This window comes from Roseateles sp. GW821-FHT09H11 (assembly GCF_059415845.1).
On the sequence record NZ_JBWKOA010000003.1, the window covers coordinates 1 to 113086 of the forward strand.

Here is a 113086-nt window from a genome sequence, read left to right on the forward strand (position 1 = left end):
GGCTAGGGTTCATACGTGGGTCAGGTTTGAACGGAAATCAGTGCGGTCGGTGGGTCAGGATTCGGCGGCAATCAACATTCAATGGAACAGAAGAAGCAAGCGTTCTGCGCCTCCGGGGAGGTGGCGCTGTGTTCTCGGATCGATCGTGCGCATCGCGCCCGGTCAAAGGGTCACGTTGTGGTCACAACTTTGGAGCGAGCTCGTGGTCGACTCTTTCACCCCTGAAAAGCGATCGGAGCTGATGCGACGAGTGAGGCAGCGGGACTCTGCGCCCGAGATGCTGGTAAGAAGGGCATTACACCGTCGGGGCTTGAGATACAACGTCTGCGATTCGAAACTCCCGGGTTCGCCTGATCTCTCGTTCCCGCGATGGCGCGTGGCTGTCTTCGTTCACGGATGTTTTTGGCACGGGCATGATTGCTCTCGCGCCAAGCTGCCCGCCTCAAATCCCAAGTTTTGGCGTCTTAAGATTGAGGGCAATCGCATACGTGACGAGCGCTGTATTCAAGAATTGACGGATAGCGGATGGCGCGTAATAGTGGTTTGGGCCTGCGAACTGAATCGAAAGAAGGATTTCGATGCAATGCTGGACTCGTTGGCTGATCTAATTAGACACGGGTCTTAATGGGAGGAGAAAAATGTACTCTGAAGAGATGCTTGTGCAGCAGCGTGTTGGGGCCGAGCGGGACTGTTTTTGATGAGGAATTGCTCCTTGCATGGGAAAACATTGGTCAGATCTTGAGTATAAAAAGATGGAAAATTCAGGAGTTCTACCGGCTCTCGCAATGAGTAACCGATCCATATTTCCACCAGCGGAAAGTGATTGATCAAACCGCCTTCGTCCCTCTGCACACCGGATACGTCGAACACGCATAGATCGTCTGCCCCGCATCCGGCCCGCGCTTGAGCGTGCGCAGCACCATCGGCTGCGAGCACGCCGGGCAGACCACCATCGTGACGTCCGCTGCTGACCGCTGCGGCTCGGGCTTCGGGGCAGGGGAGGTCGCCAGCAGCGCCGTCAGCTTCGGCCCGTCGATGAGCCGGATGTTCCGGCCCTCGGCGAACGACAGCGCCTCCTTCGTGAATCCCCCCGACGTCACCACGAACCCACCCGCGGCGCCTCGCGCCGCCATCACCCCGTAGAGCTCCCGCGCCGCGCCCACGCCGACCTTGCGGGCCTTCCAGTGCTTGCACTGGACGAGGAAGGTCTCGTTCCCCGTCTTTGAAGGCTTGCGCAGCACGAGGTCCACGCCGCCATCGGGGCCGCTGCCGCCGATCTCGACCACGGTGAACCCCTTCTGCCGGAACGCATCGCCGATCAGCAGCTCGAACTGGTGCCAGGTCATGCCATCGGTCACGGCGGCGCCATCGCCGAGTGCGGACTGCTCGTGCAACTTCCCCATCGCGCGCGGTCGGAGAACCGACATCACCGCCGCTCCTACTGAAGCGAACAGACCCAGCAGACCCTCTCCCGAGAGTCTCTTCTTCGTTCTGGCCATTTCGGCTCTCTCCCTGAAGACGTCAGCCGAGTATCGCCGTCGCCATGTCCGCGAGGCATCGGACCTTCAGACAACTTGTTCGGCAACTTCCTGGCCTCGCTGGGACGGGTCAAGACCTTCTACGACGTGCTCATCGCTGGCGACTGATCAGAACCCCATCGTCCAGCGTTGGTTCGCAATCGCCTTGGCCTCGCTCGGCGCGATCGGCAACGCCGCCGCGGGCTCACCGGACGCGAGCCGCAGTCAGTGCGAGATCGGCGCCTTCGTCCAGGAAACCGATCCTGCCGGCCTGAACGTCCGTGCCGCCCCCAATGCCAAGGCGAAGGTGCTCGGCAAGCTCGTGCCCGTCTACATGGATCCCGAACAGGGCTATCGCACGCGCGCCGAAGTCGAAGTCGTCGCGTCGGAAGGGGGCTGGTTCCTCATCCGCAATGCGCGCGACAACCCGGACATGACCGGCCAGGCCGAACGGCCGATGTATCGCGGCGAGGGCTGGGTGAGCGGCAGCCGCTTGATCGTGAAGTCGCAGGCCACCGCGGGCCGCGCAGCACCGCTGCGTGATGCCCCCGTGCTGATGCGCTTGCGCGATGGCGACACCTTCGACAGCAGCGCCATGATGGACGGGAGCCGGCTCGCGGCGTGTCAGGGCAGGTGGCTCAATTGGAGTTCACTGAGGCCCGCCTGCCTGCCGACTTCCGCGAGAAGCTGCAGGTCACGCCCGCCGCCCGGCAAGGGCTTCCCGCTGGACGCTTCCGCGTCTGGGTGGACAAGATCTGCGATCTTCAGGAGACCAGCTGCAGCGGACTCGGCGGCGACGAGCCTTGAATTGCGGAGCGCTCAATCCTCCGCCATCACCTGATCGAAAGCCGCCCCACTGCGCCGGCCAGCAGTTCTCGCGTCGCGTCCAGATCGGCGCCCACATGTCGGTCGATACGTCGGATGAAGGGACAGGTCAACACCGCCAGCGCATGGTCACCTGGGCCCACCACGGGCATCGACATGTCGACGACACCGTAAGCCTGCAGGCTGTCCCCTTGCCAATACCCAAGGTCGCGGACCTGCTGCAGGATCGGCGACAGGTCCTCCTCGGACAGCGGCACCTCCCCATCGAGACGCTCATGTTCGGCCAGCATGTCCGCGCGACCTTGGGCGGACTGGAAGGCGAGCATCACGTGACCTGACCCCGTCCCCACCAGGCTGATCCTCGCGCCGAGGCGCACCGACATGCCCCAGTTCCCCGGGCCGTTCACCTGGGCCACCACGATGATGTTGCCCCGGTCGTAGATGCCGAGGTGGCAGGACTGTTCAGCGGCCTTGGCGAACGCGTCCATCGCCGGCAGCGCCTGTGCCACAAGCCGTTCAATCGGCGGGTGACGATGCCCCAGCGCGAACAGCTTCAGGCTGAGGGCGTACCGGTCGCCCTGCGCTGACCTGGAGACGTAGTGGCGCGCGACAAGCCGCTCCAGCATGCGATAGATCTCGCTGGGGCTGCGGCCCATCTCCTTGACGATCTCGGCACGCGTCAGCCCGTGGGGCTGCTCCGCCAACAGCTCCAGGATGTCCAGCCCCTTGTCCAGTGCGGGGGCGCGGTAGCGGTCTTCTTCTGACATGGGCGGGGAGGGTAATGCGCAGAGTCGGGACGGATTCGAAGCACCAGGGGGAATCACTGTTGCCTTGCGCTCATCGGAGTTCTAGATTATCCATCAATGAACTTGAAGTTCATTGGTGAACATCGAGAACGCCATGAGACTCCGAGACAAGACCATCCTGATCACGGCCGCCGGGCAGGGCATTGGCCGCGCCAGCGCGCTGGCCTGCGCGCGAGAAGGCGCCAAGGTCATCGCCACGGATTTGAATGGCAGCTTGCTGGAGTCCCTGGCCACGGAATCTGGCAACCTGGTGACTCACGTGCTCGACGTGCGAGATGGCGCCCAGGTCAAGCAGCTGGCCGCTTCCCTGCCAGTCCTGGACGGGCTCTTCAACTGCGCCGGCTACGTCCACCACGGCTCGGTGCTGGACTGCGATGAGGCGGACTGGGACTTCAGCTTCGATGTGAACGTCAAGGGCGCGTACAGGCTGATCCGGTCGTTCCTGCCCGGCATGCTGGACAGGATCGCCACGACCGGCGGCAGTGCGTCCATCGTCAACATGGCCTCGATGGCGTCGTCGATCAAGGGCTTTCCCAACCGCTTCGCCTATGGCGCCAGCAAAGCGGCCGTCATCGGCATGTCGAAGGCCATCGCGGCAGACTATGCGAAGCTGGGACTGCGCTGCAACGCGCTGTGTCCGGGGACCGTCGATACGCCGTCGCTTCGCCAACGCATCGCCGCGGCTGCGGATCCCCTGCAAGCGGAGAAGGACTTCATCGCCCGGCAGCCCGTGGGCCGCCTGGCCACGGTGGACGACATCGCGCCGCAGGTGGTCTACCTGTTGAGCGACGAGTCCCGCTTCGTGACCGGACAGGCCGTCCTGGTCGATGGCGGCGTGACGATCTGAACCGCAAGCAAAGAGCACCCTCATGAAGCGGATCGACGCACACCCACACTTCGGGGTCGAAGGCAACGGTGGACACCATCCATGAAACTGCTGCGCTACGGCCCGACGGGCCAGGAAAAGCCAGGCCTCCTCGATGCACAGGGCCGTGTCCGCGACCTGTCGGCCCTCATTGCCGACATCGCGGGTGATGTCCTGACGCCCGCAGGACTGGATCGCTTGGGCGCCATCGACCCGACCACGCTGCCCTTGGTGGCAGGGACACCGCAGCGGGACCTGCGCGTGGGTCCCTGCGTCGGTCGCGTCGGCAAGTTCATCTGCATCGGCCTGAACTACGCCGACCACGCCGCCGAATCCGGCCTGCCCGTGCCGACCGAACCGGTCGTGTTCGCCAAATGGACCAGCGCGATCACCGGCCCGGACGACGACGTGAAGATCCCGCGCGGCTCGGTCAAGACCGACTGGGAAGTGGAGCTGGGCGTCGTCATCGGCCAGGGTGGCAGCTACATCGAGGAAGCCGACGCGCTCAAGCATGTGGCCGGCTACTGCGTCGTCAACGACGTGTCCGAGCGCGAATGGCAGCTGGAGCGCGGCACGCAGTGGGACAAGGGCAAGGGCTGCGACACCTTCGGTCCCATCGGCCCGTGGCTCGTCACGGCCGACGAGGTGCCGAATCCGCAGGCGCTGCACCTCTGGCTGGAGGTCGACGGCAAGCGCTACCAGAACGGCAACACGCGCACGATGGTCTTCAACGTGGCGCAGATCGTCAGCTACCTCAGCAGGTTCATGAGCCTGCAGCCGGGCGATGTCATCTCCACCGGCACGCCGCCGGGCGTCGGCCTGGGCCAGAAGCCGCCTGTCTACCTGAAGCCGGGCCAGACGATGCGCCTGGGCATCGAAGGGCTGGGCGTGCAGACCCAGAAGACCGTCGCAGCGTGAGCCGCGTCACCGTGCTGCCGAAACGCCTCGCCGATCTGCAGTTCGAACTGGTGCCAGGTCATGCCATTCATGACCGCGGGTTCCTCGCCTCTCGGCAGCGGCGAAGGCCTACGTCGCCGACAAGCTCTACCAGCGAGCCCACGGCGCCTGGACCCCACCGAGCGGAGCGTCGTCGACGACATCCGTGCATCCTCCAGCGAAGCGCCGCGTCCGGGTCTGGAGCAGGGCATGATCAGCGGGGCGTAGCGCTCACGGTGTGACGCAGGATCCTCACTCCTCCGCCGCCAGCAACTGTCCGATCTCGCGCCGATTGCTCCTCACCGCCTGATCCAGCGCCGGAATCAGCGCCGCCAGGCTGCTCCCCCGCGCCGCCACGAAGCGCTCGCCCAGCGTCCCCAGCGGCGACGGGCCGACCTTCAGCCGCTCCAGGTTGCCGCCCGAGTCGGCGATGCGCTGCCTCAGCGCGCGCACATCCGTGTTGAAGTGATTCGCCAGCAGCACGTCGCACCGGCCGGCCATGAGCTGTCGGACCCTCGTCCGGAAATCCCCGGACACGTACTCCGCCGCGTAGATCGACCCCTTCGCCGCTTCCAGCGCGCGGCCGTAGTCGAGCCCCCGCACCACGCACACCCGCAGGCCCTTGAGATCCTCCACCGCGCGCAGTTCCCGATCCACCTCGCTCCGCGCGATCGGCCACACCCCGCTGACGAAGACGTCCTCCGAGAACAGCAGCCGCGACGACAGGTTCGACGACTTCCCGGCCCCGAACCCCATCGTCCAGCCGTTCTCCACCATCGCCAGCATGCGCGGCACCGGCACCAGCTGGCAGTCCCACGCCAGCTCGGCGCTCCGGCCGATGAGCTCGAGCACCGGCTTGATCCGCGCGATGTTGATCCCCTCCGGCAGCGCGAGCGGCACGACCGGCATCACGGGCATCACCGGCGCACCCGCCGCCTTCCCGCCAGCGACCAGCGCGAGCAGCGGCGCCAGCGCCACCGCGCGGCGGCGCACACCCATCCCCGGCGCGAGGACGGTCACGCCCTCCGCCACCCGCGGGGCCTCCCCGACGCTCACGCCCTTGACGCGCTGCATGGCCACGATCGCTCTCTTCCGCACCGGTGTGTCCGGCTTTGGTGGGGAGACTAGCCGCGATGGTTGAAGGCTTGGTGAAGGAAGCGTTGGGGGGGGCCGCGAGCGGCATGAAAAAGGGCGCCGAAGCGCCCTTCAAAGAGGATGGGTCAGTACATCCTGATCCATTCATAGAGCTTCTGCGTCCCGCAGGAAATCACTGCAGAACTCTCGCTGACGCCTGGCCAACTGGATTCCTGTCGCACGCAGTCAATGAAGTCGGTCGGCGGCATCGGGACCGGCTCGCGTCCAGCGGGCGTTCCAGCCCAGCTGTCGCCGCCGGACACCATATCGATCTCTTGGTCTGTCAGGACTTGCATGTTCGCTTTCGAATCTCCGAGATTCGCTCGGTTCGAGTGGATGCGAAACATCCACGACGCGAAAGCTACCTGTTGAAGGCGAGCCTGGATATTCCTCAGAAACAGCAGCAAAAAGCTGCGCAAGTCTGCACCTCATTTCGATGCCTAGCATGCACGGCTCCAATTGCTCCGCTCAGAGTCATGCTCGGAAATCTCGCGCGCGTTCCTCATCTCCCATTCCTCTATCGAAAGCTGCGCCGCATCGCCAAGTGGACACCACTCCTTGTCCTGGCCTTGGCGCTCAGAAACTGGCCCGAGTTCATCGAGGGGCCGCACCTGTGGACAGTATTCGACTTCGGATATCGGGGGGAGTTTCGTCTCTATCTCAACATTGAGCTCACGCTGTCCGGATTGGCGCTCCTGGGCGCATTTGTCTCCCTGAAGGCCAGCCCCGCGTGGCAAAGGCTGTTGAGACCGGTCCCCCGGATCAGCATCACGATGGCGATCGCCACGCTGATGCTCTTTGCCGCAGCGACATTGGCGATCACTCCAGCTGCCGTCCATTCGCAGTTCCGACCGATCAACCCGAGTGATCATTTTCCGACTTGGACGATCTCCGTCCTGTCGCTCCTGCTGGGCGCGTTCCAGCAGGAGATCTGGAATCGCGCGATCCTGCAGTCCACGCTCACCCGGATGTTTGGCAACCGGTGGATGGGACTTGGGCTCACCGCCGTCCTCTGCTGCGCCAGTCAGCCGCATGGTCAGCAGGCAATGGCCTTCTGCTCCGCGATGCTCTTGGGCGTTGTGTTCATCCGCACCCAGTCGCTGGTGTGCATCGCTGCGATTCGCGTCGCCCTCGATCTGTCGTCGGGCATCCTGCAGGGCGGCACCTTCATGGAGGCGAGCTTCCTGGCGCCCAAAGAGTTCCTGGTCACCAAACCGCTCCTGCTCCTGGGCGTTCTACTCCTCGCCTTCACCGTCGAGCTCTGGTATCGGCGCTCGCCGCGCCAGACGCAATTGATCAGGGCCTTCGCGAAGAACCTGCTGCTGATCGCGTTGGCGATTGCGCTTTGCACACTGACTGGCGAATTGCTTCGCCCCTTGTGGATCGCGCTGATCGATCACAACGAATGGCTGACCCGATCGCTGCTGTGGCGCATGAACCTTCTCGTGCAAGCCGGCGTCGCAGTGACCGTGCTGGCCCTCCTCCGACGGGGGCCAAGCCTGCGCGAACTGCTGGCAATCCGTCCGGGAGTGACGGTGAGCCTGGCCGTCGCGGCTGCGTTGATGCCGGCCTTGGCCGCAGTCATCGTGCTCCCGCATGACTTCAGCGCCGGCCTCTTCGCGCCCATGAGCCCTTTGACTGCCGACCCGCATTACTGGCTCGGCACCGTCCTGCCGCTGGTGGTGGGCGTGATCGAGGAAGAAGTGTTTCACCGAGCGCTCATCCAGTCGCTGCTGAGCAGGCTCTTCCGCAGTGAATGGGCCGGCGCCATCGTCGGGGCTCTGCTGTTCGCAGGCGTCCACCCTTTCGAGAACGCAACATTCATCCTGCCGGGCGCCTTGCTCCTCGCCCTCGTTTTCATGCGAACGCGATCCATCGTCTGCACCACAGTCCTGCACCTGACGCTCAACATCGCCGGCCAGATGATCGCGGGAACGCATTTCACAAACGAGCTATTCATTTCTCCGGACGCTTTCATCTCCGCATGGCCGCTCTATGGGGCGTTGTTGCTGGCGCTCGCTGTGGCGTTCGAATGGTGGTGGCGCATGTCAGCCGAGGCGCGCTTGCGGCGCATCGGTCCTGGCCTGAATGAGCGAACCGGAACTCTGGTCGCTGCGCCAGCGTCGATGTGAGCCCTCCTTGATCGATTCGACTTGGTTTCACGTTTTCAATGCCTGCATCCCATGAACCCATATACCCCCGACCTGCGGGCGATTGCGACCCGCTTCGCCGCCCTCGCTCCGCGCCAGCCGACGCAGGCGATGGAGGCCTGGCGGTCCCAGGTTGACCCATTGCCCGCCCTCCTTTGCTCGACGGCTGATCGCCTCGCTGAACGAGCGCTGACTCCGGAGGGACGTGCATCGCTCAACGCCGTGCCAGATGGCTCCGCATTGCTCCTGCGCTGGTTCCTCGATCGACACGAGCGACCGCAATTTCCAAGGACAAGCTTCTTCTCGTCGTCCGTCGCCTATGACTTTTGCGAAGGGATGATTCAGCAGCGCGGAGAACCCGGCGTCACAGCGGCATTGCGGGAGGGCCGTGTGGTGCTTCTCGGGCTGCGTCAGGACACCTCGACGCTCGCAAACAAGGGGCGCGGCGTCTACGACGACTACATCGCCGTGTTGAATGCGTGGGGGCAGCGCGGTCACGCCCAGTTTTTCCCGGCATCCACTGAGCCGACCGCCCAGTACTCGCAGCGTGCTTCGACCGTGGCCGGAGGTGCGCTCGTCGACGCGCGCTACAAGGACGTGCGCTTCAAAGAGGCGCATGGCGCAGACGTCGACAAGGATGGCATCCGCGACGCCGGCCGGCTGGTCGCAGGAACGTATTTCTTCACTGAACTTCCAAGGATCTTCCTCAAGGACCGTGCCTTCTGGGCCTCGGCAAATCAGACGGTGGAGCGCGATACCAACGGGGATGGTCGCTTCACGCTGGACGACCGAAATCGGATCGACCGCCAAGGCGTGGGCCGCAGCATGTACATCCATCAAGGAGGACCCACCACCGCGCCCGCTGTGAACACTTGGTCCGCAGGTTGCCAGACGGTGCCACAGAACCACTATCCTCGCTTCCTTGCCTCACTCGGTGCCAGCCCGAAGTTCTTCTATGTCCTGGTCGATTGCCGCTGATTCGCCGCTTCGCATCGCTGCCGCCCTGGCGCTCGCGGCCTCGGCTGCGTGTTCCCACGCGGATGCGCCCCCGCCAGCGACGTCTTCGGCGTGCGCCATCGTTGCCTTTGTCGAGGAGACGGACCCGGCAGGACTCAACGTTCGCGCGGCCCCGAACGCCAAGGCCGAGATAGTGGGCAAGCTGCCGGCCGTGTGGGTCGACAAGGCGTCGGGAAGTTGGATCCGGATTCGCGTCGAGATCACCGCCAACGAGGGAGGCTGGTTTCGGATTCGCAACGCGCGCGACGATGAGGACCTGACCGGCCAACCGGCGAGGCCCACCTTCGCAGGGGAGGGCTGGGTATCCGGTCGCAAGCTGGTTGTGAAGTCGCAGGCCCGAGCGGGGCATGCACGCCCCGACGACCAGTCACCCGTCTGGCTCAAGCTCGATGACGATCAGCTGTTCGACAGCGATGCGATGGTCAGCGCCAGTTCCCTGGCAGCTTGCAAGGGGGCATGGGCTCAGGTGGAGTACGTCGATGCGAGACTGCCCGCGGAAGGGCGACGGGCGCTCAACGTGGCTCCAGCCGCCCGTAGCGGCCTGCCCGCGGGGCGGTTTCGACTGTGGGTCGACAAGATCTGTGGGTCGCAGGAAACGGTCTGCGACGGACTGTAGACGTCCCCTTCTCCCGAACGAGAGAGCCGCGACTTGCGGCATCGCGCCAACATCGGCGTGACGCCACCTCGCCCGCTCCGATGCAGTACCGCTCCTTCCCATCGCTCATGCTCGGCGGTCTCGCGCTCGCCGCGACCGCCGCCCACGCCCAATCCACCGTCACGGTCTACGGTCGGCTCAACGTGTCGCTCGAGCACGCCGACGCCAGCCATGCCCCCCGTGACCGCGCCGTCAACCGCGAGTCCAACAACCGCTCCGTCATCGGCTTCCGCGGCGTCGAGGACCTGGGCGACGGCGTCCAGGCGCTGTTCCAGATCGAGGGCTCGCTCGCCCTCGATACCGGCGTCGGGCCGTCACTCGCCAACCGCGACACCCGCGTCGGGCTGCAGACCCCCTACGGCCTGCTGTTCGCCGGCCACTGGGGCACGCCGTACCTGCTGTCCACCAGCACCCTCGACCCCTGGTATCCCACCACCGCCGGCTACATGGCCCTGATGGCCAACGGCTCCGCGCCCACCACCAACCACCTGGGCAACACCGCGTCCTTCGACCGGCGGCAGCAGAACATCGTCCAGTACTGGACCCCCGCGTGGAACGGCCTCACAGGCCGCGTCGCCTACGCCTTCAACGACGGCGAGGTCGGCCCCAACGGCGCCCGCCCGCAGCTCCTCTCCGCCTCCATCACCTGGGACGACGGACCCTGGAACCTCGCGCTCGCCCACGAGCAGCATCGCGACTACCAAGGCCCGCACCTCACCGACTCCGCCACCAAGCTCGGCGCCGCCTATCGCTTCGGCCCGGGCCGCCTCGCCGCCGCGGTCGAGCGCCTGCGCTACGAGACGCCGCTCGGCGCCTTGACGCGCGACAGCGCCTTCGTCGCCGCCACCTGGCAGATCGGCCCGACCAACCTGCGCGCCAGCTTCACCCATGCCGGCGAGGGCAAGGGCCCCGCCGGCACGCGCATCGGCTTCATCGCGGCGGGCGAGGACACCGGCTCGCGGCAATGGACGCTCGGCGCGGACTACACGCTGTCCAAGCGCACCGGCTTCTACGCCTACGTCTCGCGCATCGACAACCAGGCGCGCGCCGCCTACGACTTCGCGATCAACCCGCTGGGCGTCGGCGTCGGGGAGAAGTCCACCGTGTTCGCGCTGGGGATGCGGCACGCGTTCTGACTTTTCGTCGTCAACCTTTTCGTCGCCAACCGCTCAAGGAGACCCGCCATGGGTGAACGCATCACCATCACGACGCCCGCCGGCTCGTTCGGCGCCTACCTCGCCAGACCGAAGGCGTCTTCCGCGCCGGCCATCGCGGTGATGCAGGAGATCTTCGGCATCAACAAGGACATGCGCGAGACCTGCGACTGGCTCGCCGACCAGGGTTTCATCGCCGCCTGCCCCGACCTGTTCTGGCGCCTCGAACCCGGCGTCGAGATGTCCGACGGCTCTGAAGCGGAATGGAAGAAGGGCTTCGCGCTCTACCAGGCCTTCAACGTCGACACCGGCGTCGAGGACGCCGCCGCCACGATGCAGCACCTGCGCGGCCTGCCCGGCTGCAACGGCAAGGTCGGCATCACCGGCTTCTGCCTCGGCGGCCTGCTCACCTTCCTCACCACCGCCCGCGAGCGCACGGACGCGTCCGTCGCCTATTACGGCGGCGCCACCGAGCGCTACGTCGAGGAAGGGCGCGACATCGCCACCCCGCTGCTGATGCACCTCGCCGGCAGCGACGAGTACATGTCCGCCGAGGCCCAGCAGCAGATCCGCGACACGCTCGCCGGCAATCCGAACATCACCATCCACACCTATCCCGGCCGCTCGCACGCCTTCGCGCGCCGAGGCGGCCAGCACTACGAGGCCGAGGCCGCCACCCTCGCCAACGACCGCACGATCGCGTTCTTCCGCGAGCACCTCGGCAGCGTCTGACCGCCATCGCCCCACGGCCTGCGCCGCAGGCTCAGTCCGTGGCGCACGCTCGGCCTGTGCGGACGCTCAGCCCGTGCGTCGGGTTCCCAGCGGACCTGGGATGCGACCGCCTGTCCCTCATGCTGTCCCTCATGTCTTGCACGGCATATCCATATGCCCGTTGACGCGGGCGACTGGTGGCAACATCGGCCCTTCCTACGAACAACGAGGGGCCCCATGAAAGCACTCCGCACTTCCCTGATCGCAGCCGCGCTGCTCGCCGGCGCCTCCCTCGCGGCCCAGGCCGCTGATCTGCTCGACGACGTGAAGTCGCGCGGCACGCTGCGCGTCGCCGTCGAAGGCACCTACCCGCCGTTCAACTTCAAGGACGCCAAGGGTCAGCTCGACGGCTTCGACGTCGACATCGCCAAGGCCCTCGCCGCCAAGCTCGGCGTCAAGCCGGAATTCACCACCACCGAGTGGAGCGGCATCCTCGCCGGCCTGCAGGCCGGCAAGTACGACGTCATCGTCAACCAGGTCGCCGCCACCGACGAGCGCCGCAAGACCTTCGACTTCAGCGCCCCGTACGTCACCTCGTATCCCCAACTGATCATCCGCGCCAACGAGACCCGCCCGCTCAACACCGCCGCGGACCTCAAGGGCAAGAAGATCGGCGTCGGCCAGGGCAGCAACTTCGCCGAACTCGCCAAGTCCTGGGAAGGCACCGACGTGCGCACCTATCCCGGCGCCACCGAGTACCTGCAGGACCTCGCCACCGGCCGCATCGACGCCGCACTCAACGACAGCCTGCTGATCCCCTACCTCAAGGACAAGACCAAGCTGCCCATCAAGGCCGGTGCCGCCATCGGCAAACCCGCCACCAACGCGATCCCGTTCCGCAAGGGCAGCCCCAAGTTCCAGGCCGCCATCGACAAGGCCCTCGCCGACCTTCAGGCCGACGGCACCTACGCCAAGATATCGACCAAATGGTTCGAGCGCGACGTCAGCAAGCCGATCGAGAACAAGTGATCGCGGAACGTCCGGTGGATCGCCGCCGGATGGCTGATCGAACTTGCGGATCGATCCCATGATCCGCCGGTGATCGATGGATCACCGCAACGGGCCGACGCGATGCCTCGCGCCGGCCCTTTTCTCTTGGACGTCTGCAAGCCTCTCGCAGACGTCCCGGCCCGAGGGCCACGATCAGCGGCTCTTGTTCTGCGTCTTCGTCAGCGCGTACGCGCCCGCCACCTCTCCCTGGGCTTGCGCACTGCTCGCCGTGCCCGTCAGGAACTCCGCCGTGGCCTGGCACAGTGCGCGGCCTTCGGGCGTTCCGGCCCAGCTATCACCGCCGCTCACCAGCGCGATCTCCTGCGTCGTCAGCTCTTCAAACATCATCGACCTTTCAAGTCATGTCAGTCATGAGGATCCACTCATCCGCAGCCCCATGCCGCGGATGAACACGCATCGACGAGGTCGCCTTGGAAGGCCCGGTCCGTCGTCGATGTGCGATCAACTCTAGGTCGACGAGCCCGGGAAGAAGCTCCCCCGCGAGAGGGCAGCGATGGGGGCCACCGGAAGGGGGAGAGGCGTGGCCTCCCGCAACGCGCCGCGCTCCAGCACCACCACGCGCTGCGCGCCCGCGATCGTGTCCGGCCGGTGCGCGATCATCAGCCGCGTCAGCGACAGGCCGGCGAGGTTCGCCGCCACCGCGCGCTCGCGTTCGACATCCAGGTGACTCGTCGCCTCGTCCAGCGCGAGGATCGTCGGCCCGCGGTACAGCGCGCGCGCCAGCAGCAGCCGCTGCTTCTGGCCGCCCGACAGGCCGCTGCCGAGGTCACCGACCAGCGTCTGGTACCCCATCGGCATCTCGCGGATGTCCTCGTCGATCTGCGCCATCAACGCGCAGGCCCGCACGCGCTCGAGGTCCGGCCGGGCGTCGAAGAAGGCGATGTTGTCCGCCAGCGACCCCGTCAGCAGCACGTCCTCCTGCATGACCGTGCCGATCCGGCCGCGCACGTTCTTCAGACCCAGCTGCCGCATCGGCATGCCGCCGTAGCGCACCTCGCCCTCGACCGGCTCCAGCAGGCCCAGCAGCAGCTTCAGCAGCGTCGTCTTGCCCGCGCCGCTCGGTCCGGTGATCGCGACGCTCTGGCCCGCCGGCACGGTCAGGCTCACATGGCGCAGGATCCACGGCTCGCGCTCGCCGTAGCGGAAGCTGACGTCGCGCAGCTCCAGGCTCGCGTCCAGGTGCGCGAGGTCGCTGACCGGTGCCTCGTCGAGCTCGGGCGGTTCCAGCGCGATGTCGGCCAGGCGCTCGGCATGCAGGCCGAGCATGCGGAACTCGACCGCGAAGGCGATCAGCGCCGACACGCGTCCGGTGAACTGCGTCCGGTAGCTGAGGAACGCGAACAGCATGCCCACCGTCATCGTCACGGCACCGCCCTGCTGCCCGTCGAGGATCAGGCCGGCGCCGAGGAACAGCACCAGCAGGTTCTCCACGCCGGACAGGAAGGTGTTGGCCGCGCTCATCGCCATCGACAGTCTGGCGGTGCGGACGTCGCGGTTCTGGACCTCGACGATCAGGTTCTGCCACTGGGCGCGGCGTTCCTGCTCGCGGCCGAACAGCTTCAGCGGCGTCATCGCGCGCAGCGTCTCGAGGAAGTGCGTGCTCTCGCGCGCGGCGACGACGAGGCGCTCGGCCGAGGCCTCCTTCAGCGGCCGGTAGGCAGCCCAGCGCAGCAGCGCGTACAGCGCCACGGAACCGAGCACCACCAGCGCCAGCGGCCACGCGTACAGCGCCATCATCACCAGCGCCGCCACGGCCATCAGGCCGTCGAGCACGGCCTCGATCGCGGAAGTGGTCAGCGTCTTCTGGATCGCCTCGACGGCGCCGAAGCGCGAGGTGATGTCGCCGAGGTGGCGTCGCTCGAAGAAGCCGACCGGCAGCCGGAGCAGGTGCGCGAAGGCGTTGCCGCGCCACTGCAGCGACAGCGTCTGCGTGAGCAGGATCAGCATCCACGAGCGCGCCAGTCCGAGCGCCGTCTGCGTGACGAGCAGCAGGCCGAAGCCGATGACGAGCACCTTCAGCAGGTCGCGGTCGCCGGCGCTGAGCACGTCGTCGACGATGAGCTGGTTGCACAGCGGCGCGACGATCGCGAAGAGCTCCAGCACCAGCGCGACCAGCAGGATCTGCGTCAGCGAGCGGCGCAGCCCCAGCACCTTGCCGGTGAGCGCGCCCAGCGACACGCGCGGCGCGGGCGCGGCGGGCTGGAACGAGGCCGTGGGGCTGAGCTCGACGGCGACGCCGGTGAAATGCGCGGAGACCTCGTCGAGCGTCAGCCGCCGCTCGCCGACGGCGGGATCGAGCACGGTGACGACACGGCCGCGCACCTTCGTCAGCACGACGAAATGGCTCAGGTCCCAGTGCAGGATGCAGGGCATGGCGAGCTTGCCCAGGAGCGTCAGGTCCAGCTTCAGCGGCCGGGCCGAGAGGCCGAGGCCGGCGGCCGCGTCGATCAGGTCGCGCAGTTGCATGCCCTTGAGCGCGACAGGGAAGCGGCGGCGCAGCTCGTGCAGGGTCACGGCGGTCCCGTGCGCCGCCGCGATCATGGCCAGGCAGGCCAGGCCGCATTCGGCGATCTCGGACTGGAGGAGGGGCTTGGCGCGGACGGTCAAGGCTGGACCCGTTTGGCCGTTGCGAGCAGCGGTTCCAGCACCCATTCCCAGATGCGGCGGTGTTCGAGTGTCACGTCGGCATCCAGCGCCATGCCCGCCCGCAGGGGCAGCGTGCGGCCGTAGGCGGCGATGTCCTCGCGGTCCAGCCGCACGTCGATCCGGTAGAGCGGCTCGTTGGCCTGCGCCGCGCTGACGAGCGCCTGCGCCTGGCCCGCTGGGAGGTCCTGCGGCGCGATGGGGGTCGGGCTCACGTGGGCGACCTCGCCCCTGGCCATGCCGAACTTCTGGTACGGATAGGCGGCGTAGCGCAGCCACACCGGCTGACCGGGTTGGACGAAGCCGACGGTGCGGCTCGGCGCGTAGAGCTGGGCGAGCAGGCGCGGCGCTGCGCCAGCGGTCGACGAGCTCGATGTGCGCGAGCTGGTCGATGAGGCCAATGCGCTCGAAGCATTCGATGTGCCCGATGTGTTCGACCTGTTCGGCGTGTTCGACGTATTCAGTGCATCTGGCGTCGGAACGAGGGTGACCAGGGTCTGACCAGCCTGGACCGCCTGTCCGGCGTGAAGCGGCAACGCGCTCACGCGTCCGTCGCGCGGCGCGGTGACGGCGACGCCGGCCCGGGCCTGCAGCTCGGCGCGTTCCTGCTCCAGTTGGGCGACGACGCGGTCGAGCTGCGTCAATGAGGTGGCCAGGCTCGTCGGGATCGAGGCGAGCTCCGCCTCCAGCGCCCGGGCGTCGCGCGACAGCGTTTCGATGGCCCGTTGCGCGCCGCGCTCCCGCGCCCGGAGGTCGAGCAGTTCCTCGTCCTTCTGCTGGGCCTGGATCTCGGACACGTAGCCGTTCGCCGCCAGCGCGGCGTAGCGTGTGCGGCTCCGCTGCGCGAGCGTGACGCGCTGGCGGACCATGTCCAGTTCCTCGCTCGCCTGGTCCGTCTCGACGCGCAGGCTGCGCAGTCGGCCGGTGATCGTCTCGCGATGCTCCTCCGCCTGACGCCGTTGCAGTCGACGCTCGGTGTCGAGGCTCTCCCGACGCGCCTCGACCGCGCGCAGGTTGAGCGCGTTCATGTCGCCACCGTCGACCAGGCGCTCGCTGCGCACGCGCACCAGCGGCTGCCCGCGTCGCACCTCGTCGCCTTCGTCGACGAGCAGTTCCTCCACCTGACCCGCCAGGGGCGCGGCGACCTGCAGCAGTCCGCCGACCGGCATCAGCAGCCCGGGCACCCGCGCCTTGCGCGAGACCTGTCCGATCAGCGCGAAGCCGATCAACGCCAACGCCAACACCACCGCGATCGCCGCGACGAGCGCGGACTCCGGTCGCTGCGCGACGCGGATGCTCCCCATCCATGAGGCCTGCCGTGCCTCCCTGACCGCTGCCCGAAACATGAGATGTGTGTTCGCCCGTGACGCCGCGCTGCGGCAACAGGTCGGATTCTTGGACGCTTCCACGCCGTCGGATCGTCGGCGGGGAGGGGGCTCCGAAAGAGGATTGATTTCCTCCCGGAGACATGCTCGTGTCGAGACGTCCGGGCTGTCGACGCCGTGGATATGGCGCGGATGTGTGGATGCACCACACGTCGATGTCGTCGGGCTATCCAGATGGGTGGTTGTCGACCGGTCGAACTCCCCTGGAAGAGGGGAGGCTTCCGCAGATCCCACAAACTGGCTGCTCAGGATCGGGGAGAGGCGGTCGGTGTCCGCCAACGGATTTGTGGCCCGGATGTGGCGCGGCGCCCACGCCGGGGAGGGCGGGGCGCCGCGAAGGGGGCCAGTCGTTGCCTGTCGTCCGCCCTGCGCCGTCGGGAGCGTGCGGCGCGTCCGGGCGGAGGCTTTACTTCTTGCGGTCCTTCATCTGGGCGGCGGCGTACTGTTTGACTTGGTCGAGCGTGACGGCGCCGCTCTTCTGCGTGTCGACCTCGTCGAAGTGCTTGGCCAGGCGCGGCATGCCGGCCTCGGCTTCGGCCTTGGTGAGCTTGCCGTCGTGGTCCTTGTCCGCGGCGGCGAACCGGTCCTCGAGCTTCTGGGCGGCCTTGCCGTTCTGCGCATGCGCGGGCAGGGCGGTGAGGGCCAGGGTCGCGATCACGGCGCCGGCCATGGCGGTCAGGACTGCTTTCATGTGAACTCCGCTGAAGTGGAGTCCGTAGCTTCGCCGCCGCATGCGCTGCCGTTGATGCGCCGCCGGTAAAGCTTCGTCAACGGGTGTAGCCGGGGGTGTCGTTGGCGTCGTCGGGCGCAACAACACGACATGCCGCTGATAGCGACACGTCGACAGAACGTGTCGCAAGAATCGAGTTCCGACGACATGGGAAAAGGCTCATGTCGCAGAAATCGCGTTTTGACGACATGAGTCCGATGTCATGTCGTCGCCGACGACATATCGCTGGAACGTGTCGCAGAAATCGCGTTCTGGCGACATGAGACCGTTCCCACGGCCTGGCGCTCACTTGCAGAACAAGCGGATGTCGCTCTGCGCGACCTGGCGATCGTGGTCGTCGGTCCGGGCCCCATTCGAGTGCCGGACCGCGCCGGCCAGGATGTCCTTGGCCAGCGCGCATCGATAGGCGTCGGTCTCCCGGTTCAGGCCTTCCGACAGCGAGGGCGGCACGGACGGGGTCTGCCGCGGTGCCGGGGTGGCTGCCGGCTGCTTCTTCCGGAACTCCAGTGCCGACGGAGCGACGGGGGGAGGCACCGGTACCGGCTGGGGCGGCGGTGGCGGCTTGACCTCGGTGTGGGGCGTGGCGGCGTCGGTCGGCTTCTGCTGCGAGTACTGCACCCGCCCATTGGCGTCGACCCATTTGTAGACCTGCTGTGCCTGCGCGGCGAGGGTCGGCAACGTCAGCGCGACCGCGATCGCCGTTGTCCTCAGGCAGTCCTTGAAGTCGGACCCCTGCATGTTCTTCTGCGCCTGAAATGCCATGGCGCCCCCCTGGAATCGCTTGTTCTTGTGGAAGGCAGGACTGTATCTGGCAGTCAAAGGAAACCAATCCCTCCGGGCGGGGGACGCGACACTGCGAGGGAATCGGAGTCGACCAGCGCTTCCCGGGCTGGCGAGGGGCACTTCTGAGGACGCTTCATGCAGACTCTGGTCCCCTGGTCGATTTGCCTTTGAACGCTTTGGCCGCAGGTTTTTCCTTGGGACTGTCCACCTGTCGAGCGGGCTTCTTGCTTGACGACGGTGAGTCCGCGTTCTTGTCCGCGCGATCGGTGGCAAAGCGCCATCCGGCGCGTTCGAAGGCGGCCATCGCGTCCGCAAGTTCTGCCTCCATGAGAGGAGCGACCAGCTCGTTCATCTTGTCCAGATGCGCACGCCGGCGCAGACGCTCCTCGCGGTACACCAGCACGCGATCTCGCGCGACGCGCCGCTGCCCCCCTTGCGTGACTTCGACTGTGCCCAACAGGCCCCGATCGCACAGCATCGCCACATGCGGCCGGCTCAAGCCGAGCAGCTTCGCCGCCTCCGATGTCCGGATCAGATCCGATGCGGGCTCGACCACGCCCGGTGCCGTCGACGGCACCAGCCTGAGCAGTACCGATCCCGGCTGGGTCGGGTCCATCAGATAGTCGACTTTCACTCGTCGATCCCCAAATGTCTGATCTCTCACCCGCATCACCGAACTCGCCAGCACTTCCAGATCGGTCAGCGCCTGCTCCAGGGTGCGATGCACGTCGGCCAGGGCCTCCGGTGCCGGGTAGGGATCGTCTTCGCTCAAATGCGCGCAGATCGCGAGCGCCCGCTGGATGGCGGCGCTGACGGACTCCGGCGCGCTGTTGCTCGCGCCCGGCGCGAGACGCATCGGCTTCGATCTGCGTCGTGGCTTCTCGATCTCCGCCGTCGGCGCGGGCGGCGGCGTCGCCCGGCGGCTGCGAGACGGACGGGCGGATGGGGAAGGCTTCGAGGTGCTCATGCGGCTTATCCTAGCGCCGTCACCATGAACTCGAAAATAACGAAAGGAAGCTAACCAGTCGAAGTCAGCGCCGCCTGTCTACACTGACGCCCCTTCCCCGAACCCTCCCATGCAAGCGCTCCTCGACGCCATCGCCACGCTCCAGCGGCCCACCGACGCCTGCCGCGTCTTCCACGGCCGCGGCGGCCGGTTCCCCGGTTGCGAGCAGTGGGCGCTCGACGCCTATCCGCCGGTGTTCCTGCTGACCAGCTTCGCGCCGGTCGCGGACGAGGAACTCGCCCGCATCGGCGACGCGTTCGCCGCGCGCTGGGCCGAGATCGCGCCCGGCGAGCCGCTGAACTGGCTCTTCCAGCATCGCGACGAGAACCGCCCCACCAACCGCCTGATGGCCGGCGCGCTGCCCGACGAGCACGTCGTCGAGGAAGACGGCGTCCGTTTCCACGTCAACCTGCCGCACGGCCAGAACCACGGCTTCTTCCTCGACATGGCCGAAGGCCGCCGCTGGGTGCGGCGTTGGGCGCAGGCGCATCCGGGCGGCACGGTGCTCAACCTGTTCGCCTACACCTGCGCCTTCTCCGTCGTCGCGCTGCACGCCGGCGCCGGCGCCGTGGAGAACTACGACATGGCGCGCGGCCCGCTCTCCACCGGCCGCCGCAACCACCAGCTCAACGGCGTGCAGGACCGCGCCGCGTTCCACGCGCACGACATCTTCAACTCCTGGGGAAAGATCCGGCGCGGCGCGCCCTACGACCTCGTCGTGCTCGACCCGCCGAGCTACCAGAAGGGCAGCTTCGTCGCGACCAAGGACTACGCGCGGCTCGCCCGCAAGCTGCCCGAACTGCTCGCGCCGGGCGGCCATGCGCTCGTGTGCCTGAACACGCCCAAGCTCGGCACCGATTTCCTGCGCGACACGATCGCGGCGGAAGCGCCTGAGCTCGAGTTCATCGAACGCGTCGCCAATCCCGAGGCCTTCGCCGACCTGTCGGAGGAACGTTCGCTCAAGGTGCTGGTGTACCGGAACCCCTCGCCATAACGTCCTTGTCATCCGCTCGCAGAACCGCCTGCGCAGCCCGACGACCGAAGCAGTCATTCGCCACCATGTCCGACCCAGTCCTCTCTTTCGAGCGCGATCTGCGCGCCGATCCCGACGTCGCGCGCTTGATGCGCACGCTGACACTGGGCCATGCGCAGGCCCATGCGCAGCTGGAGCAGGAGATCGGCGAGTTCACCCGTTCCGGGCAGCGTCTTCACCTGGCCTATGCGCTGGCGCTGCTGGCGCGCGTCCAGGCGCTGCAGAGCGATCTGGACGCCGCCGACGCGACGGCCCTGCGGGCCCGGCAACTCTTCAAGGAAGAAGGCGCCCTCAGCGGCGAAGCCCTGGTGCTGCATTCGCTGGCGATCCGCAATCTCGTCGGCGGTCGTCAGGCGCTGGCGCTGGAGGACCTGAACCGCGCGCTGCCGCTGGCCCGCGGCAGCGGCTGGCCCGATGTCCAGGCCTGCGTCCACAACGTGCTGGGCGTGGTGCTCAACGACATGGGCCGCCACGACGAGGCCGCGCGCGTGCTCCGCGAGGCGCTCGAGCTGCCCGCCCCCAGCGTGTCCAGCCCGTTGAGGCTGCGGCTGCGCAGCAACGTCGCGCTGGCGCTCGCACGCGGCGCGCAGCGCGCCAAGAGCCGTCGGGAGGACGACTGGCGGGCGCGGTCCGACGAGGCCGTCGCGGAGGCTCGCCAGGTGTGGCGACATGGCGAGGAACTGCTGCCGGGGGACCGGGCCGCCTTCCTGGACACGCTCGCCACCGCGCTGGTCGCCCAGGGCGCCCTGGATGACGCGCATCGCGCGCTGGACGAGGCGGAGGCGTCGTTCACCGCGCACGGCAACGACCTGGGCCTGCTCTATGCGTCGTTGACGCGGGCGCGCGCCTGGCTGGAAGCCGGCGAGCCCGCCAAGGCGCTCGACGCGCTGGCGCGCGGCAAGGAGGCGGCCACCCGCAGCGGCGCCACGGTCCTGCTGGACGAACTCGAGCTCCAGACGTCGCTGGCGCACGAACAGCTGGGGGACTACCGCAGCGCGCTCGCGGCGCACCGGGAGTTCTATCGCTGGCGCGAGACGCAGGTGCTGGCGCTGGCGGAGGAGCGGGCCCGTTCGCTCGCGGTCACGCTGGACTTCGACCGCGCCCACCGGGAGTCGCGGCATGATGCGCTGACCGGATTGATGAACCGGCGCGGTTTCGACGAACTGTTCGCGCGGGTCCTGAACCGCGCCGGGCTCGGCGCCGGGGTCGGGTTGGCGCTGATCGACCTCGATCACTTCAAGCAGGTCAACGATCGCTTCGGCCATGCCGCGGGCGACGAGGCCTTGCGCATCGTCGCGAAGCTGCTGGTCTCGGAATGCCGGCCGACGGACTTCGCCGCGCGGCTCGGCGGGGACGAGTTCGTCGTGGTGGTCCAGGGCGACCGCGGCACGGCGGCGACCGTCTGCCGCCGCGTGCGGGAGCGCCTCCACGCCCACGGCCCCACCCATTGGCCAGACGGTCCGGCACTGACGATCAGCGCGGGCGTGGCAGAGACCCTGCAGCCGGTCGATCCGTCGGTCATGCTCGCCCAAGCCGATGAGGCGCTGTATCGGGTCAAGGCTGCGGGGCGAAACGGCGTCCAGACCGGTTGAACCGCGCCCGTTGAGCGCCCGTTGAGCGCCCATTGAGCGCCCGCGCCGACGCCAGCAGGCGCAAGTTTTGCCCGGCACCGCCGCCGCTGGATCGGGCAAGTTTCGCGTCGCATCAGGCAAGCCGTGACCCCTTGTGCCTTTCTAGACTGCCAGGGGCGCTCCGAGGGGACGCCTGCAGGGCTTCTTTCGGGGTCACGCCGCAGCAATCAGGAGGTCGAGATGGGTGCTCGCTTCGCTTGGGAATCCTCGTGGGGTTCCTCTTGGCATTCCTTGTGGGGTTCCTTGCGGAATTCCTTGTGGTCCGGGCCGCTGACCTCATCCTGCGCGGTGGCGTGCACGGCGGTGCTGGGGCTGGCGGCCGCCGCGCCGCTCGTCCACGCGGCCGACGGCCCCGCCAACTTCCAACCGACGCCGATCTCGGCCACGCCGAACCGGCAGGAAGGGCTCGCCGCCTTCGCGCAGCTGGAGCGGGTGCTGAAGCATCCGCGATGTCTGAACTGTCACGTGCCGGACTCTCCGCTGCAGGGCGATTTCAGCCGCCTGCACTACCCACCGGTGCAGCGCGGCGCCGATGGCAAGGGCGTCGCGCCGCTGCAGTGCGCGACCTGCCACTCGACGCAGAACAGCCCGCTGCAGCATGCGCCGCCCGGTCTTGAGACCGACGGCAAGCCCGGCTGGCACATGCCGCCGGCGAACATGAAGATGAACTGGGTCGGCCTGCAAGGCGCGGCGCTGTGCAAGGTCTTCCGCGAGCCCAGGACCAACGGCAACCGCTCGCTGGCGATGCTCGAGCAGCACATGGTCACGGACCACCTCGTCGCGTGGGGCTGGAAGCCGGGACCCGGCCGCGCGTTGCCGCCGCTGGACAAGGCCACCTTCGACGAGCAGGTCCGATCCTGGATCCGCAACGGCGCGCCCTGTGACGCCACCGAGCCGCTGCGCAAGTCCGTCGGCACGACGAAGGCGGATGCGACACGCGGCGTCGTCGATCACCTGCGTGCCCTCGCCACCGATGACGCCCCGGCCAGCAATGCCGCCAACCGTGGCGGCGCCGGCGGCAACAGCGGCAACAGCGCCAACAACGCCAACAGCAACAACGCCGCCCAGGCCGGCGTGACCAGGAGCCAGCCATGATCTCGTTCCGCCTTAACGGGCAAGCGCAACAAGTCGACGTGCCGGGCGACACGCCGGTGCTGTGGGTCCTGCGGGACACGCTGGGCATGACGGGCACGAAGTTCGGCTGCGGCATCGCGGTCTGCGGCGCCTGCACCGTGCACATCGACGGCGAGCAGCGCCGCGCCTGCGTCACCCCGATCGAATCGGTGGCCGGCCAGCAGATCACCACGATCGAGGCCATCGGCGGCGACCGCATCGGGCTGGCCGTGCAGGACGCGTGGGTGAAGCACGACGTCGTGCAGTGCGGCTACTGCCAGAGCGGCCAGATCATGGCCGCCGTCGCGCTGCTCAAGACCAACCCCAAGCCCAGCGACGCCGACATCGACGCCGCCATGAGCGCCAACCTCTGCCGCTGCGGCACCTACGTGCGGATCCATGCCGCCGTCAAGGACGCCGCGCTCGCGCTGGCCTGAAGGAGATCGACATGCGACCCATGTTCCAGTACCTGAGCGGCGAGTTGCCCGATGGCATCGAGGATTCCTCGGTCTCTACTGCCGCCTCGGCCATGGCCGATGCGGGAGGCCTCGGCCGCCGCGTGTTCCTGAAGATGAGCCTCGCGTCGGGCTTCGCGCTGTACGCGACCGGAGCCGGTGCGCAGGAGGCCGCGGTGAGCGGCGCTTCCGCGGCGAGCGCGCCGGAAGGCCTCAAGCCGTTCCAGCAGCCGTCGGCCTTTGTGGCGATCGACGGCGACGGCATCGTCACCGTGACGATCGGCAAGATCGATTTCGGCCAGGGCGTGCAGACCGCGTTGCCGATGCTGGTGGCCGAGGAGCTGGATGCCGACTGGAGCAAGGTCCGTTGCGAGCTCGCGCCGGCGGGCGAGGCCTACAAGGATCCGTTCTTCCACATCCAGATGGTGGGCGGCTCGACCAGCATGAAGGCGTCGTGGCAGCAGTACCGCGAGATCGGCGCCCGCCTGCGCGCGATGCTGGTCGCCGCGGCGTCCAAGCAGCTGAACACACCGGCGGCGCAGCTGCGGACCGAGTCGGGCAGCGTCGTCGCGCCGGACGGCCGGCGGCTGGGCTACGGCGTGCTGGCGCAGGCGGCTTTCGCCGAGCCGGTGCCGGCGACGGTCAAGCTCAAGGAGCCGTCGCAGTTCAAGCTGATCGGCAAGCCGATGAACCGGCTCGACGCGCGCGCGAAGTCGACGGGGCGCCAGGACTTCGGCATCGACGTGAAGCTGCCGGATCTGCGCACGGTGGTGATGGTCCACCCGCCGGTCTTCGGCGGGAAAGTGTCGAAGTTCGATGCAGCGGCGGCGCTCGCCGTGCCCGGCGTCGAGGAGGTGATCCAGGTCCCGCTGAGCAGCGGCGCGAGCGGGCTGGCGATCATCGCGAACGGCTTCTGGCCCGCACGCAAGGCACGCGAGCTGGTGAAGGTCGACTGGGATCTGAGCGGCCTGGAGCGCGTCGACAGCGCGGCGCAGCTGGAGCAGTTCCGCGCGTTGGCGAAGCAGCCGGGCGCGTCGGTGCAGAAGGCGGACACCTCCGCGCTGGACGCGACGAGCGCGACGAGCGCGGGCAAGGGAGCTCCGGCCCGCATCACGGCGGAGTACACCTTCCCGTACCTCGCGCACACGCCGATGGAGCCGCTCAACTGCACGATCGATTTCCGAGGCGATCGCTGCACGGTGTGGGTGGGCTCGCAGTTCCAGACGGTGGACCAGGCGCAGGTGGCGGGGGTGCTCGGCCTGAAGCCGGAGCAGGTCACGCTGAACACGATGACGGCGGGCGGCGGCTTCGGCCGGCGCGCGACGCCGACCTCGGACTACCTCGTCGAAGCCGCGCAGGTGGCGAAGGCGCGCCACGCCGCGGGCAAGCGCGGCCCGATCAAGATGATCTGGACGCGCGAGGACGACGTGCGTGGCGGCTTCTACCGCCCGACGCACCTGCACCGCGTCGAGATCGCGCATGACGGCAAGGGCAAGGTGCTCGCGTGGAAGCATGTGATCGTCGGCCAGTCGATCACGATGGGCACGCCGTTCGCGGACTTCATGGTGAAGAACGGCGCGGACGCGACGATGACCGAAGGCGTGGCCGAGAGCGCCTATCCGTTCCCGATCGCGCTGGACGTCCACCACCCGAAGGTCAACGTGCCGGTGCTGTGGTGGCGCTCGGTCGGCCACACGCACACGGCCTTTGTGATGGAGACGCTGGTCGACGAGCTCGCGCGCGCCGGCAAGATCGATCCGGTGGCGTACCGGCGGCAGCTGCTCGCCAAGCATGCGCGGCACATCGCGGCGCTTGACCTGGCGGTGGAGAAGTCCGGCTATGGCAAGACCAAGCTGGCCAAGGGCCACGCCTGGGGCGTGGCGGTGCACGAGTCCTTCAACACGGTGGTCGCGTACGTGGTCGAGGTGTCGATCAAGGACGGCCGGCCGGTGCTGCACAAGGTCACGGCGGGCGTGCACTGCAACCTCGCGGTGAACCCGCGCACGATCGAGGCGCAGGTGCAGGGCGCGCTGGTGATGGGTGTCGGCATGACGCTGCCGGGGGCGCAGATCACGTTGAAGAACGGTGAGGTCGAGCAGGGCAACTGGAACGACTACCGCGTGCCCATCCATGTGGATGCGCCGAAGGTGGACCTGCACGTCGTGCCGTCGGCGGATCCGCCGACGGGCATGGGCGAATGCGGCGTCCCGCCGATCGCACCGGCGATGGCGAACGCGATGGCGGCGCTGACGGGAAAGCGGATCCGGAGTCTGCCGTTCCCGGTGTGACGTCGCCAGTCATTCCGGCGAACGCTCTCTCCGTCTGCTCGTCACCTTCCTCGCGCGCGGGCATGTCGCTGATCTCGCCAGGCAGGCTCCACGTCTTGAACAGCATGGAGGTGCCGAACAAACCGGTCAGGCGTTCGTGTTCCTCTTCCTTCCAGATCTTCTGCAGCTTCTCCACCATCACCTTGCAGGGGCTGCCTGATCGGGACGGGCTTCCGAGGCAGCGGAGTACATCAGACGACAGAATTCATTCGTCGACGCGGCGGCCACTGCTTCCGGTCCGAGGCCGCGTTCAAAGTCAAGTGGATTCATGAAAACGAACCAGGCACGGGCTCCCGTGCCTTCGCCTGCTCAGAGGGTTGCTCAGATATCCGTGAACTTCCGCGACAGGTAGAACGGGCCCTTCGCAGCTAAACGGGCAAGCAACTCGGAAGATGAACTGCTCTCGATCGTGTCCGATGGAACGCCCCCGCGCCTGGCGAGAATTCGCTCTCGGCATTGCTGGTGAGCCATCGCCAGCGTCTCGCACAGCTCCTTCGATTCGGACAACATCCGTCCCGCCTCTAGCGCCATCGCTTCAAGCTGCTTGAAGTTGGGCAGGTCAGACATCTTGGTCGGTTGAGGCATTCGCTCACCCCTTTCTGGAGAAACCGGAATCGATGTGGCAAATGCTAGTTCCGGCGATCGCGGCCGTCGATGACCTATCTCAGTAGAAGCCTCACGGGGCCAGTCGTTGCCTGGCCACATCCTTGACCCAAGGCTGCGCTTCCCAGTGCGCCTTGGCGAAGGCATCGATCTGCTCGCGGTAGGTCATCGACAGCCCGATCGCGTCGAGCCCTTCCAGCAGCATCCGCTGATGCCGCGGCAGCATGTCGAAGCGCGCCTCGACGCCGCCGGCGCTGCGCAGCGTGAGCGTCTCGACGTCGAGGGTGACGGCGTTGCCGGGCACGTGGTCCGCCTCGGCCATCAGCCGGAGCACCTCCGCCTCCGGCAGCGCCACGAGCAGCAAGCCGTTCCCCATCGCATTCGAATAGAAGATCTCGCCGAAGCCCGGCGCGACCACCGCGCGGATGCCCGCCTGCTGCAGGCCCCACACCGCGTGCTCGCGGCTGGAGCCGCAGCCGAAGTTGTTGCCGCCGAGCAGCACCGAGACGCCCGCGTACTCGGGCTTGTTGAGGACGAAGTCCTCGCGCTCACGCCCGTCGGCGTCGAAGCGCAGGTCGTAGAGCAGCCCGTCGCGCAGGCCGCTCTTGTCGATGCCGCGCAGGAACTGCTTGGGCATGATCTGGTCGGTGTCGAGGTTTTCGAGGCGCAGCGCCGCGGTGCGGCCCTCGACTTGGCGGACGGGGTTCATCGCGGGATCTCCTGCGGAGCAACGGCACTGGGCGCGGGGGCCAGTCGGCGGACATCGGTGAGGTGACCCGTTACCGCGGCGGCGGCGGCCATCGCGGGACTCATCAGGTGCGTGATCGCGCCGCGGCCCTGGCGGCCTTCGAAGTTGCGGTTCGTCGTCGACGCGCAGCGGATGCCGTCGGCGAGCACGTCGTCGTTCATCGCCAGGCACATCGAGCAGCCGGGCTGCCGCCATTCGAGGCCCGCATCGAGGAACACGCGATCGAGGCCTTCCGCCTCCGCCATCGCGCGCACCGCGCCGGAACCCGGCACGACCATCGCGCGCACGCCCGGCGCCACGCGGCGGCCGCGCAGCACGGTCGCCGCGGCGCGCAGGTCTTCGATGCGGCCGTTCGTGCAGGAGCCGATGAACACATGCTGGATCGGCGTGCCTTCCAAGGCCACGCCACCATGCAGGCGGGCGTAGCGCAGCGCGCGCTCCGCGCTCGCTCGGGTCGGGCCTTCGTCCATGCGCGCCGGATCGGGAATCGGCGCATCGATCGCGGCGACCTGGTCCGGGCTCGTGCCCCAGGTCACCTGCGGCGCCACCTCGGCGGCGTCGAAGCGGTATTCGATGTCGAACGTCGCGCCTTCATCGCTGTGCAGCGTCGCCCAGTGGGCGAGGGCGGGCTCGCGCCATTCGCCAGCAAGGTCGGGGCAGCGGGCGAGCACGTAGTCGATCGCCGTCGCATCCGGCGCGATCAGCGCGCCGCGGGCACCGGCCTCGACCGCCATGTTGCACAGCGTGAAGCGGGCTTCGACGGACAACGCTGTGATCGCTTCGCCGCAGAACTCGACGACGTAGCCGCGCGCACCCTGGGCGCCGATGCGGCCGATGATTGCGAGGATCAGGTCCTTGGACGTCGTCCCGATCGGCAGCGCGCCGTCGACGCGGATCCGCATGTCCTTCGCGACGCGGTAGACCAGCGTCTGCGTGGCCAGCACGTGCTCGACCTCGGTGGTCCCGATGCCGAAACCCAAGGCCCCCAGTGCGCCGTAGGTCGTGGTGTGGCTGTCGCCGCAGATCACCACCATGCCGGGGCGGATCATTCCGTGCTCCGGCGCGACGACGTGCTCGATGCCCTGCAGCGCGTCGGTCGTGTCGAACAGCCGGATGCCATGCCGGTCGCAGTTCGCCTTGAGGTTGGTCGCCTGCAGCGCCGACGGCGGATCGGCGATCACGCGCAGCTTAGTCGCCACCGGGTGCGTCGGGATGATGTGGCTCACCACCGCCACGTTCTGGCCCGGCATCGGCACGCCGCGACCCTGCTCGTGCAGGCCGGTGAAGGCCTGCGGGCTGGTGTACTCGTTCATCAGGTGCAGGTCGCAGAACAGCAGCACGTTCTGTTCGTCGAGGGCCGCCACCGTGTGGCTGTCGACGAGCTTGCGATAGAGCGTGCGCGGTCCGGCGTGTGTGAGCGTGGCGAGCGTGGCGCTCATGGCTGGCTCTCCTGGCCATCGGTGGCGATGGCGTCGGCGGTGAAGAAGGGCAGGACGCGATCGAGCAATGCCTCCGGGGCCTCCTCCGGGATGTAGTGGCCGCAGGGCAGGGCCTCGCCGCGCACGTCGTCGGCGACGCCGCGCCACAGCGTCAGCGGCTCGAAGCAGCGGTGCACGACGCCTTCCCGGCCCCACAGCGCGAGCAGCGGCATCTGCAGCCGCCGGCCGGCGGCGCGGTCCTCGCGGTCGTGGTCCAGGTCGATGCCGGCGCTGGCGCGGTAGTCCTCGCACAGGCCGTGCGCGGTGCCGGGCAGCGCGAGGCAGCGCTTGTACTCGGCCAGCGCGCGCGGGTCGAAAGGCGCGAGGCCCGCGCTGCGGCGGCCCATCACGTCGCGGATGTAGGCGCCGGGGTCGGACTCGATGAGGCGCTCGGGCAGCGGCGCCGGCTGGATCAGGAAGAACCAGTGCCAGTAGGCGCGCGCGAAGGCGACGTTGGTGCCTTCGTACATGTCCAGCGTCGGCGCGATGTCCAGCAGGGCGAGCCGCCGCACCGCGTCCGGCGCGTCCAGTGCGAGGCGATGCGCGACGCGCCCGCCGCGGTCGTGCGCCAGCACGTCGAAGCGCTCATGCCCGAGCTGGCGCATCACGCTCAGCATGTCGGCGGCCATCGTGCGCTTGCTGTAGGCGGCATGGTCGTTCGGCGCCGGCGGCGTGGGCGGTGTTGACGGCGACTGCAGCGCCTGCAAGGCCTCCGGCACCTCCGGCTTCGACGAGTCGCCATAGCCGCGCAGGTCGGCGGCGACGATGGTGAAGTGCTCGGCCAGCGTCGGCGCGACCTTGTGCCAGATCGCGCGCGTCTGCGGATGGCCGTGGAGCAGCAGCAGCGCGGGGCCGGTGCCGCCCATCGTCAGATGGATGCGGACGCCATCGGCCGTGGGCAGGCTCAGATGCTGGAAGCCGGGGTACAGCGCATCGAGCGCATGGACGCCTGGGGAAGCTTGCATGGGGTCTCCTGATCGGGCGTGCCGGCCGGAAGGGACGGGGTGGGAGCGGCGGCACGGTCGGCGATGGCCGACTCCTCGTTGGCCCCGATTCTGGAAGTGAATGCAGGGCACATAATTTCCGCTTCGGCAGTTCTTTCGTTCCGGAGGTTCATCAATGGACGGCTTCTCCGACCTGGCCTTCTTCGCGCTGCTGGTGAAGCAGGGCAGCCTGGCCGCTGCGGCGCAGCAGCTCGGCGTGACGCCGCCGGCGGTGAGCAAGCGGCTCGCGGCGATCGAGCGCCGGCTCGGCGTGCGACTGCTGCAGCGGACCACGCGCCGCATCGGCCTGACGCCCGAGGGCGAGACCTACCTCGTCGACGGCGCGCGCGTGCTGGAGGACCTCGAGGCGCTGGAGCGCACCGTGGCCGGCAGCCGCGCTGCGCCGAAAGGCCTGCTGCGCGTGGCGGCGAGCTTCGGCTTCGGGCGCAAGCATGTGGCGCCGGCGTTGTCGAAGTTCGCGCGACAGTTCCCCGATGTCGAGGTGCAGCTCGAGCTGACCGACCGCCCGGTCAATCTGATCGAGCAGGGACTGGACCTGGAGGTCCATGTCGGCGAGCCGCCCGACGCGCGGCTCACGGCGCGGTTGCTGGCGCGCAACCGGCGCGTGCTGTGCGCGTCGCCCGCGTACCTGAAGCGTGCCGGCGAGCCCGCCACGCCGCGCGAGCTTGCGCGCCACGCGTGCCTCTTCATCCGCGAGAGCGACGAGACCTTCGGCACCTGGCACTTCCAGCAGGGCACGCGCAAGGAGACGGTGAAGGTACGTGGGCCGCTGGCCGCCAACGACGGGGAGAGCGTGCTCGCCTGGGGACTCGATGGGCACGGCGTGCTGATGCGCTCGTTCTGGGAAGCGGCGCCGATGCTGCGATCGGGGCGCTTGCGACCGGTGCTGGCGGATTGGTCGCTGCCGCCGGCGGACATCCACCTGATCTATCCGCCGCGCGCGCAGCTGTCGGCGAAGACGCGAGCGCTGGTCGATTTCCTGCTCGAACGCTTTGAGCCCCAGCGCGAAGGAGACGACGGCGGGTGGTGATCGACGGTCGCTGGCCCTCACCCCCGCCCTCTCCCGCAAGCGGGAGAGGGAGTCCGCCCGGCGCTCTTCTTACCCCCTCTCCCGCTTGCGGGAGAGGGCAGGGGTGAGGGCCAGCGGCGGTGGAATGGCAGGCGCCCTCCGACCGGCGCGCAAGCCCCTACGTCGTGGGATGCCGGGCTGTTCGGCGCGCGGACAGAATCGCCGCTTGCATGCCGGAGACAGGCGCGAAAAATGCGCGGCCGGCGTGCGCGGAAGCAGTCGAGGCGGCGTTCCGCGTCGCCTCGCCCAGGGAGGATCCCCATGAAGGCATATATCGCCGAACTGATCGGCACGTTCTGGCTCGTGCTCGGTGGCTGCGGCAGCGCCGTGCTCGCCGCGGCGTTCCCGCAACTGGGCATCGGACTGCTGGGCGTGTCGCTCGCGTTCGGGCTGACCGTGCTGACGATGGCCTTCGCCATCGGACACATCAGCGGCTGCCACCTCAACCCGGCGGTGTCCGTCGGCCTGTGGGCCGGCGGCCGCTTCGAGACGAAACGGCTGCTGCCCTACATCGTGGCGCAGGTCGTCGGCGGCGCGCTGGCGGGCGGCGTGCTCTACCTGATCGCGAGCGGCAAGCCGGGCTTCACCGTCGGCGGCTTCGCGTCGAATGGCTTCGGCGAGCACTCCCCCGGCGGCTACGCGATGGGCGCGGCGCTGCTGTGCGAAGTGGTGATGACGGCGATGTTCCTGTTCATCATCATGGGCGCCACGGACAAGCGCGCGCCGCAGGGTTTCGCGCCGATCGCGATCGGCCTGGCGCTGACGCTGATCCACCTGATCAGCATCCCCGTCACCAACACCTCGGTGAACCCGGCGCGCAGCACGGGCGTGGCGCTCTTCGCGGAGCCGTGGGCCCTGCAGCAGCTCTGGGCCTTCTGGGTCGCGCCGCTCGTCGGCGGCTTGATCGGCGGCGCGGCGTACCGCGCGCTGTCGAGCGACTGAGCAAGCATCGCCCGGCCCCGACGAGGGCGTCGCGCGCCACCGCCGCGCGCGCGCCCGGCCGGGGCGATTTGTCCTAGGGCATTCGGTCCTAGGGCAGCTTGTCCTAGGACGATCTGTCCCTTCCGCGAACTGTCCGACTTCGGAACACTTCAGGGCCATGGACACCCTGATCCTGGCGCGCATGCAGTTCGCGCTCAACATCACCTTCCACATCCTGTTCCCGACGATCACGATCGCGCTGGGCTGGGTCGTGCTCTTCATGCTCTGGCGCTGGCGGCGCAGCGGCGAGTCCGCGTGGCTCGCGGCCTACCAGTTCTGGACCAAGGTCTTCGCGCTCAGCTTCGCGCTGGGCGTGGTCAGCGGCGTGACGATGAGCTTCCAGTTCGGCACCAACTGGCCGGGCTTCATGGAGCGCGCCGGCAACATCGCCGGACCGCTGCTCGGCTACGAGGTGCTCACGGCCTTCTTCCTGGAGGCCGGCTTCCTCGGGATCATGCTGTTCGGGCGGGAGCGCGTCAGCCCGCGTGTGCACCTCATCGCGACGGCGACGGTGGCCTTCGGCACGACGCTCAGCGCGTTCTGGATCCTCAGCCTCAACTCGTGGATGCAGACGCCCACGGGCTACGAGATCCGCGACGGCGTCATGCATGCCGTCGACTGGTGGGCGATCGTCTTCAATCCGTCCTTCCCGTACCGGCTCGCCCACAAGCTGCTCGCCTCGGGGCTGACGGTGGCCTTCCTGCTGGCCGGTGTCAGCGCTTGGCAGATGCTCAAGGGCAGCGAGAAGGCGGAGACGCGCCGCGTGCTGCGACTCGGGCTGACGCTGGGCGCGGTGCTGATCCCACTGCAGATCGTCGCGGGCGACCTGCACGGGCTCAACACGCTGAAGCATCAGCCCGCCAAGATCGCGGCGATGGAAGGCGTGTGGACCACCGAGCGCGGCGCGCCGCTGCTGCTGTTCGCGCTGCCCGACGAGCAGGCGAAGGAGAACCGCTTCGCCATCGGCGTCCCGCGCCTGGCCAGCCTGATCCTCAAGCACGATGCCGAGGGAGAGATCCGCGGGCTCGATGAATTCGCGAGCGCGCACCCGCCGGTCAAGCCGCTGTTCTTCGGCTTCCGCGTGATGGTGGGTGTCGGGTTGCTGATGCTGGTCTTCGCGTGGGGCGGGTGGTGGCTGTACCGGCGCTCGGGCTGGCAGCGTCTGCCGCGCGTCTGGCTGTGGGGACTCTCGTTCATGAGCTTCTCCGGCTGGATCGCGACGGTGGCCGGCTGGTATGTCACCGAGATCGGCCGGCAGCCCTTCATCGTCTACGGCGTGCTGCGGACGCAGGAGGTCGCGGCGCACAACCCGGGGTCGATGATCGCGGCCTCGCTGGCCGGCTACGCGACGGTCTACCTGGCGCTGCTGATCGCGTACATCGCCGCGATCAAGCGGATGGCGGAGAAGGCCACGCCGGGCGCCGTTCCTGTCGATCCCACCCATCCGCCGGGCAGCGTGCCGGTCGGCGCCGTCATCTCGAGGAGCTTCACATGAACGCGTTGGTGGCCGTGCCGGCCGGGGAGGGGAGCGTGCTCCCGGTGATCTTCATGGCGCTGATGGGGCTCTCGCTGCTGATCTACGTCGTGCTGGACGGCTACGACCTCGGCGTGGGCATGCTCTGCGCGACGGCGAAGGACCTCGATCGCGACCGGATGGTCGCGTCGATCGGGCCCTTCTGGGATGCCAACGAGACCTGGCTGGTGCTGGCCGTCGGTCTGCTGCTGATCGCCTTCCCGAAGGCGCAGGGCGTGGTGCTGACGGCGCTCTACGGGCCGGTGGTGCTGATGCTGCTGGGGCTGATCCTGCGCGGCGCGGCCTTCGACTTCCGCGCCAAGGGCGACCCGGCGCACAAGCGGTGGTGGGATGCCGCCTTCGCGGGCGGCTCCTTGCTCGCTTCGCTGGCGCAGGGTTGGATGCTCGGGCGCTACGTGACGGGCTTCGAGGACAGCATCGCCGCGCAGGTCTTCGCTGCGGGCATCGCGCTCGCGCTGACCGCCTGCTATGCGCTGCTGGGAGCCGCATGGCTGCTGATCAAGACGGAGGGCGAGCTGCAGCGGCGGGCGATCGACTGGGCGAAGCGCGCCTGGCCGGTGGTCGTGGCGGGATTGCTGGTCGTGTCGATCGCATCGCCGTGGCTGAGCCCCACCGTGCGGGCGCGCTGGTTCGACATGCCGGGCCTGATCGCGCTGGCGCCGCTGCCGCTGGTCGCGCTGCTGGCGCTGGCGGCACTGCGTGGATTGCTCAACTCGCACCGCGTGCTGGGCAAGCTGAGCTGGGCGCCGTTGGCGCTGATGGTGGTCGTGCTGACGCTGAGCTTCTTCGGACTGTCCTACAGCCTCTATCCGTTCGTCGTCATCGACCGGGTCACGATCTGGGACGCGGCGGCGGCGGACGAGTCGCTGCGTTTCCTGCTCGTCGGCGCGGCGCTGACGATACCGGTGATCCTGGCGTATTCGCTGTTCTCTTATCGCGTGTTCCGGGGGAAGGTGCGTGCGCTCGCGTATTGACTGCAACGGCCAAGCGCGGGCTCTCCGCACGGCAGGGGGCATCCCTCCGGGAACCCCCAGCAGTACTCCGGCCCCACGGAGGTTGCTCATGCAACGGGCGGAGCGGGTCTCGCATTGATGCGTGCCACGGTCCCACTGGGGCCGGAGTGATGCTGGGGGTCCCTGGAGGGGTGCCCCCTGCGTCGCGGAGAGCCCGCGCTTGGCGATCGCAGTCCTGGAGAGCCAGCGCTTGGCGCGACGGAAGTCCCGGAGAGCCCGCGCCCGGAGATTGCAGTCCAGGAGATGGCAACATGCCGCCTTCCGCTGAGAAGCGAGCAATTCCAAGAACTCCATGGACTTCCCCTCCCTGCTCTCCCTGGCCGAACTGGCCTGGCCGGTGCTGTTGAAGGGCACCGGCTACACGCTGCTCTTCGCGGTGATGGCGATGATCTTCGGCCTGCCGCTGGCGGCCGTGATCACGCTGGTGCGGGTGCTGAAGCTGCCGGTGCTGGACCGCGTGATGGCGGTCTATGTGAGCGCGATGCGCGGCACGCCGCTGCTGGTGCAGGTGTTCATCGTCTACTACGGTCTGCCGAGCATCGGCATCGAGTTCTCCCCGCTGGTGGCCGGCGTGCTGACGCTGACGCTCAACGTCGCCGCCTACATGAGCGAGACCCTGCGCGGTTCGATCGGCGCGATCGAGCAGGGCCAGTGGCTGGCGGGCACCTCGCTGGGACTGAGCCGTCACCAGACACTGCGTTTCGTGATCGGCCCGCAGGCGCTGCGCGCCGCCGTGCCGAGCCTGTCCAACAGCCTGATCTCGCTGATCAAGGACACCTCGCTGGTGTCGGTGATCGCCGTGACCGAGCTGATGCTCGCCACCAAGGAGGTCATCTCCACGACCTTCCAGCCGTTTCCGCTCTACATGGCCGCGGCGCTGATCTACTGGGTGCTGAGCTTCGCCTTCGAGCAGGTGCAGAAGTGGATGGAGAAGCGCCTGGCCTATCCGCATTGATCCGGCCGCACGGATCCAGCCGCATTGAATCAGCCGCATCGATCCGGCTGAACCCCTCCCGCCCGCACTGAAGTCCCGCCCTGATGTCCACCTCCGTCGCCGTTTCCCCCTCGCTCCTTTCCGTCCATCTGCGACTGGTCGGCATGGCCGTGCTCTGGGGCGCCTCCTGGCCCATGGGCCGCGTGCTGGCGCAGACGATGCCTCCGCTGGCCGCGGCGGCCTGCCGCTTCCTCTTCGCGGGCGCGATCCTGATGCTGTGGCTCGCGCGCTCCGGCCGGCTCGCGGCGCTGCGGGACTGGAGCGTCCAACGCTGGGCCGGCATGGTGCTGGCCGCGAGCTTCGGCGTCTTCGGCTACGCGACGTTTTTCATGAGCGGGCTGCGGCACGTGCCCGCCGGCAAGGGCGCACTGGTGATCACGCTGAACCCGGTGATCACGCTGCTGCTGGCGGCGTGGATCTTCCACGAGCGCCTGAACGCGCGGATCGGTCTGGGCATGGCGATGGCCGCGGTCGGCGCCGCCATCGTGATCACGAAGGGCGAACCCTGGCACGTGTTCGATGGCCGCGTCGGCATCGGTGAAGTGCTGCTGCTGGGCTGCGTCGCGTGCTGGGTCGCCTACACGTTGATCGGGCGCAAGGTGATGGTCGGCGTCGATGCGCTGACGACCACCGCCGTCACGGCGGCGATCGGCGCGTTGATGCTGCTGGCGCTGACGCTCGTGGTTGACGGCACGGCCGGCGTCGCCGGCGTGCTGGCCGCGCCGCGCAACGCGTGGCTGTGCATGGCCGGGATCGTCGTCGGCTCGACGGCGCTGGCCTATGCCTGGTACTTCGACGGCGTGAAGGCGCTGGGTGCCGGCGCGGCGGCCGGCTACATCACGCTGGTGCCGGTGTTCGGCGTCGTGTTCGCGGCGCTGGGGCTGGGCGAGGTCATCGACGCGTCGCTGCTCGTCGGCGGCACGATGGCCATCGCGGGCACGGCGTTGATGAACCTCGGCCGGCGCTGAGGCTTACTTCCGGCCCGCCCCCACCAGCACGATGCCGCCCACCGCGATGGCGGCGATGCCGGCCCACAGCGGCACGTTGACGCGCTTGGTCTCCTCGACCTTGAGCTCGAGCGGGCCGAGCTTGGCGGCGGTGTTTTCCTTGGTGTACGAGAACCCGCCGTAGACCAGGCCCAGCACGCCCGCGACGATCAGGATCACGGCGATCAATCGAATGCCACCCATGACGTCCTCCAGTGTTTGCGATGTGATGTTGAGATGAACGCGCCCCGGCCGTCGCCTCGCATGTCGTACGGCGTCGGGGTGGCTCATTGAAGCGCTTCGCGATGCGGACGCACGTAGGACGGCGCCGCATCCGCGTGTCGGGCGGCTCCGTCGATGCGCTGGCACGCCGATGCCTTCGCGGACCGACCGGCGGCGGTGAGAATGCGCCGATGCGTGTCCTTCGAGTCCTCGCCGTCACGCGGCGTCATCCGTCCGCGATCCTGCTGATCGTGCAACTGCTCGGGCTGGTGCTGTATCCCCTGCTGGAGGCGAGCCGATCGGCGCCGCTGGCGCTGGGCGCCTTCGGCATCGTCGTCCTGATCTTCACGACGCGCATGGTGCGCAGCACGCCGGGGCTGACCTGGCTGAGCGTGACGATCGCGCTGCCGGCGATCGCGCTGTTGCTGCTGCAGGCGTTCTGGCACATGGAGCAGCTGCTGCCGTGGTCCTCGGGGCTGGAGGCGTTGTTCTACTTCTACGCCGCCGGGAGCCTGATCTCCTACATGATGAGCGACTGGCACGCGACGACCGACGAGCTCTTCGCCGCCGGCGCGACCTTCACGCTGCTGGCCTGGGGCTTCGCACATGTGTTCGTCGTCGTGCAGGCGCTGCATCCGGGCAGCTTCGCGGCGGCGGTGGATCCGCAGCTGCCGCGCACCTGGACCGAGCTGATGTTCCTCAGCTTCGCGCTGCTGTCGAGCACCGGCATCGGCGACGTGATCCCGGTGAAGCCGCTGGCGCGCGCCGTCACGACGGTCGAGATGTTCGTCGGCGTCATGTACCTGGCGGCGGTCGTGTCGCGGCTGATCGGACTGACCTTGATCCAGCACCGGAAGCTGTCGGATCTGGATTGAGAGCCCCGCCGTGCCGCGGCACGGCGCGCCGCTGGTCGGCGACGCGACGCGCTGAACGCGTCGCCTACGGCTTCTTCGGCGGATCGTCGCGCTGCAACAGCTTGTCGACGCCGGTGGTGTCGGCGGCGCGCGTGGTCAGGTCCTTCGCCCAGGCGAAGCCTTTCTTCGCCGCGCCCATCGCCTGGTTGGCGGCCTCGGCGGTGGTGTTGCGGACCTGTTCGGCGGACGGCAGCCGCTCCTGCGTCCAGGTGGCCGCCTTCTTCGCGACATCGGCGGCCTGGGCCACGGTGCTCTCCGCCTGCGCGCGGACCTGGTCGACCGAGGGCAGCTGCTGCTGCGTCCAGTCCGCCGTCTTGCGCGCGGCGTCCCAGGCCTGCGTGGCGGCGGTGGCCGTCGTGACGAGGACCTGATCGGCGCTCGGCAGACGCTGCTGCGTCCAGTCGGCGGTATCGACCAGCACCGTGCGTACCTGTCCAGCGGCGGCGCCGGCCAGCGTCACCGTCTGGTTCCAGCGCTTGGAGAGCTCGCCCGGCGGCGCCGTCGCGAGCAGGCGCACGACGGTGTCGAGCGACTGGGTCTCCTCCGGTGTCAGCGGGCCGCCGGCTTCGAGCATCCCGCGCATGAAGACGCCGAGGTCCTTGGCGATCGCGGCGTGGTTGCAGTCGGGGTTGAGGTGGAGAAAGCCGGCGCCTTCGACGGCCATCGCCTCGAGCTCGCTGCCGCCGAGTCGTGCTTCGACCGCGGCCACGGACTGCTCGACGAAGGCGCGATTCAAGCCCCAGTCGGCGATCAGGTGGTCGATGAGGTACTGGCGCTCGGCGGGCTCGACGGCGCCGTCGATGGCGGCCAGGCGCAGCGACAGTGGCGCGATGAGGTCGAACAGCGCGAGGCCCAGCGTGTCCAGCGGCGTGTTGAGGTACTTGGGGATCTCGATGACGCGCTCGCCCTTGGTCGAGCTGAGCAGGCGGTACATGCCGTAGCAGGCGCCGCCCGACGCGAGCGCGGCGAAGGCGACCCAGCCGATCGGCGTGGCCGACGCGCCGAGCAGCGACGCGACCATGCCCGTCTTCGCGACCGCCGCGCCCGCGCCTGCGGCGCCCAGGACGTCCCACACCTCGCGACCGCGGTTGATCATGCGCAGCGAGGCATAGGCCGCCTCGCCGATGGCGAGCTTGGCCTTGAAGCGCAAGGGATCGGCGACGACCTGGTCGACACCCTTGAGCTCGGGCGGGGGCAGCAGCAGAGGCGCGGGGGCAGGCATCGTGGAAGACTCCGGTCGGATGGGGGGAGTCTAGCGAAGTGGCATGACTCCCCCGCGCCGGCGCCCCTCGAGCCTACTTCTTCACGTAGGCGTCGATCGCCTTGCGCGCCAGGAACGACTGGTCGCTGAACAGGCCGTCCATGCCGATCTTCAGGAACGCCTCGATCTGACCGGCGAGGTTGCCGATCGCCGTCGGATCGGCGCTGCTGTCGAAGTCGTCGGGCAGGAAGACGTTCTCCGCGCGGAAGGTCCAGCCGTGCACGATCAGGCCGGCCGCATGCGCGTCCTTCACCAGCGTCGTCGGCGTGCCCAGGCGGCCGGCGACCAGCGGGATCATCAGGTTCGTGTTCGCGCCGATGCCTTGGGCGTAGCTCGCGATCTCTGCCAGGCCGGCCGGCTGGGCGAGGTCCGCGTAGGTGCGCGTGTCGCCGCTCAGCGTGAAGTCGTAAGGCCGGCCCGAGCCGTTGAGCAGCTGCACCAGCGGCACGCGCGTCATGCGGTTGAGCTTGCGCAGGTTGCCGACCTCGAAGGACTGGATGAAGACCGCCGAGTCCGGGCTGCGGTAGCCATACTTGTTGAGCAGGCGCACCAGCGGCTCCTCCAGCGGCTTGCCGATGCCGGCGAAGTAGGTCGGGTGCTTGGTCTCCGGATACACGCCGATCGGCTTGACCTTCTGGCCGTGACCGTGGCCATGGCGGCCGGCCTTGCCGTCCTCTTCCCTGCGGCGCTCGTTGGCCTGCTGGACCAGCTGCAGCACCTCCTCGAAGGTGGGCACCTCGAACATGTCGTTGAAGCGCGTGTTGGCCGGGCGGATCTGCGGGATGCGCTCGCGGGCGCGCAGCGTCTTGAGCTCGGCCAGCGTGAAGTCCTCGGTGAACCAGCCGGTGATCGCGACGCCGTCGATGGACTTCGTCGCCTTGCGGGACGCGAACTCGGGACGCTCGGCGACGTCGGTCGTCGCTTCGCGCACCGAGCCGTCGGGATTCAGGATCGCGATGGCGTTCTCGTGGCGGGCGACCAGCACGCCATCCTTCGTCAGCACGAGGTCGGGCTCGACGTAGTCGGCGCCTTGCTCGATCGCCAGCCAGTAGGCGGCGAGCGTGTGTTCGGGCACGTAGCCGCTGGCGCCGCGGTGCGCGATCAGCAGCGGCTCCTTGGCGCGCGGGGGTTGTTGGCCGCCGTGGGCGCAGGCGACCGTCGCCAGCGAGGCGGCGACGAGGGTGGCGAGGACAGCAGTGCGAAGCAACTTCATCGGATGTCTCCTTCGGTCGATCGTCGAATGGACGGGGCGCCGGCAGCGTAGGTCCCCGCCGATGAAGTTTTGATGATCCGCCATGGGGAGCGAGTCCCTTGAAACAGGTCTTACACACCGCCGAAAGGGCGATGAGGACGACGGACTCAGGACGCGAGGGGCAGGACCTCGTCGCCCTCGCCGGCGCGGCAATCGGCCGGCAGCGGGTCCCAGCCGCGGCGGACGACCATGGTCGAACCCGTCGCGCAGAACTCGACGCGTTGCGCGTCGGGAACGAGCCGGTGCGCGAAGGCTTCGAGCGCCGCCGGTGTCGAGACTTTCAGCCGCATCGCGTAGAGGTCGTCGATCGGGTGGTCGTCGCTGTGGATCAGCGGCACGAACTGGGCCGCGAACATGATGGCGTGAGACGGCACGACGACCGGCAAGGGGTCGTAGCCGAGCCCCTTCAACCAGCGCTGTGCCTGCTGACGTGTCGGCGCGCCGCCCTCGACAGGCGGAGCGCCGTCGAGGCGCGCGGGCGCTTCGTCGTCGCGGGGCGCCCAGGCGAAGCCCATGAGCTCCGCCACCCATTGGTTGCAGTTCTGGTACTGCGTGCTGAAGGCGTAGGCGCTGGCGCTGTAGCGCGGCGACAGCAGTGCGAGCGCGAGCCGGTTGTCCAGCGCGCGGGCGGCGAGGCGGGCGCCGTCGCGCTCGGGCAGCGTCACGATGGAGAGTCGGATCGGCTCGGTGCGTCCCGCGCTCAGCAGGAAGCCGGCAAGGCCCTGGTCGTAGAGCTTCGCCTGGGACTCGTCGCAGGCGTAGTAGAGCTGCCGCACCGACCACGGGCTGTTGCGGCTGTCCCTCAGCGCGATGCCGCTGTGCGAGTACTGCAGGTGGAAGCGGCTCAGGTCCGTGCCGGAGCGCGAGACCAGCGCGGCGGAGGCGCCGCTCGCCTCCAGCGCCCGCCTAGCGATCGCGACGACCTGGAGCTGGCGGTCCTGCTCGGTGGCGCTGACTTCGCCGCCGCGGTCGCAGAAGGTGGCAGCTTGCGACGCCGACGCCGCAGCGAGCGCAGTCATCGCGATCACCGTTGACGCGAGGCCGCGAAGCACCGGGACGATGCCGGTGCCGCTCAGCGTGCGACGACTTGCCGCGCGGGCCCGCGTACCGGGCCCGGCGGGAATCACAGCGTCACCGGATGCGACTCGAGCTCACGGTGCCAGTCGTCGTGCAGCGCGAGCAGGAAGGCCTGCTTGTTTTCGGCGCGGGCGAACTCGTAGCCGTAGTCGCGCTTGTGCGCCAGCACGTGATCGCCGACGCGCAGCGGCTGGCCGGCGATCGCCTGCTTGGGGACGTAGAGGAAGAACTCGGTGCCGCCCTCGGCGCGGACCGGCTGCAGGCGCAGGCGCTGCGTGTCGGCGCGGCCGGCGGCGTCCTCGACGGCGAGGACCTTGTACTCACCCTCCGCGACCTTGCGGTCCTTGCTGGAGCTGTCGCTGGACTGGCCGATCGAGTCGGACAGCTGGCGCGAGGACACCGAGCCCGCGCTCGAGGCGGAGGTGACGATGCTGTCGGCGTGGGCCGGCAGGGCCGCAAGGCCCGCAAGCGCGGCAATGGCCGCAGCGACAGCGGAAACGAAGGAGAAGGGGGAAGAACTGTGGCGCATAAAACCGTCCATGTGCAGGTCAGTCCGGCCGCGGAACGGCGGCCGGACGGCGCAAGCATAGGGGATGCGGTGCGCCGGACTGGTTACCGAGCGCATTCTTTGCGGCGGACGGCGGTGCGATCACGAGTCGGGATCGGCGCATGTCTGGAAGACTGCTTGCACACCCTCAAGCTGACGATCCATGGACGCCTTGTCCGTTTGATCTTTGAGTTTGTAGTCGGCGCCCACGCGACGAGTCAATTGTTGTGAGAGAAGCTCTCCAAGAATCCTCGACCGCTTCATGAGCGCCTGGCCGCAATCGGGATTGGGTGCCTGCAGGCGCCCAATCAACTGAGCATGCGTTCCGCCCTTCGGGCTGTCTCGACTCTTGTGCGGGAGGAGCTCTTCCCAACGTGTACAGCGATGATACGAAGCGTAATAGGCACGCGAGATCACGGATCGGCGCCTGGCATCGGTGACCGCACCTGCGGCTTGTTCTTCTGCGTCCCGCCTGATGTGTTTGGCAGTGGTTTGCATGGCGTGCTCACTCCCCATCGTCTTCGTCTTCGTCGTCGAACGACGAGACTGCGCGAGGCGGCCAGTCGGCCGGATTCCATGGGTGAATGGAACAGATCTCGACCCCGAATCCGGCGTCGCGGATGTTGGAGTCGATGGCAAGATGCATGAGTTCCGTGGTGAGGCAGTAGGCACGATAGCAGTCGACGTCGGCCCAGATCGTCACGGTGACGTATTGGAAGCAGCATTCATCCTGCCAGAGACGGACCCCCGCAGGTCCTCGGCAAAGCTGGACGGAATTCGAGGAGAGGACGGTCAGCGCCAGGCGCACCCTCATGTAGGCATCCACGCACCGCGTCTCGTGCTGCTCGAACATGCGCCGGAACGTCTCTGGAAGGCTTTGCCAATCCACGGCTTCGCGGCTGGTCGCATGCAGCGCGCTGAGGTTGTAGACGTGGATCTTCTCGGGGTAGCGCAAGAGATAGACCAGCGCGTCCACGCCGTCCTCCCGTAGGCCGGGCGGAACCTCGGGCAGCGCATCGATCGCCGCGGGCTCCGTCATCAACACTTCCTTCAACACTGCGCTCATCCCGCTCATCCTTTCAAGCTGCGAAGTCATCGCGAATGACCAGCAGTTTCGGCAGGCGGCGCGATGAAATCACTCCCTCGGAAGAGCGCTTCGGCGGGGGATACACCTGTGAGTAGGTCGTTCCCCCGACGCCTACAGATAGTGGGGATTGGCGTTCGCGGGGTCAGGCGTTGCCTGCCCCGCTTGTCTCACGACAACTCGTAGAGGGACGGGTTCAGTTCAGTTCTCCCGCCGGCACCACCGGCAGCACGATGCTCGACGGCCGCAGCGGTCCGGCATGGATCGTCGTCACGTTGCCGTTGGCCTGCTGCTGCAGCGGCGTCGGCCAGATGCCCTGCGCCTGGTTGCTCGCGCTGACCGCGATGCGCAGCCGGTGCCCCGCGCGGGCCAATGCCGCGACCGGGAAGACCTCCACCGGCACCAGCATCGGCTCGTTGGCCACCACCGGCAGCGCCGCGCCCGCCGTGAACGGATGCCACGGCTGGATCATCGTGCCGTTGACGAAGCGCGAGCGGCTGGTGTCCACCGCGCGGTGCGCCGCGGACATCAACCCGTGCGTCAGCGGCTTGACCGCGCCGGTCGCCGGATCGACATCGTCGATGCGCACCGACAGCGCCGCCTGCGGCCGCGACGCCGAGATCCACAGGTCCGCCTGGATCGGTCCGTTCAGGTAGAGGTCCTGCGCCAGCGGCGCGGTCTCGTAGACGGCCGCGCCTTGCAGGGACTCGACACGCGCGCTGTCCGAGTAGCACGGCTTGGGCAGCAGCCCCGCCAGCCCCAGCGTCCATTGCACCTGGCTCACCGAGCAGTCGCTGTGATCGCGGATCTGCACGCTCGCGGTGAAGATCGTGCCCAGGACCGTCCCGCGCGTGGCCGTCGGCGCCGGCGGCTCCGAGACCGTCCACCCGGCCGCGCCCGCCGGGATGCGCGCGGCCAGGCTGCCGTCCGGCTGCAGGTACCAGCGCTGCGGCGCCATCTTCGGATGTGGCCAGTCGCTCGCCGTCGCGAACCGCGGCGTGCCGCCGCTGCCGTATCCGTCGACGAACTGCGTCACCGTCGGCAGCGTGTCGGCCCCGGCCGCGCGTCCCTTCAGGTACTGGTCGAACCACTGCAGCAGCAGCGAGGTCGTGCTCGGCGGTCCGTATGACGGCGCGCCGCCGAAGCCGCTGATCCCTCCCTGCACCGACTGCAGGTGCGATCCCGGCAGGATCGCGAGCTTGGCCGTCACGTTGCGCTTGAGCTGCTCGTACAGCAGCGGCTGGTCGCGCTGGAAGATGTCCAGCGACGCGCCGACGATGAAGGTCGGCACGCGGATCCGTCCGGCGCTCTCCACCGGCGAGCGGCCCGCCCAGAACGACCCGTCGTCGGTCGCGATGCCGCTCGCGTTGCCGACGAAGCCGTCGAAGGTCGGCGCATACCAGGTGTCGATGGCCGCGACGTGATCGCCGGTCGCGGCGTTGATCTGGCTCGCGTACCAGGGATTGAGCAGCAGCTCCGGCGCGTTGGCCACGCTCAGCGACTGCGTCAGCGGCAGCCAGGTGCTCAGGAACTGCGCGTTGAACAGCCCGCCCGTCGCCGCGACGCCGCGGTACGCGTCGCCCATCGGCACCGTCGCGAACGCGGCCTTGATCGCCGGATGCTGCTGCCCGGCGGTCAGCAACGAGCTGATGCCGAGGTAGGACGTTCCCGCCACGCCGATGCTGCCGTTGAAGAACGGCTGACGCGTCACCCACTCGACCGCCTCGCGGTAGGCCTGCTGCTCGTCGGGACCGATCAGTTGCGTGACGCCGCCGCTCATGCCGGTGCCGTGGGCGTCGATCGCGACCGTGACGTAGCCGCGGCGCACCATGAACTGGTCCAGACCGCCGATCAGCAGCGTGTTGCCGCCGGCCGGCGTGAACACGCCGAGGAACTGGCCGACGTCGATCCGATAGGCCGTCTGCGTCAGCACCACGGGATAGCGCCCGGACTTGGGGAAGCCGAGGAAGTCCGCCGGCATCGAGACCAGCACCGCCAACTGCTTGCCCGACGAGAGCCGGATGAATTGCAGCGGCAGCGTCACCGCGCGGGGATGGTCGGGACCGCGCGTGTAAGCCGCGGACGGCCAGGCCGCGCCCGCGTTGGCGGTCACGGCGGGATTCGGCGCGGCGAGCGTGCCGCGCGTGCCCAGCGTGGTCGTCTGCGCCAGGGCGCCGAGCGCCGTGCCGGCGGCCAGCGCCACGGTCCATGCGCGGCAGCGGGCGCGGCACGCGCGCCAGGGGCGGACCGTGCCGCGCTGCGTCGGAAAAGCCAGGGTCATGTCTTGTCTCCAGGTCCCGAGGGTCGGGTGGTCGCTGCGGCGACTCTGTGGGGCTGTTGTCGCAATGCCCCGGCGACTATGCCGGGCCGCGGCGCGCGCGGCACGGGGGAAATCAGGAGACCGATGGGTATGCGGCTTGCCATCGCCGGCGCCGGACCGGCGCGGCCGCCGTCCGATTCCAGATCATGGGGAGGCGCCGCACCATGCGGACATGACGCCCGGGAGCGCGCAGGATGTCACGCCCGGACCGTCCGGCGATGGCGGGTTCCGCCGTCCCGGCGGCGCTGTAGGTCAAGTCCCTACAGCAGCTGCGGCAGGCGGCGCTCATCGCGAGTGGCAGCCGCTCGCTGGCGGCGACGCCGTCCGGCGACGACGATGAGACCCATGAACATCGCCGTCATCGAAGACAACGTCCCCGTCCGCCAACTCCTGGTCCGTCGCGCCCAGAAGCTCGGCGGCATCACCGTCGTCGCGCAGGCCTCCGGCGAGGACGAGGCCGTGGCTGCCGTCATGGCCACCACGCCCGACGTCGTGCTGCTGGACCTGAACCTGTCGCAGGGCAGCGGCCTGTCGGTGCTGTCCCGCCTGCGCGACCGCGACTATGCGGGCCGCGTCTTCGTGCTCACCGCCGAGGACGCCCGCACCCACGCCGCACCGTGCCGCCGCGGCGGCGCCGATGCCTTCTATGACAAGGCCTTCGATTTCGAGAAGCTGCTCGCCGACCTGAACGACCTGTGCCGGCGCGGCGCCGCCACTGTTCCGCTGAGCGCGGGCCCGCGTGCCGCCGCCAACGGTTGAGTTCCCGATCCACGAACCGGCACGAACAGCCCGGACCATCCGCATCCAGCGCCCTGGGAGGACCCGCCATGAAGCTCACGATGACACTGTCCCGGCTGCCGTTCCCGCTGCCGACGCTGTCCTGGGCGCCGCGCGGTCCCATGGCCCCCTGGCTGCTGGTCGGCAACCTGCTCCTGATCGTGGCGCTGGCCGCGATGACCGCGCTCAGCCTCTGGAACCACCGCGAGACCGAAACCGACCGCGCCCGCGACGTGGTCGAGAACCTCGCGCAGAACCTCGCCGTCGAAGTCGGCGCCGAACTGCGCAACACCGACAACGCGCTGGCCACCATCGCGCTGCGTTACCGCAGCACGCGCCAGTCGCCGGACCAGACGGCGATGGTGGCCCGGCTGATCGACGAACAGCGCGGCCTGCTGCCGCAGGTCGTCGCGCTGCGCGTGGCCGACATCCACGGCACCGTCACCACCGGCCTGATGCCCGGCGAGCGTCCGTTCAACGTCGGCGACCGGACCTACTTTTCCCAGGCGCGGCTGACCGACGCGATGGTCGTCTCCGAGCCGCTGAACAGCCGCGCGCAGAACCACTGGTGCGTCATCCTGGCCCGCCGGCTGATCGACCACGACGGCCAATTCGCCGGCATCGTCTACGCCGTGGTCACGGCCCAGCACTTCGTCGACCGCTTCAGCGGTGTCGCGCTCGGTCCCTCGGGCGCGGTGTCGCTGCGCTCCGACGGCTTGAACCTCGTGGCGCGCTACTCGGCCGGTGAGCCCAGCTCGACCAAGGGATTCGGCGCGAAGCTGCTGTCCGAAGAGGCGCTGCGCTCGCTGGCGTACAACCGCGAGCGCGGCGTCTACGTCACCCCCACGGCGCTCGACCGCGTGGAGCGCATCACCGCCTACCGCAAGGTCCCCGGGTATTCGATGACGCTGTTCACCGGCATGAGCAGCAACTACTTCCTGGCCGGCTGGCGCGGGCAGGTCGTGCAGCAGTCGCTGCTGGCGGCGCTGGTCGCGCTGGCCGTGGCCGCCGCGTCGGCGCTGATCCACCGCATCCATCGCCGCGAACGCCGCGCCAAGGACGCGCTGCAGCATCTGGCGCGTGAACAGGACGCGATGCTGCAGAACGACCTGATCGGCATGGTCCGCATCCGCGACGGCCACGCCCTGTGGGGCAACCCGGCGATGGAGCGCATGTTCGGCTGCCTGCCCGGCGGCATGGTCGGCCACGCGGCGCAGACGCTCTTCCTCAGCCCGCAGGAACACGCGCGCGTCCGCGACGCCAGCCTGGCGACGATGCGCTCGGGCGGCCGCTTCCACACGCAGCTGCGCATGCGCCGGTTGGACGGCGCGGAGTTCTGGGTCGACCTGCACGGCACGGTGCTGTCGGAGAACGAATCGATGTGGATGCTGGTCGACATCGACGGCCTCAAGCGCAGCGAGGAGCAGGCGCAGCACCTGGCGCTGCGCGACGTGCTGACCGGACTGCCCAACCGCCGCCTGTTCGAGGAGAAGGTCGGCGACGCGATCAACGGCGCGCGTCGCACCGGACGCGGCTTCGCGGTCTGCTACCTGGACCTGGACGGCTTCAAGCCCATCAACGACCAGCACGGGCACGAGGCCGGCGACGAGGTCCTCACCGAGGTCGCGCAACGCCTGCAGGGCCTGGTGCGCGGCGACGACGTCGTCGCGCGCCTGGGCGGCGACGAGTTCGCGATCCTGCTCTCGGGCGTCAACCGGCCGGAGGACGTCGAGCAGACGCTGCAGCGTTGCCTGTTCTCGATCCAGCGCCGCATCACGCTGGACAGCGGCGACAAGGTCTCGGTCGCGGCCAGCATCGGCGCGGTGATCGGCGGCGGCGGCGACGCCTGCCGCGAGCTGCTGCACGCGGCCGACGAAGCGATGTACGCGGTCAAGCGCAGCGGCAAGGGCCAGATCCGGATCGCCGGGCAGGTGCATTCCGAATGGGCGGTGGCGGCATGAACCGCCGGGTCGCCTGCGCTGGCCACTCTGCGCGTGCCACCTCGGCGCCGCTGCGACCCTGTCACGCGGGGGCCGCGGGCGCGGCGCCGTCGGGCCTGCTGCGCCTGATGCGCAGGACCGGAGGGCGGTCCCCGCAACGGGTGACAGCGGGGACGGTGCGGGCGACTGCCGTATCGCTCCGTTCAACTTCGGTGCACGATGCGCCGATGTATGGGGAAGCGCCCCGGCGGGACGTCGGCTAGATCTGCCCGCCCGCCGGGGATGTCATTCAAGCCTGTCCAGTGGGAGGAGAGATCAATGAACATCGGCACCTGGCGTCTGTCCACGCAGTTGACCGTGTCCTTCGTGATGCTGGTGGCGCTGTGCGCGCTGGTCGGCGGCATGGGCCTGCTGCAGTTGAACCGCGTGCATGAGAGCACGACCGAGATCGCCGAGGACTGGTTGCCCAGCATCCAGAACATGGCGGCGATCCGCGTGAAGGCGAACCAGATCCGGCGCATGGAGCCGGACCATCTGCTGTCCGAGGACCCGCAGGAGCGGGCGCAGATCGAGCGCAACATCGTGCAGGCCCGCAAGGAGCTGGCCGACGCGGAGAAGGCCTACCTGCCCTTCATCACCAACGACGAGGAGCGCCGGCTCTACGGCGAGGTCGCCGCCGCGCGCGACGCCTACTTCGCGGCGCAGGAGAAGCTGCTGCACCTGTCGCGCAGCGACGGCACGGACTCCGAGGCGCGCGCCTTCTTCCGCGCCGACTCGCGCAACAGCTTCAACAACTGGGTGAAGGCGATCGAACGGAGCGCCGACTACAACGCCGCCGGCAGCGATCAGTCGCGCCAGGATGCGGCGAAGAGCTATGCCGCCGGGCACGGCTGGAGCCTGTCGCTGACGCTGGTGTCGGTGGTCGTGGCCGTCGGGCTGGCGGTGCTGTTGCTGGGGCATGTGCGGCGCCAGCTCGGCGGTGATCCGGCCGAGGCGGCCCGCCTGGTGCGGCAGGTCGCGGAGGGCGACCTCAGCGGCGAGATCCGCGTGCGGCCCGGCGACGACCGCAGCCTGATCGCGGCGCTCAAGGCGATGCAGACCGGCCTGCGGCAGGTGGTCGGCGATGTGCGCGAGGGCAGCGAGTCGGTGGCCAGCGCCAGCGGCCAGATCGCGATGGGCAACCACGACCTGAGCCAGCGCACCGAGGAGCAGGCCAGCGCGCTGGAGGAAACCGCGGCGACGATGACCGAGCTCGGCGAGACGGTGCTCCAGACCTCCGAGAACGCGCAGCAGGCCGACCGCCTGGCGCGTTCCGCCAGCGAGGTGGCGCAGCGCGGCGGCGCGGTGGTGACCCAGTTCGTCGAGACGATGCGCGGCATCGACGAGAGCAGCCGGCGCATCGCCGACATCATCGGCACCATCGACGGCATCGCCTTCCAGACCAACATCCTGGCGCTGAACGCCGCCGTCGAGGCCGCACGGGCCGGCGAGCACGGCAAGGGCTTCGCGGTGGTGGCCTCCGAGGTCCGCTCGCTGGCGGGGCGCAGCGCCGAGGCGGCCAAGGAGATCAAGTCCCTGATCGCGGCCAGCGTCGAACGCGTCGACCAGGGCACGGGACTGGTCGAGCAGGCCGGCGCGACGATGGCGGAGATCGTCGCGGCGATCGGCCGCGTGACGGACGTGGTCGGCGAGATCAGCAGCGCGACGCGCGAGCAGTCGCAGGGCGTGAACCAGGTCGGCGAGGCGGTGAACCAGATGGACCAGGTCACGCAGCAGAACGCCGCGCTGGTCGAGGAGTCCGCCGCCGCCGCGGAAAGCCTGCGCCAGCAGGCGCAGGCGCTGGTCGCGTCGGTGGCGAAGTTCCGGCTTGGGTGAGGCCGCCGGACCGCGCTTCGCCAAGCGCGGGCACGCCACGAGGCAGGGGGCATCGCGTCCGCGAACCCCCAGCCTCATTCCGGCCCCAGTGAGATCGATGCGTGCGGGCCTGACGCTTCTGTCACGGCGCGGCGACTGCGACGACCGCCTTTCCCAGATTGCGTCCCTCAAGCAGGTCGATCAAGCCCCTCGGCGCGAGCTCGAGTCCGTCGACGACATGCTCCAGCGCCTTGACCTCGCCCGCGGCGATCGCCGCGTTCATCTCGCGCTGGAACGCCTTGAAGCGCGCCATGCCCTCGCCGTAATGGTCCAACACGATGAAGCCCTCCATGCGGACGCGCTTCTGCAACACCGTTGCCAGCAATCGCGCCAGCCGATCCGGCGCCATGTCGCCGCCGTTTCCGCGCGGTGAAGCGCCGGCCTCGTTGTAATGCGCGATGAAGCCGCACACCGGCACGCGTGCGCCGATGTTCAGCAACGGCAGCACCGCGTCCAGGACCTCGCCGCCAACGCTCTCGAAGTAGACGTCGATGCCGTCCGGCGCCGCGGCGCGCAGGCGCTCGGCGAACCGCGGGTCGCGCCGGTCGACCGCCGCATCGAAGCCGAAGGTGTCGATCAGGTGCCGGGTCTTGTCCGGACCGCCCGCAATGCCCACGACCCGTGCGCCGGCCCGCTTCGCGAGCTGCCCCACCATCGCGCCGACCGCACCCGTCGCGGCGCCGACCACCACCGTCTCGCCCGCGCGCGGGTGGCCGATCTCTTCGAGACCGATATGGGCGGTGAAGCCCGGCATGCCCGCCGCGCCCAGCGCCAGCGACGGGCGCGTCATGTCGCCCAGCGGCACGAGATCGGTGCCGTCACTCAGCGCGTAGTCCTGCCAGCCGGCGTTCGACAACACGAGCTCGCCGGCACGGAAGTCCGGGTGGCGTGACTCGACGACGCGGCTCACCGTGCCGCCGACGATGACGTCGCCGATCGCGATCGGCGGCGCGTAGCCCGGACCGACTTCCTCCATCAGGTTGCGCATGTACGGGTCGAGCGAGAGGTAGAGCGTGCGGAGCAAGACCTGACCCTGGGCGGGCGAGGGGACGGCCACCGATTCGAGGCGGAAGTCCTCCGGCGCTGGCCTGCCGGCGGGGCGGGCGGCGAGGACGATGCGCCGGTTGAGGGACGGCGCCGAAGCGGACACGGAGGATGAAGCCGAGGTCGTCGTCGTGGTCGGGATCGAAGCGGCGGTCATGCGAAAGCCTTTCCAGTGATCGAAGGACGCCAGGGCGCCACGGCCCCGGGGGCTCGAAGGACGTGCGCCTCAGGCCTTCGCGGCGCGCGGTCCGTGGCGCAGCGTCAGCAGCGTGCCCAGCGTGATCGCCGCGGCCGCGAAGGTCGGCCCGCCGAGCGCGCCGATGTGGTCCACCAGCATCCCGCCGCCGATGGCGCCGCTGGCGATGGCGATCTGGAAGGCGGCGACGAGCAGCCCGCCCGCGCCTTCGGCCTGGTCCGGCGCGGCCCGAACGATCCAGGTCTGGAAGCCGACCGGGAAGGCGCCGAAGGCGAAGCCCCACAGCACGACCGCGACCGCGGTGACCCAGACGGAGCTGCCCGCCATCAGCAGCGCCGCCGCGAGGACCACGATCAGCGAGCCGCCGGCAACGATGGCGCGCCGCTCGCTGCGCTCGGCGAGGAAACCGCCGACGAGGTTGCCGAAGAAGCCGCCGATGCCGTAACCCAGCAGCACCGCCGAGATCATCGACACCGGCAGGTGGGTGATGTTCTCCATCAGCGGGCGGATGTAGGTGAAGCCGGCGAAGTGACCGGAGATGACGAGCAGCACGGCCAGCAGCGCGACGCGCACGCCGGGGCGGGTCAGCAGTTCGCCGAGGACGCGCAGGTTCGGGTTGTCCTTGGGCGGCAGCTTGGGCAGGGTCAGGAGTTGCGCCGCCAGCGTCACCAGGCTGAGCACGCCCGCCGCGACGAAGGCACTGCGCCAGCCCCACATCTCGCCCATCCAGGCGCCGATCGGCGCCGCGCACACGGTGGCGACGGAGACGCCGGCCAGGATGACCGACATGGCGCGCGCGAACAGGTGCATCGGCACGAGCCGCATCGCCAGCGCCGCCGCCATCGACCAGAAGCCGCCCAGCGCGACGCCCAGGATCACGCGCGCCGCGAGCAGCACGCCCAGGCTGGAGGCGGTGACGGCCATGACGTTGGAGAGCACGAGCAGCAGGGTCAGCGCGATCAGGACCAGGCGCCGGTCGAAACGCCGCGTCAGCAGCGGGATCGAGGGCGCGGCCACGGCGCCGACCAGCGCGGTCGCCGTGACGGTCTGGCCGGCGGCACCGGCGCTGATGTTCAGGTCGGCGGCCATCGCGGTGAGCAGGCTCGCGGGCAGGAACTCCGCCGTCACCAGACCGAAGACCCCGATCGTCAGCGAGGCGATCGCCGCCCAGTGGGCGGTCTCCCCGGCAGCGGCAGCGGGAGCGGCAGGGGCAGGGGCAGGGGCAGCCGGGGCGGCCGCCGCCGCCACCGACGCGAGCGCGGCGGAGACGGACTCTCCGCGTGAGGGGTGAGGGGATGCGGACCCGGGTGGTGGCGCGCCCACCGGGGTGTGGGGGGCGTCGAGGCAGTCGGTGCAGGTGGAAGACACGGCGGAGAAGAGGGACAGTGGGTATGGCCTTCAGCTTATGGGTAGGATCCTGGCGTTTCCATGCCGGAAGAGCCGAAATGCATGACGATTCCTCCAGAGCTCCCGTGGAGCCGCTGCCCCCGACGCCCTTGAAGCCCGCCGACCTGCTGACGCAGATCCTGCTGGGGCTGCGGCTGGAGGGCGTTGAATACGGCCGCTGCCTGCTGCGCGCGCCGTGGGCGGTCGCCTTCCCGGCGCGCAAGGAGGCGCGCTTCCACTTCGTCGCGCGCGGCACCTGCTGGCTGATGACGCCGGGCAGCGACTGGGTCCAGCTGAACGCCGGCGATGCCGTGCTGCTGCCGCGCGGCAGTGCGCATGTGCTGGCGAGCGCGCCGGACCTGCCGGCCGTGGAGATCGACTCGATCGCGCGCCGCGCGGTCGCGGAGGACATCTATCTGGTCGGCGCGGAGGCGGTGGCCATGGCCGGCGCTGGGGCTGGCACGGATGCGGAGACTGCCTCCGGAGAGGACCCGCCCGACGTCATGTTCTGCGGCGCGATGCGCTTCAACCTGGATCCGTTGCATCCGCTGCTGGCGATGATGCCGGACGCGATGCGCGCCAACGACCTGGCGCGCCGAGACCCGACCGTGCCGACGCTGCTGGAGGCGATGGAGCGCGAGGTGGCGCTGGACCGCATCGGCGCCTGCGGCATCCTCGCGCGGCTGGCCGACGTGCTGGCCGCCAGCATCATCCGGGCCTGGGTGGAATGCGCCTGCAACGATGCCAGCGGCTGGATCGCCGCCGTGCAGTGCCCCGGCATCGGCAAGGTGATCGCCGCGATCCATGCCGAGCCCGAACGCGACTGGAGCGTGCCCGAGCTGGCCGGCCTGATGGGCGCCTCGCGCTCGCGCTTCGCCGAGGCGTTCACGAAGGTCGTCGGCGACAGCCCGGCGAAATACGTCGCCAAGGTCAAGATGTTCCAGGCCCGCCGCTGGATCGCGCATGAAGGCATGCGGGTCGCCGTCGCGGCGGACCGGCTCGGCTACGACTCCGAGGCCTCGTTCAGCCGCGCGTTCAAGCGCATCGTGGGCCAGCCGCCCGGCGCGCTGCGGCGCTCCGCCGCGCGGCCGCCTGCCGGCTGACATCGCACGGGTGGAGCAAGGACGAAGCAGGGACTGGGCAGGGCCCAGGCCGGCCGGGCGGGTCGTCGTATGACGCGGGCTAACCCGGAGTCGACGGCCTTTACACCCCCGCGTCGCGGGGATCCCCCGTGGATCGGGGTGTACGCCGCACGGCACCCGCAAGTGCCGATGCCATCGGGGTTTCCTGCGGGGTACCTCGAAAGTTCGTGACACTTGGCACAGCTTGTGCATCGTCCCCTCTGTTCAGCACCGCACCGAGCGTGGTTGTGCCGCGCGGGGTGTCCACACCTTTTCAGGGGAACGTCCGATGTTCACGCGAATCAAGAGCTTCAAGAGCCTCAAGAACACCTGGCTGCCGATCGCAGCCCTGGCCTTCGGCGCGGCGACGTCCGCGCAGGCGGCCGCAGTCTTCGTCGAAGGCGGCGGCGATGCCGGCGAAACCATCGTCACGGCCAAGACCTTCCTGGGCAGCGGCCCGATCGACGCGATCCAGGGCTCGATCGACGGCGACGCGGACCTGTTCGCGATCTACCTGACCGCGGGCACGGCGTTCTCCGCCACGACCACCGCGTCGGGCATCGACTACAACTTCTTCGACACGGTGCTGTACCTGTTCGATGCCGCCGGCAAGGGCCTGATCGGCAACGACGACGACGGCAACGTGGGCGGCTCGCAATCGACGCTGAGCAACTACATCCCGACCGTGAGCGGCCTGTATTACCTGGCCATCACCGGCGCGAGCTACACGCCGGTGAGCGGCGGTTCGGCGATCTTCCCGTCGCTGCTGGGCCAGGGCGGCAACGTCGCCGCCAATCCCGGCGCCGGCGCGCTGACCGGCTGGAGCAGCCTGACCAGCGAGTTCGGCGAATACGAGATCCAGCTGGTCGGCGCGAGCGCCTCCGCCGCCTCCGACGTGCCCGAGCCCGGCAGCCTGCTGCTGGCCGGCGCCGCCCTCGGCGTGGCCGGCCTGATCCGCCGCCGCAAGCCCGTCACCACCGCACAAGCCTGAGGAGCCGCCCATGACGACTTCGACTCACACCAAGAACAGCACCGCCCCCCGTCTGCGCGTCCTGAGCGCGCTGCTGGCCCTGGCCGCCTGCGGCGGCGCCTATGCGCAGCACGCCAAGCTCGACGGCGCGCTGTCCGACATCGTCGACCAGCAGTCGCGCCGCCAGCTGCGCTCGCTGGCCGTCGAGACCGATGAGATCAAGCCCTACGTCAAGTCGATGTCCGACGCGCAAGGCCGCGTGCTGGTCGACATCTACCTCGAGGCCGGCACCTCGATCGACGACTTCAAGGCCCAGCTCGAGGCGTCCGGCGCGCAGGTGACCGGCGTCAACCGCGCGTTCAACCACGGCGCGATCTCGGCCTACGTGCCGACGTCCGCGCTGGCCGCGCTGTCCGGCACCAGCGGCCTGCACCTGGCCAAGCTGACGCGCCGCCCGCACAAGAACGTCGGGCTCACCACCTCGCAGGGCGCGCCGGTGCTGCGCAGCAACGTCGCCAACGCCGCCGGCTGGACCGGCGCGGGCATCACGGTGGGCGTGCTGTCGGACTCCTATGACGGATCGCCGCTGAGCTTCACGACGGTGCGTGCCGCCAACGACATCGCCTCCGGCGATCTGCGTCCGCCGAAGTGGGTCCTCGACATCGGTGCCGACCCGAGCAACACCGACGAAGGCCGCGCGATGATGCAGATCGTGCAAGACGTGGCCCCGGGCGCGGACCAGTGCTTCGCCACCGCCTTCGCCGGCGAGGCCGCCTTCGCCGACAACATCCGCCGGCTGCGCACGGAACCCGCGTGCCGCGCCGACGTGATCGTCGACGACGTCTTCTACTACGACGAGCCCTTCTTCTCCGACGGCCAGGTTGCGCAGGCGGTCAACGACGTCGTCAACAGCACGACGCTGGCGGGCCGTCCGGTCTCGTACTTCTCGTCGGCGGGCAACCAGGGCTCGGCCGGCGGCGGCGGCGCGATCGACGTGCCGGTCGCGACCTTCTCGACCACGCCGTCCAACCTGGGCAACGTCAACCTGGCGTCGCTGAACACCTGCACCAGCTCGCCGGCCTCCGGCAGCACCAAGGCCAACCAGGGCGGCGGCTTCCTGGACTTCGGCGGCGGCACCTACGCGCTGCCGGTGACCTACAGCGGTTCGGGCTCGACGCTGCTGCTGCAGTGGGACGACCTGTTCTACCAAGGCAAGGTCACGACCGACCTGAACTTCTACCTGATCAACGCCGCGGGCAACTGCGTCTTCACCTTCGCGACCAACAACATCGCGGCGGACTTCGGCGAGGAGATCGTCGGCCTGTCGGGCGGCGCCAGCGGCACCTACCGCATCATGGTCGGCCGCACGAGCGCCGGCACCAAGCTGGCCTCGCGCGTGCGCCTGGTCAATCTCGACGGCTGGGGCGGCGCGCCCTTCCAGGTGCGCAGCGGCCCGACGACCTTCGGCCACAGCGCGGCGGCCGGCGCCAACAGCGTGGCGGCCTACCGCTACAGCTTCCCGGCGACGCAGCAGAGCCCGTTCATCCCCGCGTTCGAGAGCTTCAGCAGCCCCGGCCCGGTGACGATCGCGTTCGACGCCGCCGGCAACCGCCTGGCGGTGCCCGAGACCCGCAAGAAGCCTGACATCGCCGCGCCGGACGGCGGCAACACGACCTTCTTCTATCCGAGCTCGGATTACGAAGGCGACGGCTTCAACAACTTCTTCGGCACCAGCGCGGCGGCTCCGCACGCGGCGGGTGTCGCGGCGCTGATGCTGCAGAAGGCCGGCGGCCCCGGCTCGCTGACGCCCAAGCAGGTCAAGAGCATCCTGCAGACCACGCCGGCGGCGCGGGTGATCCCGTTCTCCGGCGGCGCCGCGGTCAAGGGCTGGAGCCTGTACGACGGCTTCGGCCTGATCGACGCGGTGAATGCGTTGAACAAGCTGCCCTGAGCGCGCGTCTCGTCGTCCCGGTCTGACCGGGGCGTCTGAAGGCCTCCGAGGCCGCCGTCCGAAAGGTCGGCGGCCTTGTTCTTTTGGGGGCGTTCCTGTCGCGCCCTTCTTTGGGGTGTCCCGGCGTGCCCGAGACGGCGTTTCACGCTCGCCTGCTGACGGCTTTTTCACGTCGTTGCAATGACGTTCCGGAGGCGTTTTCAGACACCGGCTTTACAGGGTGGATCCCCCTTGTTCACGGGGGCTGCCACAGCCTGAAGACCGGACCCAGGACCCATTCTTGCTATGGACCCCTGCGAACCCGGGATGGGGGCTTTGAAGCCTGCCGGAACGGGTAAGTTCAGTCATGGTGCAGGGCTACACTCGCCGCTCGCGTACGCGTAGAGCACCCCTCAAGGGGCCGCCGGACAGATACAACATCAAGGTCGACACCATGCATGCGATGAGGAATCGGGATCACGGAAATCAAGCGCGACGGGCCACGCCGGCGGTCGCCTCCCTTGCTGCCGTCTCCGCCGCCGTACTGGCCGCGGTCGTGCTCGCCGCGTGCGGCGGCGGCAGCGGCGCCAAGGCCTCGCAGACCGCGGCCAAGGTGAACAAGGAAGAGATCACCGTCCACCAGATCAACTTCGTGCTGCAACGCCAGCCCAACGTGAAGCCCGAGCAGGTGGACGCCGCGTCGCGCCAGATCCTCGAGCGCCTCATCGACCAGGAACTGGCCGTGCAGAAGGCCCAGGACCTCAAGGTCGATCGCGATCCGCGGGTGGTGCAACAGATCGAAACCGCCAAGCGGGAGATCATCGCCAGGGCCTATGCTGACCGCATCGGCGAGACGGCCACCAAGCCGACGGACCAGGAAATCAAGCAGTACTACAACGACAAACCGGCACTTTTTGCCGAGCGTCGCATCTACAACTTGCAGGAAATCAACATCGAGGCGAAGCCGGATCAGTTCGAAGCGATCCGCGCCAAGCTGCAGGGTGCCAAGACCCTCCCCGAATTCCTCGAAGCGCTCAAGGCCGACAACTTCAAGTTCGTCGGCTCGCAGATGGTGCGCTCGGCCGAGCAGATCCCGCTCAACAACCTCGACGCGATCTCGCGCCTGAAGGACGGCCAGTTCATCATGAACGGCCAGGCCAACGGGCTCACCGTGCTGTTCCTCGCCGGCTCGCAACGCCAGCCCGCGACCGAGGCGCAGGCGCGCCCGTCCATCGAGATGTTCCTGCTGAACCAGCGCCGCGCGGAACTGGTCGCCAAGGACATCAAGGCGATGCGCGACAACGCCAAGATCGAATACGTCGGCAAGTTCGCCGATCTGGCCGCCTCCGCGCCCGCCGGCACTCCGGCGCCCACCCCCGATCCCGCGGTGCCGGCCGTCACGCCCGCCGCCTCCGACAGCCCCACCGGCGCCAGCGGCCCGGTGGACAACAACCTTGCCAAGGGCCTAGGCATCAAATGATGAATACGCGTCGCTTCCCGATCCTCTCCTTCGCTTCGGCGGCCTCCACGGCCGTCACGGCGGTCCTCGCGCTGTCCCTCGCCGGCGGCGCCGTCGCGCAGGCGCCGGCCCGTCCAGCCGCCGTGTCCACCGTGCCCGCCGCGCCGACCGGCCTGGCCTCCGGCGCCACCGCCGAATACCGCCTGGGATCGGGCGACGCCATCCGCATCAGCGTGTTCCAGAACCCGGACATGCTGCTCGAGACCCGCGTGTCCGAAGCGGGCACCATCACCTTCCCGCTGCTGGGATCGATCCGCATCGGCGGCCTGTCGATCAGCGACGCCGAACAGCGCATCGCCGACGGCCTGAAGAAGGGCAACTTCGTCAAGCAGCCGCAGGTCACCATCGTGGTCCTGAAGGTCACCGGCAACCAGGCCAGCGTGCTGGGCCAGGTGAACCAGCCGGGCCGCTATCCGCTCGAGGTCGCCGACACGCGCCTGACCGACCTGCTGGCCAACGCGCGCGGCGTGGCGTCCACCGGCGGCGACACGGTCGTGCTGTCCGGCGTGCGCGGCGGCAAGCCGTTCCGCCTCGAGGTGGACCTGCCCACGCTGTTCGGCGCCAACGGTCGCGAACAGGATGTGGTCGTGCTCAACGGCGACGTGCTGTGGGTCGACCGCTTCCCGATGGTCTACATCTACGGCGAGGTCCAGAAGCCCGGCCAGATCCGCCTGGAGCGCGGCATGACGCTGCTGCAGGGCCTGGCGGCCGGCGGCGGTCTGACGCTGCGCGGCACCGACCGCGGCATCCGCGTGCACCGCAAGGACGCGTCGGGCAAGGTGCAGGAGATCAAGCCCGGCATGGACGAGGCGCTGAAGGACGGCGACGTGATCTTCGTCCGAGAGAGCCTGTTCTGAATTGTGTGATGCCGGACCGTCGAGGTCCGGCTGAGGAGTGCCCGTGACGCCAAGCAAACTGTTTTCCATCCTGCGCGCGCGCTGGTCCCTGGTCCTGCTCGTCGTGCTGCTGACCACGCTGACCGCCTTCGCCGTCAGCCTGGTGCTGCCCAAGAAGTACGTCGCCACGGCCTCGGTGGTGGTGGACGCCAAGCCCGATCCGATCTCGGCGCTGATCTATCCGGGCCTGGCGTCGCCGGCCTTCATGAACACCCAGGTCGACGTGATCAGCAGCGACCGCGTCGCGCTGCGCGTCGTGCGCGACCTGCGCCTGTCGGAGGTCCCCGCGATCCGCGAGCAGTGGCAGACCGCCACCAGCGGCGAGGGCACGATCGAGCAGTGGCTGATCGCCTTCCTGCAGGCCAACATGGACGTGAAGCCCTCGAAGGAGAGCAACGTGCTGACGGTGGCCTACCGCGCGCCGGACCCGCAGTTCGCGGCTGCGCTCGCCAACGCCTTCGTCAAGGCCTACGTCTCGACGACGCTGGACCTGCGCGTCGACCCCGCGCGCCAGTACGCCGGCTACTTCGACCAGCAGGCCAAGGTCGCGCTGGAGAAGCTCGAGAGCACGCGCGCCAAGCTCTCCGCCTATGAGCGCGAGCACGGCATCATCGCCACCGACGAACGCCTGGACGTCGAGAGCAACCGCCTCTCGGAGCTGTCCTCGCAGCTGGTGGCGCTGCAGGCGCTGTCGGCCGAGTCCGGCAGCCGCCAGGGCCAGGCCGCGCGCGGCGCGGACCAACTGCCCGACGTGCTGGCCAACCCGGTGGTGATGCAGCTCAAGGCCGACCTGAGCCGCGCCGAGAGCAAGCTGCAGGAACTGAGCACCCGCTACGGCGACAACCACCCGCAGGTGATCGAGGCCAAGGCCACGGTGACCGACGTGCGCGGCAGGCTGCGCACCGAGATCGGGCGCGTCAGCGGCGGCGTCACCGTCACCAACACGATCAACAAGCAGCGCGAGGCGGAGATCCGCGCCTCGCTGGAGGCGCAGCGCGAGAAGGTCGCCAAGCTCAAGGCCGCGCGCGACGACGCCAGCGGCCTGATGCGCGAGGCCGAGAGCGCCCAGCGCGCCTACGAGAACATCACCACGCGGCTGACGCAGACCAGCCTCGAGAGCCAGACCACGCAGAGCAACGTCAACATCCTGACCGAGGCGGTCGCGCCGCTGAAGCCCTCGTCGCCGAAGATCCTGCTGAACACCGCGCTGGCCTTCGTCGCCAGCGTGATCCTGGCGGTCGGCCTGGCGCTGCTGCTGGAGATGCGCGACCGCAAGGTGCGCGATGCCGACGATGTCATGGCCGTGCTGCCGCTGCCGATGCTGGGCGTGCTGCCCGCGCCGGGCCGGCGCGCCTCGGCGCTGCCGTCGGCGGAACGTCGACTGCTCGGGCATACCGCCCGACCCGGCCGAGGGACCGCCTGATGTCCGATGTGAAGGAACCCATTCCGTTGGCCCAGAGGAAATCCGTGGACGCACCGACCAACAGCAAGTCTTCCGGCCCGGGCGTGCATGACCGCTCGATCGGCGCGATCATCGCCGAGACCCGCAACCTCAGCGCCGACCAGGTCGAGCGCGTGCTGCAGTACCAGCGCGAACGCGGCATCCGCTTCGGCGAGGCTGCCGTGGCGCTGGGCTACGCCAACGCCGAGGACGTGCTGGAAGCGCTGTCCAAGCAGTTCCACTACCCCTACGCCCCGAGCGAGCGCAAGGTCCGCAGCCCCGAGCTGGTGGCGCTGAACACGCCGTTCTCGTCGCAGGCCGAAGTCTTCCGCGGCATCCGCAGCCAGATCACGATGCGGCTGTACCGCGAGAACGAGCCGCGCCGCGCGCTGGCCGTGATCAGCCCCGACTCGCTGGACGGCAAGAGCTACTTCACGGCCAACCTGGCGGTGACGCTGGCCCAGCTGGGCGGCCGCACGCTGCTGGTGGACGCGGACCTGCGCCGCCCGCGCCAGCACGAGATCTTCGACGTCAACAACCAGGCCGGTCTGTCCTCGATCCTGTCGGGTCGCAGCGAGCCGCGCGTGATCCAGCAGGTGGAGGGCATGAACAGCCTGTTCATCCTGCCGGTGGGCGCGGTGCCGCCCAACCCGGTGGAGCTGCTGGAGCGGCCCGCCTTCGGGCTGCTGATGCGCGAGCTGGCCGGCAAGTTCGACCACGTGCTGGTGGACACCTCCGCGGGCCAGTACGGTGCCGACGCGGCGATCGTGGCCGCGCGCTGCGGCGCGGCGCTGGTGCTGGCGCGACAGAACAAGTCGCGGGTCACCGCGCTGCAGGAACTCACCGACAGCCTCGACGGCGTGTCCACGACACTCGTCGGGACCGTCATGAACGAGTATTGAGTCAGGGCCGCGAAGAGCCCTCGTCGGCCCGGCATGCACCGGGCCTCCGCCGCGACGCGCGCGATCCCCGCCGGATCGCGACGTCGCCGTCTGCCCGTCGCCGACCGTCTTTGCAGGGATCGCAGTGAAAGTCATGGCTAGCAATCTGTTCCTACGTTCGGGTGACCGCGCGGGCCCCGGGCCGGGCCGCGGCTTCTGGGCGCTCAACCGGCTGGCGCTGGTGGCGCTGGCCGTGGGCCTGGCGCTGCTGTACGTGCCGACCTTCATCGACTTCATCCACGGCCCGTGGCGCGGCGACCGCAACTCCCACGGTCCGATCGTGCTGGCGCTGTCGGCCTGGTACTTCTATTTCCAGACCCGTCGGCTGGCCTCGCAGGGCGAGACCTTCGACGTGCGGCCCGCGCCGCTGGCCGGCTGGTCCGTGCTGGTGCTGGGCCTGGCCGGCTATGTGCTGGGACGCTCGCAGTCGATCGCGCTGCTGGAGCTGGGCTCGCTGCTGCCGGTCCTGCTGGGGCTGGCGCTGATCCTGGCCGGCCCCGCCATCGCGCGTCGCTACTGGTTCGCGTTCTTCCTGCTGCTGTTCGCGGTGCCGCTGCCGGCGTCCATCGTCGACGTCATCACCCAGCCGATGAAGCTGGCCGCGTCCTGGGGCGCCGAGCACATGATGTTCGCGCTGGGCTACCCGGTGGCTCGCGCCGGCGTGATCCTGCAGATCGGGCCCTACCAGCTGATGGTGGCGGACGCCTGCGCGGGCTTGAACTCGCTGTTCACGCTCGAGGCGCTGGGCCTGCTCTACATGAACGTGGTGCGCCATGAATCGGTGTTCCGCAACATCGCGCTGGCCATCCTGATCGTGCCGATCTCGTACTGCTCCAACGTGATCCGCATCCTCATCCTCGCGCTGCTGACCTACCACTTCGGCGACGACGTGGGGCAGGGCTTCATGCACGAGTTCTCCGGCATGGCGCTGTTCCTGACGGCGCTGATGCTGATCGTGGTCGTGGACGGTCTGCTGCGCACGTTCTCGCTGCGCTGGGCCCGCTGGCGCGGCAAGGAGGCGGCATGAGCACGTCGATGAATCCTGGAACCCCGGGAACGCCCGCCACCCCGCCGGCGTCGACGCCGCCCGCGATGCTGCGGCTGCCCAAGCTGTCCGTGGCCACCTGCCTGGCCGGCGTGGCGCTGATGGTCGTCGCGGCCGGCGGCGCGTGGCTGGCGACGCCGCGTCTGCAGGCGGTGCTGGGCGCGCCCAGCCTGGATGCGACCGTGCCCAAGGCCTTCGGCGACTGGCGGGCGATCGTGGACTCGGCGCCGCAGATCGACGTCTCGCAGGGCGTGGAGACGGTGCAGGAACAGCCCTACGACCAGACGGTGATGCGCACCTACGTCAACAGCCGCGGCGACCAGGTGATGGTGGCGCTGGCCTGGGGCGAGCGCCAGCGGCAGGACGTCAAGGTCCACCGGCCCGAGGTCTGCTATCCGGCGCAAGGCTACTTCGTGCGCGCGATCGGCGACGGCCGCCCGGTGCCGACGGCCGGTCGCGCCGAGCCGGTGCCCACGACGCAACTGCTGACCGAGGCCCGCGGCGGCGGCGGCTACGAGGCGGTGCGCTACTGGATCCGCATCGGCACGCAATACGGCGGCGACGGCCTGGCCGCGCGCTGGTACATCCTCAACGAGGGTTTCCGCGGCCGCATCCCCGACGGGATGCTGGTGCGCGCGTCGCAGCGGCTGAACCGGCCCGAAGGCGCCGCGCAGTCGCAGGTGGTGATGGAAGGTTTTCTGCGCGAGCTGGTGGACGCGGTGCCTCCGGGCACGCGGCCGCTGCTGGTGCGCTGAAGCCCGGATGACAGGATGACGGCGGCATGAGGATCGGATTGCGGACAGGATCAGGCACGGAGATCGGGCGCGGAGATCGGGCGGCGGGCGCGGTCGGACGGATCGCGGGCGCGTGGCGCGTCTGGCGCGACGGCCTGGACGGGATGTCCCTGCTCGGCCTGGCCGGGCTGCTGGCCGGCGCCGTCGCGATCGGCCTGATGACGGTGATGGTCGGCGGCATGGCATCGGACCGCCCCGCGCTGCTGGCGGTGCTGCCGCTGATGCTGGTCACGGCCTTCCTGTTCCTCTACAGCCGCGAGGCCTTCCTGCTGGCGGTGCTGCTGGTGCGCGCCGGCGCCAATCCGATTTTCGAGGAGACCCGGCTCGCGGCCATCGGCGGCCTGGGCGGCCTGCTGAACGCGCTGATCATCGTGCTGGCGGGGATCATCATCGCGCGCGATCCCAAGCGCGTGCCGCGCGTCGCCTGGATGGTGTGGCTGCCCTTCGTGGCGGTGCAGGCGCTGGGGCTGCTGTATTCGCCGGACAAGGTGCAGGCGCTGCGGCTCTATCTGGGCCAGCTGTCGGTGATGGCGCTGTTCCTGGTCAGCTTCTACCTGGTCAAGGAAGAAGCGGATCTGAACAGGATGCTCAAGTTGGTCACCTGGTCGTCGGTGCCTGTCGCAGTTGTCACGCTGATTTACATCGGCCTGGGCAAGACCGCTGGTAGCGTGGACGCCTTCGAAGCTTCCGCCGGCCGGTACGGCGGACCGTTCCCTCACGCCAACATCCTGGCGTTCTATCTCGTGTTGTCCGTGGGCGTCATCTTCTATCGCTGGAAGAGCGGTCTGGCCGGCCGCGGCGTCCTGGCGACCGCGACGGTCGTGCTCTATCTGCTGCTGCTGATCGGGCTGCTGTTCGCGACCAAGACCCGCAGCGCGTGGATCTCCGTGCTGTTCATCTTCGTCGTCTACGGCCTGTTCCGCGAGCGGCGCTATCTCATCTATCTGGTGATCGGCGGCATGCTGGCCATGCTGATCCCCGAGGTGCGCGAGCGCGTCGTGGGCCTGGCCGAAGGCAACCAGGTGGTGCAGTTCGCCAAGCTGAATTCCTTCGCCTGGCGCAAGCTGCTGTGGTCGGACGCGCTGTCGTGGATGGCCACCTCGCGCATGGCCTTCGGCTACGGCGCGGAGTCCTTCGTCTTCCATTCGCAGACCTTCTTCTCGATGGCCGGCGGCCGCAGCTGGGGCGCGCACAGCGCCGTGGTGCAGGTGTTCTTCGAATACGGCGCACTGGGCGTCGCGGCCTACGGCTGGGTCTTCCTGTCGACCGCGCGCATGCTGCGCGCGCTGCTGCCGGTGCGCAGCCTGCTGGCGCTGATCTCGCTGGCGCTGCTGCTGTCCAACTTCCTGGTCTCGCTGTCGGACAACATGCTGTCCTACCTCATCTACAACTGGTACTTCTGGTTGACGATGGGCGTGGTGTGCGCGCTGGCCTGCCGCATCGCCGGCGCGGCCGAGGCGCGCAAGCGCCTGCCGTGGGGCATCCGGCCGAGCAAGTACCGGCCGCGGCAGCCGCATGACCGCGTCAGCGAGTTCCCCGCCACGCTGCCCCGCGTCAGCGAGTTCTCGGCCACGCTGCCGATGCACGGCGCGGAGCACGCGCGATGAGCGTCGACCCGGACCGCGATCAGCGCCGCGACCAGGGCCTGGATCTGGCCCTCGCCGCCGGCCACCGGCCCAGCGAGCGCCAGCCCGCGCTGGACGGCGTGCGCGCGGTCAGCATCCTGGCCGTGCTGTGGACCCACCTGTTCCCGCTGCGCGTCGGCGGCACGCCGCTGAACGAGTCGCTGGGCATCTTCGGCATGGCGCTGTTCTTCATCCTGTCGGGCTACCTGATCACCGGGCAGCTGCTGAAGCGGCCGACGGTGTCGTCCTTCATCGCGCGGCGGCTGCTGCGCGTCGTGCCGGCCGCGTGGATCTGCCTCGCGGTGGTCTGGTCGGTCAAGCCGGAGAGCCTGGACACGGCGCTCAGCTACCTGCTCTTCTACGCCAACCTGCCGCCGCAGCGGCTGGTGCCGCCGACCGACCACTTCTGGAGCCTGTGCCTGGAGGTGCAGTTCTACATGCTGTCGGCGCTGCTGCTGTGGCTGCGCCCGCGCGCGATCTGGTGGCTGTTCCCGGCCCTGCTGCTGGCGACCACGGCGATGCGCGTCGGGCACCAGGTGACCGCGTCCAGCATCACCTGGTTCCGCTGCGACGACCTGCTGGCCGGCGCCTGCCTGGCGCTGCTGATGCACTCGCGCCACTGGGCCGTGGCACGCGACGTGCTTGCACGTACCGGCATGGTTCCGCTGTTGCTCGTCGTGCTGCTGGCCTGCAGCTTCCTGCCGCATCCGGGGGTGAATCCGCTGGGCTTCCTGCGGCCGTATGTCGCCGCGGCCTTCGTCGGATCGCTGCTGGCGCAGCCCACGCACCGCTTGTCGCGCGTGCTGGGCGGGCGGGTGTTCATCTACATCGCGACGGTCTCCTACGCCCTCTACATCTGGCATCTGCCATTGGCCGCCACCTGGCTGGGCAGCGGCGACGTGGTCACCAAGTACCTGAAGCGGCCGCTGCTGCTGATCGCGCTGTTCGCGATCGCGCATGTGTCGACCTTCCAGGTCGAGCGCCGGTTCAACGACCTCGCCAAGCGCGTCGGCGCCGGGCGCGGCCAACGGTTGAAGGAGGTCTGAGATGACGTCCACGACCCATGTGCCGCGCGCGCCTCGCAATGCCCGCGAAGACGCCGACTGGCAGGCCGATCTGGCCCGCTGCGGCGGTGCGTCCGCGCTGCGCCGCGAGCAGTCGCTGTGGGCGCTGCGGGTCTATCGCTACGGCCGGCGCGTCGACGCGATGCCCGAGGGCAGCGCGCGGCGCTGGTCCCTGCGCTTCTACTGGCTGGCCTTCCGCGCGGTGGAGACCGTCACCGGCATCAGCCTGCCCAAGGAATGCCGCATCGGGCCCGGCCTGCGGATCTGGCATTTCGGCGGCGTGTTCGTGAACCCGGGCACCGTCATCGGCGCGAACTGCACCCTGCGCCAGGGCGTGACGCTGGGCAACCGCGTCGAGGACGGGCCGTGCCCGGTGCTCGAGGACGGCGTCGAGCTCGGCGCCTATGCGCAGGTGCTGGGCGGCGTGCGCCTGGGCGCGGGCTGCAAGGTGGGCGCGATGTCGGTCGTGCTGCGCGACGTGCCGGCGGGCGCGACCGCGGTCGGCAATCCGGCGCGGGTCGTCGCGCGTGAGACGACGCCGTCGTCCGACGAGGTCGCCGCGCGCGTTCCGTCGGACCTCGCGTCCCCGATGACCATGGAGGAATGACACGATGACCTGGGATCGACGACGCTGGTGTGCGGCCGCGGGACTGAGCCTGACGGCCACCGCGCTGCCATCGGCGCTGTGGGCCGCCGGGGAGGGGCGTGACGCCCGCGCCGCGCGTGACACGCGCGCGGCCGACGGGGCCCGGGGCGAGCGTTTCGGCACGGTGCTGCGGCCGTTCTCGGCGCAGTCGCCGTGGAACAGCCGGCCGGTCGAGCCGGTGCTGGACGACTGGGAGATTCCCAAGGCGTCCTACTCGCCGGCGCTGGAGTCGGGCAAGTGGTCGACCGGCGTCTTCGTCTGCCAGCCGGATGATCCGCCGATGCGCGTGCTCGGCCTGCCGGGCCAGAAGGGCGTCTGGGATCCGGATGCCGAGACGACGCAGCCGGAAGTCGTGCTGCCGCACTGGCCTGCCAGCGTGAATCCGGCCGAGGGCCTGGACGGCCACGCCGACATCGTCGATGCCGAGGCGGGCATCATCCATTCCTTCTACAAGCTCACCCGCGTCGACGACCAGTGGTGCGCCAAGCAGTATGCCTGGACGCGGCTCGACGGCCGCGGCTGGGGCGACCCGGCCCACTACTTCCAGGGCGCGCGCGCGGCCGCGGTGCCGACGATGGGCGGGCTGGTGCGCCGCCATGAGCTGGAGGAGGGCGCCGGCCCGATCCGCCACGCGCTGGCGATCTCGCTGACTTTCAACGGGCTGAGCGCGGACCCGGGGTATGTCTTCCCCGCGACCTCGGCGGACGCCGGGCTCAACAACAACAACGGCCGCATCCCCGAAGGCGCGCTGCTGATGCTGCCGCCGGACTTCGACGTCTCCAAGGTGGACGACGCGCGGCTGCGCCGCATCGCCGAGGCGCTGAAGGTCTACGGCGGCTACGTCGTCGATCGCAACGTGGGCACGCCCTTCGTCGTCTATTGCGAGATCGGCAGCAACGCCAAGCTGCACACCGCCAAGCTCTGGAACAGCCGCGCCGCCAGCGACCTGGAGCGCATGCGCCTGGCGCTGCGCCGGGTGAGCTCGGCCAAGGGCTGGCTCGATGGCAACGGCAAGCCGGTCGAATTGCGCCAGCCGATGAACCTGCTGTCCATGCGCGGCGCGTGGCGCTCCGAGCGCGACGACGCGCAGGCGCGCTTCGAGACCTGGCAGCAGGCCGTCGTGCTGAAGGACGCCAAGGCGGGCCTGGCCGTCGTCAACAACTCGGGCCGCCACATCACCGCGGTGAACTGGGCCAAGCCGCAGCCGGGCCAGAAGCTGACGCTGACCGCGCGCACCGGCAACGGCGCGACGCTGCGCCTGCAACTGCGCGGCGGCGAGCAGGGCGCCAAGGGCGCCGTCGCCTACGACAGCGGCGACCTGGCGGACGGCAAGTCGGTCACCTTCGAGTGGCCAGAGAAATTCGCGGGCTCGCGCCTGGTGGTGCGTGCCACGGCGTCGGGCGATTGCTGGGCCCGCGGCGACCTGCTGCCGGCCTCGACCTGACAGATCCGCGCTGAATCCGGGAGGAACGATTGATCACGAAGCAGTTGGATGACCAAGCCCCTCAAGGCCAGCCCCCGGCCGGCGCGCGCCCGCGCGTCGCCTACCTGGTGAACCATTACCCCAAGGTCAGCCATACCTTCATCCGCCGCGAGATCCTCGCGGTCGAGCAGCAGGGCCTGGACGTGCTGCGCCTGGCCATCCGCGGCTGGGACGACGACGCGCCCGATCCGATCGACCAGGCCGAGAAGGCCCGCACGCACTACCTGCTGAAGGACGGCACGGTCGGCCTGCTGAAGGCGACGCTGGCGCAGGCCGCGCGCGCGCCGGGCCGCTTCCTGTCCGCGCTGAAGCTGGCGCTGCGCATGAGCCGCCGCGCCGACCGGCCCTGGCCCTTCCACCTGGTCTACCTGATGGAGGCCTGCGCCGCGATGCCGGTGCTGCGCGCCGCGCGCATCCAGCACCTGCACATCCACTTCGGCACCAACCCCGCGGAAGTGGGCATGCTGATCGAGGCGCTCGGCGGTCCGGGCTACAGCATGACGGTGCACGGTCCGGAGGAATTCGACCGTCCCGACTTCCTGCACCTGGGCGCGAAGATCCGCGGCGCGCGCTTCGTCGCCGCGATCACTTCGTTCTGCCGCAGCCAGCTGTCGCGCTGGGTCGCGTACACCGAGTGGCCCAAGCTGCGCATCGTCCATTGCGGGCTGGATCCGGAATTCCATTCGGTCGAGGCGCCGCCGCCGCACGGCAAGCGCCTGATCTGCATCGGCCGCATGACCGAGCAGAAGGGCCATCTGCTGCTGATCGAAGCCGCCGCGCTGGTCGCGCGCGAGGTGCCGGACTTCGAGCTGGTGCTGGCCGGCGACGGCGAACTGCGCAAGACCATCGAGCAGCGCATCGCGCAGCTCGGCCTGCGGCGCAATGTCCGCATCACCGGCTGGATCTCCAGCGACACCGTGCGCAGCGAACTGCTCGCGGCGCGCGCGCTGGTGCTGGCGAGCTTCGCCGAGGGCCTGCCGGTCGTGATCATGGAAGCGATGGCGCTGGGCCGCCCCTGCGTCAGCACCTGCATCGCGGGCATCCCCGAGCTGATCCGCGACGGCGAGAACGGATGGCTGTTGCCCGCCGGCGATCCCGAGGCGCTGGCGCGCGCCATGCTCGCCTGCCTGAGGCTGGACGACGCCGAGCTGGCGCGTGTGGGCCAGCGCGCGCGGGCGTCGGCGCTGGAGCGCCACGACGTTGATCGCGAGGCCGCCAAGCTGGTCGCGCTGTTCGAGGAGTACGCTTCGCCCGCGAAGACCTATTCGCCTCATCGTGCCGCATCGGCCGCGAAGGAGGGGGCGCATGCCTGAGCTGTTGTCCACCGTGTCCGCCGTGGCCTGGACGCTGATGCTCGTGATCAGCCTGCTGGTGCTCGCGCCGGCGGCGCTGGTGCTGTGGCAGGTGCTGCTGGCGCTGCTGCCGGACCGCCGCGAGCTGCCCGCGTTCGAGCGGCCACCGCGCATCGCCGTCGTCATGCCGGCGCACAACGAAGGCCGCGGCCTGCGGCCGACGCTGATGCAGGCGCTGGCGCAACTCGGACCATCGGACCGCATCGTCGTCGTGGCCGACAACTGCAGCGACGACACCGCCGCGCAGGCGCGCGAGTTCGACGTGACCGTGGTCGAGCGCACGCACGCGACCGAACGCGGCAAGGGCTACGCCCTGGACTTCGGCGTGCGCGCGCTGGAGCGCATCTCGCTCGAGACCGGGCAGGCGCCGGACGTCGTGATCGTGCTGGATGCCGACTGCACGCTGGGCCCGCAGCTGTTGACGCGCATCGCCGCCGTGGCGCATGCGACGGGCCGGCCGGTGCAGGCGACCTACCTGATGTCGGCCGCCAACGATGGCCTGAAGGCGCGCGTGGCGGAGTTCGCGATGCGCGTGAAGAACCTGGTGCGGCCGCGCGGCATGCACCAGGTCGGCCTGCCTTGCGGGCTCTACGGCACCGGCATGGCCTTCCCGTGGGACGTGGCGGTGCAGGCGCCGCTGGCCAGCGGCCACCTGGCCGAGGACATGCAGCTGGGCGTGCGCCTGGCCCAGCTGGGCGCGCCGCCGCTGCTGTGCGAGGACGCGCGCGTGACCAGCGTCTTCGCCAACAGCAGCGAGGGCGAGGCCAGCCAGCGCACGCGCTGGGAACACGGTCACCTGGCGATGCTGGTCGGCGAAGGGCCACGGCTGCTGTGGCAGTCGATGCGTCCGGGACGCGGCGCGCAGCTGCTGCAGGTGATGGACATGCTGGTGCCGCCGCTGGCGCTGCTCGGCATGCTGCTGGTCGGCTGGACGCTGGTCCAGCTGCTGCTGGCGCTGGTGCTGGGCTGGACGGCGCCGTTCGTGCTGTCGCTGCTGGGCCTGGGTGCGCTGCTGCTGGCCATCGTGCTGGCGCAGCACCGCTGGGCCGGCGACATCCTGACGCTGGGCGAGCTGGCCCGCGCGCCGTTCATCCTGCTGGCCAAGATTCCGCTGTACCTGCGCTTCATCGTCAAGCGTCAGGTGGACTGGGTGAGAACCAAACGAGATGTCTGATCCCATGAGCCTCACACCCCCTCCGCCGGCGACGTCCGCCACGCCCGCGACGTCCTTGCCTCCGGTCGCGTCCACGGCGTCCACGACACCCGTGACGCCCGTGACGCCCGTGACGCCCGTGACGCCCGCCGGCGCCACGGACACCGGCCCCGCGGCGCTGCCGACCATCCACGTCGACGGGCTGCCCTTCGTCGCCACCACGGTGCCGGTGTTGACCGCCCACATCGTCGACGAGGCCACCGCCGGTCGCGGCGGCTGGGTGGTGACGCCCAACATCGACATCCTGCGCCGCTGGCGCCTGGAGCCCGCCTTCCGCGCGCTGGTGGCCGATGCGACGGTGTTCACCGCCGACGGCCGTCCCATCGTCTGGGCCAGCCAGCTGCAGGGCACGCCGCTGCCGACGCGGCTGACCGGCTCCGACCTGTTCAACGCGCTGATGGGCGCGGCCGCCGCGGCCGGACTGCGCATCGCGCTGATCGGCGGCAACGAAGGCGCGGCCGAAGCCGCCGCCGCGCGCCTGATCCCGGAGGCCGTGGCCGCGGGCCGCGTGCGCTGCCTGTGCCCGCCGTTCGGTTTCGAGCAGCAGCCGCAGGAGATGGCCAGGATCGAGACCTTGCTGACGGGCTGGCAGCCGCACATCGTCTTCATCGGGCTGGGCTCGCCCAAGCAGGAGAAGCTGGCCGCGCGTCTGCGACCGCTGGCGCCGCGCGCCTGGTACCTGGGCGTGGGCGTGAGCTTCAGTTTCGTGGCCGGCGACGTGAAGCGCGCGCCGGGCTGGATGCAGCGCAGCGGCCTGGAATGGGTGCACCGGTTGACGCAGGAACCCGGCCGGCTGGCGCGGCGTTACCTCGTCGACGGCATTCCCTTCGCGGCCGGGCTGCTGTGGCGATCGGCCACGCGGCGCGGCCGGAGTTCGGCAGTCTGAGCAAGACCTGGCCCCGCGCCGATCACGAGCTGCATTCCGAACCCGTCCCGACTTCTGACTCCCGACGCCAGATTCCGTCCCGCCCCCCACGGCCCCGACCTGGTCCCACCTTTCCGGATTCCGCATGACCGACTTCCTGTTCAACGGCTACTACGGCTACCGCAACACCGGCGACGACGTGTTCTGCGTCGTGGCGGACTGGGGCAGCCGCAAGTACTGGGGCGCCCGCGACCTGGCCTTCGTCGCCACCGAGCTGCCGGTGTTGAGCCAGCCCGCGCAGGCCATCATCCCGATCGAGCGCCGCTACCCCGGCCAGCAGACGCTGTCGCGCACGCTGTCGGGCCTGAGCGCGCGGCACATGGTGTATTTCGGCGGCTCGACGCTGCACTCGCCGCAGGAGCTGTGGGTGAACCTGCTGCGCCAGTCGCTGGTGCAGAAGGTCGGCCGCAAGTCGATCGCGGCGGCCGGCGTGTCGGTCGGCCCGTTCAAGTCCACGGACGGTGAACGCGAGATCCGCAAGCTGATCGGCGAGATGAGCTACATCGCGGTGCGCGATCGCGCCTCGTTCGAGATCGTGAAGGCGATGAACGTCGACACGCCGGTGATCCAGGCCTTCGATCCGGCGCTGCTGATGCTGGACGTGATGGCGGACTCGCCGGCGCCGGTGCTGCCGGCGCGGGCGACGGGACGGCCGGTGATCGGCGTGAGCGTGTGCAACGTGGAGCGCTACTACGGCAAGGGCAACCTGGAGAACGAGCAGCGCCGCGTGGCCTCGGTGAAGGCGACGGTGAAGGCGCTGGCGGAGGAGGGTTTCGCGCTGCGCTTCTTCGTGTTCAACGGGCATGCGGCGTCGGGCGACGACGCGGTGACCGACGAGGTGATCGCCTCGCTGGACGGCTATCCGCATGTGGAGCGGCTGCCGTACGACGACGATCCCAAGCGGGTCTACGCCGAGCTGCAGCGCTGCGACGCGATCTTCGGCGTGCGGCTACATGCGTGCATCCTGGCCTACACGGCGGGCGTGCCCTTCATCCTGGTCGAGTACCACCGCAAGTGCGGCGACTTCCTCGACGAGATCGGCTACCGGCCCGAGGGTCGCGTGGGCGATGCGACCGCCGATCCGGTCGAGGCCGCGCGCCGCATCGCGAAGCTGGCCGTCGGCGGCCGCGCCGCGCCGCCGTGGACGCGTTCGATCCAGGACTCGTGCGAGATGGCGCGCCTGAACTTCACGGCCGCGCCGTACAGCGAGGGGCGCCGCTGATGTCCGTGCCGTCTTCCTCCTTCGCTCCTTCCGGCGGCGTCGACGCGGTGCCGCGGATCTCCGTCGTCATCCCGCTCTACAACAAGGAAGGGCAGATCGCCCGCGCGCTGGATTCGGTCTTCGCGCAGAGCTTCCAGGACTTCGAGATCGTCGTCATCGACGACGGCTCCAAGGACCGCGGCGCCGACGTGGTCGCGGCGATCGCCGATCCACGCGTGCGGCTCCATCGGCAGGCCAATGCCGGCGTGTCGGTGGCGCGCAATCGCGCCGTCGAGCTCGCGCGGGCGGACGTGATCGCCTTCCTCGACGGCGACGATGCCTGGTACCCCGATCACCTCGAACGCCTGTGGCAACTGCGCGCGGACTACCCGGGCACCGTCGCGTGGGCGATGAACTACCACGTCGTGGACCTGGCCGGCAGGCTGACGCCCGGCGTATCGGTCGTGACCGAGCCGCGGCTGGTGCTGACGCCGGAGAACTACTTCCGCATCGCGCGGCATGGCACGCCGGTCTTCTCGTCCGCGGTGGCGGTGGACAAGGCGGCGCTGCAGCGCGTCGGCGGATTCCCCGCCGGCGTGCGGCTGGGCGAGGACCTGGACACGTGGATCCGGCTGCTGTTCTCGGGACCGATCGCCTTCGACGCGCGGCCCGGCGCGTACTACCACGCGGACGGCGACGACCGCGCGCTGGTGCGCAACCCGCCGCCGCCGCGCTACGTGTTCTTCGACACCGACGAGGCCTGGATGCGCGCGCATCCCGAGGCCACGCAGGTGGCGCAGGACATCGAGGCCTTCCACGATTTCTTCCGGCTGGCGCATGCGCATCACCAGATCAAGTGGGGCGACAAGGCCGCGGGGCGCGCAGTGCTCAAGGACTGCCGCTCGCGCGCCTTCGCGGCGGAACGCGATCGCCTGAAGCGCCTGAGCCTGCTGCCGCAGCCGCTGTACCGCGCGCTGGGACGGGTGCAGGCGACGCTGCGGCGGCGCGCCGAGGCGCCGTCGGCGTCGCCCTCGTCGCCCTCGTCGCCCTCGTCGCCCTCGTCGCCCTCGTCGACCACGCAGGCGTCGCGGGGCTGACGTGGGACAAGGCAAGCTCGGGGCCAACCTGGTCAGCAACGTCGCGTTCTTCGCGCTGAACATCGTCGTCTCGCTGTGGCTGGTCTCGTACCTGGTGCGCCAGCTGGGCGTCGCCGCCTACGGCCTCGTGCCGCTGGCGGTGACCGTGGCGGGCTACTTCAACGTCATCACCGCGGGCTTGAATGCCGCGGTGGGGCGGCATCTGACGGTGGCGATGAGCAGCGGCGACCAGGCGCGCGCCAACGGCATCTTCAACTCCTCGCTGTGGGCGTCCGCGCTGGTCGGCCTGCTGATGTGCGTGCTGGGCCTGCCGCTGCTGACCCAGATCGCGCACTGGATCGACGTGCCGGCCGGCTGGGAGCGCGACGCGGGCTGGCTGTTCTTCCTCACGGTGGGCGGGCTGGCGGTGACGACGCTGGGCACGCCCTTCCAGTCGGTGGTCTACAGCCGCAACCGCTTCGACCTGCAGAACCTGGGCAACATCCTCGGCCTGGTGGCGCGTGTCGTCGTCGTGCTGGTGCTGTTCCAGCTCACGATGCCCAAGCTCTGGCACGTCGGCGCGAGCGTGCTGTGCGCGGCGCTGGCCACGATCGGCGTGGTGATCGTGGCGTCGCGCCGGCTCGCGCCCGCGCTGCGACCGCGTCTGGACGGCTTCTCATGGCCGGTGGTGAAGGAACTCGGCGGCACCGGCGGCTGGGTCTTCATCAGCCAGATCGGCACGCTGCTGCTGATCAACATCGACCTGCTGGTGGCCAACAAGGTCGTCGGCGCGGCGGCGGGCGGACAGTACGCGCTGGTGCTGCAGTGGTCGATGCTGCTGCGCAATTTCGCGCTGGTGGTGTCGGGGGTGTTCGGTCCGACCATCCTCACGCTGCACGCGCAAGGCAAGCTCGACGAGATGATCGACTACGCGCGCGCCTCGGTCCGCAACCTCGGGCTGGTGATGGCGATCCCGATCGGCATCGTCTGCGGCTTCTCGGAGTCGATCCTGCATGTCTGGCTCGGTCCCACGTTCGCGCCGCTGTGGCTGGTGATGGTGCTCGCGACCGGGCATCTGGCGCTCAACCTCGCCTACCTGCCGCTGCACAACGTCAGCCTGGCCACCAACCACGTGAAGGTGCCCGGCGTCCTGCAGGTCGTGGCCGGCGTGGTGAACCTGGTGCTGGCGATCGCGATGGCCAGGGCCTGGGGCCTTTACGGCATCGCCATCGCGGGCGGCCTGGTGCTGCTGCTGCGCAACCTGATCTTCACGCCGCTGTACGCCGCGCACATCCTGCAGCGGCCCTGGTGGACCTTCGCCCGCGAGGCGCTGCCCATCCTGATGATGGCGACGCTGGTCTTCCTGGCCTCGCTGGCGGTGTCGCGACTGGCGGTGCCGGCATCCTGGCCTGCGCTCGCGCTGGCCACCTGCAGCGTGGGCGCCGGCGCGGCGCTGATGCTGTGGACGGCGTTCCTGCGGCGCGAGGATCGCGACGCGGTGCTGGGCAAGCTGCGGCGCAAGCTGAAACGCGCGGGCTGAGGCCGCGCGCTTGAGACGGTATTCAGGGGCGCGCGCACATTGCGACGGCGCACCGGCGGGACCAGCATCCTCCACGGGAGCAGCAGGTGCCGCCACGATGGACGGACAACGGAGAAACACGGCATGGGAAGGCTCTCGAGGATGGTGCGGCGCCTGCTGGGACGACCGGCGCCGACGGTGACGTTCAAGTCGCGCGGCGACGGTTGCGGCATCGCCGGCCGCAACGATTTCGTATTCCCGGAACGGATCTCGCTCGGCCACCACGTCCACATCGAGGGCGGTGGCTATTTCAACGGGCAGGGCGGGCTGACGATCGGCGACCACGTCATCTTCGCGCCCGGTGTCGCGGTGATGACCTCGATGCATCGCTACAAGGACGCGACGATGGTCCCGTACGACGAGGTCGACCTGTTGCGTCCGGTCACCATCGAGCGCTTCGTCTGGGTCGGCATGCGGGCGATGATCCTGCCCGGCGTGACGTTGCGCGAAGGGACCATCGTGGGCGCCGGCGCGGTGGTCACGAAGTCCCATCCGCCGGGCGCGATCCTCGGCGGGAATCCCGCGGTGCAGATCGGCACGCGCGACATGGCGGCCTTCCAGGCGATGGTCGACGGCGGCCGGCACTACCTGAAGCTCAAGCAGGAGCAGGGCCTGCGCAAGCGCGAGGTCCTGGATCCGCGTTAGGCAGTTCAAGGACGTTCAAGGCAGTACGACGATGACGACGGCGCGGCTCTCCTCTCCCGACGCGGCGCGATCCGACTGGGTCGACATCGCCAAGGGCTTCGGCATCCTGCTGGTGGTGTATGGCCACGTCGCGCGCGGGCTGGTCAACGGCGGCGTGGCGATGGATCCGTGGTGGTTCACGACGCTGGACTCGGCGATCTACAGCTTCCACATGCCGCTGTTCTTCCTGCTGTCGGGCTGGTTCTTCGTCGGCTCGCTGACGCGGCGTGGCCCGCGCGACTACCTCGCCGGCCGCGTGGCCACCGTCCTCTATCCCTACGTGCTGTGGTCGCTGCTGCAAGGCGGCATCGAGTTGCTGATGTCGCGCTGGACCAGCAAGCCCGTCTCGCTGGCCGAGGTGCTCGCGCTGGGCTGGACGCCGCGGGCGCAGTTCTGGTTCCTCTACGCGCTGTTCCTGATGAGCCTGCTCGGCGTCGCGATGTGCTGGCGCCGCCCGAAGGCCGGCGTCGCCGCGTTGACGCTCACGGGCGCGGCGCTGATGGCCCTGCAGCAGCGTGACTGGCCGATGCCGGCGGCGCTGGTGTCCAGCCACCTGCTGTACTTCGCCGCCGGCGCCTGGCTCGGCGCGCGCGGGCTCGGCACGGCGACGGCCTCGCGGCTCGCGCTGGCGGGCGTGCTCGCGGGCGGAGTCGCCCTCATCGCGTTGCAGGCCGCGGGCATCGGCGAAGCCAAGCTGCTGCGGCTCGCCGCCGCGACGCTGGGGCTGTCGCTCGTGTGCGTGCTGGCCATCGCGCTGGCCACCGGCGGCCACGGGCAGCGGATGGCGGCCCTGGGGCGGGCGTCGATGGCCATCTTCCTGGCCCACATCCTCGTGGCCAGCGGTGTCCGCATCGTGTTGACCAAGGTGTTCGGCATCACCAGTCCCTGGCCGCATCTGATCATCGGCGTGGCCGCAGGCACGCTGCTGCCCTGGTGGTTCTGGCGCGCCGCCCAGGGGCGTGCCGCGATGGCGCTGTTCGAATTGCCCGCCGTCTGGCGCCGGCGCCTGGCCGGTTCCGCGCCACGCCGCCATGACGCGCCTGTGACCGCCGCCGCTCACGGCGAGCGCTGAAGGCTCGCCGCCGAGCCGTCCTTCGGGGACAACGCCGCCATGACGCCGCGTTGGTGCGGCGTTAACCTCTTTGGTGCGTATGGCGTGCAGCCGGCACCAGGCCGGGGCAAATCCAAGCTCCCGCGGCAACAACGTGGAGCGCCGACGTCCTTGCCGGGCTCGCGGGCTCCCGGTCGCGTGTGATCGCCACCGGGACTGCCATGAGCACCTCGTCCATCCCTGCGACTGCGTCCGACGACGTGCGTCTGTCCGTCGTCATCCCGCTCTACAACAAGGAAGGGCAGATCGTCCGCGCGCTCGACTCGGTCTGCGCGCAGACGGTCCGTGACTTCGAGGTGGTCGTCGTCGACGACGGTTCCACCGACGGCGGCGCCGCGCTGGTCCAGGCGTACGGCGATCCACGCGTGCGTCTTCTCCGGCAGCCCAACGGCGGGGTGTCCTCCGCCCGCAACCTCGGCGTCGAGGCGGCGCGATGCCCGGTGGTGGCCTTCCTGGACGCCGACGACACCTGGTACCCCGACCACCTCGAGCGGCTCTGGCGCCTGCGCCTCGAGTACCCGCAGGCCGTCGGCTGGGCCACGAACTACGAGGTCGCCTCCCCCGACGGCCGCCGCACGCCCGGCGTGAGCTCCGAGACCGCGCCGCGCGTCGTGCTGACGCCGGCGAACTACTACCGCATCGCGCTGCAGGGCTCGCCGGTGTGCTCGTCGGCGGTGATGGTGGACAAGGCCGCCCTGGCGAACGTCGGCGGCTTCCCGGTCGGCGTGCGGCTGGGCGAGGACCTCGACACCTGGATCCGCCTGATGTTCACCGGGCCCATCGTCTTCGACCCCAAGCCCGGCGCCTGCTACCACGCCGACGGCGACGACCGGGCGCTCAACCGCCATGCGCCGCCGGCCCGCTACCGGTTCTTCGAGACCGGCGAGGCTTGGCGCCGTGCCCATCCGGAGGCGGTCCAGGTCGGCGCGGACATGGAAGAGTTCCACAACTTCTTCCGCATCTCCCATGCGCACCACCAGATCAAGTATGGCGACAAGTTCGCGGGTCGCTCGGTGCTCAAGGGCGTCCAGACGCAGGTCTTCGCCGACGAGCGCCGCCGCCTGCTGCGCATGAGCCTGATGCCGCAGGCGCTCTACCAGGGGCTGACCCGCCTCAAGCGCGCGCTGCGCCCGCCGCCCGGCGCGGCGGCAACGGATTCCGCCTTCGATTCGACGCTCGATTCGACGCTGGGCGCGACTCCGGCCGCCGCGGCAGGCACGGCGACCGCTCCCGGGAAGCCGGCCGCCCGCGTTTACCCCTGACTGAGCGGGGCCGGGGACGCGGCGGCGTCATCCGGCTGGGTGAGAATCGGCGCCTTCGCGTTACGTCTCATCCCCGGGGAGCAGGTTTGAAAGTTCTCGTCACCGGCGCCGCCGGCTTCATCGGCATGCACGTGAGCCAGATCCTGCTGGCCCGCGGCGACCAGGTCGTCGGCCTGGACAACCTCAACGACTACTACGACCCGACGCTCAAGCACGCCCGCCTGGCGCGGCTGAGCGGGAAGCCGGGCTTCGAGTTCGTGCAGATGGACGTCGCCGACCGCACGGGCATCGCCGAGCTGTTCGCCAAGCACGGCTTCGATCGCGTCGTGCACCTGGCCGCGCAGGCCGGCGTGCGCTACTCGCTGGTGAACCCGCATGCCTACATCGAGTCCAACATCGTCGGCTTCACCAACATCCTCGAGGGCTGCCGCCATTCGGGCGTGAAGCACCTGGCCTACGCGTCCAGCTCCAGCGTCTACGGCGGCAACACGCACATGCCCTTCAGCGAGCATCACGGCGTGGACCACCCGGTCAGCCTGTACGCCGCGACCAAGAAGGCCAACGAGCTGATGGCCCACACCTACAGCCACCTGTTCAACCTGCCGACGACGGGGCTGCGCTTCTTCACCGTGTACGGGCCCTGGGGCCGGCCGGACATGGCGCTGTTCCTGTTCACGAAGGCGATCCTCGCGGGCGAGCCGATCAAGGTGTTCAACCACGGGAAGATGATCCGCGACTTCACCTACATCGACGACATCGCCGAAGGCGTGGTGCGCGTGCTCGACCGCACCGCGACGGCCGACCCGGCCTACGACCCGGTGCAGGCGGATCCGGCGCGCTCCAACGCGCCGTACCGCGTCTTCAACATCGGCAACCACGACCCGATCCCGCTGATGGACTTCATCGGCGCGATCGAGCAGGCCGTGGGCCGCGAGGCGGTCAAGGAGTTCCTGCCGCTGCAGGACGGCGACGTGCCGGCCACGCATGCGGACGTCGAGGAACTGGCCGCGTGGACGGGCTTCCGTCCCGCGATGCCGGTGCCCGAGGGCATCCGCCGCTTCGTCGCGTGGTACCGCGACTACTACCAGGTCTGACCGGCCGCCACCACCGACCGCCACTGCTTCCAGCTGGAGAGAACGAATGAAAGTGACGACCATCGGCACCGGCTACGTGGGTCTCGTGACCGGCGCGTGCCTGGCCGAAATGGGCAACCACGTGGTGTGCCTCGACGTGAACCCCGACAAGATCCAGGTCCTCAACGACGGGGGCATCCCCATCCACGAGCCGGGCCTGGACGCGGTCGTGGCGCGCAACCGCGCCGCGGGCCGGCTGCAGTTCACCACCGACGTGGACGCCGCCGTCGCGCACGGCACGCTGCTGTTCATCGCCGTGGGCACGCCTCCGGGCGAGGACGGCTCGGCCGACCTGCAGTACGTGCTGGCCGCCGCGCGCTCGATCGGCGAGCGCATGACCGACTACAAGGTCATCGTCGACAAGAGCACCGTGCCGGTCGGCACCGCGGACAAGGTCCGCGCCGCCGTCGCCGAGGCCCTGGCCCGGCGCGGCGTCGACGTGAACTTCTCGGTGGTCTCCAACCCGGAGTTCCTGAAGGAAGGCGCGGCGCTGGAAGACTTCATGAAGCCGGACCGCATCGTCGTCGGCTCCGACGACGAGCAGGCCACGCTGATGATGCGCGCGCTGTACGCGCCGTTCACCCGCAGCCACGACCGGCTGATGGTGATGGACGTCAGGAGCGCCGAGTTCACCAAGTACGCCGCCAACGCGATGCTGGCCACGCGCATCAGCTTCATGAACGAGCTGGCGCTGCTGGCCGAGAAGGTCGGCGCCGACATCGAGCTGGTGCGCCGCGGCATCGGCTCCGATCCGCGCATCGGCTACCAGTTCCTGTACGCGGGCGCCGGCTACGGCGGCTCGTGTTTCCCCAAGGACGTGAAGGCGCTGGTGCGCACCGGCCGCGAACACGGCCAGGACCTGAAGGTGCTGAACGCCGTCGAGGAAGCCAACGACCGCCAGAAGCTGGTGCTCGTGGACAAGGTGGTGGAGCGCTTCGGCCCGGACCTGAGCGGCCGGCGCTTCGCGCTGTGGGGCCTGGCCTTCAAGCCCAACACCGACGACATGCGCGAGGCGCCGTCGCTGGTGGTGGTGGAGGAACTGGCGCGGCGCGGCGCGGCGGTCGCGGCCTACGACCCCGTCGCGATGGGCGAGGCCGCGAAGCTGCTGAGCCAGGTGCCCGGCGTCAGCTTCTGCGAGCGTGCCGAGCACGCGCTGAGCGACTCCGACGCGCTGATCGTGATCACCGAGTGGAAGGAGTTCCGCACGCCGGACTTCGACCGCATCAAGACCGCGCTGAAGCAGCCGGTGGTCTTCGACGGCCGCAACCTGTACGAGCCGGCGACGATGGCGATGCTCGGCATCGAGCATCACGCGATCGGCCGCGGCACCGGGCCCAAGCCCGTCTGATCAGTCCTGCCGAAGCCCGGCTGACCGTCGCGCTGCCGACCGCCTGATCCAGCGCCGCGGCAGGCTGCATCAGCCCGCCGCGGCCGGTCCGGTCAACCGGCGCAGACGCTGCCGGCCGGTCCGCCGGTCTTGACCAGCGTCGGACGCAGCGTCGATTCAACGTTGTCCACGCCGCTACGGGCCCAGGTGGTCACCTTGAAGCTGGCCACGTTGGGCCAGACCAGCGTGGTCGACTGCCCGTCGGTCAGGTAGCCGCTGTCGTAGACCACCGCGCCGCTGACCTTGTCCGCGATGGTCATGCGGAACGAGGCCCCGCCGGTCGCGTCGACGTCCAGGCGGAAGGTCTCGCCGGTGGCCGGGACGGCCCAGGTGACCGGGTTCATCGCGCGGCCGGTGGCGTTGGCCTGCTCGATCTGCGTGATCGTCGCCGGGAACACCAGCGCCTGGCGCCAGGTGTCGAACTCGCCGCTGACCGTGCCCTTGGTGCGCCACCAGCCGCCGCGCATCGACAGCAGGTTCAGCGCCGTGCTGGTCACCGTCGAGCTGGTGTTGCCGTTGCCGTCCTTCCAGGCCGAGGCGCTTTCCACCGGGCGCATCGCCGCGCGCATCAGCTCCAGGTCGTTCGCGGTGGCGTTGCTCCAGCCGTTGCGGTGCAGCTTGAGGTCGGCACCGATCTCGACGTAGATGACGAAGGGCGTGCCGGTGTTGCGGTCCACCACGTAGGCGCCGTAGGCCTTCAGCGTTTCGGCCACCTTGCGCAGCTCGGGCGTCGCCAGGGCCTGCGCGTTGAAGCTGGCCGGCAGCATCATCAACGTGCCCATCGGGATCTGGCCGCTGTTGGTCGTCGCGGCATTGCTGTCGGCGGACGTGGCCGGGAAGCGGTAGGTCGGCGCGGCGCTCAGGCCGGTGGCGTCCAGCGACATGGCCAGCGCGTGGCGGTACATCGTGTCGCCGTCGACGGCTTCGGCGGTGCGGATCAGGCCGCCGAGCGTCGACACGCCGGCCGCGCGCGCGCCCTGGTAGTAGTGCGAGGGATCGCCCATGCCGCGACCGGCCAGCGGGGTCCAGGCGTACTGCTTCGCGACCCAGGCGCCGTTGACCTGCTTGAGGCCCCAGAACGAATGGACGATGCCGGTGCTCGGGTCGACGATCTCGGCGTGGCCGTCGGTGCCGGTGGCCGGCGTGGTCGCGGCCGGCCAGTGGGCGATGGTGACGCTGGGGCGATAGACCTCGCTGTCCGGGTCCCAGACGCCTTGCGTGGTGGCGCCGGTGACGACCATCGGCGTGTCGCTGGCGGAGGCTTCGAAGGCGGCGCTCGACCAGGCGCCGGCGGCGACGGTCGGGGTGTACAGCGCGGTGGGAATCGTCGCCGTGCCCAGCACCGGCGAGACCGGACGGCTGTTCCACGGCGAGTCCGGGCTGAACGGGCGGGCGAAGCTGCCGAAGTTGCCGGCCGTGCAGGCGGCCGCCGCGGCGGGGCGGGCGGTCGTGGCCAGCACCACCGACACGCCGGCGACGGCCTCGCTGGCCGCGGGGCTGACCGGCGTGCCGGCCGTGGCGGCGGGTACCGAAGCCACGATGGGCGGCGTTTCCAGCGATTGGATGGCGACCGTGGCGCCACTGCCGCCACCACCACCGCCGCAACCGGTCAGCAGCAGGCCGACCGCCAGGGCGCAGGCGCTCAGGCCGGTGGAAACTCGCAGGGAAGAAGAGATATTCGTCATGGTGATTGAATTACTGCTGATGCGCGTGAGCGCGTTGACGATTAATAGGCCTCGATCTCTTCTTCTTGCGCGCCGCGAATGACACGTCATTCGTCGGGCGGGATTCTTGTTACTGGATGTTGGCGACCCGGATATCTGGCTGCTGATTGCCTCCTTGCCCGGGAGGTGTTGCAGCCATGAGTCAGTATGGGGAGAGGACGCGGCGGTTCTCCACCCGCTCATCGGGTCGCGTGGCGTGATTCCGTGGAATATTCGGCGCCTCTCGGGACGTACCGTTTGAAACATCCGGGTCGAGGATTGACAACCCCACGAATGTCTCGGATCACGGGGTTATTGCGGTCCGTTACATACTCGAAGGTCGGGAGGGATATTCCGTTCGATATTCGAAATTGAAACCCGCAAAACGCACGGAAACGCGTCGGGAAAAACCGCCGGGACGTGTCGGCGAAACGCTGTCATCACGCCAGCGCGGGTCGGCGCGCCCGCCGATCGAGGGGGTGGACACGGGGCGGGCCCGCCGGGGGCGCGTGGGATACTGCCGCCTTCGTCTGAGGGAATCGAGATGGTCAAGATCAATGACATCGTGGTCGACAACGCCAAGCCGTTCGTGCTGTTCGGCGGGGTCAACGTGCTGGAGTCGGAGCAGTTCGCCGTCGACGTCTGCGGCGAGTACGTCCGCGTGACGAAGGAACTGGGCATCCCCTACGTGTTCAAGGCCTCGTTCGACAAGGCCAACCGCTCCTCGATCAAGAGCTATCGCGGTCCCGGCCTGGAAGCCGGCCTGAAGATCTTCGAGGCGGTCAAGAAGGCCCACGGCGTAGCCGTGCTGACGGACGTGCATGAGCCCCACCAGGCCGCCGAAGTGGCCGCCGTGTGCGAGGTGCTCCAGCTGCCGGCCTTCCTGGCGCGCCAGACCGACCTGGTGATCGCGCTGGCCAAGACCGGCCGGGTCATCAACATCAAGAAGCCGCAGTTCGTCAGTCCGCCGCAGATGAAGAACATCGTCGAGAAGTTCCAGGAGGGCGGCAACCCGAACGTGATGCTGTGCGATCGTGGCGCGCAGTTCGGCTACGACAACCTGGTCGTCGACATGCTGGGCTTCGGCGTGATGAAGCAGGTCAGCGGCGGCAAGCCGGTGATCTTCGACGTGACCCATGCGCTGCAGCAGCGCGAGTCCGGGGCCGCCGCGTCGGGCGGCCGCCGCGGCCAGGTGACGGAGCTGGCCCGCGCCGGCATGGCGATCGGCCTGGCGGGGCTGTTCCTGGAAGCGCATCCGGACCCGGAGAAGGCGCTCTGCGACGGTCCCAGCGCGCTGCGCCTGTCGCAGCTCAAGCCCTTCCTGGAACAGGTCAAGGCCGTCGACGACCTGGTCAAGGGTTTCCCGGCGCTCGACACGCAGTGAGGCGTGCCGCGGCGCAGGCCGCCTGTCACGCCCGTCCTGGCGTGGGGGTGACGGGCTGCGCTTGCGCGGTCGCCGGCAGGCGGCCGTTGAACAGCAGCCGGGTCACGGCGAAAGGCCGCACCACCCAGCGGTGGAAGGCTAGGCTCAGCGCCAGCGTGCCGCAGGCGATGAGCGCGAACTTCAGTGTCGCGGGCCAGTCCAGCGGCAGCAGCAGCAGCGCCAGCGCCACCACCATCAGGTGGTGGACCAGGAAGATCGTGTAGCTCGCGTCGGCGAGCGCGCTGCTCAGACGCTCGCCCACACCGCCGTGCGGGCGTCCCCGCCACCGGGCGAGCAGGCCGATGGCCGCCCCGGTGGCCAGCCAGATGCCGAGCAGTTCCACCGCCAGCGCCAACTCGCGCGCCAGCGCGTGGGGCAACGTGCCGCTGGCGGCGTCGCCCCAGTTGGCGGCGAAGGCCGCCACCGGCAGCAGCCACCACGGCGTGCGCAGCCAGCCGTCCAGCCATGTCGGGTGCTGTCGCATCGTCAGTCCGGCCAGGAACATCGGTGCATGGAAAGCCAGGTTGAACAGCGTCAGGCCTCCCGGACCTGGCGCATAGGCCAGGCCGCTCAGCCGGACGAGGACGAGCAGGGCGTGGCTCAGCAGGGCGCCGGCCAGTGCGACGGTCAGCCAATGGATCGGTATCGCCGCGCCGCCGCTGAATCCGGCCAGACGCTGCGCCGGCTTCCGGGTGATCCGGGCCATCCATCGCGGAGCGATGCCCCGCGCGGCCGGTTGCGCGGCCGGTGTCGGCATGGCGCCGCGGATTGCCACGCACCCCAGTACCAGCAGGTTCATCACCAGCAGGTCGCGAATGAACCAGAGGTGGGACATCGGCGTCGATAACGACGCCAGCGCGGCCCAGGGATCGCCGCCGCGGTGCCAGGCCAGCAGGGCGGTCTGCGCGGCGTTGAGCAGGGCCCAGCAGGTCAGCAGCGGCACGCCCAGGCGCACCATCTGGCGCAGCACCAGGTCCGGTGCCGCATGGCGCGTCAGGCTGCCGGCGAAGAGCAGTCCCGACAGCAGGAAGAAGCCGGGAACCCGGAAACTGTGGATCAGCGCGACCAGCGCGTCGAAGGCGACGCCGCGGTGCGTGTCGGCGACCAGCCAGTCCCCGGCGCTGACGAAGACGTCCGCGGCATGCAAGGCGATGCCCAGCACCATCAGGGTGGCGCGGATCCTGTCGAAGTCGATGCCGGCCGAGCCGGCTGCCGCGGTTGTCGCGGTGGTGGACGGCCCGCCAACGGCGGAACCGGCCACCCCCCCGTGCGGGGCGATGGGAACGTGCATGGCTTACCTCCTCTGCACCAGCCGGCGCCTCTCCGTGCGCCTGAGCCCGCGACTGTACGAGGGGCGCACCGATCACGTGCATCCACCTGTAAGCAGTTCTTTCAGAGCCCCCCGGAACGAGGGGGAGACTCAGCGGAGCAGGTCCTCGGCAAGCCGGGAGACGATGCGCGTGGCGGTGTGGCCGTCCCACAGTGGCGGGCGGCGCACTTCAACGTTGGGCTGGCCCTCACCCCCATCTTCTCCCGCAAGCGGGAGAGGGAGTTCCGCACTGCGCCTGCCACCCCCTCTCCCGCTTGCGGGAGAGGGCAGGGGTGAGGGCCTGCGGCCGTCGATGTCATCGAGCCGTTGCAGCGCCAAAGCCAGGATCCGCGCCGGATCGGTGCCGGCAATCTGGTTGGTGCCGAGGTCCACCGTCACCGGCCGCTCGGTGTTGTCGCGCAGCGTGAGGCAGGGGATGCCCAACGCGGTGGTCTCTTCCTGGAGTCCGCCGCTGTCGGTGAGGACCAGCGCCGCGCGGCGCCACAGGGCCAGGAACGGGCGGTAGGGCAGGGGAGGCAGCAGGTGAAGCCCCGGCGCGGGCGTGAGGCTGAGTGTCTCCAAACGAGCGCGCGTGCGCGGATGCACCGGGAACAGCAGCGGCAGCCGGGCCGCCAGCGTGCCGAGCGCCTGCATCAGTGCGGCGAGCTGCGCCGGATCGTCCACGTTGGCCGGCCGGTGGAGCGTGACGACACCGAATCGGCCCAGGGTCGCATCGCTGGCGCCAGCGGCGGCGAGCGCCGCCTGCGCCGCTGCTTCGGCGGTCTGCGCGTCGGCATCGCCGGCATCGAGCCGTTGCAGCTGGAAGAGCAGGTTGTCGACCATGACGTGGCCGACCTCGACGATGCGGGCGTCCGGATGGCCTTCGCGGCGCAGGTGCGCGGCCGCGCTGGGTTCGGTCGTGAAGAGCCAGTCCGCGATCGCATCGGTCGCGCGGCGGTTGATCTCTTCGGGCATGGTCATGTCGCCGCTGCGCAGGCCGGCCTCGACGTGCGCCACCGGCACGCCGAGCTTGCGCGCCGTCAGCGCGCAGGCCAGCGTGGAATCGACATCGCCGACGACGATGCAGGCCGCGGGACGGTCCGCGATCACGTGCGGCTCATAGGCCTGCATGATCCGCGCGGTCAGCTGCGCATGACCGCCGCCATGGCAGTCCAGCGAGACGTCGGGCGGCGGCAGGCCGAGTTCGTCGAAGAACACGCCGCTCATCGCGGCGTCGTGGTGCTGCCCGGTGTGGATCAGTTTCCACGCGAGCCGGCCGTCGGCCCGCAGCGCTCGCACCAGCGGCGCGAGCTTCATGAAATTCGGTCGCGCGCCGGCGATCAGATGAATCAGCGGCGCGGCCATCGGCAGCTCAGTCGAAATATTTCGCGTCCGCGAGCAGCGGCGCCTTGGCGTCCTTCTCGGCGAGCTTGAATTCGACGGGCAGCTTCGGCCAGTCGATGCCGATCGCCGGATCGTCCCAGCGCACCGAGCCCTCGGCCTGCGGGGCGTAGAGGTCGGTGGTCTTGTAGAGGAAGTCGGCCGTCTCGCTCAGCACCAGGAAGCCGTGCGCGAAGCCCGGCGGGATCCACAGCTGGCGGTGGTTCTCGCCGGTCAGCTCGACACCGACCCACTGGCCGAAGTTGGCGCTGGAGCGGCGCATGTCGACGGCGACGTCGAACACCGCGCCCGCCGTGCAACGCACCAGCTTGCCCTGCGCATGCGGCGGCAACTGGAAGTGCAGGCCGCGCAGCACGCCCTGGCTGGAGCGCGAATGGTTGTCCTGCACGAAGCGCACGTCATCGCCGGCGGCGGCGTTGAACTTCGGCTCGGTCCAGCTTTCCATGAAGAAGCCGCGCGCATCGCCGAAGACCTTCGGCTCGATGATCAGCACCTCGGGCAGCGCGGTCGGAATCACATTCATCAGAACACCTTCTCGTTGAGCACCTGCTTCAGGTATTGCCCGTAACCGTTCTTGAGCATCGGCTGCGCCAGCTTCTCAAGCTGCTCGGCCGTGATCCAGCCCTTGCGGAAGGCAATCTCCTCGGGGCAGGCGACCTTCAGGCCCTGGCGCTTCTCCAGCGTCGCGATGAACTGGCCGGCTTCCATCAGGCTGTCGTGCGTGCCGGTGTCCAGCCACGCGTAACCGCGGCCCATGATCTCGACACGCAGCTGCTGCTGCGCGAGGTAGCGCGCATTGACGTCGGTGATCTCGAGCTCGCCGCGCGGGCTGGGCTGGATGTCGGCGGCGATGTCGCAGACCTGGCGGTCGTAGAAGTACAGGCCGGTGACGGCGTAATGGCTCTTCGGCGCCTTGGGCTTTTCCTCGATGCTGACCGCGCGCTTGGCGGCGTCGAACTCGACCACGCCGTAGCGCTCCGGGTCGTGCACGTGGTACGCGAAGACGGTGGCGCCGTCGGTCTGCACGTCGGCGCTGTCCAGCAGGCCGGCGAAGTCGTGGCCGTAGAAGATGTTGTCGCCCAGCACCAGCGCGCTCGGGGCGCCGCCGATGAAGTCCTTGCCCAGGATGAAGGCCTGCGCCAGGCCGTCCGGGCTGGGCTGCACGCAGTACTGCAGGTTGATGCCCCAGCGCGCGCCGTCGCCCAGCAGGGCCTCGAAGCGCGGCAGGTCCTGCGGCGTGCTGATCAGCAGGATGTCGCGCATGCCCGCCAGCATCAGCGTGCTGAGCGGGTAGTAGACCATCGGCTTGTCGTAGACCGGCAGCAGCTGCTTGCTGATCGCCAGCGTCGCCGGATGCAGCCGGGTGCCGGAGCCGCCGGCCAGGATGATGCCCTTGCGGGTGTCGTTGCCCATCGTGCTGTCTCCTCTCACAGGATCTCGTCGAGCAGCCGGTCCACGCCGGTCTGCCAGTGCGGCAGCACCAGGCCGAAACGGTCCTGCAGCTTGTGGTTGTCCAGGCGCGAATTCAGCGGCCGCGGCGCCGGCGTCGGGTAGGCGCTGCTGGCCAGGGCCTCGACCTGCTCGGGCTGGACCTTCAGCGTCACGCCCTTGTCCCGGGCGCGCGTCAGCACGTGCTTCGCGTACTGGTGCCAGCTGGTCTCGCCGCTGGCGACCGCGTGGTAGGTGCCGCACAGCGCGCGATCCTTCAGCGTCGCGCGGATGAGGTGCGCGGTGATGTCGGCCAGCAGGTCCGCGCCGGTGGGCGCGCCGATCTGGTCGGCGACGACCTTCAGCTGATCGCGCTCGGCGGCGAGCCGCAGCATGGTCTTGGCGAAGTTGCCGCCGCGCGCCGCGTAGACCCAGCTGGTGCGCAGCACCAGCGCGTCCGCGCCGCTCGCGGCGATCAGTTGCTCGCCTTCGAGCTTGGTCTTGCCGTAGACGCTCAGCGGACCGGTGGGCGCGTCCTCGAAGCGCCAGTCGTCGCCGGCGCCGTCGAAGACGTAGTCGGTCGAGTAGTGCACCAGCAGCGCGCCGAGTGCCTTGGCCTCCTCGGCCAGCACGCCGGTGGCGAGCGCATTGATCTGGCGGGCGGCGTCGGGCTCGCTTTCGGCCTTGTCGACGGCCGTGTAGGCCGCGGCATTGACGATGACGTCCGGCGCGACGCGGCGCACCGTGGCGCGCAGCGTGTCGCTGTCGCCGAGGTCGCCGCCTTCGCTGCGGTCCAGCGCGATCAGCTCACCGAGCGGGGCGAGCGCGCGCTGCAGCTCCCAGCCCAACTGGCCGTTCTTTCCAAGCAGCAGGACTTTCATGTCAGCCCCTCGCGTGCCCGGTACGGCCCGCGATCCCCCGAGGGGATGCGAGTCGGCTTGGGGCGGCCCGGCGCTCGACTCGCACGTTCATGGGGTGCTCCCGTACTGCTTGGACACCCACTCGCGGTACGCGCCCGAGAGCACGCGCGAGGACCATTCCTCATTCGCGAGGTACCACTGCACCGTCTTGCGGATGCCGGTCTCGAAGGTCTCGGCGGGGCGCCAGCCCAGGTCGCGTTCGATCTTGCGGGCGTCGATCGCGTAGCGGCGGTCGTGGCCGGGGCGGTCCTTGACGTAGGTGATGAGGCGGGCATATGGACCGGCCGGATCGGGGCGAAGCTCGTCGAGCAGCGCGCACACCGTCTTCACGATGTCGATGTTGGCCTGCTCGTTCCAGCCGCCGATGTTGTAGGTCTCGCCCAGCGTGCCGCCGGCCAGCACCGCGCGGATGCCCGAGCAGTGGTCGGTGACGTAGAGCCAGTCGCGGATCTGCTGGCCGTCGCCGTACACGGGCAGCGGTTTGCCGGCCAGCGCGTTGACGATCATCAGCGGGATCAGCTTCTCGGGGAAGTGGTACGGGCCGTAGTTGTTGCTGCAGTTGGTCGTGACCACCGGCAGGCCGTAGGTGTGGTGCCAGGCGCGGACCAGATGGTCGCTGGCCGCCTTGGAGGCCGAGTACGGGCTGTTGGGCTCGTAGGGGTTCGTCTCGGCGAAGGGCGGGTCCTCGGCCTTCAGCGAGCCGTAGACCTCGTCGGTCGAGACGTGGTGGAAGCGGAAGGCCGCCTTGGCGTCGCCCTCGAGCGCCGACCAGAACGCGCGCGCCGCCTCGAGCAGCGTGAACGTGCCCTCGACGTTGGTGCGCATGAAGGCGCCGGGACCGTGGATGGAGCGGTCGACGTGCGACTCGGCGGCGAAGTGCACGATCGCGCGCGGCTGGTGCGTGGCGAGCAGCTGGTCGACGAGCGCGCGGTCGCAGATGTCGCCCTGGACGAAGACGTGTCGCGCGTCGTCCTTCAGCGAGGCCAGGTTCTCGAGGTTGCCCGCGTAGGTGAGGGCGTCGAGGTTGACCACCGGCTCGTCCGACGTCTTGAACCAGTCGAGCACGAAATTGCTGCCGATGAAGCCGGCGCCGCCGGTGACGAGGATCGTCATGGAACTTCCCTGAAATGTCTGTGATCCACGCGGATCGTCGGTGATGAAGGCGGGCGCGGCGACGGCGACCCGGCGCCGTCCGGCGTCAGAGTCGCCAGACCCGCAGGCCGGCCGCGCGCAGATTGTCGCTGTTAAAGGCGGCCTTCACGTCGATGAAGGCGCCGCCCTCGACCAGCTTGCCGGCGAGGTCGGCGGCGTTCAGCGCCTTGTACTCGCGGTGGGCCACCGCGGCGACGATCGCATCGGCGCGCGGCAGGTCCTCGTAGGCGTGCAACTGCACGCCGTACTCGTGCATCGCCTCGTCGGCCTCGGCGGCGGGGTCGGTCACGAAGACCTCGACGCCGTAGCTGCGCAGCTCATGGATGATGTCGATGACCTTGGAGTTGCGCAGGTCGCCGCAGTCCTCCTTGAAGGTCAGGCCCAGCACGTTGACCTTGGCGCCCTTGACGTGCGAGCCCGCGGCGATCATCTGCTTGATGGTCTGCTCCGCGATGAACTTGCCCATGCCGTCGTTGATGCGCCGGCCCGCCAGGATGACCTGCGGGTGGTAGCCCAGCATGTCGGCCTTGTGGGTCAGGTAGTACGGATCCACCCCGATGCAGTGGCCGCCGACCAGGCCCGGCTTGAACTTGAGGAAATTCCACTTCGTGCCCGCGGCCTCGAGCACCTCGGAGGTGTCCAGGCCGAGGCGCTCGAAGATGATCGCCAGCTCGTTCATCAGCGCGATGTTCAGGTCGCGCTGCGTGTTCTCGATGACCTTGGCGGCCTCCGCCGTCTTGATGCTCGACGCGCGGTGCACGCCGGGCACGATGATCTTCTCGTAGGTCTTCGCGACGATGTCCAGCGTCTGCGGCGTGTCACCGGAGACGATCTTGAGGATCTTCGTCAGCGTGTGGGCCTTGTCCCCCGGGTTGATGCGCTCCGGGCTGTAGCCGACGAAGAAGTCCTGCTTCCACCTCAGGCCGGATTCGCGTTCCAGCACCGGGATGCAGACCTCCTCGGTCGCGCCGGGGTAGACGGTCGATTCGTAGACGACCACGGCACCGCGCTTCATGTGGCGCCCGACGCTGGTGGACGAGCCGATCAGCGGCTTGAAGTCGGGGATATGGGCCTCGTCGACCGGCGTCGGCACGGCCACGATGATGACGTCGGCCTCGGCCAGGCAGGCCGGATCGCTGTGGTATTCGGCGTGGACGGCGGCCCGGACTTCCTCGTCCGTCAGTTCCCGCGAGGGGTCGGTGCCGGCGCGGCACTTGGCGACCTTGTCCACCGCGATGTCGAAGCCGATCGTCCGGCCGTGCTTGCCGAATTCGACCACCAGCGGCAGTCCCACATATCCCAACCCGACGACGGCGATCACGGACACGGCCTTCTCCTGTTCTTTCCGAGGACGGCTTTGTATCCGACTTTCGTCCGTCTTTCGTGTCGCTGCCCGAACCGTCCCCCCGGGTGAGGGTCCGGGCGGGACGGGCTCAGTTCCGGCCGTAGGTGTCCTGGTAACGCACGATGTCGTCCTCGCCCAGGTAGGAGCCGGACTGGACCTCGATGATCTCCAGCGGCAGCTTGCCGGGGTTGGACAGCCGGTGCACCTGGCCCAGCGGGATGTAGGTGGACTGGTTCTCGGTCAGCAGCAGGGTCTTGTCGCCGTTGACGATCTCGGCCGTGCCCTGCACGACGATCCAGTGCTCCGCGCGGTGGTGGTGCATCTGCAGGCTCAGCGACGCGCCGGGCTTGACCATGATGCGCTTGACCTGGAAGCGCTCGCCCATGTCGATGCTGTCGTACCAGCCCCAGGGGCGGTGCACCTTGCGGTGCAGGTTCTGCTCGCCGCGCTGCGTGGCGGTCAGCTGGTTGACGATCTTCTTGACGTCCTGGCTCTTGCTGCGGTCGGCGACCAGCACCGCGTCCGGCGTCTCGACGACGACGATGTTGTCCAGCCCCACCGCGGACACCAGCCGGCTGGTGGCGTGCACCAGCGTGTTGCGGCTGTCCGCGATGATTGCGTCGCCGCGGCTCGCGTTGCCGGATTCATCCTTGTCCGCGACCTGCCAGACGGCTTCCCACGCGCCCAGGTCGTTCCAGCCGGCGTCCAGCGGCACCATGCGCAGCGCGATCGCGCTGCCGGGGCAGCGCTCCATCACGGCGTAGTCGATCGATTCCGACGGCACGGCCGCGAAAGCGTCCTTGGCCGGCCGCACGAAGGCGCCGTCCACCGCCTTGGCGGCGAAGGCGACGCGCGTGGCCTGGTCGATGTCGGGGCGGAACTGCTGCAGCGCCTGCAGCCAGACGCTGGCGCGCAGCACGAACATGCCGCTGTTCCAGTAGTAGCCGCCCTGGTCGAGGTACTTCTGCGCGGTCGCCGCGTCGGGCTTCTCGACGAAGGCCTCGACGCGCAGGCCGGCGCCCTCGGCACCGGCGCGGATGTAGCCGTAGCCGGTTTCCGGCCGGTCGGGCGTGATGCCCAGGATCACGATGGCACCGTCCCTGGCCTGACGCACCGCGTCCTGCAAGGCGGCGGTGAAGGCCGGGCTGTCGGTGACGGTCTGGTCCGCGGGGGTGACGACGAGCACCGGGTCCTCGCCGCCTTCGATCGCCTGCAGTGCCGCCAGCGTGATGGCCGGCGCGGTGTTGCGGCCGACCGGCTCCAGCACGACGGCGCCAGGCACGAGCTTCTGCTCACGCAACTGGTCCAGCACCATGAAGCGGTGCTCTTCGTTGCCGACGACGATCGGGGCCTTCACCGCAATGTCCTCGGCGGACAGCGCGGCCAGCCGCTCCGCGGCCTGCTGGAACAGGCTGTTGTTGCCGCTCAGCACGAGGAACTGCTTCGGGTAGCCGGCACGCGAGAGCGGCCACAGCCGTGTGCCGCTGCCGCCGGCCATGATCACTGGTTGCGTGTCGATTTTGCTCAAGGTACTGCTCCCTCTGTCTGGGCGCGCCCGTCCGTCGAACGAGGGCGCGTGTGGTTCTGCGGATTCTGGAAAAGGGCGGTAGTGTCGCCGACGGCCGATCAGCCTTCGAAGCCGTTCGGATTGGCCGACTGCCAGCGCCAGCTGTCCTCGCACATGCGCTGGAGGTCGAACCGGGCGGTCCAGCCGAGCTTGTCCCGCGCCAGCGCCGGATCGGCGTAGCAGGCGGCGACGTCGCCGGGGCGGCGGGCGACGACCTCGTACGGGACCTCGCGGCCGCTGGCGGCGGCGAAGGCCTGGACCAGTTCCAGCACGCTGTAGCCGCGGCCGGTGCCGAGGTTGACCCAGATCGATTCGTCGCCGCGCAGCAGGAAGTTCAGCGCCGCGACGTGGCCTTCGGCCAGGTCGACGACGTGGATGTAGTCGCGCACGCCGGTGCCGTCGGGGGTGTCGTAGTCGTCGCCGAAGACCGACAGCTTCGCGCGCCGGCCCACGGCCACCTGCGTCACGTAGGGCATCAGGTTGTTGGGGATGCCGCGCGGGTCCTCGCCGATGCGGCCGCTCTCGTGCGCGCCGACCGGGTTGAAGTAGCGCAGGCAGGCGGTCTGCCACCGCGGATCCGACGCGCCCAGGTCGCGCAGGATGCCTTCGCCGATCAGCTTGGTCGCGCCGTACGGGTTGACGGCCATCAGCTCCGCGTCTTCGCGCAGCGGCAGGGTCTTGGGCTGGCCGTAGACGGTCGCGCTGGACGAGAAGACGATGCGCTTGCACTCGTGGCGGCGCATCGTCTCGCAGACGGTCAGCAGGCCGTCGATGTTGTTGCGGTAGTAGCTCAGCGGCTTGGTCGTGGACTCGCCGACCGCCTTGTAGGCGGCGAAGTGCACCACGGCCGCGGGCTGGTACTCGCTGAAGACGGCGTCCAGCGCCGCGCCGTCGCAGACGTCGAGCTTCTCGAACAGCGGCGTCTGGCCGCTGAGTTCGGCCAGGCGCTCCAGCACCTTGGGCGAGCTGTTGCTGAAGTTGTCCACGCCGACGACGCGGTACCCGGCGGCCTGCAGCGCGAGCCAGGTGTGGGAGGCGATGTAGCCGGTCGCGCCGGTCAGCAGGATGGTGTCGTTGGCCATGTGGGAGTCCCGGGTCTCAGCGGATCATGCCTTGCACGTAGCAGCCGGCGGTGTAGGCGTTGTAGGAGTAAAGCACGTTGGACGTGTCGCGATCGAATCGCGTGTACGAACAGCCCACGGTCACGTTGCGCAGCGCCTCCCAGGCAAGGCCCAGGCTGTACTGCTTGGAGTCGTCCCTGGCGCCGGCGCCGGGCAGGGCGATGTCGCCGTTGCGGCTCAGCTTCGTGATGCCCAGGCCGGCCGTCGCGGTGACCTTGCCGCTCAGCCGGTAGCTGAGCTGCGACTGCAGCGCGGTCTGCACGCGGTTGAAGTCCGCCAGGCCGTTGTTGATGCCGAGGTAGTAGGCCTCGACGCCGGTGTCGCGCGACAGCTTGGTGTTGAGCGACCAGCGCCCGCCGGGGGACAGGTTCCAGCTCAGCGAGCCGGTGACGCCGGTGAAGGAGTCCGAGGTGCTGCGGCTGATCCGCGCGTCCAGGCTGCTGGAGCCGGTGGCCCGCCAGCGCGCGGTGAGGTCGATGTCCTTGCGGTCCCACTCGAAGCCGTTGGACGGCACGCGGCCCTTGGTGTAGCGCCCCGCCACGCCGAAGCGCCACGCGCTGCTGGCGTTGTAGAGCACGCCCAGCGACGACATGTTCTGGCGGTACTCCTGGCTGTCCCAGAGCGCCAGCGAGTAGTCGCGCTCCCGGCGCGAGAACGTGCCTTCCAGCGTGAACGGCGAGAGGTTGGGCAGGCCCAGCCGGATGCTGCCGCCCAGGCTGCGGTCGGTCTGCAGGTTGCGCTCGGTGGTGGGGGCGATGCCGGTGTTGCTGTTGAAGTCGGCCAGGGTGCGCGCGGTGGTGTAGTCCAGCGTGCCGGACAGGTTGCCCGCGGTCTCCCAGTCGAGGCCCGTGTCGATGTTGTAGCCGCGGTTGTTCAGGCTGCTGTTGTGCTGGTAGCGCGTGTCGTTGAAGCGCGCGTCGGCATGGACGCGTTGACGACCCAGCCGCGTGTCGGCGCCGGCCAGCAGGCTCAGCGAGGTCAGCTGGTCGCTGTTGGAGGCGGCATTCGAGCGGAACACGTTGTCCGTGTAGTAGTGACCCAGCGAGGCCCCGAGGTACCAGGGGCTGCCGGCATCGCTCTGCGCCCGGACGGTCCCGGAGGCGGCGGCCAGGAGGACGGCCGGCAGGGCCAGGCGGTGGAGTCGCTTCATCGGTGGGGTCCCCTTCTTGTGGTCGTCATCTGCTGTCGTCATCAATAGGCATGGCGATCGAACAGCATCAGCCGGACCGTCCGGACGATGATCTGGAGATCCAGTCCCAGCGACCAGTTGCGCAGGTACTCGAGATCGTATTCGACGCGCGCCTTCATCTTGTCCACGGTGTCCGTCTCGCCGCGCAGGCCGTTGACCTGCGCCCAGCCGGTGATGCCCGGCTTGACCTTGTGGCGGACCATGTAGGCCTTGATGATCTGGCGGTATTCCTCGTTGTGCGCGACCGCGTGCGGGCGCGGTCCGACGATGCTCATGCGTCCCTGCAGCACGTTGATGAACTGCGGCAGCTCGTCCAGCGAGGTCTTGCGGATGAAGGCGCCGAACGGCGTGATGCGCGGGTCGCCCTTGGTCGCCTGCTTGACGACCGCGCCGTTGTCCATCGAGCGCATCGAGCGGAACTTGTAGACCATGATCTCTTCGCCGTCCAGGCCGTTGCGGCGCTGGCGGAAGATCACCGGCCCTGGCGAGCTCATCTTCACGCCGATGGCCAGCATCACCAGGATCGGCGAGATCAGCACCAGGATCAGCGACGCCAGCACGATGTCGCTGATCCGCTTGACGACCTCGTTCACGCCGGTGAACGGCGTTTCCAGGATGCCGACGACGGGCACGCCGTTCACGTCCTGCAAGCGGCCCTGGATGATGCTGATGCCGAAGACGTCGGGCACGAAGAACAGCGACGCGGTCGTGCCCTGCAACTGCTCCAGCAGGCGCAGGATGCGCGGCTGCGAGCCCAGCGGCAGCGTGATGTAGACCTCCCGCACGCCGTGCGTGCGGACGTAGTCGCTGAGCTGCGGCAGCGTGCCCAGCACGCGGCCCAGGCAGTCGGGATGCAGCCGGTCGTCGGTGCGGTCCTCGAAGAAGCCCAGGCAGTCCGCGCCGCCGACGGGGCCGAACTGCAGCGCCCGCGCGACCTTCGCCCCCAGCGGCCCCGCGCCGATGATCACCGCGGTGCGCCGGATCCACGGCTGGCGCGAACGCCAGCGCAGCACGCGCCGGCCGATCTCGACCGCGATGATCTGCGCCAGCGGCGTCAGCAGCGCCCACCACAGCAGCACCGGCCGCTCGAAGTAATGGAAGCTGCTGGTCGCGTAGGCGAACATGCCCAGGATCAGCAGCAGCATCAACCACGAACCGACGATGTCGGTGACGGCACTGGCGGGATGGTCGGCAAAGCGGTTGCGTCCCGGGAAGGTCAGTGCGAACACCAGCATGCACAGCGTGTACGTGGAACGCATCACCGGCTCGCCGAACCAGGCCAGCAGGGTCAGATAGACCAGGACGATCAGTGTCGGTTCCAGGAAGGCCGCGATGAAGGATTGGACCGACTGCGGCGCGCTGTAGAAGGTTCTTTTGTAATTTCGGTCCTCAAACATCACCCAGTGGTCCTTCCCCGGCCAAGAGCCGGAAATTCTCGCTCAATAAGTTGCGCGGACTCGTAACCGGACCCCCTAGCTTGTCACCGGTTCCGCCGCGGCCGGGCCACTCTCGCGCCCTGCCTACAATCCGCCCCATGCTTCAAGAATGGTCCAAGCTCCTCGCCCCCGCGGTCCAGGATCGCATCACGCTGTTGCTCAACCATGTCATGTCCCGCGAGCCCGTCGCCACCGCGCGCCTGGCCCCGCACACGGGCAAGACCTTGCGACTGCGTCTGGCCGGCTGGCCGGCGATGCTGCCGGCCGCGCCGGATCTGCGCCTGCGCATCACCCCGGCCGGTCTTCTGGAACGGTTGGGCGACGAGGATGCCCCTAGGCAAGAACCGGACCTGCTCATCGAGCTGGACGCGTCCAACCCCGCCGCCGCGGCCTTCGCGGCGCTGTCGGGCGCGCGTCCGGATGTACGGGTGCAGGGCGACGCGCAACTGGCCGGCGACTTCAACTGGCTGATCGACCACGTGCGCTGGGACATCGAGGACGACCTCGCGGCCATCACCGGTCCGGCCGTGGCGCACCAGCTCGGCCGTGTCGGCCGCGCGGCCGCCGGGGCGATGGCGACGCTGGCCCGGCAGGCGGGTCGCTTCATGCCCGACGGCCAGGGCCGGACATGAGCGCCCGGACCGAGATCCGGGCATGAGGTATCTGTCCCGCCTGCTGGTCATCGTCTGGACCCTCTATCGACACGGGCTGGACGAGCTGGCGCTGTCCACGCTCAAGCGCCGGCGGTTCCGCTTCCTGCGCCGGCTGATCACGGTCGGCCGCGCCTGGGACCAGCCCCGCGGCGTGCGCCTGCGGCTGGCGCTGGAGCGGCTGGGGCCGATCTTCGTCAAGTTCGGCCAGCTGCTGTCCACGCGGCGCGACCTGGTGCCGCCGGACATGATCGAGGAACTGTCCCGGCTGCAGGACAACGTGCCGCCGTTCCCCGCCGAGCTCTCGCGCGAACTGATCGAGCGCGCCTTCGGCCGCCGCATCGAGGAGCTGTTCGCCACCTTCGACGCCGAGCCGGTGGCCAGCGCCTCGATCGCGCAGGTGCACTTCGCGACGCTGCACGACGGGCGTGAAGTCGCCGTCAAGGTGCTGCGGCCGGGCATGCTCGACATCATCGAGGACGACCTGGCGCTGATGCGCACGCTGGCGGGCTGGGTGGAGCGTTTCTCCGCCGACGGCCGGCGGCTGAAGCCGCGCGAGGTCGTCGCCGAGTTCAACACCTACCTGCACGACGAGCTGGACCTGGTGCGCGAGGCCGCCAACGCGGCCCAGCTCCGTCGCAACATGCAGGATCTGCAGCTGGTGATGGTGCCGGAGATGATCTGGGAGCTCTGCCGGAGCGAGGTCATCGTGATGGAGCGCATGCGCGGCGTGCCGATCTCGCAGCTGGAGCGGTTGCGCGAGGCGGGCGTGGACATCAGGAAGCTGGCCCGCGACGGGGTGACGATCTTCTTCACGCAGGTGTTCCGCGACGGCTTCTTCCATGCCGACATGCACCCCGGGAACATCCAGGTCAGCCTGGAGCCGCACACCTTCGGCCGTTACATCGCGTTGGACTTCGGGATCATCGGCACGCTGACCGAGGTCGACAAGGACTACCTGGCGCAGAACTTCATCGCCTTCTTCCGCCGCGACTACAAGCGCGTCGCCGAGCTGCACATCGAATCCGGCTGGGTGCCGCCCGAGACCCGCGTCGATGAACTCGAGGGCGCGGTGCGCACCGTCTGCGAGCCGCATTTCGACAAGCCGCTCAAGGACATCTCGCTGGGCCAGGTATTGATGCGCCTGTTTCAGATCTCCCGCAGATTTAACGTGGAGATTCAGCCTCAGCTGGTTTTGCTGCAAAAAACGCTGCTCAACATTGAAGGTTTGGGCAGGCAGCTCGATCCCGAACTGGACCTCTGGGCGACGGCCAAGCCGTTCCTCGAGCGCTGGATGGACGAGCAGATCGGCTGGCGCGCCTTCCTGCGCCAGTTGAAGAAGGAGGCGCCGCGCTTTGCGCAGATGGTGCCGGAGTTCCCCCGGCTGATGCACGAGGTGCTGCGCCAGCGCGCCGAGGACGGTCATGCCGACCTGACGCGTCAGCTGCTGGTGGAGCAGCGCCGCACCAATCACCTGTTGCAGGCACTGCTGTGGGGCGTGGGCGGCTTCATGCTGGCGCTCGTGCTCACCCAGCTGGCGATGCGCTGGATCGACTGAGGATCGTTCGCCGCGCCGTGGCCACGCAAACCGCCCCTCGTGGGGGCGGTGGACGGGTGGGGAAGGGGCCCCTCTTGGGGGCTTTCTGGGGAAGCGGAAGGGAAAGCCGGCTTTCGCGTCAGGTCGTGCGTCAGGTGGCGCGTCAGGTGGCGTAGTCGGCGAAGCCCTGCTTCAGGCGCGAGCGCAGCAGCGTCCGCACGCGGTTCACGCGCGAGCGCACCGTGCCGATCGGGATCGCCTGGATCTCGGCGACATCGCGGTAGGACTCCTCCTGCAGGCAGGCCAGGTCGAAGGTGCCTCGCAGGTCCGGCGACAGTCCGGACAGCGTCACGTCGACGATGCCGGCCAGTTGCCGGTAGGCGACCTGCTGGCTGACATCCATCGACGACTCGCGCGGCCGGTGCGCCGATTCCGAATCCATGGCTGTCCATGAAGGCGGCGATGCAGGCGCGCTTCTCCAGGACGTGCGCCGGGACGGGGGCCTGTTCGGCTGCGGGAGCAAGATCGATCATGGCGTTGGCGGATGAAAAGCGGCGCCGTGCGCCGCGGGAGCGGGCGGCGCCGCGCGGCGCCGCCCAGCGGGAAGATCGACGATCAGGCCGTTACCAGAAGCCGAAGCGACGGAAGCATTTCGACATGCCGGCGGCGCAGTTGCCCATGATCGAGTCGCAGAAGCTGGACGCGAAGTCCATGCCGCGGCCGAAGAAGCCGCGCTGGCCTGTCATGCCACCTTGTCGCATGCCGTCATTGACGCCCGTTTGGTAGGCGAGTTGCGTTTTCAGCTGAGTGACTTCTCCAGACATGGAAGAGTCCTTTCTTTAGTTTGAGGGTGAAGAGCGAGCGCGTCTGGCGCTCGCGGAGGCGGGAGAATTAGCGGAAGCTGACCTTGTCGACCGAACCGATCTGTGCGTTCGTCATTTCGATCTTCGTGTCCGTGATCTTTTGGCTGAAGAGGCCCAGCTGCTTGTCTCGAGCGAGTTGCTGGCCTGCCTGGCCAATGTCCTCGCTCTGGTCCTGGGTCAGTTGGTTCGAGAACAACTGCGATGAGGGGTCGAAGCCCATTCCAAACATGTGTTGATCCTTTCAAAGGCGCGCTCGGCGCTGAAACGATCAGTAGGGGCGACGAAAAGCGGAGTTCGCGGGGCGGGAGGACCCTGGCCTCCCCGATGTGAGGTTCCGGGGATAATCCGCGCGCTTTTTTGTGTGTGGACCCCCCACGCGTTTGCATCCCCGCATTCCCAAGGCCCGCTGCCATGCTCCTGACCCTGGTCATCCTCTACCTGCTTGTCACCATCGCGATCGGCCTGTGGGCCGCCAAGCGGGTGAAGAACACGGCGGACTTCGCCATTGCCGGGCGACACCTGCCCTTGGTGATGATCATCACGACGACGTTCGCGACGTGGTTCGGCTCCGAGACCGTGCTGGGCATCCCGGCCAAGTTCGTGCAGACGGGGCTGAACGGCGTCGTGGAGGATCCGTTCGGGGCCGGGTCGTGCCTGATCCTGGTGGGCCTGTTCTTCGCGGCCAAGCTCTACAGGATGACGCTGCTGACGATCAGCGACTACTACCGCGAGCGCTACGGCCGCGTGGTCGAGGTGGTCTGCAGCTTCATCATCATCCTGTCCTACCTCGGCTGGGTGGCGGCGCAAGTGACGGCGCTGGGCCTGGTGTTCAAGCTGCTGTCGGGCGGCGCGATCAGCATCCCCGTGGGCATGATGATCGGCACCGCGTCCATCCTGGCCTACACGCTGTTCGGCGGCATGTGGTCGGTGGCCGTGACCGACTTCATCCAGATGATCATCCTGGTGGTCGGCCTGTCCATCATTGCCTGGTTCGCCGCCGACATGGCCGGCGGCGCCGACAAGGTCATCACGCTGGCCAGCAGCCAGGACATGTTCCGCTTCCTGCCCGAGCCGAGCTTCCACGACATCGTGTTCTTCCTCGGCGCGGCCGTGACGATGATGCTGGGCTCGATCCCGCAGCAGGACGTGTTCCAGCGCGTGATGTCGGCCAAGGACATCAAGGCCGCGACGCGCGGTCCGGTCATCGGCGGCATCTGCTACATCCTGTTCGCCTTCGTGCCGATGTTCATCGTCGTCAGCGCGCTGATCATCATGCCGGAGGCCGCCAAGCAGCTGATCGCCGAGGACCCGCAGCAGGTCATCCCGCGCCTGGTGATGGACCGCATGCCCTTCATCATGCAGGTGATCTTCTTCGGCGCGCTGCTGTCGGCGCTGAAGTCGACCGCCTCGGCCACGCTGCTGGCGCCGTCGGTGACCTTCGTCGAGAACATCTGGCGCCAGTTCTTCCCGCGCGTCTCGGACAAGCAGGAACTGCGCACGATGCGCATCGCGGTGCTGCTGTTCTCGGTCTGCGTCTGCGGCTACGCGATCGCGCTGCAGGGCACCTCCATCTACGAGATGGTCTCCAGCGCCTACCAGGTCACCCTGGTCGGCGCCTTCGTCCCGCTGGTCTTCGGCCTGTACTGGCAGCGCGCGACGACGCAGGGCGCCATCTTCGCGATCGTGCTGGGCGTGATCACCTGGCTGCTGTTCCTCGTGACGCCCGCGGGCGAGCAGTTCCCGGCGCAGCTGGCGGGCCTGCTGGCGGGCATCGTCGGCATGCTGGTCGGGTCGCTGGGGCCGCAGGCGATCCGGGATTCCCACGGATCGCACCACCGCCTGGCCGGCGGGGCCTGAGCCCGGCGAGCGGGCAGCCAGAGGGCAGCCAGAGGGCAGCCAGAGGGCAGCCAGAGGGCAGCATGAGTCCGGCATGAGTCGGGCGTCAGCGGCGCCCTCTATATAATTTCGGGTTTTTGACCCGGTAGTCCCCACAACATGCCGATCTACGCTTACCGCTGCGGCGCCTGCGGCCACGCCAAAGACGTGCTGCAGAAGCTGTCCGACGCCCCGCTGACCGTCTGCCCCGCCTGTGGCGCGGAGAGCTTTTCGAAGCAGGTGACCGCCGCCGGTTTCCAGTTGAAGGGATCCGGCTGGTACGCGACCGACTTCCGGGGCGGCTCGACCGCGGCCGCGGCAACGTCCGCCGCCGCGCCGGCCGCCGGTGCCGAAGGCGCGTCGACGTCGGGCGGTGCTCCCGCCGCCGCGTCCGAGTCGTCCTCCGGCTCGGCGACGTCGTCGGGCACGGCCTGCGGCGGCTCCTGCGCCTGCCACTGAGATCGAGGCCCGGACCCAGGCATGCGCAAGTACATCATCACCGGCCTGCTGGTCTGGCTCCCGCTCGCGATCACCGTCTGGGTGCTCCTCTGGGTGCTCGGCATGATCGACGGCGTCTTCATGTGGCTGCTGTCGGCCGTCGGCGCGGTGCTGCCGCTGGCCGCCCAGGAATCGCTCAAGCAGCTGCACGACATCCCCGGCCTGGGGGTGGTCGTCATGGTCGCGCTGCTGATGCTGACCGGCATGTTCGTCGCGAACATCTTCGGCCAGTGGTGGCTGCGCCAGTGGGACCGGCTGCTCTACAAGATCCCCATCGTCAAGAGCATCTACAGCTCGGTCAAGCAGGTCTCGGACACGCTGTTCTCGTCCAGCGGCAACGCCTTCCGCGAGGCGGTGCTGGTGCCGTATCCGCACCAGGGCTCCTGGACCATCGCCTTCGTCACCGGCACGCCGCGCGGCGAGGTCGCCCAGCAGCTGGGCACGCTCAGCGGCGCCGAGGCCGACGAGCACGTGGCGCTGTACGTGCCCACGACGCCCAACCCGACCTCGGGCTTCTTCCTGATGATGCCCCGGGCGCAGTTGCGGCCTTTGGCGATGAGCGTGGACGAAGCGCTCAAATACATCATCTCGATGGGCGTCGTCGCTCCTCAAGGGGATCCCGCGATCGTCCTGCCGAGCGAAGCCACCCGAAATTGACCGGGCTGAGCGCCCCGGCAAGCGCTCAGTCCTGAGGGTCCGCAGGACCCCGCCAGCGCCCCTTTGAATCGCTGGCCGCGCCCGTCGTCGAGCCCCGTGCCGACAACGTCTTGAAGGCGCGCCGCCAGCCCCGCCCCGAACACTGAAGAATTTCCGGAGAACCCCCATGCGTACCTGCTATGCCGGCCAAGTCAGCGAGAAGCTGCTGGACCAGACCGTGACCCTGATGGGCTGGGCCCATCGCAGCCGCGACCACGGCGGCGTCATCTTCATCGAACTGCGCGACCGCGAAGGCCTCGTGCAGGTCGTCTGCGACCCCGACCGCCCCGAGATGTTCAAGGTGGCCGAAAGCGTGCGCAGCGAGTTCTGCATCAAGGTCGTCGGCAAGGTGCGCGCGCGCCCGGCCGACAAGCAGAACGCCAACGTCGCCAGCGGCAAGGTCGAAGTCCTGTGCCATGAGCTGGAAGTGCTGAACCCGTCGGTGACGCCGGCCTTCCCGCTGGACGACGAGAACATCTCCGAGACCACGCGCCTGACGCACCGCGTGCTGGACCTGCGCCGCCCGTACATGCAGAACAACCTGATGCTGCGCTACCGCGTGGCGATGGAAGCGCGCAAGTTCCTGGACGAGCACGGCTTCGTCGACATCGAGACGCCGATGCTCACGAAGAGCACCCCGGAAGGCGCGCGCGACTACCTGGTCCCGTCGCGTGTCCATGACGGCATGTTCTTCGCGCTGCCGCAGTCGCCGCAGCTGTTCAAGCAGCTGCTGATGGTGGCGGGCTTCGACCGCTACTACCAGATCACGAAGTGCTTCCGCGACGAGGACCTGCGCGCCGACCGCCAGCCCGAGTTCACGCAGATCGACATCGAGACCTCGTTCCTGGGCGAGGAAGAGATCCGCGCGATGTTCGAGGGCATGATCCGCCACGTCTTCCGCAAGGCGCTGAACGTCGAGCTGGGCGACTACCCGGTGATGAAGTACGCCGAGGCGATGCACCGCTTCGGCTCCGACAAGCCGGACCTGCGCGTCAAGCTCGAGTTCACCGAGCTGACCGACGTGATGGGCGACGTCGACTTCAAGGTCTTCTCCGGTCCGGCCACGACGCCCGGCGGTCGCGTGGTCGCGCTGCGCGTGCCCGGCGGCGCGCAGATGAGCCGCGGCGAGATCGACAGCTACACCGAGTTCGTCAAGATCTACGGCGCCAAGGGCCTGGCCTGGATCAAGGTCAACGAGACGGCCAAGGGCCGCGAGGGCCTGCAGTCGCCGATCGTGAAGAACCTGCACGACAAGGCGGTCGCGGACATCCTGTCGCGCACCGGCGCGCAGGACGGCGACCTGATCTTCTTCGGCGCGGACAAGGCCAAGGTCGTCAACGACGCGATCGGCGGGCTGCGCCTGAAGATCGGTCACAGCGAGTTCGGCAAGACCAGCGGCCTGTTCGAGGACAAGTGGGCGCCGCTGTGGGTCGTCGACTTCCCGATGTTCGAGGAAGACGAGGAGAACAAGCGCTGGGCCGCCGTGCACCACCCGTTCACCGCGCCGAAGGACGGCCACGAGGACCTGATGGTCACGGACCCGGGCAAGTGCGTGGCCAAGGCCTATGACATGGTGCTCAACGGCTGGGAGCTGGGCGGCGGTTCGGTGCGGATCCACAAGGCCGACGTGCAGGCCAAGGTCTTCGAGGCGCTCAACATCAGCCCCGAGGAACAGCGCGTGAAGTTCGGCTTCCTGCTGGACGCGCTGCAGTACGGCGCGCCGCCGCACGGTGGCCTGGCCTTCGGCCTGGACCGCCTGGTGACGCTGATGACCAAGGCCGAGTCGATCCGCGACGTGATCGCGTTCCCGAAGACGCAGCGCGCGCAGTGCCTGCTGACCGGCGCGCCGTCCTTCGTCGACGAGAAGCAGCTGCGCGAGCTGCACATCCGCCTGCGCAACCCGGGCGCCGCGACGGCCTGACGATCGCCCACCGGTGGCGCTGAAGGCGCCGCCGCACGAAGCACAACGCCCCGAGGCTCAAGCCGTCGGGGCGTTGTCTTTTCAATCCGGACCCATCAATCGAGCTTGAGCCTGTATCCGTATCGGAACGATTCGACGCTGGTGGGTGTGTCGGCGCCGCGGCCCTGCAGACTGCGTTCGCGCGAAGGGCCGTAGTTGATGCCGGGAGCGCCGGTCTGTTGATCGCCGACGAGTCGCGTGTCGCGGTGGCGCAGGACGGTCCGGGTTTCCACCGTCGTGTTGCCCGACGAGGACGTCACGGTGCGATGCTCGAGGACATCGCCGTCGACGCCGCGCTCACGGCTCGTGACCTCGGTGCCGGCGAACGTCGAGCGCGTCGGTCCACGGGTCAGGAGGCGCGTGACGAGGGGCGGTCGATGCAGGCTCGACGCGGGGCCGGCCAGCTTGTTGTGCTGGGCGGCGGACGCGACCGGATGCGCCGGGATCGGCGGCGTCTCCGCTTTCGCCGGCAGGACGATGACCAGGCCGAAGATCGCGGCGGTGATCACCGTGGACAGCACGATGGCGCAGGCGGCGCGGGTGGGCTGGAGAGGCGGTGTTGTCATGTGCATGGGGATGTCGAACAGAGATGGCGATCCTCCTGTTTTGACGTGATCCCCTTCAATGGCACGAGTGAGTGAGAGTGGGTCCTCTACCGACTTGAATGAGTGTGCTCAACCCGGTTATCAGTCGGAATCGTTGAAAGAGCGCCCCGGGCGGCGTGATCCATCGGGGCGTTTATGCTCCGGTCGTTCCCCGCAGCGGGGCGGCATTGAACGGGACGGACATGGCGACGGGCGAGCGAGGCGAACGCGGGAGCAAGGGCAGGGACGGGCGCACGCGGCAGGCGGGCGCACGACGCGGCACCGGTGCGGGGGGACGCCTGCCCTTGACGCCGCAGGCGCGCTGGGAACGGCTGGTGATGCGTCGCCCCGGCCTGGCCCTGCCGCGGCTGCAGCGCCTGATCGCGCGCGAGGGCGAGCCGCCGTTCCAGGCCCTGCTCGGCGCCTTCTTCATCCTTGAGCGCTGGGGCCGCGGACCGGAACTTCAGGCCGAACTGGAACGCGCCATCGCCCGCGCGTTGCAGCACCGGCTGCTGGAGGAGGCGGCGGAGCTCAGCGAGGCGCTGGGCCGCATGCACTACCAGCGCGGCGACTACGTCCAGGCCTGCAACGCCTGGAGCCAGACGCTGGAGCTGGCCGACGACGAGACCCGCTGGGCCTGCCTGGCCCGGATCGGCCTGGCGCACCTGTGTTTCGCGCTCGGCGACTGGGCGCGCGGCGGCCGGGTGCTGGATCAGGCCGAGCTGCACTATCCGCAGCTGGGCGACGACCCCTACATGCGCTCCAAGATCGCGCTGAACCGCGCCGTCTCGCTGCGCGCGACGCAGGGCCCGCAGGCCGCGCTGCCGCGCCTGGACGAGGCCCGCGCCGACGCGCGCGCCGTCGGCCACCGCGACTACGAGGCCGAGGCGATGTGGCACCACGCGCGCTGCGCGCGCGACAGCGGCGCGGTGGAGCACGCCCTGACCCTGGCGGCGGAGGCGGAAGATCTTTCGCGGCGCTGCCGCTACCGCTGGTTGCAGGCGCAGACGCTGCTGCTGATCAGCGAGCTGCGACGCGGGACCGAGGCCGTGCCGCCCGCGCAGCAGGCGCTCGCGCTGGGCGAGGAGATCCAGTCGAGGTCCTTGCAGGCGGCGGCGCACGGGCGGCTGGGACAGCTGATGGCGGAGCAGGAGCAGCTCGGGCCGAGCTGGTATCACCAGCAGCAGCGGCAGCGCCTGGAGGCGACGCTCGGGCAGACGGAACTGCCGGCGCGGCTGGAACAGCTCGCGCGCTTCGACACGGATCCGCACGGTGCGGAAGGATTGCTGCTGACGCTGGGACGTTCCGGCGCGGCGGTGGCGACGACCGCGGACGTCGAATCGCAATGGGGCCAGGCGCGGCCGCGGCTGTTGGAAGCCCTGGCGCTGACGGGCCTGGATCTGCGCTGGACCGCGGGGGGCTCCGCCTCGCTCGTGGGCGCCGCGGCGCGCGCGGGCCGCTCGTCGCAGACGCTGTCGCTGAGGAACGCGGCCGGCGCGGTGGTCGGGGAACTGGTGCTGGAACGGGCGGAAGGCGCCGTCTGGTCGCGCGCCGACCGCAGCCGGGCCGAGCGGCTCGCCGGCTGGCTGCAGCGCCTGATCGCCCAACTGCCCGCGCCGCAGGCGCCGGGCGGCACGTCCGACGCCGCCGACCCGGGGGCGCAGGCGCGGACGCTGGTGGCGGTGCTGGAGCGGCTCGCCAGCAGCCCCGGCGATGCCGCGGACGCCGACGCGGGACGTGCCGGTCTGACGGAAGCGCTCGAGCTCGCGCGGCGGCTCGCCGCGCGGCTCGCCTGAGCCGACGTCCTGGCGTGCCTGGCGGAACGCGCTTCGCGGGACGCGGTCACCAGATGGCGAGGCTCGACGTCAGCACGCGTTGAAGCCAGCTGCGGCGGGCCGCGTCTGATACCTCGCCCTTGCCGGCGATCTCCATGCGCGCATTGACGACGTCCGCGGACTGGACCTGGTTGCCCGTGCGGATGTCCTGCGGATTGACGACGCCCGAAAAGCGCAGCGTCTGCAGCCCGCCGTTCATCGCGATGCTGCGCTCGCCGGCCACGACGAGGTGGCCGTTGGGCAGCACGTTGATCACGGACACGGCCATCTGTCCGCTCAGGCTGCCGCTGGCCTCGGTATCGCCGGAGCCCTTGTACGAATCGCTGCCCGACGCGGTGGCGTCGGCCTTGAGCAGACGATCGACGATGCCGACGTTGCTGGAGCCGCCCGGTCCCTTGACCGCGAGCTTGTTGTCGCGGCTGGTGTCGGTCTTGCTCTTCTGCGTGGCGCTGAGCGACTCGCTGATGGCGACCTTCAGCGAATCGCCGACCTGGCGCGCGCGGCGCTCGGTGGTGAAGAGCGAGGCCGCGGCCATGCCGGGCTGGTAGATCGCGCCGTTGTTGACGCGCTCGACATAGGCGCCGTCCGGCACCGGCATCACCTGCACCGGACCCTGGACCAGCGCGTCGTGCGAGGCGCAGGCGCTCAGGACCGCGGCGCCCAGCAGCGCCAACAGCCGCGGCAACAGCAATGACGCCAGCAGTGATGGCAGGAGCATGCCGCGTCGCGCGGCCGTGGAGACGTTGACCATGATTCCCTCGTCGATGCGATCGTTGTTCTGGATGTCGGGCGCGCGGTCCTGAAGGCCGGCGCCGCGCTCAACCTTCGAAACCGGTCAGCAGCGCCCGCACCACCGGTGCGAGCTTGTTGCGCGTGCTGGCCCACTTGCCCATGCCCAGCGCCGCGTCGTCGCTGCGGTAGCTGCTGGCGGCCATCAGGCGGCCGCCGGCGTCGTGCAGGCTCAGCGTGGCCTGCGCGAGGTAGGGCCGGATCTGGTCCGACAGCGGCGGCCTGTCCCACTGCTGCAGGCCCTGGTAGTGCACCCAGGCGGGGCAGGCCTCGTCGCCGGGCCGCACGCCGGCTTCGAAGACGCGGGCCTGGACCTCGTGCTCGCGCAGTTCGGCGATCAGCGCCGGGACGAATTCGGGCAGCGCGAGCGAGCGGTTGTATTCGATGCAGACGCGCTCCGGCAGCGCCGCGTCGTGGAACACCGTCTGCGTCGCCCGCGTCGGCCCCTGGCCGATCGCCATCGTCGCCATGCCGGCCGTCGCCTTGGCCAGCTCGACGGTGGGCATCGGGCTCAGCAGCGAGCAGCCGGCCAGCGGCATCGCGGTGCCGATCACGAGCGCGGTCGTGAAGACGCCGGCGAGCGCGCGGGCACTGGCGCGGGCCCGGGCAACGGCGCGGGCCACGGCGACGGCGGCGCGCATGGTCAGAGGATCTCGTCGATCAGCGCCTTGCCCGCGACGGCGCCCGCGGCGAGGTAGCCGCCGACGGTGCTGCCGAACTCGCCGGCTTCCTTCATGACCGTGCTGGTGCCGCTGGCGACGGCATCCTTCACGTCGCCGGCCAGCTCCTTCACCTCGGACAGGCCGGTCGAGATCGCGTGGCCCACGTCCTTGGCGCCGTCCTCGAGCGCCTGCAGGCCTTCCTCGCTCCAATGCACGACGGTGCTGACGGCGTTCTCGCCGCCCTGATAGGCGGCCTGCGCCAGGCCGATCGCGCCGGCGGCGACGGTGCCGTACTCGCGGGCGTTGATCTCGAAGCTGCCGCTCGGGCGGTTCACGAGTTGACGGGAGGCGACCAGCGGAGCGCCGGTGCCGGTCGTGGTGGGGACGGTGGACATGACTTCTCCTGGGTGGTGGTGACGATGGAAGCCATTCTTCCGGGGGCCGGCACGGCGGATGCCCTCATGAACAGCGGCGTCCGACGGCTCTACAAACTTTCTATATTTCCTGCCGCACATCTGCCGACGCCGTTGTTCGCCGACTGTGAACAAGCGTTGCCCGCGCACGCGGCCCGCGTGTCAGGCACCGCGATGCGCCCGTTCGTGTCGGCTGTTTGTCGCGCGTGTGGGAGTCCATGTCGGCGGCGTGCCAGGCCCGGCACACGCCGGCCGCGCCATGACCCTGGGATATGCTTGCCTGCTATGAGCGACGTGCCTCTCGCCCCTGCCGCCACCCCGCTCCCGGCCGCCGCCGAAACGGTCACCGCCGAAACGGCCGACGCCGAACCGGCCGCGCGCGCCTACAAGATCCCCGAGTCCGTGCTGGTCGTGATCCACACCGACGCGTTGGACGTGCTGATGCTGGAACGGGCCGACCGGCCCGGCTTCTGGCAGTGCGTGACCGGGTCGAAGGACACGCCCGACGAGCCCTTGAGCGAGACCGCCCGGCGCGAGGTGCTGGAGGAAACCGGCATCCGCGTGCAAGACCTGGCCCCGGCGGCGCTCGTCGACTGGCAGGTGGCCAACGTCTACGACATCTACCCGGTCTGGCGCCACCGCTACGCGCCGGGCGTGACGCGCAACACCGAACACGTCTTCGGCCTGACGGTGCCGTCGGGCACGGCGGTGACGCTGGCGCCGCGCGAGCACCTCGATTTCCGCTGGCTGCCGTGGCGCGAGGCGGCGGACCTGTGCTTCTCGCCGTCCAACGCGGAAGCCATCCTCCAACTGCCCGCCCACATCGCGTCGATCCGGGCGCGCCACGAAAAGGCCGCGCCATGATCCGCCGAACGCCGCGTCACGCGGCCCTGACCAATTCGGCGACCACGGACACCTCGCCCGCCGACAGCGTCGGCCGCCTGCGCGTCGCGACCTACAACATCCACAAGGGCGTGCGCGGGATGGGCCCGGGCAAGCGGCTGGAGATCCACAACCTCGGCATGGGCGTGCAGGCGCTGGACGCGGACCTGGTGTTCCTGCAGGAGGTCCGGCTGTTCCATCACCGCGAGGCGCGCCAGTTCGACCGCAGCTGGTTCGGCTGGCCGGAGCAGGGGCAGGCGGAGTTCCTCGCGCCGGAAGGCTACGAGGTGGCCTACCGCACCAACGCGGTCACGCGCCACGGCGAGCACGGCAACGCGCTGCTGTCGCGTTATCCGCTGGGAGACATCGGCCATCACGACGTGTCGGACCACCGCTTCGAGCAGCGCGGCCTGCTGCACGTGCCGGTGCATTGGCAGGGCACCGAGGTGCACGCGGTGGTGGCGCACCTGGGCCTGATCCATGGCAGCCGCGTGCGCCAGATACAGAAGCTGGCGGCCTTCATCGAGGACCACGTGCCGCACGGCGCGCCGCTGGTGGTGGCCGGCGACTTCAACGACTGGGGCGAGCGGCTGGATGAGCCCATGCGCGCGACCGGCCTGGGCCGGGCGATGCTGCCCGGCGCGAAGCGCTCGCTGCCGACCTTCCCGTCGCGGGTGCCGGTGTTCTCGCTGGACCGGATCTACATGCGCGGCCTGCGCTGCGTCGACATGAAGGTCCCGCGCGGTCCGGCGTGGGCGCGCATGTCCGACCACCTGCCGCTGCTCGCCGAGCTCGTGCTGACTTGAAGCGGCCGCAGGAACCCCTCTTCCCCTGGACCCTCGGGTCCCAGCCCAGCTTCACCGGCGGGAACGCGGTGCGGCTGCTGTGCGGCGGCGATGCGCTGTTCCCGGCGCAGATCGAGGCGATCGATCGGGCCGAGCAGGAGGTCTGGCTCGCGACCTACATCTTCCACGACGACGAGGCCGGTGCCGCGACCGTGGCGGCGCTGAAGCGCGCCGCGTTACGCGGCGTGCGGGTGAGGGTGGTGGTGGACGGCTTCGGCTCGAAGGGCAGCCTGGGCTGGCTGCGGGGGGAAGTCGACGGCACGCCGGTGGCGCTGGCGGTGTTCCGTCCGATCGACCGGTGGTGGAACTGGCTGCATCCCGGTCAATTGCGGCGGCTGCACCAGAAGCTGTGCGTGGTCGATGGACGCGTGGGGTTCGTCGGCGGCATCAACGTGATCGACGACCGCGTCGACCTCCATCACGGCCGCACGGAGACGCCGCGGCTGGACTTCGCCGTCAGCGTCGGCGGGCCCGCGGTGCGGGCCATCGAGCAGGCGGCGCGTGCCGTGTGGACGCGCGCGTGGCTGGGCCACGACTTCGGCGACGAGATGCGGGCGATGATCCGCAGCGCCTCGCCGGCGCGGCGCGCGAAGCGCCTGATGCGGCGCATCCGGATGCCGCGCGGGGAACACCGCCGGCGCGACCCCACCCGCCTGCCGCCGGTGCGCGCGGCCTTCGTGCTGCGCGACAACCTGCGCCAGCGCCGCACCATCGAGCGCGCCTACGTCGACGCGATCCGCGCCGCGACCGTGCGCGTGGACCTGATCACGCCGTACTTCTATCCGGGGCAGCGCTTCCGTCGCGCCCTGAAGGACGCGGCGCAGCGCGGGGTCCAGGTGCGGCTGCTGCTCCAGGGCAAGGTCGACTACCGGATCGCCGCGCTGGCCGCGCATGCGCTCTATGACGAGCTGCTCGGGCACGGCGTCCAGATCTACGAGTACACGCCGGCCTTCCTGCACGCCAAGATCTGCGTCGTCGACAACGACTGGGCCACCATCGGCAGCTCCAACATCGATCCGCTGTCGTTGCTGCTCAACCTCGAAGCCAACGTCGTCGTGCGCGACGCCGCCTTCGCGGGCGATGTCGCGCGGGAGTTCGACGCGGCGGTGGCGAAGTCCCACCGCGTCGAGCCGACCGCCGGGCGCGGGCTGCGGGGCTTCCTCGGCCGCGCGCTCGTCGCGTGGGTCGCCTACGTCTACCTGCGGGTGGCGGGGGCGACCGGGCGCTACTGACGCGGGTCTGACTCCCTCTCCCGCTTGCGGGAGAGGGCAGGGGTGAGGGCCAGCAGCCTCACGCACGAACCAAAAGCGCTATTGACTGCGGGTCGCCAAGCGCGGGCTCTCCACGCATCAGGGGGCATCCCTCCGGGAACCCCCAGAAGCATTCCGGCCCCACTCGCAGTCGCTGACTTCAGCGGTTTGGGACCGATGACTGCGGGGTCACTTGGTGTAGGTGCCGGGGCCCGGCGGCATCGACGGCCGCACGCCGGTGGGGAAGGGATCCTGCTGCGTCTTGTTGCCGTTGCTCGCCGGCGCATTGAACTGCTTGTCGACGAATCTCAGCATCGGCTCGACGCGCGCGGCCCAACTGCCCTCGTCATGTCCGGCACCCTCGGCTTCGAGGTAACCGATGTCGGCGCCCGCCCAGCCTCGCGCGGACAGCACCGAGCGCAGCTTGCGCAGCTGCTTGATCGAGTCCGGACCTTCGTTCGTGCCCATGTCCAGCCACAACTTCGGTCGCGGCAGCGACATCGGCAGCGGCGTCTTCTGCGTGTCGCGGATCGGGAACTCGTCGTCCCACCACAGCGACGGCGACACCACCAGCGCCGTGCCGAAGACGTCGCCGTGATGCACCGCCAGCCACAGGCTCATGATGCCGCCCAGCGAGGAGCCGCCCACCGCCGTGTGCGCCGCGTCGGGCAGCGTGCGGTAGCGCGCGTCGATCGACGGCTTGAGCTGCTCGATCAGGTAGCGCGCATAGGCCGGCGCGAGACCGCCCCGGGTCTGGCCCTCGTACGTCCGCGCGGTCGCGGTGTACTCGTCGATGCGGCGCGAGGTGTTGTTGACCGCCACGATGATCAGCGGTTGGATCTGGCCGTCGACGACCAGGCGTTGCGCGGTCTCGTCGACCTGCCACTCGGCGCCCGCCGCGGCGGCGTCGAAGACGTTCTGGCCATCATGGAGGTAGAGCACGGGGTAGCGGCGCTCGGTGTTGCGCTCGTAGTCGGGCGGCAGCCAGACCTGCACCGGACGCTGCGCGACGAAGTTGCCGGGCAGCGGCGCCAGCCGCTCGATCGTGCCGGCGCGGCTCAGCG

The 113086-nt window shown here is 69.3% G+C and carries 103 protein-coding genes (1 of these 103 cut by a window edge); 60 read left to right on the forward strand and 43 right to left on the reverse strand.

Going from position 1 to position 113086, the window contains the following annotated elements; all coding sequences use genetic code 11:
• Positions 1-202 precede the first annotated feature (202 nt).
• The gene (locus tag AC07PR_RS10845) at positions 203-625 is read left to right on the forward strand and encodes a very short patch repair endonuclease (protein ID WP_495135646.1); all 423 of its coding nucleotides are present in this window, start codon (positions 203-205) and stop codon (positions 623-625) included.
• Between the two features lie 202 nt (positions 626-827).
• On the opposite strand, the gene AC07PR_RS10850 is transcribed toward AC07PR_RS10845, so the two are convergent.
• Positions 828-1427: a restriction endonuclease gene (locus AC07PR_RS10850; protein WP_495135310.1), complete on the reverse strand. Its 600-nt coding sequence runs from the start codon at positions 1425-1427 to the stop codon at positions 828-830.
• 256 nt (positions 1428-1683) lie between these two features.
• Between AC07PR_RS10850 and AC07PR_RS10855 the strand changes: the two genes are divergently transcribed.
• A complete protein-coding gene (locus AC07PR_RS10855; protein WP_495135311.1) occupies positions 1684-2358 on the forward strand; it encodes an SH3 domain-containing protein in 675 nt (224 codons plus the stop codon).
• Here the strand turns inward: AC07PR_RS10855 and AC07PR_RS10860 are convergent.
• Entirely contained in the window at positions 2351-3109 is a 759-nt protein-coding gene (locus tag AC07PR_RS10860; RefSeq protein WP_483107642.1) for an IclR family transcriptional regulator, read from the reverse strand. The two genes, AC07PR_RS10855 and AC07PR_RS10860, sit on opposite strands and share 8 nt — an antisense overlap.
• A gap of 133 nt (positions 3110-3242) precedes the next feature.
• Here AC07PR_RS10860 and AC07PR_RS10865 point away from each other — a divergent pair, with 133 nt between their 5' ends.
• Together AC07PR_RS10865 and AC07PR_RS10870 are read left to right on the forward strand one after the other, a co-directional pair.
• Positions 3243-3995, forward strand: a complete 753-nt coding sequence (locus AC07PR_RS10865; protein ID WP_495135312.1) for an SDR family oxidoreductase — start codon at positions 3243-3245, stop codon at positions 3993-3995.
• Between the two features lie 81 nt (positions 3996-4076).
• Positions 4077-4931 carry an ureidoglycolate lyase gene (locus AC07PR_RS10870; RefSeq protein WP_483107641.1) on the forward strand — a complete coding sequence of 285 codons (855 nt, stop codon included), beginning with the start codon at positions 4077-4079 and terminating at the stop codon, positions 4929-4931.
• Positions 4932-5201: 270 nt separating this feature from the next.
• Here AC07PR_RS10870 and AC07PR_RS10875 read toward each other — a convergent pair whose 3' ends face one another.
• Entirely contained in the window at positions 5202-6023 is an 822-nt protein-coding gene (locus AC07PR_RS10875) for a substrate-binding periplasmic protein (protein WP_495135313.1), read from the reverse strand.
• Positions 6024-6082: 59 nt separating this feature from the next.
• On the opposite strand from AC07PR_RS10875, the gene AC07PR_RS10880 reads away from it, so the two are divergent.
• The 6 genes from AC07PR_RS10880 (at position 6083) to AC07PR_RS10905 (ending at position 12799) form a co-directional block, all read left to right on the forward strand.
• A complete protein-coding gene (locus AC07PR_RS10880; protein WP_495135314.1) occupies positions 6083-8215 on the forward strand; it encodes a CPBP family intramembrane glutamic endopeptidase in 2133 nt (710 codons plus the stop codon).
• A 51-nt stretch (positions 8216-8266) separates the two neighbouring features.
• Entirely contained in the window at positions 8267-9211 is a 945-nt protein-coding gene (locus AC07PR_RS10885) for a hypothetical protein (RefSeq protein ID WP_495135315.1), read from the forward strand.
• Positions 9189-9866 (forward strand): SH3 domain-containing protein, encoded by a 678-nt coding sequence (locus tag AC07PR_RS10890; protein ID WP_495135316.1) that lies wholly within the window; start codon positions 9189-9191, stop codon positions 9864-9866. Before AC07PR_RS10885 ends, AC07PR_RS10890 begins: the two co-directional genes overlap by 23 nt.
• 80 nt (positions 9867-9946) lie before the next feature.
• Complete coding sequence (locus AC07PR_RS10895; RefSeq protein WP_495135317.1) at positions 9947-11041, forward strand: porin; 1095 nt, start codon at positions 9947-9949, stop codon at positions 11039-11041.
• Positions 11042-11089: 48 nt separating this feature from the next.
• Positions 11090-11791 carry a dienelactone hydrolase family protein gene (locus AC07PR_RS10900; RefSeq protein WP_495135318.1) on the forward strand — a complete coding sequence of 234 codons (702 nt, stop codon included), beginning with the start codon at positions 11090-11092 and terminating at the stop codon, positions 11789-11791.
• Positions 11792-12007: 216 nt separating this feature from the next.
• Positions 12008-12799, forward strand: a complete 792-nt coding sequence (locus tag AC07PR_RS10905; protein ID WP_495135319.1) for a transporter substrate-binding domain-containing protein — start codon at positions 12008-12010, stop codon at positions 12797-12799.
• A gap of 174 nt (positions 12800-12973) precedes the next feature.
• On the opposite strand, the gene AC07PR_RS10910 is transcribed toward AC07PR_RS10905, so the two are convergent.
• The 6 genes from AC07PR_RS10910 to AC07PR_RS10935 all read right to left on the reverse strand — a co-directional run bounded on the left by AC07PR_RS10910 (position 12974) and on the right by AC07PR_RS10935 (position 19349).
• Complete coding sequence (locus AC07PR_RS10910) at positions 12974-13165, reverse strand: hypothetical protein (protein ID WP_495135320.1); 192 nt, start codon at positions 13163-13165, stop codon at positions 12974-12976.
• 123 nt (positions 13166-13288) lie between these two features.
• Complete coding sequence (locus AC07PR_RS10915) at positions 13289-15448, reverse strand: peptidase domain-containing ABC transporter (RefSeq protein ID WP_495135321.1); 2160 nt, start codon at positions 15446-15448, stop codon at positions 13289-13291.
• On the reverse strand, positions 15445-16788 hold the full coding sequence (locus AC07PR_RS10920; RefSeq protein WP_495135322.1) for an HlyD family secretion protein: 1344 nt from the start codon (positions 16786-16788) through the stop codon (positions 15445-15447). Before AC07PR_RS10920 ends, AC07PR_RS10915 begins: the two co-directional genes overlap by 4 nt.
• A gap of 487 nt (positions 16789-17275) precedes the next feature.
• On the reverse strand, positions 17276-17560 hold the full coding sequence (locus AC07PR_RS10925; protein ID WP_377160770.1) for an EF-hand domain-containing protein: 285 nt from the start codon (positions 17558-17560) through the stop codon (positions 17276-17278).
• A 324-nt stretch (positions 17561-17884) separates the two neighbouring features.
• Positions 17885-18361, reverse strand: a complete 477-nt coding sequence (locus AC07PR_RS10930) for a DUF4124 domain-containing protein (protein ID WP_495135323.1) — start codon at positions 18359-18361, stop codon at positions 17885-17887.
• Between the two features lie 154 nt (positions 18362-18515).
• Positions 18516-19349, reverse strand: coding sequence for a helix-turn-helix domain-containing protein (locus AC07PR_RS10935; RefSeq protein WP_495135324.1), 834 nt, complete (start codon positions 19347-19349; stop codon positions 18516-18518).
• Positions 19350-19458: 109 nt separating this feature from the next.
• On the opposite strand from AC07PR_RS10935, the gene AC07PR_RS10940 reads away from it, so the two are divergent.
• From AC07PR_RS10940 to AC07PR_RS10960, 5 genes are all read left to right on the forward strand, one after another.
• On the forward strand, positions 19459-20382 hold the full coding sequence (locus AC07PR_RS10940) for a class I SAM-dependent methyltransferase (protein WP_495135325.1): 924 nt from the start codon (positions 19459-19461) through the stop codon (positions 20380-20382).
• A gap of 65 nt (positions 20383-20447) precedes the next feature.
• Complete coding sequence (locus tag AC07PR_RS10945; RefSeq protein WP_495135326.1) at positions 20448-22013, forward strand: GGDEF domain-containing protein; 1566 nt, start codon at positions 20448-20450, stop codon at positions 22011-22013.
• A gap of 282 nt (positions 22014-22295) precedes the next feature.
• Positions 22296-23147: a hypothetical protein gene (locus AC07PR_RS10950; protein WP_495135327.1), complete on the forward strand. Its 852-nt coding sequence runs from the start codon at positions 22296-22298 to the stop codon at positions 23145-23147.
• Complete coding sequence (locus AC07PR_RS10955; RefSeq protein ID WP_377160787.1) at positions 23144-23602, forward strand: (2Fe-2S)-binding protein; 459 nt, start codon at positions 23144-23146, stop codon at positions 23600-23602. Before AC07PR_RS10950 ends, AC07PR_RS10955 begins: the two co-directional genes overlap by 4 nt.
• Positions 23603-23622: 20 nt before the next feature.
• Positions 23623-25908, forward strand: a complete 2286-nt coding sequence (locus AC07PR_RS10960) for a xanthine dehydrogenase family protein molybdopterin-binding subunit (RefSeq protein WP_495135647.1) — start codon at positions 23623-23625, stop codon at positions 25906-25908.
• A gap of 360 nt (positions 25909-26268) precedes the next feature.
• Here AC07PR_RS10960 and AC07PR_RS10965 read toward each other — a convergent pair whose 3' ends face one another.
• The 4 genes from AC07PR_RS10965 to AC07PR_RS10980 all read right to left on the reverse strand — a co-directional run bounded on the left by AC07PR_RS10965 (position 26269) and on the right by AC07PR_RS10980 (position 29741).
• Positions 26269-26514, reverse strand: coding sequence for a hypothetical protein (locus tag AC07PR_RS10965; RefSeq protein ID WP_495135328.1), 246 nt, complete (start codon positions 26512-26514; stop codon positions 26269-26271).
• 109 nt (positions 26515-26623) lie between these two features.
• The gene (gene leuD / locus AC07PR_RS10970; RefSeq protein WP_495135329.1) at positions 26624-27259 is read right to left on the reverse strand and encodes a 3-isopropylmalate dehydratase small subunit; all 636 of its coding nucleotides are present in this window, start codon (positions 27257-27259) and stop codon (positions 26624-26626) included.
• The gene (leuC, locus tag AC07PR_RS10975) at positions 27256-28737 is read right to left on the reverse strand and encodes a 3-isopropylmalate dehydratase large subunit (protein ID WP_495135330.1); all 1482 of its coding nucleotides are present in this window, start codon (positions 28735-28737) and stop codon (positions 27256-27258) included. Before leuC ends, leuD begins: the two co-directional genes overlap by 4 nt.
• Positions 28734-29741: an alpha/beta fold hydrolase gene (locus AC07PR_RS10980; protein ID WP_495135331.1), complete on the reverse strand. Its 1008-nt coding sequence runs from the start codon at positions 29739-29741 to the stop codon at positions 28734-28736. Before AC07PR_RS10980 ends, leuC begins: the two co-directional genes overlap by 4 nt.
• A gap of 154 nt (positions 29742-29895) precedes the next feature.
• Between AC07PR_RS10980 and AC07PR_RS10985 the strand changes: the two genes are divergently transcribed.
• The 6 genes from AC07PR_RS10985 to AC07PR_RS11010 all read left to right on the forward strand — a co-directional run bounded on the left by AC07PR_RS10985 (position 29896) and on the right by AC07PR_RS11010 (position 36339).
• Entirely contained in the window at positions 29896-30810 is a 915-nt protein-coding gene (locus AC07PR_RS10985) for a LysR family transcriptional regulator (protein ID WP_377160810.1), read from the forward strand.
• A gap of 300 nt (positions 30811-31110) precedes the next feature.
• A complete protein-coding gene (gene aqpZ / locus AC07PR_RS10990; RefSeq protein WP_495135332.1) occupies positions 31111-31791 on the forward strand; it encodes an aquaporin Z in 681 nt (226 codons plus the stop codon).
• A gap of 157 nt (positions 31792-31948) precedes the next feature.
• A complete protein-coding gene (locus AC07PR_RS10995; protein ID WP_495135333.1) occupies positions 31949-33325 on the forward strand; it encodes a cytochrome ubiquinol oxidase subunit I in 1377 nt (458 codons plus the stop codon).
• Positions 33322-34338 (forward strand): cytochrome d ubiquinol oxidase subunit II, encoded by a 1017-nt coding sequence (locus tag AC07PR_RS11000; RefSeq protein ID WP_495135334.1) that lies wholly within the window; start codon positions 33322-33324, stop codon positions 34336-34338. Before AC07PR_RS10995 ends, AC07PR_RS11000 begins: the two co-directional genes overlap by 4 nt.
• Before the next feature lie 331 nt (positions 34339-34669).
• Positions 34670-35332 carry an amino acid ABC transporter permease gene (locus AC07PR_RS11005; protein WP_483107619.1) on the forward strand — a complete coding sequence of 221 codons (663 nt, stop codon included), beginning with the start codon at positions 34670-34672 and terminating at the stop codon, positions 35330-35332.
• 83 nt (positions 35333-35415) lie between these two features.
• Entirely contained in the window at positions 35416-36339 is a 924-nt protein-coding gene (locus tag AC07PR_RS11010) for a DMT family transporter (RefSeq protein WP_495135335.1), read from the forward strand.
• 3 nt (positions 36340-36342) lie between these two features.
• Here AC07PR_RS11010 and AC07PR_RS11015 read toward each other — a convergent pair whose 3' ends face one another.
• The gene (locus AC07PR_RS11015; protein ID WP_377160823.1) at positions 36343-36561 is read right to left on the reverse strand and encodes a hypothetical protein; all 219 of its coding nucleotides are present in this window, start codon (positions 36559-36561) and stop codon (positions 36343-36345) included.
• 209 nt (positions 36562-36770) lie between these two features.
• Between AC07PR_RS11015 and AC07PR_RS11020 the strand changes: the two genes are divergently transcribed.
• Positions 36771-37454, forward strand: coding sequence for an ion channel (locus AC07PR_RS11020; protein ID WP_483107617.1), 684 nt, complete (start codon positions 36771-36773; stop codon positions 37452-37454).
• Between the two features lie 64 nt (positions 37455-37518).
• On the opposite strand, the gene AC07PR_RS11025 is transcribed toward AC07PR_RS11020, so the two are convergent.
• The 7 genes from AC07PR_RS11025 to AC07PR_RS11055 form a co-directional block, all read right to left on the reverse strand.
• Positions 37519-38715, reverse strand: coding sequence for a hypothetical protein (locus AC07PR_RS11025; protein WP_495135336.1), 1197 nt, complete (start codon positions 38713-38715; stop codon positions 37519-37521).
• A gap of 73 nt (positions 38716-38788) precedes the next feature.
• Positions 38789-39967: a glycerophosphodiester phosphodiesterase gene (locus tag AC07PR_RS11030; protein ID WP_495135337.1), complete on the reverse strand. Its 1179-nt coding sequence runs from the start codon at positions 39965-39967 to the stop codon at positions 38789-38791.
• A gap of 146 nt (positions 39968-40113) precedes the next feature.
• Positions 40114-41025, reverse strand: coding sequence for a DUF2145 domain-containing protein (locus AC07PR_RS11035; protein WP_377160834.1), 912 nt, complete (start codon positions 41023-41025; stop codon positions 40114-40116).
• Positions 41026-41129: 104 nt separating this feature from the next.
• Positions 41130-41612, reverse strand: a complete 483-nt coding sequence (locus AC07PR_RS11040; protein ID WP_495135338.1) for a hypothetical protein — start codon at positions 41610-41612, stop codon at positions 41130-41132.
• Positions 41613-41732: 120 nt separating this feature from the next.
• The gene (locus AC07PR_RS11045; RefSeq protein ID WP_495135339.1) at positions 41733-42128 is read right to left on the reverse strand and encodes a hypothetical protein; all 396 of its coding nucleotides are present in this window, start codon (positions 42126-42128) and stop codon (positions 41733-41735) included.
• Between the two features lie 7 nt (positions 42129-42135).
• Complete coding sequence (locus tag AC07PR_RS11050; RefSeq protein ID WP_495135340.1) at positions 42136-42696, reverse strand: hypothetical protein; 561 nt, start codon at positions 42694-42696, stop codon at positions 42136-42138.
• A 214-nt stretch (positions 42697-42910) separates the two neighbouring features.
• On the reverse strand, positions 42911-44995 hold the full coding sequence (locus tag AC07PR_RS11055) for a CocE/NonD family hydrolase (RefSeq protein WP_495135341.1): 2085 nt from the start codon (positions 44993-44995) through the stop codon (positions 42911-42913).
• 384 nt (positions 44996-45379) lie between these two features.
• Between AC07PR_RS11055 and AC07PR_RS11060 the strand changes: the two genes are divergently transcribed.
• The 3 genes from AC07PR_RS11060 (at position 45380) to AC07PR_RS11070 (ending at position 49626) form a co-directional block, all read left to right on the forward strand.
• Positions 45380-45793, forward strand: coding sequence for a response regulator transcription factor (locus AC07PR_RS11060; protein WP_483107610.1), 414 nt, complete (start codon positions 45380-45382; stop codon positions 45791-45793).
• A 68-nt stretch (positions 45794-45861) separates the two neighbouring features.
• Entirely contained in the window at positions 45862-47772 is a 1911-nt protein-coding gene (locus AC07PR_RS11065; RefSeq protein WP_495135342.1) for a sensor domain-containing diguanylate cyclase, read from the forward strand.
• Positions 47773-48069: 297 nt separating this feature from the next.
• On the forward strand, positions 48070-49626 hold the full coding sequence (locus tag AC07PR_RS11070) for a methyl-accepting chemotaxis protein (RefSeq protein ID WP_495135343.1): 1557 nt from the start codon (positions 48070-48072) through the stop codon (positions 49624-49626).
• Positions 49627-49747: 121 nt separating this feature from the next.
• Here the strand turns inward: AC07PR_RS11070 and curA are convergent, their stop codons facing one another.
• Both curA and AC07PR_RS11080 read right to left on the reverse strand, forming a co-directional pair.
• Positions 49748-50866 carry an NADPH-dependent curcumin/dihydrocurcumin reductase gene (gene curA / locus AC07PR_RS11075; protein WP_495135344.1) on the reverse strand — a complete coding sequence of 373 codons (1119 nt, stop codon included), beginning with the start codon at positions 50864-50866 and terminating at the stop codon, positions 49748-49750.
• A gap of 69 nt (positions 50867-50935) precedes the next feature.
• Positions 50936-52153, reverse strand: a complete 1218-nt coding sequence (locus AC07PR_RS11080) for an MFS transporter (RefSeq protein ID WP_495135648.1) — start codon at positions 52151-52153, stop codon at positions 50936-50938.
• Between the two features lie 197 nt (positions 52154-52350).
• Between AC07PR_RS11080 and AC07PR_RS11085 the strand changes: the two genes are divergently transcribed.
• The 24 genes from AC07PR_RS11085 to AC07PR_RS11200 all read left to right on the forward strand — a co-directional run bounded on the left by AC07PR_RS11085 (position 52351) and on the right by AC07PR_RS11200 (position 80650).
• Entirely contained in the window at positions 52351-53394 is a 1044-nt protein-coding gene (locus AC07PR_RS11085) for an AraC family transcriptional regulator (protein WP_377160861.1), read from the forward strand.
• 307 nt (positions 53395-53701) lie between these two features.
• On the forward strand, positions 53702-54403 hold the full coding sequence (locus AC07PR_RS11090; protein ID WP_377160863.1) for a DVUA0089 family protein: 702 nt from the start codon (positions 53702-53704) through the stop codon (positions 54401-54403).
• A gap of 10 nt (positions 54404-54413) precedes the next feature.
• Positions 54414-56333, forward strand: a complete 1920-nt coding sequence (locus AC07PR_RS11095; protein WP_495135345.1) for a S8 family peptidase — start codon at positions 54414-54416, stop codon at positions 56331-56333.
• 442 nt (positions 56334-56775) lie between these two features.
• The gene (locus AC07PR_RS11100; protein WP_495135346.1) at positions 56776-57792 is read left to right on the forward strand and encodes an EpsD family peptidyl-prolyl cis-trans isomerase; all 1017 of its coding nucleotides are present in this window, start codon (positions 56776-56778) and stop codon (positions 57790-57792) included.
• Positions 57792-58688, forward strand: coding sequence for a polysaccharide export protein EpsE (gene epsE / locus AC07PR_RS11105; RefSeq protein WP_377160879.1), 897 nt, complete (start codon positions 57792-57794; stop codon positions 58686-58688). Before AC07PR_RS11100 ends, epsE begins: the two co-directional genes overlap by 1 nt.
• A gap of 43 nt (positions 58689-58731) precedes the next feature.
• On the forward strand, positions 58732-60150 hold the full coding sequence (gene epsF / locus AC07PR_RS11110; protein WP_377160881.1) for a chain length determinant protein EpsF: 1419 nt from the start codon (positions 58732-58734) through the stop codon (positions 60148-60150).
• A gap of 44 nt (positions 60151-60194) precedes the next feature.
• Positions 60195-61070, forward strand: a complete 876-nt coding sequence (locus tag AC07PR_RS11115; RefSeq protein ID WP_377160883.1) for a polysaccharide biosynthesis tyrosine autokinase — start codon at positions 60195-60197, stop codon at positions 61068-61070.
• Positions 61071-61203: 133 nt separating this feature from the next.
• Complete coding sequence (xrtB, locus tag AC07PR_RS11120; protein ID WP_431099900.1) at positions 61204-62136, forward strand: exosortase B; 933 nt, start codon at positions 61204-61206, stop codon at positions 62134-62136.
• A complete protein-coding gene (locus AC07PR_RS11125) occupies positions 62133-62909 on the forward strand; it encodes an exosortase C-terminal domain/associated protein EpsI (protein WP_495135347.1) in 777 nt (258 codons plus the stop codon). Before xrtB ends, AC07PR_RS11125 begins: the two co-directional genes overlap by 4 nt.
• Positions 62910-62935: 26 nt before the next feature.
• Entirely contained in the window at positions 62936-64555 is a 1620-nt protein-coding gene (locus AC07PR_RS11130) for an O-antigen ligase family protein (protein WP_483107602.1), read from the forward strand.
• A complete protein-coding gene (locus tag AC07PR_RS11135; RefSeq protein ID WP_377160892.1) occupies positions 64552-65619 on the forward strand; it encodes an acyltransferase family protein in 1068 nt (355 codons plus the stop codon). The genes AC07PR_RS11130 and AC07PR_RS11135 overlap by 4 nt, the downstream gene beginning before the upstream one ends.
• A gap of 1 nt (position 65620) precedes the next feature.
• Complete coding sequence (locus tag AC07PR_RS11140; protein WP_483107601.1) at positions 65621-66244, forward strand: serine acetyltransferase; 624 nt, start codon at positions 65621-65623, stop codon at positions 66242-66244.
• Positions 66245-66248: 4 nt separating this feature from the next.
• The gene (locus tag AC07PR_RS11145) at positions 66249-67727 is read left to right on the forward strand and encodes an Atrophin-1 multi-domain protein (RefSeq protein WP_495135348.1); all 1479 of its coding nucleotides are present in this window, start codon (positions 66249-66251) and stop codon (positions 67725-67727) included.
• 44 nt (positions 67728-67771) lie between these two features.
• Entirely contained in the window at positions 67772-69079 is a 1308-nt protein-coding gene (locus AC07PR_RS11150) for a glycosyltransferase family 4 protein (protein WP_377160898.1), read from the forward strand.
• Positions 69072-70292 (forward strand): glycosyltransferase family 2 protein, encoded by a 1221-nt coding sequence (locus AC07PR_RS11155; protein ID WP_377160900.1) that lies wholly within the window; start codon positions 69072-69074, stop codon positions 70290-70292. The genes AC07PR_RS11150 and AC07PR_RS11155 overlap by 8 nt, the downstream gene beginning before the upstream one ends.
• A 4-nt stretch (positions 70293-70296) precedes the next feature.
• On the forward strand, positions 70297-71217 hold the full coding sequence (locus tag AC07PR_RS11160; protein WP_495135349.1) for a WecB/TagA/CpsF family glycosyltransferase: 921 nt from the start codon (positions 70297-70299) through the stop codon (positions 71215-71217).
• A gap of 124 nt (positions 71218-71341) precedes the next feature.
• Positions 71342-72478, forward strand: coding sequence for a polysaccharide pyruvyl transferase family protein (locus AC07PR_RS11165; protein WP_483107598.1), 1137 nt, complete (start codon positions 71342-71344; stop codon positions 72476-72478).
• Positions 72478-73554, forward strand: a complete 1077-nt coding sequence (locus tag AC07PR_RS11170; protein ID WP_495135350.1) for a glycosyltransferase family 2 protein — start codon at positions 72478-72480, stop codon at positions 73552-73554. The genes AC07PR_RS11165 and AC07PR_RS11170 overlap by 1 nt, the downstream gene beginning before the upstream one ends.
• 1 nt (position 73555) lies before the next feature.
• On the forward strand, positions 73556-75073 hold the full coding sequence (locus AC07PR_RS11175; RefSeq protein ID WP_377160908.1) for a lipopolysaccharide biosynthesis protein: 1518 nt from the start codon (positions 73556-73558) through the stop codon (positions 75071-75073).
• Between the two features lie 123 nt (positions 75074-75196).
• Entirely contained in the window at positions 75197-75757 is a 561-nt protein-coding gene (locus tag AC07PR_RS11180; protein WP_377160910.1) for an acyltransferase, read from the forward strand.
• Between the two features lie 31 nt (positions 75758-75788).
• Positions 75789-76868 (forward strand): acyltransferase family protein, encoded by a 1080-nt coding sequence (locus AC07PR_RS11185; RefSeq protein ID WP_495135351.1) that lies wholly within the window; start codon positions 75789-75791, stop codon positions 76866-76868.
• A 200-nt stretch (positions 76869-77068) separates the two neighbouring features.
• Positions 77069-78169: a glycosyltransferase family 2 protein gene (locus AC07PR_RS11190; protein WP_377160914.1), complete on the forward strand. Its 1101-nt coding sequence runs from the start codon at positions 77069-77071 to the stop codon at positions 78167-78169.
• 86 nt (positions 78170-78255) lie between these two features.
• The gene (locus tag AC07PR_RS11195; protein WP_495135352.1) at positions 78256-79263 is read left to right on the forward strand and encodes an NAD-dependent epimerase; all 1008 of its coding nucleotides are present in this window, start codon (positions 78256-78258) and stop codon (positions 79261-79263) included.
• Positions 79264-79309: 46 nt separating this feature from the next.
• Positions 79310-80650, forward strand: coding sequence for a UDP-glucose dehydrogenase family protein (locus AC07PR_RS11200; RefSeq protein WP_377160918.1), 1341 nt, complete (start codon positions 79310-79312; stop codon positions 80648-80650).
• Positions 80651-80742: 92 nt separating this feature from the next.
• Here the strand turns inward: AC07PR_RS11200 and AC07PR_RS11205 are convergent, their stop codons facing one another.
• Positions 80743-82374, reverse strand: coding sequence for an Atrophin-1 multi-domain protein (locus tag AC07PR_RS11205; protein WP_495135353.1), 1632 nt, complete (start codon positions 82372-82374; stop codon positions 80743-80745).
• Positions 82375-82936: 562 nt separating this feature from the next.
• Between AC07PR_RS11205 and kdsA the strand changes: the two genes are divergently transcribed.
• On the forward strand, positions 82937-83776 hold the full coding sequence (gene kdsA, locus AC07PR_RS11210; RefSeq protein ID WP_377160922.1) for a 3-deoxy-8-phosphooctulonate synthase: 840 nt from the start codon (positions 82937-82939) through the stop codon (positions 83774-83776).
• Between the two features lie 25 nt (positions 83777-83801).
• Here kdsA and AC07PR_RS11215 read toward each other — a convergent pair whose 3' ends face one another.
• The 11 genes from AC07PR_RS11215 to AC07PR_RS11265 form a co-directional block, all read right to left on the reverse strand.
• Positions 83802-85106, reverse strand: coding sequence for an acyltransferase family protein (locus AC07PR_RS11215; protein ID WP_495135354.1), 1305 nt, complete (start codon positions 85104-85106; stop codon positions 83802-83804).
• 129 nt (positions 85107-85235) lie between these two features.
• Positions 85236-86489 (reverse strand): non-hydrolyzing UDP-N-acetylglucosamine 2-epimerase, encoded by a 1254-nt coding sequence (gene wecB / locus AC07PR_RS11220; protein ID WP_495135355.1) that lies wholly within the window; start codon positions 86487-86489, stop codon positions 85236-85238.
• 7 nt (positions 86490-86496) lie between these two features.
• Positions 86497-87048 (reverse strand): dTDP-4-dehydrorhamnose 3,5-epimerase, encoded by a 552-nt coding sequence (gene rfbC / locus AC07PR_RS11225; protein WP_377160928.1) that lies wholly within the window; start codon positions 87046-87048, stop codon positions 86497-86499.
• Positions 87048-87938, reverse strand: coding sequence for a glucose-1-phosphate thymidylyltransferase RfbA (gene rfbA, locus AC07PR_RS11230; RefSeq protein ID WP_377160930.1), 891 nt, complete (start codon positions 87936-87938; stop codon positions 87048-87050). The genes rfbC and rfbA overlap by 1 nt, the downstream gene beginning before the upstream one ends.
• Before the next feature lie 14 nt (positions 87939-87952).
• Positions 87953-88834, reverse strand: coding sequence for a dTDP-4-dehydrorhamnose reductase (gene rfbD, locus AC07PR_RS11235; RefSeq protein WP_495135356.1), 882 nt, complete (start codon positions 88832-88834; stop codon positions 87953-87955).
• An 87-nt stretch (positions 88835-88921) separates the two neighbouring features.
• The gene (gene rfbB, locus AC07PR_RS11240; RefSeq protein WP_495135357.1) at positions 88922-89986 is read right to left on the reverse strand and encodes a dTDP-glucose 4,6-dehydratase; all 1065 of its coding nucleotides are present in this window, start codon (positions 89984-89986) and stop codon (positions 88922-88924) included.
• Positions 89987-90071: 85 nt separating this feature from the next.
• Positions 90072-91352 (reverse strand): nucleotide sugar dehydrogenase, encoded by a 1281-nt coding sequence (locus AC07PR_RS11245; RefSeq protein WP_495135358.1) that lies wholly within the window; start codon positions 91350-91352, stop codon positions 90072-90074.
• Between the two features lie 106 nt (positions 91353-91458).
• A complete protein-coding gene (locus tag AC07PR_RS11250) occupies positions 91459-92868 on the reverse strand; it encodes a mannose-1-phosphate guanylyltransferase/mannose-6-phosphate isomerase (protein WP_377161772.1) in 1410 nt (469 codons plus the stop codon).
• A gap of 128 nt (positions 92869-92996) precedes the next feature.
• Entirely contained in the window at positions 92997-94019 is a 1023-nt protein-coding gene (galE, locus tag AC07PR_RS11255) for a UDP-glucose 4-epimerase GalE (protein ID WP_483107588.1), read from the reverse strand.
• Positions 94020-94035: 16 nt separating this feature from the next.
• The gene (locus AC07PR_RS11260) at positions 94036-95208 is read right to left on the reverse strand and encodes a porin family protein (protein ID WP_377160940.1); all 1173 of its coding nucleotides are present in this window, start codon (positions 95206-95208) and stop codon (positions 94036-94038) included.
• Positions 95209-95249: 41 nt separating this feature from the next.
• Positions 95250-96644: an undecaprenyl-phosphate glucose phosphotransferase gene (locus tag AC07PR_RS11265; protein WP_377160942.1), complete on the reverse strand. Its 1395-nt coding sequence runs from the start codon at positions 96642-96644 to the stop codon at positions 95250-95252.
• A 137-nt stretch (positions 96645-96781) separates the two neighbouring features.
• Here AC07PR_RS11265 and AC07PR_RS11270 point away from each other — a divergent pair, with 137 nt between their 5' ends.
• Together AC07PR_RS11270 and ubiB are read left to right on the forward strand one after the other, a co-directional pair.
• On the forward strand, positions 96782-97315 hold the full coding sequence (locus tag AC07PR_RS11270) for a hypothetical protein (protein ID WP_377160944.1): 534 nt from the start codon (positions 96782-96784) through the stop codon (positions 97313-97315).
• A gap of 22 nt (positions 97316-97337) precedes the next feature.
• Positions 97338-98891, forward strand: coding sequence for a ubiquinone biosynthesis regulatory protein kinase UbiB (ubiB, locus tag AC07PR_RS11275; RefSeq protein ID WP_483107586.1), 1554 nt, complete (start codon positions 97338-97340; stop codon positions 98889-98891).
• Between the two features lie 142 nt (positions 98892-99033).
• Here the strand turns inward: ubiB and AC07PR_RS11280 are convergent, their stop codons facing one another.
• The 3 genes from AC07PR_RS11280 to AC07PR_RS11290 form a co-directional block, all read right to left on the reverse strand.
• Positions 99034-99312 carry a sigma factor-like helix-turn-helix DNA-binding protein gene (locus AC07PR_RS11280; protein ID WP_377160948.1) on the reverse strand — a complete coding sequence of 93 codons (279 nt, stop codon included), beginning with the start codon at positions 99310-99312 and terminating at the stop codon, positions 99034-99036.
• A 181-nt stretch (positions 99313-99493) separates the two neighbouring features.
• Entirely contained in the window at positions 99494-99694 is a 201-nt protein-coding gene (locus tag AC07PR_RS11285) for a hypothetical protein (protein ID WP_431099868.1), read from the reverse strand.
• Positions 99695-99761: 67 nt separating this feature from the next.
• Entirely contained in the window at positions 99762-99962 is a 201-nt protein-coding gene (locus tag AC07PR_RS11290) for a hypothetical protein (protein WP_495135359.1), read from the reverse strand.
• Between the two features lie 182 nt (positions 99963-100144).
• Between AC07PR_RS11290 and AC07PR_RS11295 the strand changes: the two genes are divergently transcribed.
• The 4 genes from AC07PR_RS11295 (at position 100145) to aspS (ending at position 104723) form a co-directional block, all read left to right on the forward strand.
• Positions 100145-101590, forward strand: a complete 1446-nt coding sequence (locus tag AC07PR_RS11295) for a high affinity choline transporter 1 (RefSeq protein ID WP_377160954.1) — start codon at positions 100145-100147, stop codon at positions 101588-101590.
• Positions 101591-101728: 138 nt separating this feature from the next.
• Positions 101729-102067: an FmdB family zinc ribbon protein gene (locus tag AC07PR_RS11300; RefSeq protein WP_495135360.1), complete on the forward strand. Its 339-nt coding sequence runs from the start codon at positions 101729-101731 to the stop codon at positions 102065-102067.
• Positions 102068-102088: 21 nt separating this feature from the next.
• Positions 102089-102763 carry a DUF502 domain-containing protein gene (locus AC07PR_RS11305; protein WP_377160958.1) on the forward strand — a complete coding sequence of 225 codons (675 nt, stop codon included), beginning with the start codon at positions 102089-102091 and terminating at the stop codon, positions 102761-102763.
• A 166-nt stretch (positions 102764-102929) separates the two neighbouring features.
• Complete coding sequence (gene aspS, locus AC07PR_RS11310; protein ID WP_377160960.1) at positions 102930-104723, forward strand: aspartate--tRNA ligase; 1794 nt, start codon at positions 102930-102932, stop codon at positions 104721-104723.
• A 95-nt stretch (positions 104724-104818) separates the two neighbouring features.
• Here aspS and AC07PR_RS11315 read toward each other — a convergent pair whose 3' ends face one another.
• Entirely contained in the window at positions 104819-105328 is a 510-nt protein-coding gene (locus AC07PR_RS11315) for a hypothetical protein (RefSeq protein ID WP_495135361.1), read from the reverse strand.
• A gap of 221 nt (positions 105329-105549) precedes the next feature.
• Here AC07PR_RS11315 and AC07PR_RS11320 point away from each other — a divergent pair, with 221 nt between their 5' ends.
• Entirely contained in the window at positions 105550-107142 is a 1593-nt protein-coding gene (locus tag AC07PR_RS11320; protein ID WP_377160964.1) for a hypothetical protein, read from the forward strand.
• Between the two features lie 46 nt (positions 107143-107188).
• Here the strand turns inward: AC07PR_RS11320 and AC07PR_RS11325 are convergent, their stop codons facing one another.
• The 3 genes from AC07PR_RS11325 to AC07PR_RS11335 all read right to left on the reverse strand — a co-directional run bounded on the left by AC07PR_RS11325 (position 107189) and on the right by AC07PR_RS11335 (position 109027).
• A complete protein-coding gene (locus AC07PR_RS11325) occupies positions 107189-107932 on the reverse strand; it encodes a flagellar basal body L-ring protein FlgH (protein ID WP_483107562.1) in 744 nt (247 codons plus the stop codon).
• A 67-nt stretch (positions 107933-107999) separates the two neighbouring features.
• Complete coding sequence (locus AC07PR_RS11330; protein WP_495135362.1) at positions 108000-108611, reverse strand: cell division protein FtsI; 612 nt, start codon at positions 108609-108611, stop codon at positions 108000-108002.
• Between the two features lie 2 nt (positions 108612-108613).
• Complete coding sequence (locus tag AC07PR_RS11335; RefSeq protein WP_431099856.1) at positions 108614-109027, reverse strand: hypothetical protein; 414 nt, start codon at positions 109025-109027, stop codon at positions 108614-108616.
• A 303-nt stretch (positions 109028-109330) separates the two neighbouring features.
• On the opposite strand from AC07PR_RS11335, the gene nudB reads away from it, so the two are divergent.
• From nudB to clsB, 3 genes are all read left to right on the forward strand, one after another.
• The gene (gene nudB / locus AC07PR_RS11340) at positions 109331-109909 is read left to right on the forward strand and encodes a dihydroneopterin triphosphate diphosphatase (RefSeq protein ID WP_377160972.1); all 579 of its coding nucleotides are present in this window, start codon (positions 109331-109333) and stop codon (positions 109907-109909) included.
• 119 nt (positions 109910-110028) lie between these two features.
• Positions 110029-110733 carry an endonuclease/exonuclease/phosphatase family protein gene (locus AC07PR_RS11345; protein ID WP_377161774.1) on the forward strand — a complete coding sequence of 235 codons (705 nt, stop codon included), beginning with the start codon at positions 110029-110031 and terminating at the stop codon, positions 110731-110733.
• Positions 110730-112004: a cardiolipin synthase ClsB gene (clsB, locus tag AC07PR_RS11350; protein ID WP_495135363.1), complete on the forward strand. Its 1275-nt coding sequence runs from the start codon at positions 110730-110732 to the stop codon at positions 112002-112004. The genes AC07PR_RS11345 and clsB overlap by 4 nt, the downstream gene beginning before the upstream one ends.
• Before the next feature lie 207 nt (positions 112005-112211).
• On the opposite strand, the gene AC07PR_RS11355 is transcribed toward clsB, so the two are convergent.
• A protein-coding gene (locus AC07PR_RS11355; protein ID WP_495135364.1) for an alpha/beta hydrolase crosses the window boundary here: on the reverse strand, positions 112212-113086 show its 3' portion. 499 nt of this gene lie beyond the right edge of the window; the window shows 875 of its 1374 coding nt (coding positions 500-1374); its start codon lies beyond the right edge, outside the window — the gene reads right to left on this strand; its stop codon occupies positions 112212-112214.

Bases quoted from the DNA above. Each gene is read 5' to 3' on its own strand.
- AC07PR_RS10850 (WP_495135310.1), bottom strand. From the start codon at position 1,427: ATGTCGGTTCTCCGACCGCGCGCGATGGGGAAGTTGCACGAGCAGTCC.
- AC07PR_RS10860 (WP_483107642.1), bottom strand. From the start codon at position 3,109: ATGTCAGAAGAAGACCGCTACCGCGCCCCCGCACTGGACAAGGGGCTG.
- AC07PR_RS10865 (WP_495135312.1), top strand. From the start codon at position 3,243: ATGAGACTCCGAGACAAGACCATCCTGATCACGGCCGCCGGGCAGGGC.
- AC07PR_RS10870 (WP_483107641.1), top strand. From the start codon at position 4,077: ATGAAACTGCTGCGCTACGGCCCGACGGGCCAGGAAAAGCCAGGCCTC.
- AC07PR_RS10875 (WP_495135313.1), bottom strand. From the start codon at position 6,023: ATGCAGCGCGTCAAGGGCGTGAGCGTCGGGGAGGCCCCGCGGGTGGCG.
- AC07PR_RS10880 (WP_495135314.1), top strand. From the start codon at position 6,083: ATGGTTGAAGGCTTGGTGAAGGAAGCGTTGGGGGGGGCCGCGAGCGGC.
- AC07PR_RS10885 (WP_495135315.1), top strand. From the start codon at position 8,267: ATGAACCCATATACCCCCGACCTGCGGGCGATTGCGACCCGCTTCGCC.
- AC07PR_RS10890 (WP_495135316.1), top strand. From the start codon at position 9,189: ATGTCCTGGTCGATTGCCGCTGATTCGCCGCTTCGCATCGCTGCCGCC.
- AC07PR_RS10895 (WP_495135317.1), top strand. From the start codon at position 9,947: ATGCAGTACCGCTCCTTCCCATCGCTCATGCTCGGCGGTCTCGCGCTC.
- AC07PR_RS10900 (WP_495135318.1), top strand. From the start codon at position 11,090: ATGGGTGAACGCATCACCATCACGACGCCCGCCGGCTCGTTCGGCGCC.
- AC07PR_RS10905 (WP_495135319.1), top strand. From the start codon at position 12,008: ATGAAAGCACTCCGCACTTCCCTGATCGCAGCCGCGCTGCTCGCCGGC.
- AC07PR_RS10910 (WP_495135320.1), bottom strand. From the start codon at position 13,165: ATGTTTGAAGAGCTGACGACGCAGGAGATCGCGCTGGTGAGCGGCGGT.
- AC07PR_RS10920 (WP_495135322.1), bottom strand. From the start codon at position 16,788: ATGGGGAGCATCCGCGTCGCGCAGCGACCGGAGTCCGCGCTCGTCGCG.
- AC07PR_RS10925 (WP_377160770.1), bottom strand. From the start codon at position 17,560: ATGAAAGCAGTCCTGACCGCCATGGCCGGCGCCGTGATCGCGACCCTG.
- AC07PR_RS10930 (WP_495135323.1), bottom strand. From the start codon at position 18,361: ATGGCATTTCAGGCGCAGAAGAACATGCAGGGGTCCGACTTCAAGGAC.
- AC07PR_RS10935 (WP_495135324.1), bottom strand. From the start codon at position 19,349: ATGAGCACCTCGAAGCCTTCCCCATCCGCCCGTCCGTCTCGCAGCCGC.
- AC07PR_RS10940 (WP_495135325.1), top strand. From the start codon at position 19,459: ATGCAAGCGCTCCTCGACGCCATCGCCACGCTCCAGCGGCCCACCGAC.
- AC07PR_RS10945 (WP_495135326.1), top strand. From the start codon at position 20,448: ATGTCCGACCCAGTCCTCTCTTTCGAGCGCGATCTGCGCGCCGATCCC.
- AC07PR_RS10955 (WP_377160787.1), top strand. From the start codon at position 23,144: ATGATCTCGTTCCGCCTTAACGGGCAAGCGCAACAAGTCGACGTGCCG.
- AC07PR_RS10960 (WP_495135647.1), top strand. From the start codon at position 23,623: ATGTTCCAGTACCTGAGCGGCGAGTTGCCCGATGGCATCGAGGATTCC.
- AC07PR_RS10965 (WP_495135328.1), bottom strand. From the start codon at position 26,514: ATGTCTGACCTGCCCAACTTCAAGCAGCTTGAAGCGATGGCGCTAGAG.
- leuD (WP_495135329.1), bottom strand. From the start codon at position 27,259: ATGAACCCCGTCCGCCAAGTCGAGGGCCGCACCGCGGCGCTGCGCCTC.
- leuC (WP_495135330.1), bottom strand. From the start codon at position 28,737: ATGAGCGCCACGCTCGCCACGCTCACACACGCCGGACCGCGCACGCTC.
- AC07PR_RS10980 (WP_495135331.1), bottom strand. From the start codon at position 29,741: ATGCAAGCTTCCCCAGGCGTCCATGCGCTCGATGCGCTGTACCCCGGC.
- AC07PR_RS10985 (WP_377160810.1), top strand. From the start codon at position 29,896: ATGGACGGCTTCTCCGACCTGGCCTTCTTCGCGCTGCTGGTGAAGCAG.
- aqpZ (WP_495135332.1), top strand. From the start codon at position 31,111: ATGAAGGCATATATCGCCGAACTGATCGGCACGTTCTGGCTCGTGCTC.
- AC07PR_RS10995 (WP_495135333.1), top strand. From the start codon at position 31,949: ATGGACACCCTGATCCTGGCGCGCATGCAGTTCGCGCTCAACATCACC.
- AC07PR_RS11000 (WP_495135334.1), top strand. From the start codon at position 33,322: ATGAACGCGTTGGTGGCCGTGCCGGCCGGGGAGGGGAGCGTGCTCCCG.
- AC07PR_RS11005 (WP_483107619.1), top strand. From the start codon at position 34,670: ATGGACTTCCCCTCCCTGCTCTCCCTGGCCGAACTGGCCTGGCCGGTG.
- AC07PR_RS11010 (WP_495135335.1), top strand. From the start codon at position 35,416: ATGTCCACCTCCGTCGCCGTTTCCCCCTCGCTCCTTTCCGTCCATCTG.
- AC07PR_RS11015 (WP_377160823.1), bottom strand. From the start codon at position 36,561: ATGGGTGGCATTCGATTGATCGCCGTGATCCTGATCGTCGCGGGCGTG.
- AC07PR_RS11020 (WP_483107617.1), top strand. From the start codon at position 36,771: ATGCGTGTCCTTCGAGTCCTCGCCGTCACGCGGCGTCATCCGTCCGCG.
- AC07PR_RS11025 (WP_495135336.1), bottom strand. From the start codon at position 38,715: ATGCCTGCCCCCGCGCCTCTGCTGCTGCCCCCGCCCGAGCTCAAGGGT.
- AC07PR_RS11030 (WP_495135337.1), bottom strand. From the start codon at position 39,967: ATGAAGTTGCTTCGCACTGCTGTCCTCGCCACCCTCGTCGCCGCCTCG.
- AC07PR_RS11035 (WP_377160834.1), bottom strand. From the start codon at position 41,025: ATGACTGCGCTCGCTGCGGCGTCGGCGTCGCAAGCTGCCACCTTCTGC.
- AC07PR_RS11040 (WP_495135338.1), bottom strand. From the start codon at position 41,612: ATGCGCCACAGTTCTTCCCCCTTCTCCTTCGTTTCCGCTGTCGCTGCG.
- AC07PR_RS11045 (WP_495135339.1), bottom strand. From the start codon at position 42,128: ATGCAAACCACTGCCAAACACATCAGGCGGGACGCAGAAGAACAAGCC.
- AC07PR_RS11050 (WP_495135340.1), bottom strand. From the start codon at position 42,696: ATGAGCGCAGTGTTGAAGGAAGTGTTGATGACGGAGCCCGCGGCGATC.
- AC07PR_RS11055 (WP_495135341.1), bottom strand. From the start codon at position 44,995: ATGACCCTGGCTTTTCCGACGCAGCGCGGCACGGTCCGCCCCTGGCGC.
- AC07PR_RS11060 (WP_483107610.1), top strand. From the start codon at position 45,380: ATGAACATCGCCGTCATCGAAGACAACGTCCCCGTCCGCCAACTCCTG.
- AC07PR_RS11065 (WP_495135342.1), top strand. From the start codon at position 45,862: ATGAAGCTCACGATGACACTGTCCCGGCTGCCGTTCCCGCTGCCGACG.
- AC07PR_RS11070 (WP_495135343.1), top strand. From the start codon at position 48,070: ATGAACATCGGCACCTGGCGTCTGTCCACGCAGTTGACCGTGTCCTTC.
- curA (WP_495135344.1), bottom strand. From the start codon at position 50,866: ATGACCGCCGCTTCGATCCCGACCACGACGACGACCTCGGCTTCATCC.
- AC07PR_RS11085 (WP_377160861.1), top strand. From the start codon at position 52,351: ATGCATGACGATTCCTCCAGAGCTCCCGTGGAGCCGCTGCCCCCGACG.
- AC07PR_RS11090 (WP_377160863.1), top strand. From the start codon at position 53,702: ATGTTCACGCGAATCAAGAGCTTCAAGAGCCTCAAGAACACCTGGCTG.
- AC07PR_RS11095 (WP_495135345.1), top strand. From the start codon at position 54,414: ATGACGACTTCGACTCACACCAAGAACAGCACCGCCCCCCGTCTGCGC.
- AC07PR_RS11100 (WP_495135346.1), top strand. From the start codon at position 56,776: ATGAGGAATCGGGATCACGGAAATCAAGCGCGACGGGCCACGCCGGCG.
- epsE (WP_377160879.1), top strand. From the start codon at position 57,792: ATGAATACGCGTCGCTTCCCGATCCTCTCCTTCGCTTCGGCGGCCTCC.
- xrtB (WP_431099900.1), top strand. From the start codon at position 61,204: ATGGCTAGCAATCTGTTCCTACGTTCGGGTGACCGCGCGGGCCCCGGG.
- AC07PR_RS11125 (WP_495135347.1), top strand. From the start codon at position 62,133: ATGAGCACGTCGATGAATCCTGGAACCCCGGGAACGCCCGCCACCCCG.
- AC07PR_RS11130 (WP_483107602.1), top strand. From the start codon at position 62,936: ATGAGGATCGGATTGCGGACAGGATCAGGCACGGAGATCGGGCGCGGA.
- AC07PR_RS11135 (WP_377160892.1), top strand. From the start codon at position 64,552: ATGAGCGTCGACCCGGACCGCGATCAGCGCCGCGACCAGGGCCTGGAT.
- AC07PR_RS11140 (WP_483107601.1), top strand. From the start codon at position 65,621: ATGACGTCCACGACCCATGTGCCGCGCGCGCCTCGCAATGCCCGCGAA.
- AC07PR_RS11145 (WP_495135348.1), top strand. From the start codon at position 66,249: ATGACCTGGGATCGACGACGCTGGTGTGCGGCCGCGGGACTGAGCCTG.
- AC07PR_RS11155 (WP_377160900.1), top strand. From the start codon at position 69,072: ATGCCTGAGCTGTTGTCCACCGTGTCCGCCGTGGCCTGGACGCTGATG.
- AC07PR_RS11160 (WP_495135349.1), top strand. From the start codon at position 70,297: ATGAGCCTCACACCCCCTCCGCCGGCGACGTCCGCCACGCCCGCGACG.
- AC07PR_RS11165 (WP_483107598.1), top strand. From the start codon at position 71,342: ATGACCGACTTCCTGTTCAACGGCTACTACGGCTACCGCAACACCGGC.
- AC07PR_RS11170 (WP_495135350.1), top strand. From the start codon at position 72,478: ATGTCCGTGCCGTCTTCCTCCTTCGCTCCTTCCGGCGGCGTCGACGCG.
- AC07PR_RS11180 (WP_377160910.1), top strand. From the start codon at position 75,197: ATGGGAAGGCTCTCGAGGATGGTGCGGCGCCTGCTGGGACGACCGGCG.
- AC07PR_RS11185 (WP_495135351.1), top strand. From the start codon at position 75,789: ATGACGACGGCGCGGCTCTCCTCTCCCGACGCGGCGCGATCCGACTGG.
- AC07PR_RS11190 (WP_377160914.1), top strand. From the start codon at position 77,069: ATGAGCACCTCGTCCATCCCTGCGACTGCGTCCGACGACGTGCGTCTG.
- AC07PR_RS11200 (WP_377160918.1), top strand. From the start codon at position 79,310: ATGAAAGTGACGACCATCGGCACCGGCTACGTGGGTCTCGTGACCGGC.
- AC07PR_RS11205 (WP_495135353.1), bottom strand. From the start codon at position 82,374: ATGACGAATATCTCTTCTTCCCTGCGAGTTTCCACCGGCCTGAGCGCC.
- kdsA (WP_377160922.1), top strand. From the start codon at position 82,937: ATGGTCAAGATCAATGACATCGTGGTCGACAACGCCAAGCCGTTCGTG.
- AC07PR_RS11215 (WP_495135354.1), bottom strand. From the start codon at position 85,106: ATGCACGTTCCCATCGCCCCGCACGGGGGGGTGGCCGGTTCCGCCGTT.
- wecB (WP_495135355.1), bottom strand. From the start codon at position 86,489: ATGGCCGCGCCGCTGATTCATCTGATCGCCGGCGCGCGACCGAATTTC.
- rfbC (WP_377160928.1), bottom strand. From the start codon at position 87,048: ATGAATGTGATTCCGACCGCGCTGCCCGAGGTGCTGATCATCGAGCCG.
- rfbA (WP_377160930.1), bottom strand. From the start codon at position 87,938: ATGGGCAACGACACCCGCAAGGGCATCATCCTGGCCGGCGGCTCCGGC.
- rfbD (WP_495135356.1), bottom strand. From the start codon at position 88,834: ATGAAAGTCCTGCTGCTTGGAAAGAACGGCCAGTTGGGCTGGGAGCTG.
- rfbB (WP_495135357.1), bottom strand. From the start codon at position 89,986: ATGACGATCCTCGTCACCGGCGGCGCCGGCTTCATCGGCAGCAATTTC.
- AC07PR_RS11250 (WP_377161772.1), bottom strand. From the start codon at position 92,868: ATGGCCGGCGGCAGCGGCACACGGCTGTGGCCGCTCTCGCGTGCCGGC.
- galE (WP_483107588.1), bottom strand. From the start codon at position 94,019: ATGGCCAACGACACCATCCTGCTGACCGGCGCGACCGGCTACATCGCC.
- AC07PR_RS11260 (WP_377160940.1), bottom strand. From the start codon at position 95,208: ATGAAGCGACTCCACCGCCTGGCCCTGCCGGCCGTCCTCCTGGCCGCC.
- AC07PR_RS11265 (WP_377160942.1), bottom strand. From the start codon at position 96,644: ATGTTTGAGGACCGAAATTACAAAAGAACCTTCTACAGCGCGCCGCAG.
- AC07PR_RS11270 (WP_377160944.1), top strand. From the start codon at position 96,782: ATGCTTCAAGAATGGTCCAAGCTCCTCGCCCCCGCGGTCCAGGATCGC.
- ubiB (WP_483107586.1), top strand. From the start codon at position 97,338: ATGAGGTATCTGTCCCGCCTGCTGGTCATCGTCTGGACCCTCTATCGA.
- AC07PR_RS11280 (WP_377160948.1), bottom strand. From the start codon at position 99,312: ATGGATTCGGAATCGGCGCACCGGCCGCGCGAGTCGTCGATGGATGTC.
- AC07PR_RS11285 (WP_431099868.1), bottom strand. From the start codon at position 99,694: ATGTCTGGAGAAGTCACTCAGCTGAAAACGCAACTCGCCTACCAAACG.
- AC07PR_RS11290 (WP_495135359.1), bottom strand. From the start codon at position 99,962: ATGTTTGGAATGGGCTTCGACCCCTCATCGCAGTTGTTCTCGAACCAA.
- AC07PR_RS11295 (WP_377160954.1), top strand. From the start codon at position 100,145: ATGCTCCTGACCCTGGTCATCCTCTACCTGCTTGTCACCATCGCGATC.
- AC07PR_RS11300 (WP_495135360.1), top strand. From the start codon at position 101,729: ATGCCGATCTACGCTTACCGCTGCGGCGCCTGCGGCCACGCCAAAGAC.
- AC07PR_RS11305 (WP_377160958.1), top strand. From the start codon at position 102,089: ATGCGCAAGTACATCATCACCGGCCTGCTGGTCTGGCTCCCGCTCGCG.
- aspS (WP_377160960.1), top strand. From the start codon at position 102,930: ATGCGTACCTGCTATGCCGGCCAAGTCAGCGAGAAGCTGCTGGACCAG.
- AC07PR_RS11315 (WP_495135361.1), bottom strand. From the start codon at position 105,328: ATGACAACACCGCCTCTCCAGCCCACCCGCGCCGCCTGCGCCATCGTG.
- AC07PR_RS11320 (WP_377160964.1), top strand. From the start codon at position 105,550: ATGGCGACGGGCGAGCGAGGCGAACGCGGGAGCAAGGGCAGGGACGGG.
- AC07PR_RS11325 (WP_483107562.1), bottom strand. From the start codon at position 107,932: ATGGTCAACGTCTCCACGGCCGCGCGACGCGGCATGCTCCTGCCATCA.
- AC07PR_RS11330 (WP_495135362.1), bottom strand. From the start codon at position 108,611: ATGCGCGCCGCCGTCGCCGTGGCCCGCGCCGTTGCCCGGGCCCGCGCC.
- AC07PR_RS11335 (WP_431099856.1), bottom strand. From the start codon at position 109,027: ATGTCCACCGTCCCCACCACGACCGGCACCGGCGCTCCGCTGGTCGCC.
- nudB (WP_377160972.1), top strand. From the start codon at position 109,331: ATGAGCGACGTGCCTCTCGCCCCTGCCGCCACCCCGCTCCCGGCCGCC.
- AC07PR_RS11345 (WP_377161774.1), top strand. From the start codon at position 110,029: ATGGGCCCGGGCAAGCGGCTGGAGATCCACAACCTCGGCATGGGCGTG.